This is a genomic window from Rhodococcus sp. GQ147 (assembly GCF_059759155.1).
The window spans coordinates 1-113,998 of record NZ_JCAXDU010000017.1; the positions used below are offsets into that span (position 1 = coordinate 1).

General features: G+C 68.2%; 109 protein-coding genes, 3 pseudogenes and 1 riboswitch. Of the genes and pseudogenes, 68 read left to right on the forward strand and 44 right to left on the reverse strand.

Annotated features, from left to right (window positions below):
• The first annotated feature begins 57 nt into the window (after positions 1-57).
• On the forward strand, positions 58-564 hold the full coding sequence (locus AC6CID_RS18610; protein WP_170318480.1) for a putative immunity protein: 507 nt from the start codon (positions 58-60) through the stop codon (positions 562-564).
• On the opposite strand, the gene AC6CID_RS18615 is transcribed toward AC6CID_RS18610, so the two are convergent.
• Together AC6CID_RS18615 and AC6CID_RS18620 are read right to left on the reverse strand one after the other, a co-directional pair.
• A complete protein-coding gene (locus AC6CID_RS18615; RefSeq protein WP_033096938.1) occupies positions 561-1,940 on the reverse strand; it encodes a M1 family metallopeptidase in 1,380 nt (459 codons plus the stop codon). The genes AC6CID_RS18610 and AC6CID_RS18615 overlap by 4 nt on opposite strands.
• Positions 1,907-5,812, reverse strand: coding sequence for a Pls/PosA family non-ribosomal peptide synthetase (locus AC6CID_RS18620; protein ID WP_220666465.1), 3,906 nt, complete (start codon positions 5,810-5,812; stop codon positions 1,907-1,909). Before AC6CID_RS18620 ends, AC6CID_RS18615 begins: the two co-directional genes overlap by 34 nt.
• Before the next feature lie 165 nt (positions 5,813-5,977).
• A riboswitch (SAM riboswitch) is annotated at positions 5,978-6,095 on the forward strand.
• Positions 6,096-6,163: 68 nt separating this feature from the next.
• On the opposite strand from AC6CID_RS18620, the gene AC6CID_RS18625 reads away from it, so the two are divergent.
• Both AC6CID_RS18625 and AC6CID_RS18630 read left to right on the forward strand, forming a co-directional pair.
• Entirely contained in the window at positions 6,164-7,477 is a 1,314-nt protein-coding gene (locus tag AC6CID_RS18625; protein ID WP_039957820.1) for an aminotransferase class V-fold PLP-dependent enzyme, read from the forward strand.
• Positions 7,478-7,685: 208 nt separating this feature from the next.
• Positions 7,686-8,303, forward strand: a complete 618-nt coding sequence (locus AC6CID_RS18630; RefSeq protein WP_498354298.1) for a hypothetical protein — start codon at positions 7,686-7,688, stop codon at positions 8,301-8,303.
• A 62-nt stretch (positions 8,304-8,365) separates the two neighbouring features.
• Here AC6CID_RS18630 and AC6CID_RS18635 read toward each other — a convergent pair whose 3' ends face one another.
• The 3 genes from AC6CID_RS18635 to AC6CID_RS18645 all read right to left on the reverse strand — a co-directional run bounded on the left by AC6CID_RS18635 (position 8,366) and on the right by AC6CID_RS18645 (position 10,901).
• Positions 8,366-8,896, reverse strand: a complete 531-nt coding sequence (locus AC6CID_RS18635; protein ID WP_138841499.1) for a winged helix-turn-helix domain-containing protein — start codon at positions 8,894-8,896, stop codon at positions 8,366-8,368.
• Positions 8,897-9,114: 218 nt separating this feature from the next.
• Positions 9,115-9,588, reverse strand: coding sequence for a YbaK/EbsC family protein (locus tag AC6CID_RS18640; protein ID WP_220666467.1), 474 nt, complete (start codon positions 9,586-9,588; stop codon positions 9,115-9,117).
• Between the two features lie 104 nt (positions 9,589-9,692).
• Positions 9,693-10,901 (reverse strand): RNA-guided endonuclease InsQ/TnpB family protein, encoded by a 1,209-nt coding sequence (locus tag AC6CID_RS18645; protein ID WP_220666468.1) that lies wholly within the window; start codon positions 10,899-10,901, stop codon positions 9,693-9,695.
• 117 nt (positions 10,902-11,018) lie between these two features.
• On the opposite strand from AC6CID_RS18645, the gene AC6CID_RS18650 reads away from it, so the two are divergent.
• Complete coding sequence (locus AC6CID_RS18650; RefSeq protein WP_033096936.1) at positions 11,019-11,849, forward strand: crotonase/enoyl-CoA hydratase family protein; 831 nt, start codon at positions 11,019-11,021, stop codon at positions 11,847-11,849.
• Between the two features lie 68 nt (positions 11,850-11,917).
• On the opposite strand, the gene AC6CID_RS18655 is transcribed toward AC6CID_RS18650, so the two are convergent.
• A complete protein-coding gene (locus AC6CID_RS18655) occupies positions 11,918-12,409 on the reverse strand; it encodes an inorganic diphosphatase (RefSeq protein WP_006550524.1) in 492 nt (163 codons plus the stop codon).
• 262 nt (positions 12,410-12,671) lie between these two features.
• Between AC6CID_RS18655 and dacB the strand changes: the two genes are divergently transcribed.
• The 21 genes from dacB (at position 12,672) to AC6CID_RS18760 (ending at position 34,878) form a co-directional block, all read left to right on the forward strand.
• The gene (gene dacB, locus AC6CID_RS18660; RefSeq protein ID WP_019290202.1) at positions 12,672-14,015 is read left to right on the forward strand and encodes a D-alanyl-D-alanine carboxypeptidase/D-alanyl-D-alanine endopeptidase; all 1,344 of its coding nucleotides are present in this window, start codon (positions 12,672-12,674) and stop codon (positions 14,013-14,015) included.
• Entirely contained in the window at positions 14,012-15,061 is a 1,050-nt protein-coding gene (locus AC6CID_RS18665; RefSeq protein ID WP_498354299.1) for a zinc-dependent metalloprotease, read from the forward strand. The genes dacB and AC6CID_RS18665 overlap by 4 nt, the downstream gene beginning before the upstream one ends.
• Entirely contained in the window at positions 15,037-16,086 is a 1,050-nt protein-coding gene (gene tilS / locus AC6CID_RS18670) for a tRNA lysidine(34) synthetase TilS (RefSeq protein ID WP_052039998.1), read from the forward strand. Before AC6CID_RS18665 ends, tilS begins: the two co-directional genes overlap by 25 nt.
• 12 nt (positions 16,087-16,098) lie before the next feature.
• Positions 16,099-16,653, forward strand: coding sequence for a hypoxanthine phosphoribosyltransferase (hpt, locus tag AC6CID_RS18675; RefSeq protein WP_006550520.1), 555 nt, complete (start codon positions 16,099-16,101; stop codon positions 16,651-16,653).
• A 251-nt stretch (positions 16,654-16,904) separates the two neighbouring features.
• Positions 16,905-19,499, forward strand: a complete 2,595-nt coding sequence (ftsH, locus tag AC6CID_RS18680; protein ID WP_498354300.1) for an ATP-dependent zinc metalloprotease FtsH — start codon at positions 16,905-16,907, stop codon at positions 19,497-19,499.
• 49 nt (positions 19,500-19,548) lie between these two features.
• Positions 19,549-20,235, forward strand: a complete 687-nt coding sequence (gene folE / locus AC6CID_RS18685; RefSeq protein ID WP_259443952.1) for a GTP cyclohydrolase I FolE — start codon at positions 19,549-19,551, stop codon at positions 20,233-20,235.
• Between the two features lie 32 nt (positions 20,236-20,267).
• The gene (gene folP, locus AC6CID_RS18690) at positions 20,268-21,089 is read left to right on the forward strand and encodes a dihydropteroate synthase (protein WP_170318478.1); all 822 of its coding nucleotides are present in this window, start codon (positions 20,268-20,270) and stop codon (positions 21,087-21,089) included.
• Positions 21,086-21,466: a dihydroneopterin aldolase gene (gene folB / locus AC6CID_RS18695; protein WP_071936200.1), complete on the forward strand. Its 381-nt coding sequence runs from the start codon at positions 21,086-21,088 to the stop codon at positions 21,464-21,466. The genes folP and folB overlap by 4 nt, the downstream gene beginning before the upstream one ends.
• Positions 21,466-22,008 (forward strand): 2-amino-4-hydroxy-6-hydroxymethyldihydropteridine diphosphokinase, encoded by a 543-nt coding sequence (folK, locus tag AC6CID_RS18700; protein WP_006550515.1) that lies wholly within the window; start codon positions 21,466-21,468, stop codon positions 22,006-22,008. Before folB ends, folK begins: the two co-directional genes overlap by 1 nt.
• Positions 22,002-22,478: a DUF3180 domain-containing protein gene (locus AC6CID_RS18705; RefSeq protein ID WP_498354301.1), complete on the forward strand. Its 477-nt coding sequence runs from the start codon at positions 22,002-22,004 to the stop codon at positions 22,476-22,478. Before folK ends, AC6CID_RS18705 begins: the two co-directional genes overlap by 7 nt.
• A 74-nt stretch (positions 22,479-22,552) precedes the next feature.
• The gene (locus tag AC6CID_RS18710; protein WP_498354302.1) at positions 22,553-23,734 is read left to right on the forward strand and encodes a DUF6779 domain-containing protein; all 1,182 of its coding nucleotides are present in this window, start codon (positions 22,553-22,555) and stop codon (positions 23,732-23,734) included.
• A 159-nt stretch (positions 23,735-23,893) separates the two neighbouring features.
• Entirely contained in the window at positions 23,894-24,829 is a 936-nt protein-coding gene (locus AC6CID_RS18715; protein WP_024102843.1) for a Rossmann-like and DUF2520 domain-containing protein, read from the forward strand.
• On the forward strand, positions 24,822-25,760 hold the full coding sequence (gene panC / locus AC6CID_RS18720) for a pantoate--beta-alanine ligase (protein WP_498354303.1): 939 nt from the start codon (positions 24,822-24,824) through the stop codon (positions 25,758-25,760). The genes AC6CID_RS18715 and panC overlap by 8 nt, the downstream gene beginning before the upstream one ends.
• Positions 25,761-25,804: 44 nt before the next feature.
• Entirely contained in the window at positions 25,805-26,242 is a 438-nt protein-coding gene (gene panD / locus AC6CID_RS18725; protein ID WP_006550510.1) for an aspartate 1-decarboxylase, read from the forward strand.
• Positions 26,243-26,244: 2 nt separating this feature from the next.
• On the forward strand, positions 26,245-27,078 hold the full coding sequence (locus AC6CID_RS18730; RefSeq protein WP_006550509.1) for a type III pantothenate kinase: 834 nt from the start codon (positions 26,245-26,247) through the stop codon (positions 27,076-27,078).
• 93 nt (positions 27,079-27,171) lie between these two features.
• Positions 27,172-27,642, forward strand: coding sequence for a rhodanese-like domain-containing protein (locus AC6CID_RS18735; protein WP_498354304.1), 471 nt, complete (start codon positions 27,172-27,174; stop codon positions 27,640-27,642).
• A 98-nt stretch (positions 27,643-27,740) separates the two neighbouring features.
• Positions 27,741-29,207 (forward strand): lysine--tRNA ligase, encoded by a 1,467-nt coding sequence (gene lysS, locus AC6CID_RS18740; protein WP_498354326.1) that lies wholly within the window; start codon positions 27,741-27,743, stop codon positions 29,205-29,207.
• Positions 29,208-29,301: 94 nt separating this feature from the next.
• Positions 29,302-29,661 carry a histone-like nucleoid-structuring protein Lsr2 gene (locus AC6CID_RS18745; protein WP_006550504.1) on the forward strand — a complete coding sequence of 120 codons (360 nt, stop codon included), beginning with the start codon at positions 29,302-29,304 and terminating at the stop codon, positions 29,659-29,661.
• 149 nt (positions 29,662-29,810) lie between these two features.
• A complete protein-coding gene (locus AC6CID_RS18750) occupies positions 29,811-31,241 on the forward strand; it encodes a phospholipase D-like domain-containing protein (RefSeq protein ID WP_039584532.1) in 1,431 nt (476 codons plus the stop codon).
• Positions 31,242-31,511: 270 nt separating this feature from the next.
• Positions 31,512-34,055 carry an ATP-dependent Clp protease ATP-binding subunit gene (locus AC6CID_RS18755; RefSeq protein WP_006550502.1) on the forward strand — a complete coding sequence of 848 codons (2,544 nt, stop codon included), beginning with the start codon at positions 31,512-31,514 and terminating at the stop codon, positions 34,053-34,055.
• Between the two features lie 178 nt (positions 34,056-34,233).
• Positions 34,234-34,878, forward strand: a complete 645-nt coding sequence (locus tag AC6CID_RS18760) for an MBL fold metallo-hydrolase (protein ID WP_006550501.1) — start codon at positions 34,234-34,236, stop codon at positions 34,876-34,878.
• 62 nt (positions 34,879-34,940) lie between these two features.
• Here AC6CID_RS18760 and AC6CID_RS18765 read toward each other — a convergent pair whose 3' ends face one another.
• On the reverse strand, positions 34,941-35,567 hold the full coding sequence (locus AC6CID_RS18765; RefSeq protein ID WP_498354305.1) for a TetR/AcrR family transcriptional regulator: 627 nt from the start codon (positions 35,565-35,567) through the stop codon (positions 34,941-34,943).
• A gap of 202 nt (positions 35,568-35,769) precedes the next feature.
• On the opposite strand from AC6CID_RS18765, the gene AC6CID_RS18770 reads away from it, so the two are divergent.
• The 3 genes from AC6CID_RS18770 (at position 35,770) to AC6CID_RS18780 (ending at position 37,583) form a co-directional block, all read left to right on the forward strand.
• The gene (locus AC6CID_RS18770; RefSeq protein ID WP_498354306.1) at positions 35,770-36,264 is read left to right on the forward strand and encodes a hypothetical protein; all 495 of its coding nucleotides are present in this window, start codon (positions 35,770-35,772) and stop codon (positions 36,262-36,264) included.
• A gap of 132 nt (positions 36,265-36,396) precedes the next feature.
• Positions 36,397-36,837 (forward strand): OsmC family protein, encoded by a 441-nt coding sequence (locus AC6CID_RS18775; RefSeq protein WP_498354307.1) that lies wholly within the window; start codon positions 36,397-36,399, stop codon positions 36,835-36,837.
• 59 nt (positions 36,838-36,896) lie between these two features.
• Positions 36,897-37,583, forward strand: coding sequence for a DsbA family oxidoreductase (locus AC6CID_RS18780; protein WP_024102852.1), 687 nt, complete (start codon positions 36,897-36,899; stop codon positions 37,581-37,583).
• Here AC6CID_RS18780 and AC6CID_RS18785 read toward each other — a convergent pair.
• Positions 37,573-38,103: a DUF1990 domain-containing protein gene (locus AC6CID_RS18785; RefSeq protein WP_006550496.1), complete on the reverse strand. Its 531-nt coding sequence runs from the start codon at positions 38,101-38,103 to the stop codon at positions 37,573-37,575. The genes AC6CID_RS18780 and AC6CID_RS18785 overlap by 11 nt on opposite strands.
• 1 nt (position 38,104) lies before the next feature.
• Positions 38,105-38,410 carry an antibiotic biosynthesis monooxygenase family protein gene (locus tag AC6CID_RS18790; protein WP_006550495.1) on the reverse strand — a complete coding sequence of 102 codons (306 nt, stop codon included), beginning with the start codon at positions 38,408-38,410 and terminating at the stop codon, positions 38,105-38,107.
• Between the two features lie 33 nt (positions 38,411-38,443).
• On the opposite strand from AC6CID_RS18790, the gene AC6CID_RS18795 reads away from it, so the two are divergent.
• Positions 38,444-39,202, forward strand: coding sequence for an alpha/beta fold hydrolase (locus AC6CID_RS18795; RefSeq protein WP_006550494.1), 759 nt, complete (start codon positions 38,444-38,446; stop codon positions 39,200-39,202).
• Positions 39,203-39,247: 45 nt separating this feature from the next.
• On the opposite strand, the gene AC6CID_RS18800 is transcribed toward AC6CID_RS18795, so the two are convergent.
• On the reverse strand, positions 39,248-40,132 hold the full coding sequence (locus AC6CID_RS18800; RefSeq protein WP_019290185.1) for an iron-sulfur binding domain-containing protein: 885 nt from the start codon (positions 40,130-40,132) through the stop codon (positions 39,248-39,250).
• 93 nt (positions 40,133-40,225) lie between these two features.
• Here AC6CID_RS18800 and AC6CID_RS18805 point away from each other — a divergent pair, with 93 nt between their 5' ends.
• Positions 40,226-40,855 carry a carbonic anhydrase gene (locus AC6CID_RS18805; RefSeq protein WP_019290184.1) on the forward strand — a complete coding sequence of 210 codons (630 nt, stop codon included), beginning with the start codon at positions 40,226-40,228 and terminating at the stop codon, positions 40,853-40,855.
• A gap of 101 nt (positions 40,856-40,956) precedes the next feature.
• Positions 40,957-41,703, forward strand: coding sequence for a hypothetical protein (locus AC6CID_RS18810; RefSeq protein ID WP_498354308.1), 747 nt, complete (start codon positions 40,957-40,959; stop codon positions 41,701-41,703).
• A gap of 23 nt (positions 41,704-41,726) precedes the next feature.
• Here the strand turns inward: AC6CID_RS18810 and disA are convergent, their stop codons facing one another.
• Positions 41,727-42,809 (reverse strand): DNA integrity scanning diadenylate cyclase DisA, encoded by a 1,083-nt coding sequence (gene disA, locus AC6CID_RS18815; protein WP_006550490.1) that lies wholly within the window; start codon positions 42,807-42,809, stop codon positions 41,727-41,729.
• 93 nt (positions 42,810-42,902) lie between these two features.
• Here disA and AC6CID_RS18820 point away from each other — a divergent pair, with 93 nt between their 5' ends.
• Positions 42,903-43,466, forward strand: coding sequence for a PaaI family thioesterase (locus AC6CID_RS18820; RefSeq protein WP_006550489.1), 564 nt, complete (start codon positions 42,903-42,905; stop codon positions 43,464-43,466).
• Between the two features lie 26 nt (positions 43,467-43,492).
• Here AC6CID_RS18820 and dinB read toward each other — a convergent pair whose 3' ends face one another.
• The 3 genes from dinB to AC6CID_RS18835 all read right to left on the reverse strand — a co-directional run bounded on the left by dinB (position 43,493) and on the right by AC6CID_RS18835 (position 46,922).
• Positions 43,493-44,749 carry a DNA polymerase IV gene (dinB, locus tag AC6CID_RS18825; RefSeq protein WP_006550488.1) on the reverse strand — a complete coding sequence of 419 codons (1,257 nt, stop codon included), beginning with the start codon at positions 44,747-44,749 and terminating at the stop codon, positions 43,493-43,495.
• A gap of 57 nt (positions 44,750-44,806) precedes the next feature.
• Positions 44,807-46,198, reverse strand: a complete 1,392-nt coding sequence (gene radA / locus AC6CID_RS18830; RefSeq protein WP_006550487.1) for a DNA repair protein RadA — start codon at positions 46,196-46,198, stop codon at positions 44,807-44,809.
• A 91-nt stretch (positions 46,199-46,289) separates the two neighbouring features.
• Entirely contained in the window at positions 46,290-46,922 is a 633-nt protein-coding gene (locus AC6CID_RS18835) for a copper chaperone PCu(A)C domain-containing protein (RefSeq protein ID WP_064061089.1), read from the reverse strand.
• A gap of 276 nt (positions 46,923-47,198) precedes the next feature.
• Here AC6CID_RS18835 and carD point away from each other — a divergent pair, with 276 nt between their 5' ends.
• From carD to AC6CID_RS18865, 6 genes are read left to right on the forward strand one after another with little or no spacing between them, the layout of a single operon-like run.
• Positions 47,199-47,687, forward strand: coding sequence for an RNA polymerase-binding transcription factor CarD (gene carD, locus AC6CID_RS18840; RefSeq protein WP_006550486.1), 489 nt, complete (start codon positions 47,199-47,201; stop codon positions 47,685-47,687).
• Positions 47,688-47,712: 25 nt separating this feature from the next.
• Complete coding sequence (ispD, locus tag AC6CID_RS18845) at positions 47,713-48,420, forward strand: 2-C-methyl-D-erythritol 4-phosphate cytidylyltransferase (RefSeq protein WP_498354309.1); 708 nt, start codon at positions 47,713-47,715, stop codon at positions 48,418-48,420.
• 5 nt (positions 48,421-48,425) lie between these two features.
• A complete protein-coding gene (gene ispF, locus AC6CID_RS18850; protein ID WP_037217226.1) occupies positions 48,426-48,902 on the forward strand; it encodes a 2-C-methyl-D-erythritol 2,4-cyclodiphosphate synthase in 477 nt (158 codons plus the stop codon).
• Between the two features lie 11 nt (positions 48,903-48,913).
• Positions 48,914-50,308 carry a cysteine--tRNA ligase gene (cysS, locus tag AC6CID_RS18855; RefSeq protein ID WP_498354310.1) on the forward strand — a complete coding sequence of 465 codons (1,395 nt, stop codon included), beginning with the start codon at positions 48,914-48,916 and terminating at the stop codon, positions 50,306-50,308.
• Entirely contained in the window at positions 50,308-51,276 is a 969-nt protein-coding gene (rlmB, locus tag AC6CID_RS18860; RefSeq protein WP_006550482.1) for a 23S rRNA (guanosine(2251)-2'-O)-methyltransferase RlmB, read from the forward strand. The genes cysS and rlmB overlap by 1 nt, the downstream gene beginning before the upstream one ends.
• Positions 51,277-51,320: 44 nt before the next feature.
• A complete protein-coding gene (locus AC6CID_RS18865; protein ID WP_498354311.1) occupies positions 51,321-52,364 on the forward strand; it encodes an alpha/beta hydrolase in 1,044 nt (347 codons plus the stop codon).
• A 17-nt stretch (positions 52,365-52,381) separates the two neighbouring features.
• Here the strand turns inward: AC6CID_RS18865 and AC6CID_RS18870 are convergent, their stop codons facing one another.
• A complete protein-coding gene (locus tag AC6CID_RS18870) occupies positions 52,382-53,254 on the reverse strand; it encodes a 5-oxoprolinase subunit C family protein (RefSeq protein WP_064061071.1) in 873 nt (290 codons plus the stop codon).
• An 86-nt stretch (positions 53,255-53,340) separates the two neighbouring features.
• On the opposite strand from AC6CID_RS18870, the gene mgtE reads away from it, so the two are divergent.
• Positions 53,341-54,693: a magnesium transporter gene (mgtE, locus tag AC6CID_RS18875; protein WP_024102862.1), complete on the forward strand. Its 1,353-nt coding sequence runs from the start codon at positions 53,341-53,343 to the stop codon at positions 54,691-54,693.
• Between the two features lie 30 nt (positions 54,694-54,723).
• Here mgtE and AC6CID_RS18880 read toward each other — a convergent pair whose 3' ends face one another.
• From AC6CID_RS18880 to AC6CID_RS18905, 6 genes and pseudogenes are all read right to left on the reverse strand, one after another.
• A complete protein-coding gene (locus tag AC6CID_RS18880; protein ID WP_064061070.1) occupies positions 54,724-55,332 on the reverse strand; it encodes a 5-oxoprolinase subunit B family protein in 609 nt (202 codons plus the stop codon).
• 25 nt (positions 55,333-55,357) lie between these two features.
• A complete protein-coding gene (locus AC6CID_RS18885; RefSeq protein WP_498354312.1) occupies positions 55,358-56,116 on the reverse strand; it encodes a LamB/YcsF family protein in 759 nt (252 codons plus the stop codon).
• A gap of 19 nt (positions 56,117-56,135) precedes the next feature.
• Positions 56,136-57,455: pseudogene (locus tag AC6CID_RS18890) on the reverse strand (GMC oxidoreductase); the annotation flags it as partial.
• A gap of 137 nt (positions 57,456-57,592) precedes the next feature.
• A complete protein-coding gene (locus AC6CID_RS18895; RefSeq protein WP_498354313.1) occupies positions 57,593-58,477 on the reverse strand; it encodes a metal ABC transporter permease in 885 nt (294 codons plus the stop codon).
• Complete coding sequence (locus tag AC6CID_RS18900; protein WP_498354314.1) at positions 58,474-59,337, reverse strand: metal ABC transporter ATP-binding protein; 864 nt, start codon at positions 59,335-59,337, stop codon at positions 58,474-58,476. The genes AC6CID_RS18895 and AC6CID_RS18900 overlap by 4 nt, the downstream gene beginning before the upstream one ends.
• 26 nt (positions 59,338-59,363) lie before the next feature.
• Positions 59,364-60,425 (reverse strand): metal ABC transporter solute-binding protein, Zn/Mn family, encoded by a 1,062-nt coding sequence (locus tag AC6CID_RS18905; RefSeq protein WP_064061069.1) that lies wholly within the window; start codon positions 60,423-60,425, stop codon positions 59,364-59,366.
• A 169-nt stretch (positions 60,426-60,594) separates the two neighbouring features.
• On the opposite strand from AC6CID_RS18905, the gene AC6CID_RS18910 reads away from it, so the two are divergent.
• Complete coding sequence (locus AC6CID_RS18910; RefSeq protein WP_071936215.1) at positions 60,595-61,701, forward strand: LacI family DNA-binding transcriptional regulator; 1,107 nt, start codon at positions 60,595-60,597, stop codon at positions 61,699-61,701.
• Between the two features lie 21 nt (positions 61,702-61,722).
• Here the strand turns inward: AC6CID_RS18910 and otsB are convergent, their stop codons facing one another.
• Entirely contained in the window at positions 61,723-64,299 is a 2,577-nt protein-coding gene (gene otsB / locus AC6CID_RS18915; RefSeq protein WP_498354315.1) for a trehalose-phosphatase, read from the reverse strand.
• Positions 64,300-64,460: 161 nt separating this feature from the next.
• Positions 64,461-65,120 carry a cholesterol catabolism transcriptional regulator KstR gene (gene kstR, locus AC6CID_RS18920; RefSeq protein WP_006550468.1) on the reverse strand — a complete coding sequence of 220 codons (660 nt, stop codon included), beginning with the start codon at positions 65,118-65,120 and terminating at the stop codon, positions 64,461-64,463.
• 89 nt (positions 65,121-65,209) lie between these two features.
• On the opposite strand from kstR, the gene AC6CID_RS18925 reads away from it, so the two are divergent.
• The 10 genes from AC6CID_RS18925 to AC6CID_RS18970 all read left to right on the forward strand — a co-directional run bounded on the left by AC6CID_RS18925 (position 65,210) and on the right by AC6CID_RS18970 (position 76,560).
• The gene (locus AC6CID_RS18925; protein ID WP_498354316.1) at positions 65,210-67,357 is read left to right on the forward strand and encodes an acyl-CoA dehydrogenase family protein; all 2,148 of its coding nucleotides are present in this window, start codon (positions 65,210-65,212) and stop codon (positions 67,355-67,357) included.
• A 67-nt stretch (positions 67,358-67,424) separates the two neighbouring features.
• On the forward strand, positions 67,425-68,468 hold the full coding sequence (locus tag AC6CID_RS18930; RefSeq protein ID WP_498354317.1) for an acyl-CoA dehydrogenase family protein: 1,044 nt from the start codon (positions 67,425-67,427) through the stop codon (positions 68,466-68,468).
• Positions 68,453-69,604 (forward strand): acyl-CoA dehydrogenase family protein, encoded by a 1,152-nt coding sequence (locus tag AC6CID_RS18935; RefSeq protein WP_006550465.1) that lies wholly within the window; start codon positions 68,453-68,455, stop codon positions 69,602-69,604. Before AC6CID_RS18930 ends, AC6CID_RS18935 begins: the two co-directional genes overlap by 16 nt.
• Before the next feature lie 59 nt (positions 69,605-69,663).
• Positions 69,664-70,683: a bifunctional MaoC family dehydratase N-terminal/OB-fold nucleic acid binding domain-containing protein gene (locus tag AC6CID_RS18940; protein ID WP_006550464.1), complete on the forward strand. Its 1,020-nt coding sequence runs from the start codon at positions 69,664-69,666 to the stop codon at positions 70,681-70,683.
• Positions 70,680-71,084, forward strand: coding sequence for a MaoC family dehydratase (locus AC6CID_RS18945; protein WP_019290167.1), 405 nt, complete (start codon positions 70,680-70,682; stop codon positions 71,082-71,084). The genes AC6CID_RS18940 and AC6CID_RS18945 overlap by 4 nt, the downstream gene beginning before the upstream one ends.
• On the forward strand, positions 71,081-72,250 hold the full coding sequence (locus AC6CID_RS18950; RefSeq protein WP_019290166.1) for a lipid-transfer protein: 1,170 nt from the start codon (positions 71,081-71,083) through the stop codon (positions 72,248-72,250). The genes AC6CID_RS18945 and AC6CID_RS18950 overlap by 4 nt, the downstream gene beginning before the upstream one ends.
• Before the next feature lie 79 nt (positions 72,251-72,329).
• Positions 72,330-73,736, forward strand: coding sequence for a DUF2252 domain-containing protein (locus AC6CID_RS18955; RefSeq protein ID WP_498354318.1), 1,407 nt, complete (start codon positions 72,330-72,332; stop codon positions 73,734-73,736).
• Positions 73,737-73,851: 115 nt separating this feature from the next.
• A complete protein-coding gene (locus AC6CID_RS18960) occupies positions 73,852-74,688 on the forward strand; it encodes a mycofactocin-coupled SDR family oxidoreductase (RefSeq protein ID WP_174556294.1) in 837 nt (278 codons plus the stop codon).
• 94 nt (positions 74,689-74,782) lie between these two features.
• Positions 74,783-75,760 carry a daunorubicin resistance protein DrrA family ABC transporter ATP-binding protein gene (locus tag AC6CID_RS18965; protein ID WP_033096913.1) on the forward strand — a complete coding sequence of 326 codons (978 nt, stop codon included), beginning with the start codon at positions 74,783-74,785 and terminating at the stop codon, positions 75,758-75,760.
• An 11-nt stretch (positions 75,761-75,771) separates the two neighbouring features.
• A complete protein-coding gene (locus tag AC6CID_RS18970; protein WP_170318477.1) occupies positions 75,772-76,560 on the forward strand; it encodes an ABC transporter permease in 789 nt (262 codons plus the stop codon).
• Between the two features lie 27 nt (positions 76,561-76,587).
• Here AC6CID_RS18970 and AC6CID_RS18975 read toward each other — a convergent pair whose 3' ends face one another.
• The 7 genes from AC6CID_RS18975 to AC6CID_RS19005 all read right to left on the reverse strand — a co-directional run bounded on the left by AC6CID_RS18975 (position 76,588) and on the right by AC6CID_RS19005 (position 84,458).
• Positions 76,588-77,202: a flavodoxin family protein gene (locus tag AC6CID_RS18975; RefSeq protein WP_019290163.1), complete on the reverse strand. Its 615-nt coding sequence runs from the start codon at positions 77,200-77,202 to the stop codon at positions 76,588-76,590.
• A 50-nt stretch (positions 77,203-77,252) separates the two neighbouring features.
• Positions 77,253-78,311 carry an alpha/beta hydrolase family protein gene (locus AC6CID_RS18980; RefSeq protein ID WP_228044839.1) on the reverse strand — a complete coding sequence of 353 codons (1,059 nt, stop codon included), beginning with the start codon at positions 78,309-78,311 and terminating at the stop codon, positions 77,253-77,255.
• A 61-nt stretch (positions 78,312-78,372) separates the two neighbouring features.
• On the reverse strand, positions 78,373-80,118 hold the full coding sequence (locus AC6CID_RS18985) for a cholesterol oxidase substrate-binding domain-containing protein (RefSeq protein WP_498354319.1): 1,746 nt from the start codon (positions 80,116-80,118) through the stop codon (positions 78,373-78,375).
• A 34-nt stretch (positions 80,119-80,152) separates the two neighbouring features.
• Positions 80,153-81,013: an enoyl-CoA hydratase ChsH3 gene (gene chsH3 / locus AC6CID_RS18990; RefSeq protein WP_006550454.1), complete on the reverse strand. Its 861-nt coding sequence runs from the start codon at positions 81,011-81,013 to the stop codon at positions 80,153-80,155.
• Positions 81,014-81,053: 40 nt separating this feature from the next.
• Positions 81,054-82,766, reverse strand: coding sequence for a 3-oxosteroid 1-dehydrogenase (gene kstD, locus AC6CID_RS18995; RefSeq protein WP_006550453.1), 1,713 nt, complete (start codon positions 82,764-82,766; stop codon positions 81,054-81,056).
• A gap of 178 nt (positions 82,767-82,944) precedes the next feature.
• Entirely contained in the window at positions 82,945-83,307 is a 363-nt protein-coding gene (locus tag AC6CID_RS19000) for a hypothetical protein (RefSeq protein ID WP_498354320.1), read from the reverse strand.
• 2 nt (positions 83,308-83,309) lie between these two features.
• The gene (locus AC6CID_RS19005) at positions 83,310-84,458 is read right to left on the reverse strand and encodes a 3-ketosteroid-9-alpha-monooxygenase, oxygenase component (RefSeq protein WP_006550451.1); all 1,149 of its coding nucleotides are present in this window, start codon (positions 84,456-84,458) and stop codon (positions 83,310-83,312) included.
• A gap of 191 nt (positions 84,459-84,649) precedes the next feature.
• On the opposite strand from AC6CID_RS19005, the gene hsaA reads away from it, so the two are divergent.
• The 4 genes from hsaA to hsaB are packed head-to-tail and all read left to right on the forward strand — an operon-like array spanning position 84,650 to position 88,196.
• On the forward strand, positions 84,650-85,825 hold the full coding sequence (gene hsaA / locus AC6CID_RS19010) for a 3-hydroxy-9,10-secoandrosta-1,3,5(10)-triene-9,17-dione monooxygenase oxygenase subunit (RefSeq protein WP_006550450.1): 1,176 nt from the start codon (positions 84,650-84,652) through the stop codon (positions 85,823-85,825).
• An 8-nt stretch (positions 85,826-85,833) separates the two neighbouring features.
• Positions 85,834-86,709: a 4,5:9,10-diseco-3-hydroxy-5,9,17-trioxoandrosta-1(10),2-diene-4-oate hydrolase gene (gene hsaD / locus AC6CID_RS19015; protein ID WP_064061707.1), complete on the forward strand. Its 876-nt coding sequence runs from the start codon at positions 85,834-85,836 to the stop codon at positions 86,707-86,709.
• A complete protein-coding gene (gene hsaC / locus AC6CID_RS19020) occupies positions 86,710-87,609 on the forward strand; it encodes an iron-dependent extradiol dioxygenase HsaC (protein WP_498354321.1) in 900 nt (299 codons plus the stop codon).
• The gene (gene hsaB / locus AC6CID_RS19025) at positions 87,609-88,196 is read left to right on the forward strand and encodes a 3-hydroxy-9,10-secoandrosta-1,3,5(10)-triene-9,17-dione monooxygenase reductase subunit (RefSeq protein WP_016693305.1); all 588 of its coding nucleotides are present in this window, start codon (positions 87,609-87,611) and stop codon (positions 88,194-88,196) included. The genes hsaC and hsaB overlap by 1 nt, the downstream gene beginning before the upstream one ends.
• 90 nt (positions 88,197-88,286) lie before the next feature.
• Here the strand turns inward: hsaB and AC6CID_RS19030 are convergent, their stop codons facing one another.
• Positions 88,287-89,279: a PRC-barrel domain-containing protein gene (locus AC6CID_RS19030; protein ID WP_498354322.1), complete on the reverse strand. Its 993-nt coding sequence runs from the start codon at positions 89,277-89,279 to the stop codon at positions 88,287-88,289.
• Between the two features lie 181 nt (positions 89,280-89,460).
• Between AC6CID_RS19030 and AC6CID_RS19035 the strand changes: the two genes are divergently transcribed.
• Together AC6CID_RS19035 and AC6CID_RS19040 are read left to right on the forward strand one after the other, a co-directional pair.
• Positions 89,461-90,702, forward strand: coding sequence for an aspartate aminotransferase family protein (locus AC6CID_RS19035; protein WP_220666491.1), 1,242 nt, complete (start codon positions 89,461-89,463; stop codon positions 90,700-90,702).
• A 22-nt stretch (positions 90,703-90,724) separates the two neighbouring features.
• Positions 90,725-91,219, forward strand: a complete 495-nt coding sequence (locus AC6CID_RS19040; protein WP_019290153.1) for a DUF3830 family protein — start codon at positions 90,725-90,727, stop codon at positions 91,217-91,219.
• 65 nt (positions 91,220-91,284) lie between these two features.
• On the opposite strand, the gene AC6CID_RS19045 is transcribed toward AC6CID_RS19040, so the two are convergent.
• Together AC6CID_RS19045 and AC6CID_RS19050 are read right to left on the reverse strand one after the other, a co-directional pair.
• Entirely contained in the window at positions 91,285-92,655 is a 1,371-nt protein-coding gene (locus AC6CID_RS19045) for an amidase (protein WP_498354323.1), read from the reverse strand.
• Between the two features lie 32 nt (positions 92,656-92,687).
• The gene (locus tag AC6CID_RS19050) at positions 92,688-93,602 is read right to left on the reverse strand and encodes a D-2-hydroxyacid dehydrogenase (RefSeq protein WP_498354327.1); all 915 of its coding nucleotides are present in this window, start codon (positions 93,600-93,602) and stop codon (positions 92,688-92,690) included.
• A 140-nt stretch (positions 93,603-93,742) separates the two neighbouring features.
• On the opposite strand from AC6CID_RS19050, the gene AC6CID_RS19055 reads away from it, so the two are divergent.
• From AC6CID_RS19055 to AC6CID_RS19065, 3 genes are read left to right on the forward strand one after another with little or no spacing between them, the layout of a single operon-like run.
• Positions 93,743-94,483: a maleate cis-trans isomerase family protein gene (locus AC6CID_RS19055; protein ID WP_006550441.1), complete on the forward strand. Its 741-nt coding sequence runs from the start codon at positions 93,743-93,745 to the stop codon at positions 94,481-94,483.
• Positions 94,484-95,224 (forward strand): maleate cis-trans isomerase family protein, encoded by a 741-nt coding sequence (locus AC6CID_RS19060; RefSeq protein ID WP_498354324.1) that lies wholly within the window; start codon positions 94,484-94,486, stop codon positions 95,222-95,224.
• Complete coding sequence (locus AC6CID_RS19065; RefSeq protein WP_006550439.1) at positions 95,211-95,906, forward strand: GntR family transcriptional regulator; 696 nt, start codon at positions 95,211-95,213, stop codon at positions 95,904-95,906. The genes AC6CID_RS19060 and AC6CID_RS19065 overlap by 14 nt, the downstream gene beginning before the upstream one ends.
• Positions 95,907-95,912: 6 nt before the next feature.
• On the opposite strand, the gene AC6CID_RS19070 is transcribed toward AC6CID_RS19065, so the two are convergent.
• Complete coding sequence (locus AC6CID_RS19070) at positions 95,913-96,518, reverse strand: TetR/AcrR family transcriptional regulator (protein WP_064061671.1); 606 nt, start codon at positions 96,516-96,518, stop codon at positions 95,913-95,915.
• Positions 96,519-96,601: 83 nt separating this feature from the next.
• On the opposite strand from AC6CID_RS19070, the gene AC6CID_RS19075 reads away from it, so the two are divergent.
• Positions 96,602-97,225 (forward strand): hypothetical protein, encoded by a 624-nt coding sequence (locus AC6CID_RS19075; RefSeq protein WP_217579210.1) that lies wholly within the window; start codon positions 96,602-96,604, stop codon positions 97,223-97,225.
• Between the two features lie 13 nt (positions 97,226-97,238).
• Here the strand turns inward: AC6CID_RS19075 and AC6CID_RS19080 are convergent.
• From AC6CID_RS19080 to AC6CID_RS19115, 8 genes and pseudogenes are all read right to left on the reverse strand, one after another.
• Positions 97,239-97,976, reverse strand: a pseudogene (locus AC6CID_RS19080) (acetoacetate decarboxylase family protein).
• Between the two features lie 69 nt (positions 97,977-98,045).
• The gene (locus AC6CID_RS19085; RefSeq protein WP_024102892.1) at positions 98,046-98,921 is read right to left on the reverse strand and encodes an aldo/keto reductase; all 876 of its coding nucleotides are present in this window, start codon (positions 98,919-98,921) and stop codon (positions 98,046-98,048) included.
• Between the two features lie 94 nt (positions 98,922-99,015).
• A complete protein-coding gene (locus tag AC6CID_RS19090) occupies positions 99,016-99,240 on the reverse strand; it encodes a hypothetical protein (RefSeq protein WP_138841562.1) in 225 nt (74 codons plus the stop codon).
• Positions 99,241-99,278: 38 nt separating this feature from the next.
• Positions 99,279-100,328 (reverse strand): acyl-CoA dehydrogenase family protein, encoded by a 1,050-nt coding sequence (locus AC6CID_RS19095; protein WP_418345356.1) that lies wholly within the window; start codon positions 100,326-100,328, stop codon positions 99,279-99,281.
• Positions 100,325-101,296 carry an acyl-CoA dehydrogenase family protein gene (locus AC6CID_RS19100; RefSeq protein WP_019290146.1) on the reverse strand — a complete coding sequence of 324 codons (972 nt, stop codon included), beginning with the start codon at positions 101,294-101,296 and terminating at the stop codon, positions 100,325-100,327. Before AC6CID_RS19100 ends, AC6CID_RS19095 begins: the two co-directional genes overlap by 4 nt.
• Entirely contained in the window at positions 101,293-102,453 is a 1,161-nt protein-coding gene (locus AC6CID_RS19105; RefSeq protein WP_498354325.1) for an acyl-CoA dehydrogenase family protein, read from the reverse strand. The genes AC6CID_RS19100 and AC6CID_RS19105 overlap by 4 nt, the downstream gene beginning before the upstream one ends.
• On the reverse strand, positions 102,453-103,322 hold the full coding sequence (locus tag AC6CID_RS19110; protein WP_019290144.1) for an enoyl-CoA hydratase: 870 nt from the start codon (positions 103,320-103,322) through the stop codon (positions 102,453-102,455). Before AC6CID_RS19110 ends, AC6CID_RS19105 begins: the two co-directional genes overlap by 1 nt.
• The gene (locus AC6CID_RS19115) at positions 103,319-104,866 is read right to left on the reverse strand and encodes a FadD3 family acyl-CoA ligase (protein ID WP_064061676.1); all 1,548 of its coding nucleotides are present in this window, start codon (positions 104,864-104,866) and stop codon (positions 103,319-103,321) included. Before AC6CID_RS19115 ends, AC6CID_RS19110 begins: the two co-directional genes overlap by 4 nt.
• A 44-nt stretch (positions 104,867-104,910) precedes the next feature.
• On the opposite strand from AC6CID_RS19115, the gene AC6CID_RS19120 reads away from it, so the two are divergent.
• The 8 genes and pseudogenes from AC6CID_RS19120 to AC6CID_RS19155 all read left to right on the forward strand — a co-directional run bounded on the left by AC6CID_RS19120 (position 104,911) and on the right by AC6CID_RS19155 (position 112,132).
• Positions 104,911-106,119: an acyl-CoA dehydrogenase family protein gene (locus tag AC6CID_RS19120; protein ID WP_033096895.1), complete on the forward strand. Its 1,209-nt coding sequence runs from the start codon at positions 104,911-104,913 to the stop codon at positions 106,117-106,119.
• Entirely contained in the window at positions 106,116-106,931 is an 816-nt protein-coding gene (locus AC6CID_RS19125; RefSeq protein ID WP_217579207.1) for an SDR family oxidoreductase, read from the forward strand. The genes AC6CID_RS19120 and AC6CID_RS19125 overlap by 4 nt, the downstream gene beginning before the upstream one ends.
• 34 nt (positions 106,932-106,965) lie before the next feature.
• Positions 106,966-107,577 carry a TetR/AcrR family transcriptional regulator gene (locus AC6CID_RS19130; protein WP_006550428.1) on the forward strand — a complete coding sequence of 204 codons (612 nt, stop codon included), beginning with the start codon at positions 106,966-106,968 and terminating at the stop codon, positions 107,575-107,577.
• Positions 107,578-107,586: 9 nt separating this feature from the next.
• Positions 107,587-108,735 (forward strand): acetyl-CoA C-acetyltransferase, encoded by a 1,149-nt coding sequence (locus AC6CID_RS19135; RefSeq protein ID WP_033096893.1) that lies wholly within the window; start codon positions 107,587-107,589, stop codon positions 108,733-108,735.
• Between the two features lie 124 nt (positions 108,736-108,859).
• A complete protein-coding gene (locus AC6CID_RS19140) occupies positions 108,860-109,129 on the forward strand; it encodes a DUF2277 domain-containing protein (RefSeq protein WP_006550426.1) in 270 nt (89 codons plus the stop codon).
• Between the two features lie 118 nt (positions 109,130-109,247).
• Positions 109,248-111,566, forward strand: a complete 2,319-nt coding sequence (locus AC6CID_RS19145; protein WP_220666497.1) for a carbon starvation CstA family protein — start codon at positions 109,248-109,250, stop codon at positions 111,564-111,566.
• The gene (locus AC6CID_RS19150) at positions 111,563-111,745 is read left to right on the forward strand and encodes a YbdD/YjiX family protein (RefSeq protein ID WP_019290138.1); all 183 of its coding nucleotides are present in this window, start codon (positions 111,563-111,565) and stop codon (positions 111,743-111,745) included. Before AC6CID_RS19145 ends, AC6CID_RS19150 begins: the two co-directional genes overlap by 4 nt.
• A 15-nt stretch (positions 111,746-111,760) precedes the next feature.
• Positions 111,761-112,132: pseudogene (locus AC6CID_RS19155) on the forward strand (Clp protease/crotonase-like domain-containing protein).
• Between the two features lie 18 nt (positions 112,133-112,150).
• Here the strand turns inward: AC6CID_RS19155 and AC6CID_RS19160 are convergent.
• Together AC6CID_RS19160 and AC6CID_RS19165 are read right to left on the reverse strand one after the other, a co-directional pair.
• Positions 112,151-112,777, reverse strand: coding sequence for a response regulator (locus AC6CID_RS19160; RefSeq protein ID WP_213932482.1), 627 nt, complete (start codon positions 112,775-112,777; stop codon positions 112,151-112,153).
• Positions 112,774-113,988, reverse strand: coding sequence for a sensor histidine kinase (locus tag AC6CID_RS19165; RefSeq protein WP_220666498.1), 1,215 nt, complete (start codon positions 113,986-113,988; stop codon positions 112,774-112,776). The genes AC6CID_RS19160 and AC6CID_RS19165 overlap by 4 nt, the downstream gene beginning before the upstream one ends.
• Positions 113,989-113,998: the final 10 nt, after the last annotated feature.

Consider the following 113,998-nt stretch of genomic DNA (forward strand, 5'->3'; position numbering starts at 1 on the left):
GGATACGTGGGGCGGAACGGGCCGGCGACAAGCGTGACCGGTGATTTCGAACTCACCATGGACGAACTGCGGGCGGTCGTCCGATACGTGACGGAGAGTGCACAGGACGTGCTTCCCGTCTTCGAGGAATCCGTGCCCGAGGACCGTCGTCCACGTTCAGCACTCGATGCGGCGCGAGAATTCGTCGACGGTGCGCGACGAACGAGACTCCAGCGCGTCGCCGCCCTGGATGCCCACCGAGCTGCGAAGGATGCACCGACGGAAGCGGCTTCCCTCGCCGCGCGGTGTGCCGGCGATGCCGCCGCGGCTGCCTATCTGCACCCGATCGCGAAGGCCACTCAGGTCGGGCACATCCTGCGTACCGCTGCGAGTGTCGCTCGCATCGCCGAACTCCGTGCGGGCGGAGACCCGACGGCAGCTGAGGACTCGCTCGACGACGCCCGGCGCCGTGCGACCCCCGTGGTGGTCGACGTCCTGTCCAGATATCCGATCGCCCCTACCTCGAGAAGTCGTGTCGGACAGTTGATGAGCGCACTGGATGCATCTCTGCGCCCTCGGAACTAGGCGGTCGGTGCCGGGGGAAGCTCTCGCGTGCTCAACCACGCCTCCCACAGCGGCCGGAGCGAGACGTCCGAGAAACGTGCGGCGAGATCCTTGAACTGCGCCGTCGTCACGTTGCCGTGCCGGTGTTCCGCGGTCCACGTCCGTAGGAGGGTGAAGAACGGCTCGTCGCCGAGCTGCACTCGCAGGGCGTGCAAAGTCAGTGCTCCGCGCTTGTAGATGCGGTCGTCGAACATGTCCTTCGGGCCCGGATCCTCGAGCAGGATGTCCTGCGGCTTGCGGGCCAGACCCCGGTGGGCGTCGAGCGCATGTGCATGCGCCGACCTGCCGCCCGAGTTCTCCGACCACAACCACTCCGCGTAGCACGCGAATCCTTCGTGGAGCCAGATGTCGCACCAACGGTTCAGCGTGAGGCTGTTGCCGAACCACTGGTGCGCCAACTCGTGTGCGACGAGCCGTTCCTCGCGGCCGGTGCCGTCGCAGAAGTTCGCGCCGAAGATCGACAATCCCTGTGCTTCGAGGGGGATCTCGAGGTCGTCGTCGGTCACCAGAGCGGTGTAGTGCGCGAACGGATACGGGCCGAACAGGCGCGTGAACAACTCGAGCATCTCGGTCTGGCGAGCGAAGTCCCGATCGAACGCCGCGCGCAACCGAGGCGGATGGATGCCGTACTGGGGCACGGGTTCGTTTGAGAGGGTGCGTATCTCGTAGTGCCCGGTCTGGACCGTGGCGAGATAGGTCGCCATGGGTTCGGGTTGCTCGTAGACGCGGGTGGTGCGACTCGCCTTCGTGGTCTTGTGCACGAGGGTGCCGTTCGCGATCGCGACGAACGGAGCGTCGGTGGTGACCGCGATGCGGTAGGTGGCTTTCGAACCGGGATGGTCGTCGCAGGGGAACCAGGTGGGTGCGCCGTTGGGCTGACTCGCGACGAGCGAACCCTCGTCGAGTTCTTCCCAGCCGACCTCACCCCACATGGTCCGCAGTGGGGTGGGGGTTCCCGAGTACTGCACACCGAAGACGAGGACCGCCCCGGCAGGGAGTTTCTCGGCGGGGGTGACGGTGAGCTTGCCGCCACGATGCGCGAACTTGGCGGGACGTCGCCCGTTGACGGTCACCTTCGTGACTCGCATCGACTGCGCGAGATCGAGCGAATACTTGGCGCGCACGTCCGTAGTCGTGGCGATGATCTTCGCCCGGCCGTCGAGCCGATTGGACACGACCTTGTAGGTGAGTTCGAGTTCGTAGCGGGAGGCCCGGTAGCCGCGGTTCCCGCTCTCGGGCAGATAAGGGTCGAGCGGCCGGTCCGCGGCGACCGGCGCGACGGGCTTGGCGGCTTTGATGGGCTTCACCGCGGCGACCAGTCGTTCGGCGTGGTCCACGGCGTGATCGGATTGCCCTGCCAGCGAGTGGACGGCGGGACGACGTCGCCGCGCATCACCAGCGAGGCCGGGCCGACGGTGGCACCGTCGCCGATGCCCGAGGCGGGCAACGCGACGCATTGGGGGCCGAGCGTGGCGCCGGCGCCGAGGGTCACGGTGTCCATGGACATGATCCGATCATGGAACAGGTGGGTCTGTACAACGCAACCGCGTTCGACGGTCGCACCGTCGCCCAGGGACACCAGGTCGGCCTCGGGCAGCCAGTAGCTCTCGCACCACACACCGCGCCCGATCCTCGACCCCAGCGCGCGCAGCCACAGGTTCATCACGGCGGTGCCCGCCGCGGCCCGGGCGAACCACGGTGCCGCCACGGTCTCCACGAAGGTGTCGGAGACCTCGTTGCGCCACACGAACGAACTCCACAGCGGGTGCTCGACGCGTCCGATCCGACCGACGACGAGCCATTTCGCGATCACGGTCACGAGGCACGCCACGGCTCCGGCCACCATGAGCACGAGACCGCCCAGCAGCGCAGCGGCGAGATAGCCCCAGTGCACGGCGAGGGTGTTGAGTGCGAAGAGCACACCGAGCCCGATGCCGTAGGTGACGACCATGGGCACGAGCCGGAAGGTCTCCACCGCGCCGCGCGCGATCTTCAGTTTCAGCGGCGGTGCGAAGGTGCGGCTCGCGTCGCTGTCACCGCTTGCGCGCCGCAGGCGCACCGGGGGACTGCCCAGCCACGACGAGCCGGATTTCGCCTTCTCCGGAGCCGCGGAGAGCACCGCGACGAGCCCGTGCTTCGGGACGCGCCGACCCGGCGCCGCCATACCCGAGTTGCCGAGGAAGGCACGCTTGCCGACCTTCGCATGCGAGATGTACAGCCACCCGCCGCCGAGTTCGTAGGAGGCGACCATCGTGTCGTCGGCGAGGAACGCTCCATCGGCGACCTTGGTGAACTTGGGAACCATCAGCACGGTCGACGCCTCGACGTCCTTACCGATGTCGGCGCCGAGCAATCGGAGCCAGATCGGGGTGAGCATCGACGCGTAGAGCGGGAACAGGAAGGTGCGTGAGGAGTCCATGAGGCGCTCGGTGAACCACACCTGCCAGCCCACGCGGCTGCGCACGGGATGCCAGCCCTCGGTCATCCCGACGGCAAGCAGTCGCACGGCCGTCAGGGTGAGCAGGGCGAAGACGAACATCGTCAGCAGCGCCGCGACGGGCAGCATCGCCAGGGAGTGCACCACGGCGTCGGAGACGGTGGGGGTGTCGTGCACCCACCACACGAGCAGCGCGACCCCGGCGGCGATCGAGACGACGGGCAGACCGCCGAGCAGGATCGACGACAGCGCGTAGACCGGCACCCACCTGCCGCCCCGCGGCGGTGTCGCGGCGGGCCACGGCCGGTCGGCCTTGCCGGCCTTGCGGGCGGGGGAGCCCGACCAGTTCTGCCCGGCCTTCACGCGACCGAACACCGCGGATCCGGCCTCCACTTCGGCGTCCTTACCGATCCGCGCGCCGGGGGCCAGGAACGAGCGGGCGCCCACCGTGGCGCCGGCACCGATCCGGATGCTTCCGATGTGGACGAGGTCGCCGTCCACCCAGTAGCCGCCGAGGTCCACCTCCGGCTCGACGGCACACCCGTCGCCGAGTTCGAGGAGACCGGTGACCGGTGGAAGACTGTGCAGGTCGACGTCGCGGCCGACCTTCGCTCCCAGCGCCCGCGCGTACTGCCGCATCCAGGGAGCGCTCGAGATGTTCACGGCACCCACGGCCTCGGACAGTCGCAGAGCCGTCCACAGCCGGAGATGGACGCTCCCACCGCGTGGGTAGCTTCCGGGCTCTATGCCGCGCAGGAGCAGACGCGAACCCGCGACGGAGATCGCCATGCGCCCGACGGGCGTGAGGAACAGCAGGACACCGAGCGCGACCCACCACCACGACAGGGTGACGGTCCACGGCACGTCGACGACGAGCGCGACGATGTTGTTCAGGATCGCCAGCCAGGTCACCCACTGCAGTCCGGTGAGGGTGGTGAGGACGGCGGTCACCGCGATCTGCCCGAGCTGGGCGAGTCGCGGCACCGGCATCACCTCTCGCGGTGTCGCCGCTTCCGTCGGTGCGAGTTCGTCGAGATAGACGGCGAGCGATCCGAGCCTCGGGTGGTCGTACAGTTCTGCGACGGTCATCTCCGGATACCGGCTCCGCAGCGCCGTGACGAGTTGCGCCGCCGCGAGGGAACCACCGCCGAGTTCGAAGAAGTCGTCGTCGACGCCCTCGATCCGGGCGCCGAGGATGTCGGTCCACAGTTCGGCGACCCATTCGGCGGTGGGATCGAGACCGAGTGCTTCCACCGAGTCGGCATCGGCGCCGGGCAGCGGCCACGGCAGAGCGTTGCGGTCGACCTTGCCGGACGTGCGGGTGGGCAGTTCGTCGACGAGCGCGAGTCGGGGGACGAGCGCGGCCGGGAGTTGTTCGGACAGCAGGTCGTGGGCCGACGCGATGTCGAAGTCCGGATCGGTGGAGGCGAGGTATCCCACGAGGATCGAATGTCCCGCGGCCGTCTTGCGGACCGCGCACGCACCGCCCGCCACGCCGGGCAGGTTCTGCAGTGCGTTGTCGACCTCGCCGAGTTCGATGCGGCGGCCACCGATCTTGACCTGGTCGTCGGCGCGTCCCTGGAACAGCAGACCGGCGCGGTCGAGCGTCACGAGATCACCGCTGCGGTAGGCGCGGTCCCAGCCGAGCGTGGGCATCGGAGCGTACTTCTCGGCGTCCTTCGCCGGATCGAGGTAGCGCGCGAGGCCGACACCACCGATGACGAGTTCACCGGTCGCGCCCTCCTCGACGGGGTTGCCGTCGGCGTCCACGACGGCGAGATCCCATCCGTCGAGGGGCAGGCCGATGCGGACCGGTCCGGTGCCGTCCATCAGCGACGCGCAGGCCACGACCGTCGCCTCGGTGGGGCCGTAGGTGTTCCACACCTCGCGTCCCGGAACCGCGAGACGTTCGACGAGATCGGGTGGGCAGGCCTCACCACCGAAGATGAGCAAACGCACCGCCTCGAGGGCTTCGGCCGGCCACATCGCCGCGAGGGTGGGCACCGTGGAGACGACGTTGATGTTGCGCGAGACGAGCCACGGCCCGAGGTCCATGCCGGAGCGGACGAGCGCGCGGGGCGCCGGAACCAGGCAGGCGCCGTGCCGCCAGGCGAGCCACATCTCCTCGCACGAGGCGTCGAACGCCACGGACAGCCCGGCCAGGACCCGGTCGCCGGGACCGAGCGGCTCCCCTTGGCAGAACATTCGCGCTTCCGCGTCGACGAAGGCCGCCGCATTGCGGTGGGTGACGGCGACACCCTTCGGTGTTCCGGTTGAACCGGAGGTGAAGATGATCCACGCGTCGTCATCGAGGTTCGGGCCCCGCACCACCGGGGTGCCCGACGGCGCGGCCGTGCCCGGTCCGATGCCCTCGTCCGTGACGATGGCGGTGACCTGCGCTTCCGAGAACACGAGTTCGGCCCGCTCGTCGGGATCGTCGGCGTCGACGGGGACGTACGCGGCGCCCGCGGCGAGAATGGAGAGAATCGTCACATACAGGTCGCTGCGCCCGGAGGTCATGCGGACCCCGACCCTGTCGCCGGCCCCGACGCCCGCGTCGTTCAGCGCATACGCACCGGCGATCACCGCCTCGACCAGTTCGGCGTATTCGAGGACCGTCGCGCCGTCGTCGATCGCGGGGGCGTCGGGATGTGCTTCGGCAGTGCTCCGCAGCAGGTCGACGAGGGTGCGGGCGGGTGGAGTGTGCGACGCGCGGAGGAACTCGTCGGGGATGGGGGACCGGCCGACGGGGGTCGAGGTTATGGCTGGCAATTCCGCGGGTCCTTCTGCTCGATGGTGCTTCCGGTTATCTCACGTCCGGGTGGACGGCAGGTGAACGTTCGGCGCGCAGAACGCGTGTCGGCGTCGTGCGGTGCCGGGCGACGCGGAGCTGTGCGGGGTTGACACGGCCCGGTCGTCCTGCCATTCTCTTCGCCAGGTCATGAGTACCAGCGTCAAGCCCCGGCTAGCTGGTCGGCAACCCTCCAACCGCGGTGGGGTGCTCCGGGTGACGACCGGGCCGTGAATCCACTACCGGACACGGCAAGCGCGGACTCCGCCGGCGACGAGAATTCTCCGTCGTAGGCGTCACCGGCGGGTCCCCGAGTACACAAGGGATTTGTCATGACTGCTGTAGCCACCACCACCTGCATCGCTCCCTTTGCCACCGTTTCCGGCTGTGACGTGCAGGTTCCGCTCGTCCAGGGGGGTACCTGCACCTATGCGAACTTCGACTACGCGGCGAGCGCACCGGCGCTGTCCGCCGTCACCGACCGCATCACCGAGCTGCTGCCCTTCTATGCGAGCGTGCACCGCGGCGCCGGATACGCTTCGCGGATCAGCACCACCGCCTACGAGGACGCCCGCTCCTCCGTGTCGCGCTTCGTCGGCGCGGCCGACGACCAGGTCGTTGTCTTCACGCGCAACACCACCGATTCGCTGAACCTGCTCGCGAGTGCGGTGCCCGGCGATGTCGTGGTGCTCGACATCGAGCACCATGCGAATCTGCTGCCCTGGAAGAACTCTCGCATCGTCGAGGCCGCGGACACCGTCTCCGAGACGGTATGGCGTCTCGCGGTCGAACTGCAGCGCGCACCCGCGGCCCTGCTCGCCGTCACCGGTGCTTCCAACGTCACCGGTGAGGTCTTGCCGATCGCCGAACTCGCCGAGCTCGCACACGCTTCCGGTGCCCGGATCCTCGTCGACGGTGCGCAGCTCGTGCCCCATCGCCGTGTCGATCTCGTCGAGCTCGGTGTGGACTACCTCGCCTTCTCCGGCCACAAGCTGTACGCGCCGTTCGGTGCGGGAGTGCTCGTCGGCCGCCGAGACTGGCTCGACGCCGCCGAGCCGTACCTCGCCGGTGGCGGCGCGGTGCGCGAGGTGCGCCTCGATCACACCGAATGGTCCTGCGCCCCTGCGCGTCACGAGGCCGGCACCCCCAACGTGCTCGGCGTCGCCGCCCTTGCCGCCGCGTGCGATGCGCTCGCCGGTTTCGACGCCGACGCGGTGATCCGTCACGAGGAGGCCCTGTGCGCCCTGCTCGTCGACGGTCTGCAGGCCATCGACGGCGTGGAAGTGCTTCGGCTGTGGAACGATTCGGCCGACAGTGTCGGGATCGTCACCTTCACGGTCGACGGCTACGAGCCCGGCCACGTCGCCTCCTATCTGTCCGCCGAGTACGGCATCGGCGTCCGTGACGGACGCTTCTGCGCCCACCCGCTGCTCGCGCGGGTCGGTCGTGCCGGCGGAGCCGTCCGGGCGTCGCTCGGACTCGGCAGCTCGTCCGACGATGTCGAGCGGCTCCTCGGAGCGCTCCGGTTGCTGGTCGAGAACGGGCCGACGTGGGTGCACGCGAAGACCGCCGGCGTGTGGAACCCCTCGCCGGAGACGCGTCCCGGCCTCGGAGCGACCGACGGCGACGCATCTCCGTGCGTCTAACGGTCGACAATTCCCCATAGGATCAGTAGGGTAATTCGCATGGGACGGGCGAGGACGATCGCTGCGGCACGCTGGTGCCGTCGCCATGTCGACCTCTGCCGTACGGCATCGGGAATCTGTCCGGACTGAAGGTCTTCTCCCTCACAGTCTTCCGGCCCACAGGCCGATCCCTCCGTGCCGCTCCGCGGCCCGTACCGAGAGGTATCCCATGTCCGTCGCATCCACCGTCACCCCTGTATCCGCAGACCCGGCCGTCGTCGAGTCCGCCGCGATCCGGCCGTTGCGCGTCGCCGTCGAACTCACCGGTTACTCCGGGCCCGACTACTGGGCCGACCTGACCCTGGGACGTGTCGGCGACCCGCCGCTCGACCTCAGCGCCGATGTATCCAACGTCGTGCGGGTGCGTGCCGCCGACCTGCGTGAAGCCGGGAAACTGCGCGACCGCATCCGCGCAGAGGCCGCCGAGGAGGGCCGCGATCCCGATTCGGTCACGGTGCTCGTCGACGTCGAGATCGTCCTCGCCTCCGATGCCCGCACCGCCCGCACCCGGCGCACCCGCCCGGAATCGACTCGCGGGGAGGCCGGCACGCTGTCCTATGTCGGAACGCCGCACGGTCTCGCCGGGCTGATCGCGGACATCCATGCCGTGCAGGTCGCCGACGGCGTCACGCTGATCCCGTTCGCCGCGCCGTTCACCGTCGAGCATCTCGTCGACGGAACGCTGCCGTGGCTGGAGTCGCGCGGCCTCGTCGAGGTCTCGCCGACCGTCGTCGAGGTCCTGCGCCGGTTCGGTGAGGGCGCTCGGACATCCGTGCGCGCTTCCTGACACGCATCGGTATTGCGAAGGAGGGGCAGGAGTTTCGACTCCTGCCCCTCCTTCGCATGCGTTCACGCCGTACGGCGGTCGAGTGATTCGACGACGTGTACGCGCGGATCGGGATCGAACCGGTAGCCCGACCTGCGGACAGTGGTGATGATGTTGCCGAAACGTCCCAGCTTGGAACGGATCCGGGAGACATGGACGTCGACACTGCGGTTGCCGCGGTCGGTGTCGAAGTCGTCGTTCTCCGAGTATCCGGCGCCGAGCGGCCTCAATGCCGCGCGGGACACCACGACGCGGGGCCGACGCACCAGGTGCGCGAGGATCTCGAATTCGCTGTGACTCAACTCGACCCGCTGATTGTCGAGCACCAGCCCCCGGGCCGGCAGATCGATGACCAGAGGGGTCGGGCCGGGGCTGAGAAGAGTGTGGGTGCGCGCACCCGGGAGCAGATCGAGCGCGGTCTCCCGCAGAGCATCGGCGAGGGCGGCGAGATCGCCCGCCGACCCGGCGTTCGTGTCCGAGATCTGCACGATGAGAACGAGTTCGGGGGAATCGACCGAGCTGCCGGCCGGGTTCTCGATGGAGGACGTGGTCATGGAAGGGCTCCGCTGGTCGGAAGGTGAACGGCGCCGGGCAGGCAACTACCCGCAGCAGTGCGGCGCCGGAAAAGAGGAAGGGATGGTGCGGATCTCAGAACGCACAGAGGCACGAGCGGGTATGACACAGGTCGACATGCCTGCGGCTCCACGCTCGGACTGTCACGACGGAAAGTGTACCCGGATGGAGATGCCGGTGTACCGGTAGGTGGACGGTCTCAGTCCACGTCGACGTCGATCGCCGCGGTGATGCGCATGAGCTCCGAATAGACGGTCCGGAACAGTGTGTTCGGGCATCCACCCGACGCCCACAGATCCGGGTGGAGCTGCAGCGCACGGTCGATGTAGGTGGGCAGGTTCGTGGGATGACCGAGCGGTGCGACGCCACCGAGCGGCTGGCCGGTGACCTCCGTGACCAGGTCGGAGGAGGCCGGCACGAGTTCGCCGCCGAGCCGGTCGCCGGTCCGCTCGACCGACACGCGATGCGCCCCGGACACCAACAGCAGGATCGGGTCGTCATCGAGCAGGAAGACGAGCGACTTCACGATCGCGCCCACCTCGACACCGACCGCGGCGGCGGCCTGCTCAGCGGTGTGCACGGTCTCCGGCTGCTGGACGATCAGACCGTGATGGCCGCGGGCGATGAGCGTGTCCGAGACGCGGTGGGCATTCGGATGCAGCGACCTGGTCATGGATCAAGAGTAGGAAAATCGCCGCCGGATGGGCGCGGTTCCGAGGACGCGTCGTCGTCGTGTCGTGTCGTGGGGTGGCTCGATACAGTCCGTACGTAAACAAGTTACCCTTCGGTATTAACGCCTCTCCTGCCAGAAGGCAGGAGATCCCCGGCTCGGACCGCAACCGAACCACCCAGGAGGTGATCCGCCTGTCTGACGTCGTCGACACCGGTGTGGCCACGCTCCGCTACAGCCAGAATCACTCTGGCAGCGTTCCGGTCCCGGCATGCGCTGTAGTCGCAGGCCGAGCATCGGAAGGTTCGTTCGCCGAGTTCGAGGCGTTGCTTGGCTCTCGCGAAACATCTCGAACACGTCATCGACGTGTATGCGGGCCGTACCAGCACCACCTTCCGGCCGGCCCGCGTGCCCTGCTCGACGAGTTCGCGCTTCGCAGCGCCGATCGCGGCGTCCGCCGCTTTCCTCGCCATCGTGGATCGGGCGAGGAACTGGGGGCGGAAATCCTCCACGGCGATCAGTGCGTGGTGTGCGACCACCCCGCGCGCCCACATCCGTGCCTCGTGCTGGTTCCGCCGAGCGGCCTTCTTCTGCACCTGCGACGCACGTTTGCGGGCTCGCCGGTATCCGTTGGACGGTCGGCTTCCCTTGGGTCTGCGTCGGCGAGCCATGGTTCGTTGCGCCTTCGCCAGCTCCGCCGCGCAACGCTTGCGATGACCCCGGTGCGGCAGGTCGAACCGCTCGTCGGTGGTGGTCGCCGTGTGGGTCACTCCCCAATCGACACCGATCGCCGAACCAGGCGGCGCCGGAGCCGGAGGTTCGGTGCTGCGGGTGACGACGAACGACGCGTACCAATCTCCGACCGAGTCGCGGGTGATGCGCACACTCGACGGTTCGGATGGCAGTTTCCGCGACCACACCACCGGAATTGTGACGCCCTTCGGCAAGCGCAATCGGCCTTCCTGGATCCGGAAGCTGCGACGGGTGTACTCGAGAGTCGGCGACGTTTCCTTCCGGGACTTGAACTTCGGGCGGTTGCGTCCTTTCACCGCGAACGACGAGTCGAGCGCACGAGCGTAGGTCCGCAACGTCTGTTGTTGAGCGACCTGGGAGCCGGCCCGCAACCACGCCGATCGTCTGCGCGTCTCGGTCAGCTGTTTGCTCAGCTTCCCGGAAGTGGGTCGTGCGCCCGTCTTCTGGAGGTGCACGGCTTCGTTCCACAGGAACCTGCAGCGATGCCATTCGTCGAGCAGCGCGCGTTCGGCGTTGCTGCCCGCACGCAACCGGAAGTTGTAACGCACAACCTCGACCCCCATGCCCGGGCACGCTATCGACGCCCACCGACAGATTCCGTCGTCACCATCACAAGCCCGACCCTGGAAGGAGGACGGCGGTTCTCACCCTTGTGAGGGCCGAGAGCCGCCGAACACACAATGTCCGATCTTTCGCCTTGGAAAGCGTTCACCGTCGAACGCAAGGATCACGTCGCACAGGTCACGCTCATCGGCCCCGGCAAGGGCAACGCCATGGGCCCCGACTTCTGGGCGGAATTGCCCGTCCTGTTCGGTGAGCTCGACGCCGACCCCGAAGTCCGCGCCGTCGTCCTCGCCGGTTCCGGCCGGAACTTCTCCTACGGCCTCGACCTCGTCGCCATGGGCGGCAGCCTCGGCGCCGTCGTCTCCGGCAAGGCGCTCGCGAAGCCGCGCACGGACTTCCACACGTTGATCAAGAACATGCAGGCGGCCATCACGGCCGTCGCCGACTGCCGCAAGCCGGTCGTCGCCGCGGTCCAGGGCTGGTGCATCGGCGGAGCGGTCGACCTCATCTCCGCCGCCGACATCCGCTACGCGAGCGCCGACGCGAAGTTCAGCGTCCGCGAGGTCAAGGTCGGAATGGTCGCCGACGTCGGCACCCTCGCCCGGCTCCCGCTCATCATCGGCGACGGTCACGTCCGCGAGCTCGCGCTCACGGGCAAGGACATCGACGCCGCCCGCGCCGAGAAGATCGGTCTCGTCAACGACGTCCACGACGACGCCGATGCAGTGCTGGCCGCCGCTCACGCGACCGCCGCGGAGATCGCCGCCAACCCGCCGCTCGTCGTCCAGGGCATCAAGAACGTCCTCGACCACACGCGCTCGCCGCAGGTCGACGACAGCCTCCGCTACGTCGCGGCGTGGAACGCGGCGTTCCTGCCGTCGGAGGACCTCACCGAGGCGATCACCGCCGTCTTCGAGAAGCGCCCGCCGCAGTTCAAGGGCGAATAGACCCCGCAGACGACGGATCCCCCGGACGATCGCATCGTCCGGGGGATCCGCGTTGTACAGGCTCGGTGTCAGTGCCCGCCGTTGTTCTTCAGGCGCTCGACCGACGCGGTCACCTCGGCCTCGGCCTCGGCGCGACCGACCCAGTCAGCGGCCTCGACGTGCTTGCCCGGCTCGAGATCCTTGTAGTGCACGAAGAAGTGCTTGATGGCGTCGAGCTCGAACTGCGAGACGTCGCTGATGTCCTGGACGTGATCCCACCGCGGGTCGCCGGCCGGGACGGCCAGGATCTTGTCGTCGCCACCGGCCTCGTCGACCATCTTGAACATGCCGACGGGGCGGGCCTCGACGATCACGCCGGGGAAGACCGACTCGGGCAGCAGGACCATGCAGTCGAGCGGATCGCCGTCCTCACCGAGGGTGTTCTCGATGTAGCCGTAGTCGGCCGGGTAGCCGAACGAGGTGTACAGGTAACGATCGAGCTTGACGCGTCCGGTCTCGTGATCGACCTCGTACTTGTTCCGCTGTCCCTTGGGGATCTCGATGGTGACCTCGAACTCCACGCCTTGCCTCACTTCGTCGGTGTTTTTCCGGCGGATACGACATCCGTATCTGCGGTGATGGTCCGCAGAGAGGATAACGGTCGCGGCGCTAGGCTGGAGGTGCAGGTACCGGGGCCCCGAGTGCGTCACAGCAGTGTGCGGCCGGCAGCGGGAAGTGCGGGTAGCTGGTCGACCAGTGTGTGCAGGATGCAGCGGAGGCGTGTTGACGGGGCAGGGCGGCAACAAGAAGCAGGGTTCACTGGCAACCAGGCGACGACGGAACATGAAGATCCTCTTCGGGATCTGGGGAGCGGGTTTCCTCGCTCTCGTCGTGGGCGGAGCCTTCGCGATCTACGACGTGCGGGCGTCCGCCGGCGCGGTCGTGCTCCCCGCACCGGCACCGGTGATCGCGACCCCCGCGGTCGCCGCGGTCTCGCCCGACGCTCCGACGCCCGACCCGACCTCGCTGGCGGCGGCACTCGACCAGGCGGTGAACAATCCCGGCCTCGGTGACTTCGCCGGGTCGATCACCGACCCCACGACCGGCACGGTGCTGTGGTCGAAGGACGCCGATCGCGCGCTGATCCCGGCCTCCACCACGAAGATCCTCACCGCCGCGGCCGCCATGCTCGTGCTGCCCTCCGATCATCGGATCACCACGCGTGTCGTCGAGGGTTCGAAGCCGGGGGAGATCGTCCTCATCGCGGGTGGCGACCCCACCCTCTCGGCGATGCCGCCCGGCGAGGAGAGCTTCTACCCCGGTGGTCCCCGCATCGCCGACCTCGCCGAACAGATCCGGCGCAGCGGCACGACGGTCGAGACGGTCCTCGTCGACACGAGTCTGTACAGCGGGGATCCGCTCGCGCCGGGCTGGTTTCCCCAGGACGTCGGCGACGGTTACGTCGCACCCATCGAACCGGTGATGCTCGACGGCGCCCGGTCGAACCCACTCGAGGACGAATCGCCTCGCAGCGCTACGCCCGCCCTGGACGCCGGTCGTGCACTGGCGACGGCGCTCGGTGCCGACCCCGCGCGGGTAGCGCTCGGATCCGCCTCACCCGGTGCGGCGCCCATGGCGTCGGTCCAGTCGGCGCCACTCACTGTGCGTCTCGGTCAGATGCTGCGCCGATCCGACAACGTCCTCGCGGAGACCATCGGACGGGAGGTCGCCGTCGCGACGGGCAACGAGCACTCGTTCGAGGGCACGACGAAGGCGGTGACCGGTACCCTGCAGCAAGCGGGTCTGGACGTCACCGGTGTGACGTTGCGCGACGTCAGCGGGCTCTCGGTCGAGAACCGGATCCCTGCTCGTACGCTCGATCGCGTGATCTCCGAGGCGGCCGGACCGAACAGGACGGAGCTGCGGCCCATGCTCGACTATCTTCCCGTCGCCGGAGCGACCGGCACGCTCGCCGACCGCTACGGCACCACGACCCGTGCCGGAGCCGGATGGGTGCGGGCGAAGACCGGCACTCTGACCGAGGTCAACGGACTCACGGGATACACCGTCGACTCCGACGGCCGCGTGCTGTCGTTCGCTCTGCTGTCCAACGGCCGGTCCCCGAGCGAGGCTCGGCCCGCCCTCGACGCCGTGGCGTCGGTACTGCGTGAGTGCGGTTGCCGATGACCGGCAAGGAGCGGGCACTCGGCGACGCGATCGACTGGTCGTTCGCGGCCGGGGTCGGCGTGCGCCTCACCCGCTCCGAACCCGCGATGTCGCGGTACACCCGCGATGCGGTGCAGGACGAGTTGTTCTCGGCCGCCGCGCGCGCCGAGGGACCGGTGCGCGAGCACACGCGTCTCGACGACGGAACCGAGCCGCCGCCCGCGCAGGTCGTCGACCGGCCGGGCTGGGTACGTGCGGCCGCGGCGTCGATGGCCGACCTCACCGCGACCTCGGGCGAGGATCCGGCCGGCTCCTCCCTCCGCTGGATGGGCAAACCGGCGGGCGCGCAGGCCGGCGCGATGCTCGCCTACCTGTCGTCCGCGGTGCTCGGACAGTACGACCCGTTCTCTCGTTCGCTGCTGCTCGTCGCGCCCAACGTCGTCGCGGTCGAACGCGCCCTGAAGGTGCCGCCCGCCGACTTCCGGCTGTGGGTGTGCCTGCACGAGGTGACCCACCGCGTGCAGTTCGCACAGGCACCGTGGATGGCCGAGCTGATGCGCGAGGCCGCCGCCGACCTCGCCACCGCGGTCGACGAACCGATGGGCGACGTCGCGACCCGCGTGGTGTCGGCGGTGAAGGACCTGCGCACTCCCGGCGACAAGGCGATGTCGGAGCGGGGCATGCTCGGTGTCGTGCGGGCGCTGCAGGCACAGTCTCAGCGCGAGTCGTTCGATCGGATCCTCGCGCTCGGAACGCTGCTCGAAGGCCACGCCGATCATGTAATGGACGGTGTCGGCCCGGCCGTGGTCCCGTCGGTCGCGCGGATCCGGCGGGCGTTCGACAACCGGCGGCACCGCAACAGCAGCCCGGTGCATCGCCTCATCCGGCTCGTCCTCGGCATGGACGCCAAGATGGCCCAGTACGTGCACGGCAAGAAGTTCGTCGACGCCGTCGTCGCGAAGGTCGGCACGGACGACTTCAACGCCGTGTGGTCCGGTCCGGACGCCCTGCCCACCCTGACGGAGATCGACCATCCCGATGCGTGGATCGCGCGGGTGCTGAGCTGATCGTGGCTTCACCGTCCAACGATCGTCCGCTGCTGCCCGAAGCCCCGGCGATCCACGAGGTGCGCCTCGCCGTGCGGGCCTGGCTGGGCGCGCACCCGGCCGACGCGGTGACCGTCGCGTTGTCGGGCGGGGCCGATTCCGCCGCCCTGACCGCCGCCGCCGTCGCGGAGACCGAGGCGGTGCACGCCGTCGTCGTCGATCATCGCCTCCAGTCCGGTTCCGAGGTCGTCGCCGCGCGGGCCGCGGAGTTCGCCCGGGCCCGCGGCTGCGCGACCGTCATGGTGGTCGGTGTGGACGTCACCGGTGGGGGAGGCCTCGAGGCCGCCGCGCGCGCGGCCCGCTACCGGGCGCTCGACGAGAACCGCGACGACCGGACCGTGTTGCTCGGGCACACCCTCGACGACCAGGCCGAGACGGTGCTGCTCGGTCTCGGCCGCGGATCGGGGCTGCGTTCGATCCGCGGGATGGCACCCTTCGACCCGCCGTGGGGCCGGCCGCTGCTCGGCGTGCGCCGCGACACGACCCGCCGGGCGTGCGACGAACTCGGCTACCGCCCGTACGAGGATCCGCACAACACCGACGACCGGTTCACGCGCGTGCGTCTGCGCCGTGAGGTACTGCCGCTGCTCGAGGACGTGCTCGGTGGGGGCGTCGCCGAAGCCCTCGCGCGCACGGCCGGGCAACTGCAGGACGACGGCCACGCCCTCGATGTCTGGGCCGGCGACCTGCTCGCGACAGCGCGGCGCGAGGACGACCTGCTCGACACCGACACTCTCGCGGCGGCTCCCGCCGCAGTACGACGCAGAGCCCTCCGATCGTGGCTGATCGATCACACCGTCACGCCGAACGAGACGATGCTGCGGACGGTCGACGATCTAGTAGCGGCGTGGCGCGGACAGGGCCCGGTCGCTGTCGGACGGGGCCCGCGGACGGGGACGAGGTTGGTGGTGTCGCGTCGGCGTGGCACGCTTGCCGTGGAGTACGTCGACCGGGCGAAGGTCCGGGCGACCGGCAGCAGAAGGTAGGGAAGGACCCCGGTGTACGAGAACGACATAGCGTCGGTGCTGATCTCCGAAGAACAGATCAAGGAGCGGACCGCAGAACTGGCGCAGTCGGTCGCCGAGCGTTACCCGGTGGGTGCGCCGGAAGGCGATCTGCTGCTCATCGGGGTGCTCAAGGGCGCCATCTTCTTCATGACCGACTTCGCGCGCGCTCTGCCGATCCCGACGCAGATGGAGTTCATGGCCGTCAGTTCGTACGGGTCGTCGACCTCGTCCTCGGGTGTCGTGCGCATCCTCAAGGACCTCGACAAGGACATCGCCGGTCGCAACGTCCTCATCGTCGAGGACATCATCGACTCGGGTCTGACGCTGTCGTGGCTGCTCAAGAACCTCTCGACGCGCAACCCCGCGTCGCTCGAGGTCGTCACGCTGCTCCGCAAGCCAGAGGCCGTGAAGATCGACGTCGAGGTCAAGGACGTCGGATTCGACATCCCGGACGAGTTCGTCGTCGGCTACGGACTCGACTACGACGAGCGCTACCGCGACCTGCCCTACATCGGCACGCTGGATCCCAAGGTCTACAGCAGCTGACCTCCGGTCGAGCCGCGTCGTGAGGTCCCCGGCCCGGGGAACTCCGGTTCCGTCCCGATCGTTGTCGATTACGACGTATTCCCGGTGTCGGCTCCGGCCGGTGCCGGGGCGACCGCTCGTTGCTACGCGGTAACCTTGCGTTGCCTGGTCAGTGACCGTCGCGGCGTGCGGCCACCCCGGGCGCGAAGCGCCGCGACTGCGAGACCCCGACGAACTCGATCGAAAGGACCGGCCGCTCGGGCCGAACCTGTATGAACCGCAAGACAGTGTTCCGTAATCTGGCGATCGTCGCCGGCATTCTGCTGGTGATCTACGCCTTCAGTTACTTCGGCGACGACACGCGCGGTTTCACCCAGGTGGACACGTCCGTCGCGGTGTCCCAACTCGAATCGCAGAACGTCAGCGAAGCCCGCATCGACGACCGCGAACAGCAGGTGCGTCTGTGGCTCGAGAACGGCAACGACGCGACCGAGGGCAGCACCGAGATCATCGCGAAGTACCCCGCGTCGGCCTCCGAACAGATCTTCGACCTGGTCGCCGCGTCGGGCGCGCAGAAGTACGACACGAGCGTCACCCAGGAGAGCTGGCTGACCTCGATCCTCATCTTCGTCCTGCCGATGATCATCCTGCTCGGCGTGTTCTTCTTCGTGATGAGCCGCATGCAGGGCGGTGGTCGCGGCGGCATGATGGGCTTCGGCAAGTCGAAGGCCAAGCAGCTGTCGAAGGACATGCCCAAGACGACCTTCGCCGATGTCGCCGGCGCCAACGAGGCCGTCGAGGAGCTCTACGAGATCAAGGACTTCCTGCAGAACCCGGCGCGCTACCAGGCGCTCGGCGCGAAGATCCCCAAGGGCGTACTGCTCTACGGTCCTCCCGGCACCGGTAAGACCCTCCTCGCGCGTGCCGTCGCCGGCGAGGCGGGCGTCCCGTTCTTCACGATCTCCGGTTCGGACTTCGTCGAGATGTTCGTCGGTGTCGGCGCCTCCCGCGTGCGCGATCTGTTCGAGCAGGCCAAGCAGAGCGCTCCCTGCATCATCTTCGTCGATGAGATCGACGCGGTCGGCCGCCAGCGCGGCGCCGGCCTCGGCGGTGGTCACGACGAGCGTGAGCAGACACTCAACCAGCTGCTCGTCGAGATGGACGGCTTCGGCGACCGCTCCGGCATCATCGTGATGGCCGCGACGAACCGCCCCGACATCCTCGACCCGGCACTGCTGCGTCCCGGCCGTTTCGACCGTCAGATCCCGGTGACGAACCCCGACCTCGCCGGTCGCCGGGCGATCCTCGCCGTGCACTCGAAGGGCAAGCCGATCGATCCCAACGCGGATCTCGGTGCGCTCGCCAAGCGCACGGTGGGCATGTCCGGTGCCGACCTCGCGAACGTCGTCAACGAGGCCGCGCTGCTTACCGCCCGTGAGAACGGCACGGTGATCACCGAGGCGATCCTCGAGGAATCGGTCGACCGTGTCATCGGCGGTCCCCGCCGCAAGAGCCGCATCATCAGCGAGCACGAGAAGAAGATCACGGCCTACCACGAGGGTGGTCACACCCTCGCCGCGTGGGCGATGCCCGACATCGAGCCGGTTTACAAGGTCACCATCCTCGCCCGCGGCCGCACCGGCGGTCACGCGATGACGGTGCCCGAGGACGACAAGGGCCTGATGACGCGTTCGGAGATGATCGCGCGCCTCGTCATGGCGATGGGCGGTCGTGCCGCGGAGGAACTCGTCTTCCGCGAGCCCACCACCGGCGCCTCGTCCGACATCGACCAGGCCACGAAGATCGCGCGCGCGATGGTCACCGAATACGGCATGAGCGCGAAGCTCGGCGCCGTCCGCTACGGCCAGGAGCAGGGCGACCCCTTCCTCGGCCGGTCGATGGGCGTGCAGTCCGACTACTCGCACGAAGTGGCACGCGAGATCGACGAGGAGGTCCGCAACCTCATCGAGGCCGCGCACACCGAGGCGTGGGCGATCCTCAACGAGTACCGCGACGCCCTCGACGTGTTGGCGGGCGAGCTGCTCGAGCACGAGACGCTGACCCGCAAGGATCTCGACCGGATCCTGGCCGACGTGAAGAAGCGTCCGCGGATCACGACCTTCAACGATTTCGGTGATCGGGTCCCGTCCGACAAGCCGCCGATCAAGACGCCCGCCGAGCTCGCGGCCGAGCGTGGCGAGCCGTGGCCGCCGGAACCGCCGTCGCTGACGAAGCCGGCGCATCAGCACCCGCAGTATCCGGGCCAGGGCGAGGCGCCCGCTCCCGCCGGCTACCAGCCCGGCGCGCAGCCGCAGTACCAGCCGGCGAACGGCTACCCCCAGCCCCAACAGCAGTCGCAGCCCCAACAGCAGCCCCAGCCCCAACAGCAGCCGCAACCCCAACAGCAGTCGCAGCCGGTCCCGGCCTCCGAGCCGCTTCCGGGCTTCCAGCCGACGGCTCCGTATCCGGGTGGTCCGCGGCACGCGACGCGTCCGGACTACGGTGCTCCCGCCGGATGGTCGGCTCCCGGCTGGCCGCCGCGCGAGCAGACCCCGCAGGAACAGCAGGGTCACGGGCCGCAGGGCCCCGGACAGCCTCAGGGATACGGATATCTGCAGGGCCATCAGGGGCAGAACCCCCAGAGCTACGGACAGCCCAGCTACGGACAACAGGCCCAGGAAACGCAGAGTTTCGGGCGTCCGCAGGAGCCGCAGGACGCCGACCGTCCGTCGGACTCCGGCCAAGACGGTGCGGCAGATGCGCACCGTGGTGAGAACCACGTGGGAGACTCGCAACCGCGCGATGGTTACGGCGCTCCCGAACCCCCTCCCACACAGCGGTGGGAAGGCCCGGCCGGCCGGCACTGATCCGTGTCGGTGAGTCGGTACGGGGCGCGCATCGGGGCCGTCGGTTCCGATGGAGACGAGTGAGCGAAGAGTGGAGGGCGAGCGGGTGTCGGTGAACCACCTGAAGTCGGATACGGGTTCCGACCCGGAGGATGTGACGACCCACGAATTGAGCGTGGACGCGGGTCGTACGTTCGACCAGGCCCGAGCCGAAGCGGCCGTGCGTGAACTGCTGATCGCGGTGGGTGAGGATCCGGACCGCGAGGGCCTGCGCGACACTCCCGCCCGGGTGGCCCGTGCCTACCGCGAGGTGTTCGGGGGACTGTTCACCGACCCGGACGAGGTCCTCGACACGACCTTCGACGAAGGTCATCAGGAACTCGTCCTCGTGCGAGACATCCCGATGTACTCGACGTGCGAACATCACCTCGTGTCGTTCCACGGCGTCGCCCACGTCGGATACATCCCGGGCCCCACGGGCCGCGTCACGGGTCTGTCGAAGCTGGCGCGTGTCGTCGACCTCTACGCCAAGCGTCCGCAGGTCCAGGAACGCCTCACCCGCCAGATCGCCGACGCCATGATGCGCAAGCTGCAGCCGCGCGGCGTGATCGTCGTGGTCGAGGCGGAGCACCTGTGCATGGCGATGCGCGGCATCCGCAAGCCCGGTGCCAGCACCACCACCTCCGCCGTGCGCGGGCTGTTCCAGACCAGTTCGGCGTCGCGTGCCGAGGCCCTGGACCTGATCCTGCGCCGGTGACCGTCTTCCCCGCCGAACAGTGGCCTGTCGTGATGGGCGTACTGAACGTCACCAGTGATTCCTTCTCCGACGGCGGTCGATATCTGGACTGCGAGACCGCGATAGCCCGCGGCTTCGAGCTGCGCGAGCTCGGCGTCGACATCGTCGACGTGGGAGGCGAGTCCACCCGGCCCGGGGCCGTGCGCGTCGACCCGGAGGTCGAGGCGTCCCGCGTGGCGCCGGTCATCGCCGCTCTGGCGGAGGCAGGCATCCCCACGAGCGTCGACACGATGCGCGCCTCGGTCGCCGAGGCGGCCGTGGAGGCCGGGGTGACCATGATCAACGACGTCTCGGGTGGGCGCGCCGACGCCGACATGGCCGCGGTGGTCGCCGAGGCAGGGGTGCCGTGGATCCTCATGCACTGGCGTCCCCTCGGCGAGTTCGTCCACGCGGGCGGTTCGACGCACTACGAGGACGTCGTCCGCGAGGTCCGCGACGAGCTGCTCACGCAGGTCGACATCGCGGTGGCCGCAGGCGTGGACTCCGACAAGATCGTGCTCGATCCCGGTTTGGGTTTCGTGAAGGAACCCGACCACAACTGGCAGTTGCTGCAGCGCCTGCCCGAACTCACCGAACTGGGTTTCCCGGTGCTCATCGGGGCGTCCCGGAAGCGATTCCTCGGATCGCTGCTCGCGGCGCCCGACGGCACGGTCCGCCCGCCCTCGGGTCGTGAGGTCGCCACGGCCGTCGTCTCGGCGCTCGCCGCCACACACGGCGCATGGGGCGTACGCGTCCACGACGTGCAGGCATCCCGCGACGCGCTCGCGGTGGTGCGTGCCTGGCAGCGCGGCAGCGCGGAAGGAGTGCACGCGTGAGCGACCGCATCGAACTACGGGGACTGACGGTCCGCGGCAACCACGGCGTCTTCGAGCACGAGAAGCGGGACGGTCAGGACTTCGTCGTCGACATCGTCGTGTGGCTCGATCTCGCGCCGGCCGCGGCATCCGACGAGCTGGCCGACACGCTGCACTACGGCGAACTCGCCGAGCGAGCCGCGGCGATCATCGCCGGTCCGGGCCGCGATCTCATCGAGACGGTCGCGGGGGAGATCGCCGACGAGGTGCTCACCGACCCGCGTGTCGCCCGGGTGGAGGTCACGCTCCACAAGCCGTCGGCGCCGATCCCGCTGACCTTCGGCGACGTCGCCGTGGTGATCGACCGCTCCCGCAGCGATGTGACGGGGAGCGCCTGATGAGTCGTGCCGTGCTGTCCATCGGATCGAACATCGGCGACCGGCTCGCGCACCTGCGGTCGGTCGTCGACGCATTGGGCGAGCGGGCCGTCGCCGTCTCGGCGGTGTACTCGACGGCACCGTGGGGCGGCGTCGAACAGGAGGATTTCCTGAACGCGGTCGTCGTCGCGGAGGATGCCGCCTTCGGTCCGCGCGACTGGCTGCGGTTCGGCCAGGAACTCGAGGAGGCCGCCGAACGCGTCCGGATCCAGCGCTGGGGTCCGCGCAGCCTCGACGTCGACGTCGTGACCTGCGTCAGCGGCGAGGGTGAGGTGCGCAGCGACGATCGGGAACTGATCCTGCCGCACCCGCGCGCACACCAGCGGGCGTTCGTGCTCGTCCCGTGGCTCGACGTCGAACCCGAGGCCGTGCTCACCGCCGAGGGCCGGCGGCTGGGCATCGGCGACTGGCTAGACGAACTCGACGCCGCCGAACGGGAAGGTGTGCACCGCACCGACCTGACGCTGGCCGGGCCGAAGACCCAGGGACACGCCGAGTGCTGAAACAGACCCGGATCCGAGATCTGCTGGCGCTGGCCGTGCTGGCAGCGATCGTCGCGTGGTTGCTCGTCCGCACAATGTACGGTTCGCTGCCGCCCATCCCCGTCTACGCGGGAGCCTCGCTGTATCCCGTCGCGGTCATCGAGGTGATCCTGGCGTTCATGATCCGGTCGCGGGTCGGCAAGCACGAGATCGGTGAGGGCCCCGGCAGGTTGCATCCCATCACCGCCGCCCGCGCGGTCGCGCTCGCCAAGGCGTCCGCACTGGTGGGTGCCGCGAGCGCCGGAGTGTGGGCCGGTTTCCTGCTGTATCTCGTACCGCAACGCGGCGTCGTGCAGGCCGCCACCGACGACACGTCGGGGGTGCTCGTCGGAGCCCTCGCCGGCATAGCGCTGGCGGCGGCCGCGTTGTGGCTCGAATACTGTTGCCGGACACCGGAAGAACCCGACGAACCGAACGAACCGGCGCTCTGACATCGGATTTCGGGGTGGGGAAGGGCGTGTCGTCCGGCTCCGATCCGAGGACCCACCCAAGTACCCTGATGGTCATGGCAACCTCGGCGCGACCAGACAGGAATCGCCGTCCGTGGCGCAGTACCGGCTCGATGATCGTGGCCGGTCTGCTCGCTCTGGCGATGATCGCCTCGCTGCTGTTGCTCTTCAGTGAGAGCGTGCAATTGCTGCGTGTCGCGGTGGTCGTCGCCCTGTGGGCTGCCACTGTCGGAGCCATCGCGATGAACAAGTACCGCCGGGAATCGGCGCTCGATCGGGCGAAGGCCGACGACCTGAAGACGGTCTACGAACTGCAGTTGCAACGGGAGATCGCGGCGCGGCGCGAGTACGAGCTGACCGTCGAGGAGAAGGTCCGTGCCGATCTGAAGCTCGACGCCGGGGAGATGGCGGCCCTGCGCACCGAGCTGGCCACCCTGCGCCGCACGCTCGAGATGTTGTTCGACGGCCGGCTCCCCGACGATGTCGTCGCCCTCGAGGGCCAGGCGGAGAAGCTGCGTGGACTGAGCGAGGCGGCGCGGGTGTCCGCTCCGCGTCCGTCGGGACCGGCCTTCGCCTCTCCCGACGACGAGCCGGTCACCGCGGAGACCGAGTCGGTCGAGGCGGCCATGCGGGCGGCGGAGGCGTCGGAGAAGACGTCCGCGAAGGGTGATGTCGAAGAACCGCGTGCCGAGAAACAGGCGAAGGTTGATTCTGCGACGGGGAAGTCCGCTACCGGGAAGGTCACGGTCGAGAAGGCGACGGCTGGAAAAGCGGCCGCAGGACCGGACGTCGAGGACGCCGAGATCGAGGACGCGGAAGTCGAGGATCAGAAGGTCGGAGACACGAAGACGGGGGACCCGAAGACCGGGGACTCGAAGACCGGGGACTCGAAGACGGGGGACCCGAAGACCGGGGACGCGAAGACCGGGGACGCGAAGGTCGCGAGCGCCGAGAAGGCGGCGGACGGGAAGCCGGAGCCGCAGAAGCCCGGCAAGCACGAGCCCGGATCCGATCCCGACCCGCAAACGGACGCAGACGGGGCCGGAGCGAAGACGAAGGGCGATGACCCCGCGGAGGGGAAGGACACCGCCGCGAAGGCCGATGGAGCTGCGGAAACGACCCAGGAGGACGACGAGGACGACCACGAATCGTCCGGACGTCGCTCCCGGCGCCGTCGCGCCGACGGTGAGGGCCGGACGGTCGCGGAGATCCTCGCGTCGTTGTCGGCCGAGCGCTGATCGCGGGGCGATCGCGCGGCAGGTCGCACCCGCCCCACCTCGGACGATGAGGCGCAGATCACTCGGCCCGACCGTGGCGAGCCTCGGAAAACGCGCGCTATTGTCGAGCGGAACGTCCGGTACCCGCTGAGCGGGACTGGAACGAACGAGAGGACTCCCGTGAATTCCTTCGGGATCACCAACGCACCCGCGCCTGCGCGCCTGTCGGTAGGAATCGTGTCCGCCGGACGGGTCGGCACTGCACTCGGCGCAGCTTTCGAACGCGTTGGTCATGTCGTCGTGGCCTGCTCGGCCGTCTCCGACGTCTCGCGGCACCGTGCCGCCACGCGCCTGCCGGATTCGCAGATCCTGCCGGTCGACGAGGTTGCCGGCCGCTGCAATCTCCTTCTTCTCGCCGTTCCCGACACCGAACTGTCGTCCCTGGTCAAGGGCCTCGCAGCCACCGGTTCGGTCGCCGCCGGCACGATCGTCGTCCACGTCTCCGGTGCTCACGGCACCGCGATCCTCGAGCCGCTGACCGAGCAGGGCGCCGTGCCGCTCGCGATCCATCCCGCGATGACCTTCACCGGCCACGACGAGGACATCGACCGGCTCTCCTCCGCGTGCTTCGGCATCACGGCCGCCGACGAGATCGGCTACGCCATCGCGCAGTCCCTCGTCCTCGAGATCGGCGGCGAGCCGGTCCGCGTCCCCGAGTCCATGCGCATGACCTACCACGCTGCGCTCGCGCACGGCAGCAACCACCTGGTCACGCTGGTCGCCGACGCCGTCGAGGCCCTGCGCAGCGCCCTGCAGGGGGAGGAACTGCTCGGCCAGCAACTCGTCGACGACGCCCCCGGTGGAGTCGCCGAACGGGTGTTGCAGCCGTTGCTCTCCGCAGCGCTCGACAACGTGCTGCGGCGCGGGCCCTCGGCCCTCACCGGGCCGGTCGCGCGCGGCGATGCCGACGCCGTGGCCGCGCACCTGCGTGCGCTCGAGGCCGTCGACCCGCTGATCGCCGCCGGGTACCGCGCGCTGTCGCTGCGATCGGCGCAACGGACCGGGTCGAAGCCGGAACTGATGGCAATTCTCGAAGGAGCTGAATACGGTGAGTGAAGCAGGACAGCGCGGATACGTGCGAGGTGAACTGACCGTTCACCACGATCCCGCAGGCCTGACCAAGGTCACCCGGGCTCTGCGCGGCGTCGGCCGCACCGTCGCACTCGTACCGACGATGGGTGCGCTGCACACCGGTCACCTCGAACTCGTGCGCCAGGCCAAGCTCACCGGGGCCGTCGTGGTCGTGTCGATCTTCGTCAACCCGCTGCAGTTCGGGAAGAACGAAGATCTCGACGCCTACCCGCGTACTCTCGACGCCGACTTCGAACTGCTCCGCGAAGCGGGCGTCGAACTCGCCTTCGTGCCGACGGTCTCGGCGATGTACCCGCAGGGCCCGCGCACCACGATCCACCCGGGTCCACTCGGGTCGGAGCTCGAAGGTGCTGCGCGTCCCGGTCATTTCGCGGGCATGCTGACGGTCGTCGCGAAGCTGTTCAACATCGTCGGTCCCAACACGGCGTTCTTCGGTGAGAAGGACTACCAGCAGCTCACCCTGATCCGTCAGATGGTCGCCGACCTGAATCTCGACATCCGCATCCTCGGCGTTCCCACCGTGCGCGAACAGGACGGGCTCGCGCTGTCCTCCCGCAACCGCTATCTCGACCCCGAGCAGCGCGAGATCGCGACCACGCTGTCTGCGGCGCTCGTCGCCGGCGCACACGCCGCAGCGGGCGGAGCCGAGGCGATCTTGTCCACGGCACGCGACGTGCTCGCGCAGAGTCCGCAGATCGAGGTGGACTATCTCGAGGTGCGCGGCGCCGATCTGGGGCCGGCACCCGAACGCGGCGACGGTCGACTGCTCGTCGCCGCACGACTCGGCTCCACACGCCTCATCGACAACGTCGGGGTCGCCGTCGGCACCAGCTTCCTCGAACGAGCCACCGGTCCGGTGGATCCCGACGCCGAAGACAACCTGACGAACCGCTGACCCACCGATCGAATTCGGAAACGAGAAAGAAACCGAGGACGAGCATGTTCCGCACCATGATGAAGTCGAAGATCCACCGCGCCACCGTCACCCACGCGGATCTGCATTATGTCGGTTCGGTGACCGTCGACCAGGATCTGATGGACGCCGCGGATCTGCTCGAGGGCGAGCAGGTCTGCATCGTCGACATCGACAACGGCGCCCGGCTCGAGACGTACGTCATCGCCGGTGAGCGTGGATCGGGCGTCATCGGGATCAACGGTGCCGCAGCACGTCTCGTCAGCCCCGGCGATCTCGTCATCCTCATCGCCTACGGCGTGATGAACGAGCAGGAGTGCAAGGACTACGACCCGCGCGTGGTGTTCGTCGACGCCGACAACCGCCAGGTCGAGCTCGGCAACGATCCCGCCCACGCTCCCGAGGGCTCGGGCCTGATCACGCCGCGGATGCTGTCGACTCTCGACTCCCCGTCCCTGGTCTAGAGGTGCTCCTCACCGTCGACGTCCGCAACACCAATATCGTCCTGGGGGTGTTCGCGGGCAGCGGCTCGCACGCGCGGCTGCTGCGCGACTGGCGCGTCCGTACCGACCCCAGGATGACCGCCGACGAGATCGCCCTGCTGTTCCGCGGTCTGCTCGGCGAATCCGCCGAGCAGGTCACCGGGGTGGCGGCGTTGTCGACCGTGCCGTCGGTGCTACGTGAGCTGCGCGTCATGCTCGACCGCTACTGGTCGTCGGTGCCGCACGTGGTGGTGGAGCCGGGGGTGCGCACGGGAGTGCCGCTGCTCGTGGACAACCCGAAGGAGGTCGGCGCCGACCGCATCGTCAACAGTCTGGCGGCCTACCACTTCTACGGATCCCCGTGCATCGTCGTGGATTTCGGGACCTCCACGTGCGTCGACGTCGTGTCGGGCAAGGGGGAGTTCCTCGGCGGGTCCATCGCTCCGGGTGTGGAGATCTCGATGGATGCGCTGGCGTCGCGGTCGGCGGCGCTGAGGAAGGTCGAATTGCTCCGTCCCCGAGGTGTTCTGGGAAAGAACACCGTCGAGTGCATGCAGTCGGGAGCCGTCTTCGGGTTCGCCGGGATGGTCGACGGCATCGTGCGGCGGATCTGCGCCGAGGTGCCCGGTTTCGACGGTGACGACGTGGCCGTCATCGGCACCGGCGACAGTGCGCCGCTGATCATGCCGGAGTCGCGCACTCTCGAGCACCACGAGCCGGATCTGACCCTCGAGGGACTGCGTCTGGTGTACGAGCGGAACCAGGTGAGACGAGCGGCACGCGGAACTGCGGGTTCCGCTGAGCGTCATTCTGTGTAAAAATGTTCCTCGTGATCCGTTGCATGAGCACCCAGGAGTGTTGTCGAGGCTGACCGCCGCCTCGACCGATAACACATTCCTGGGAGTTTTCTCATGCGCGCTGCGCTTCTTTCCGCCACTTCTGTTTCCACCGCTGCTCCGGTTGCCACTATTGCTCCGGTCGCCTTCCACCGGCTCGCCGTCGAGCGCACGTACCCCACCGAACTGTCCGCAGCGGTCGCCCGCGGCGCCGTCGTCGTCGACATCCGATCGAACGCCGAACGTGCCGCTCAGGGAACACTTCCCGGTGCACTGGCCATCTCCGCCGATCTCGTCGCCGAGCGACTCGATCCGAGCGGCCCGGGCCGTCTCGCCCTCGCCGTCGACCGCGACGTCGAATGGATCCTCGTCTCGTCCGACGGCGCGAGCTCGCACGGTGTGGTCACTGAACTGCACGCGCAGGGTCTGCGCCGGGTCACCCACCTCGTCGGAGGCTACGACGCCATCCGCGCGGCCCGCCTGATCGGCGCAGTCGCCGAGGCCCAGCACGTCGCGCAGGACGTGGCGCGGGTCACCGCTCACTGAAAGCGCGCATCTGCAGGAATAGTGACCTCGGGTGTCCGATAGTCTGGTTACCCGTGAGTGATGCCACCGTTCAGCAGCCCGACGACACCCCCGAGCAGATGCGGGTTCGCCGCGAGAAGCGCGAACGGCTCCTGGCACAGGGTTCGGAGGCCTATCCCGTCGAGATCCCGCGCACCCATACGCTCGCGGAGATCCGCGCCGAGTATCCCGACCTCGAGCCCGACACCGCCACCGGCACCGTCGTGGGCGTTGCCGGCCGCGTGATGTTCTCGCGCAACACCGGCAAGCTGTGCTTCGCGACGTTGCAGGAGGGCGACGGCACCCAGCTGCAGGTCATGCTCAGCCTCGCCGGCGTCGGCGAGGAGGTGCTCGCCGCCTGGAAGTCCGAGGTCGACCTCGGCGACATCGTGTTCGTGCACGGCGAGGTCATCAGCTCCCGTCGCGGTGAGCTCAGCGTCATGGCCGACTCGTGGACCATGGCGTCGAAGGCGCTGCGTCCGCTGCCGGTCGCGCACAAGGAGATGAACGAAGAGGCGCGGGTGCGTCAGCGCTACGTCGACCTCATCGTGCGTCCCGAAGCACGTCGCAATGCACGCATGCGTGTCGCGGTGGTGCGCGAGCTGCGCAACGCGCTCGAGCGTCGCGACTTCCTCGAGGTCGAGACGCCCATGCTGCAGACCCTGCACGGCGGTGCGGCGGCCCGCCCGTTCGTGACGCACTCGAACGCACTCGACATCGATCTGTACCTGCGTATCGCGCCGGAACTGTTCCTCAAGCGCTGCGTCGTCGGCGGTATCGAGAAGGTCTTCGAGATCAACCGCAATTTCCGTAACGAGGGTGCCGACTCGACGCACTCGCCGGAATTCTCGATGCTCGAAACGTACGAGGCGTACGGAACCTACGATGATTCGGCGCGGATGATCCGCGAGATCATCCAGGAGGTCGCGTTCGGGGTCTTCGGCACCCATGTGGTGACGCTCGCCGACGGTACGGAATACGACTTCGGGGGTGAATGGAAAACTCTCGAAATGTATCCCTCGCTGTCCGAGGCGATCGGCACGGACGTGACCCCCGACACCACACTGGAGGAATTGACGGCTCTCGCGGATCGTGTCGGTCTGGAGATTCCCGAGGGCAAGGGCTGGGGTCACGGCAAGCTCGTCGAGGAGCTCTGGGAGCACATGTGCGGCGACCAGCTGCACGAGCCGACCTTCGTGCGTGATTTCCCCGTGGAGACGTCGCCGTTGACACGCGATCACCGCACGGTGCGCGGGGTCACCGAGAAATGGGATCTGTACGTCCGAGGTTTCGAACTCGCCACGGGTTACTCGGAACTCGTCGATCCGGTGATCCAGCGCGAGCGTTTCGTCGACCAGGCGCGTCTGGCCTCGGAAGGGGACGACGAGGCAATGGCTCTCGACGAGGACTTCCTCGCCGCGATGGAACAGGGAATGCCGCCGACCACCGGTACCGGAATGGGAATCGACCGTCTGTTGATGGCACTTACCGGTCTGGGAATCCGCGAAACAATCCTGTTCCCGATTGTTCGACCGAACACCCGTTAATCGGATTTCGCCGCTCCATATTGCGATGCGTTAATCGGCGGGTAGTGTGGTGCCCGTCCCGCGGGGGAAGCGCATTTGAGAGGATTTACACCACATGGCGAAAAAAGTCACTGTCACCCTGATCGACGATGTGGATCAGGAGTCGGCGGCGGACGAATCGGTGGAGTTCGGTCTCGACGGAGTGACGTACGAGATCGACCTTTCCGAGGACAATGCGGCACGGTTGCGTGAGCAGTTGGAATTCTGGATCGAACACGCTCGTAAGGTCGGCGGCCGCAAGCGGAGCAAGACCGCTGCCGGAACTGCGCCGGCTGCGCGCAAGAGCGGATCCGGAAGTGCCGGTCGCGAACAGACGGCCGCTATCCGTGAATGGGCACGGAACAACGATCTGCCGGTGTCGGCCCGTGGCCGAATCTCTGCGGAGATCGTCGAGGCGTACAACAAAGCGCACTGACGAATCCTCGTCCGTGGGGCGTCGTCCATCCGTGGACGGCGCCCCACAGTCGTCGGTGGACGGGTTGGGTTGTGGCACAGTGGCGCCTGTCACACACGTCGATCGTGCGGACGACCCGGCACGATGCGGTCGGGGAGTAGCATCCGCTCATGGCCGAGACCGTGCTCGAACCAGGTTCCACCTGCTGGCGAATTGCGCGAGCGGAGAGGTTGACCTGCATAGTCGACGCCGCCGACTATTTCCGTCACGCCAAGGCGGCGATGCTCCGGGCGGAAAAACGCATCATGCTGATCGGGTGGGATTTCGACACCCGGATCAAGTTCGAACCCGAGGGTGCAACTCTCGAGGGACCGAACAAACTCGGTGAATTCCTCGAATGGCTTCCCGAACGTCGACCCGGTCTCGATATTTATCTGCTCAAGTGGAACATCGGTGCGTTCAGTGCCCTCGCACGCGGAATGACGCCGGTGTTCGTGCTCGATTGGCTCACCGACCCGAGCCTGCACTTCGAAATCGACGGGGCGCATCCCGTGGGCGCGGCGCACCATCAGAAAATTCTCGTCGTCGACGACAGCATCGCTTTCTGTGGCGGTATCGATATGACCGTCGACCGCTGGGACACCCCGGATCATCCGGACCGGAGCAAATACCGGCGGGAGCCGAGCGGTAAACGCTACGGACCGTGGCACGACGTGACGACCGCCGTCGACGGCGACGCCGCGCGGGCCCTCGGTGACCAGGCCCGCGCCCGGTGGAAGGCTGCGACGGGGGAGGAGCTCGATCCCGTGCCGGAGCCGGAGCCGATCTGGCCCGACGATCTCGAGCCGACCCTCCGCGGTGTGGACGTGGGCATCGCGCGCACGCTGCCCGCCTACGACGGGAAGGACGGCGTCCACGAGATCGAGGCGCTGTACCTGTCGGTGATCGAGAAGGCGCGGCACACTCTCTACCTCGAGAGCCAGTACCTCGCTTCGCGCAGGATCGCGGAGGCTCTCGCCGAGCGACTGCAGGAACCGGACGGCCCCGAGATCGTGGTGGTGATCCCACGCAACGCCGACGGCTGGCTCGAACGCAAGGCCATGGACGGTGCCCGGCGGGCCCTGCTGCACATGCTGTGGGAGGCCGACGTGCACGGCCGTTTCGCCGCCTACTATCCCGTCACCGCCGGCGGGGAGCCGATCTACGTGCACGCGAAGGTCGTCGTCATGGACGAGACGTTGCTGCGGATCGGGTCGTCGAACCTGAACAACCGTTCGATGGGCTTCGACACCGAATGCGACCTGGCCATCGAGTCCGCCGAACCCGGGGACGCGGTCGGCCGCGCCGCCGTCGAGCTGCGCAACATCCTGGTGGCGGAACATCTCGACGTCGACCCCGAGGTGATCGCGGAGGCCACGAAGGACGGTGGTTCGCTCATCTCCGCCATCGAACGGTTGCGCGGTCCGGGACGTTCGCTGCGGCCGTTCGAACCGGGTACGGTGTCGGACGAGGACAGTGTCCTCGCAGAAAGTGCTCTGGCCGATCCCGAACGCGCCTCGCGGAGCTTCGGACGCAGGATCGAGCGATTCTTCGCCCGTTGATCCCCCACAGCCTCTGTTCGCTTGTGGCGTACAGCTTGCGGAAACGTATCCGCCACGTGCAGCGTTGACTTCTGAAACCGGGTTTTCTCGCCGCCTTCCGAAGGGTAGAGGGAAAGCGAGTCGATACCACGGCCACTAGAGTGTGGAGTGGGAGCTTGGAACCTCTGAAAGGTTCCGACGAACGACTCGAGTGCCGGAGCTTAAGAGCGGCAGCAGGGTGCGGGACGATCGGCGTACCGGACCGGCGGCCGGAGAGTGTGAGGGAGTGCGATGTTCGAAAGGTTCACCGATCGCGCGCGGCGCGTCGTTGTCCTGGCTCAAGAAGAGGCCAGGATGCTCAACCACAACTACATCGGCACGGAGCACATCCTCCTCGGCCTCATCCACGAGGGTGAGGGTGTGGCGGCGAAGTCGCTCGAGTCGTTGGGTATCTCCCTCGAAGGTGTGCGCAGCCAGGTCGAAGAGATCATCGGCCAGGGTCAGCAGGCGCCCTCGGGGCACATTCCCTTCACTCCTCGTGCCAAGAAGGTCCTCGAGCTGAGCCTTCGCGAAGCGCTCCAGCTCGGACACAACTACATCGGTACCGAACACATCCTGCTCGGTCTCATCCGCGAGGGTGAGGGCGTGGCGGCGCAGGTGCTCGTCAAGCTCGGCGCCGACCTCAACCGGGTGCGTCAGCAGGTCATCCAGCTGCTGTCCGGTTACCAGGGCAAGGAGCCCGCAGAATCCGGCACGAGCCGTGGCGAGACCGGCACTCCGTCCACGTCGCTCGTCCTGGACCAGTTCGGCCGCAACCTCACGCAGGCAGCTCTCGAAGGCAAGCTCGACCCGGTCATCGGCCGGGCGAAGGAGATCGAGCGCGTCATGCAGGTGCTGTCGCGTCGTACGAAGAACAACCCGGTGCTCATCGGCGAGCCGGGTGTCGGCAAGACCGCCGTCGTCGAGGGTCTCGCGCAGGCCATCGTCAACGGTGAAGTCCCCGAGACCCTCAAGGACAAGCAGCTCTACACGCTCGACCTGGGCTCGCTCGTCGCCGGCAGCCGTTACCGCGGCGATTTCGAGGAACGCCTGAAGAAGGTCCTCAAGGAGATCAACAGCCGCGGCGACATCATCCTGTTCATCGACGAGCTGCACACGCTCGTCGGTGCCGGTGCTGCCGAGGGCGCGATCGACGCTGCGTCGATCCTCAAGCCCAAGCTCGCCCGCGGTGAGCTGCAGACCATCGGTGCGACGACCCTCGACGAGTACCGCAAGTACATCGAGAAGGACGCCGCTCTCGAGCGCCGCTTCCAGCCGGTGCAGGTCGGGGAGCCGACGGTGGAGCACACCATCGAGATCCTGAAGGGTCTGCGCGACCGCTACGAGGCGCACCACCGCGTCTCGATCACCGACAAGGCGCTCGTCGCGTCGGCCACTCTCGCCGACCGCTACATCAACGACCGCTTCCTGCCGGACAAGGCGATCGACCTCATCGACGAGGCCGGTGCCCGCATGCGCATCCGTCGCATGACCGCGCCGCCGGACCTGCGCGAGTTCGACGACAAGATCGCCGACGCCCGTCGCGAGAAGGAATCGGCGATCGACGCGCAGGACTTCGAGAAGGCCGCGAGCCTGCGCGACAAGGAGAAGCAGCTCGTCGCGCAGCGTGCCGAGCGCGAGAAGCAGTGGCGTGCGGGCGATCTCGACGTCATCGCCGAGGTCGACGAGGAGCAGATCGCCGAGGTCCTCGCCAACTGGACCGGTATCCCGGTGTTCAAGCTCACCGAGGAGGAGACCACGCGTCTGCTCCGCATGGAGGACGAGCTGCACAAGCGGATCATCGGCCAGGAGGACGCCGTCAAGGCCGTCGCCAAGGCGATCCGTCGTACGCGTGCCGGCCTGAAGGATCCGAAGCGTCCGTCCGGTTCGTTCATCTTCGCCGGCCCGTCCGGTGTGGGTAAGACGGAGCTGTCCAAGGCGCTCGCGAACTTCCTGTTCGGCGAGGACGACGCGCTCATCCAGATCGACATGGGCGAGTTCCACGACCGCTTCACCGCGTCGCGCCTGTTCGGTGCTCCTCCCGGCTACGTCGGCTACGAAGAGGGCGGCCAGCTCACCGAGAAGGTGCGCCGCAAGCCGTTCTCCGTGGTTCTGTTCGACGAGATCGAGAAGGCCCACCAGGAGATCTACAACACCCTCCTGCAGGTCCTCGAGGACGGTCGCCTCACCGATGGCCAGGGACGCACGGTCGACTTCAAGAACACCGTGCTGATCTTCACGTCGAACCTGGGCACCGCCGACATCTCGAAGGCCGTGGGGCTCGGCTTCTCGGCCGGAACGGGCGAGGCGTCGAACTACGAGCGGATGAAGAACAAGGTCCACGACGAGCTGAAGAAGCACTTCCGGCCCGAGTTCCTCAACCGTATCGACGACATCATCGTCTTCCACCAGCTCACGCAGGATCAGATCATCCAGATGGTCGACCTGATGGTCGGACGTGTGGAGACGCAGCTGAAGAACAAGGACATGGGTATCGAGCTCACCGAGAAGGCGAAGTCGCTGCTCGCCAAGCGCGGCTTCGACCCGGTGCTCGGCGCACGTCCGCTGCGTCGCACGATCCAGCGCGAGATCGAGGATCAGCTCTCCGAGAAGATCCTGTTCGGCGAGATCGGCGCAGGCCAGATCGTCCTCGTCGACGTCGAGGGCTGGGACGGCGAGGGCGCCGGCGAGAACGCGAAGTTCACGTTCACGCCGAGCGAGAAGCCGGCCGAGGTCCCGGACACCCCGGCGGTCGCGCTGGCCAAGTCCAGCGAGGGCGAGTCCGAAGCCGGATAAGCGTCCGCTGCCTGTGGGAGCGGGCACGTGTTGCTGCCTGTGAGAGCAGGCACCTGCTGTACCGAGAGGGGCGGCACCCGAGAGGGTGTCGCCCCTCTCGTCGTCCGACGCACTTGACCTTCAGTCGGCTCGAGGTTGCACGGTGGTGGTGACCGGACGACGACCAGGAGGTACCGCGATGCGGCAAGTACTGCCCGATCTGTGGGAGACGCAGGAGGACAATCCGTTCCCGGGGCTGAGGACGCACGCCTATCTGTGGACCGGGACGAACAACGTGCTCTTCTACTCGGTCGCGGGTGAGGCCGATTTCGACGAACTGGACCGCCTCGGGGGGATCACCGACCAGTACCTGTCCCACCAGGACGAGGCCGGTCCGATGCTCGGCAGGATCGCCGAGCGCTTCGGGCCGAGACTCCACGCGGCAGCGGCGGAGGCCGACGTGGTCGGCCGGCACGCCCGCATCGACGTCCCGCTGACGGAACGTCATGTGGACGACAACGGGGTGGAGATCGTTCCGACACCCGGGCACACGGTGGGCAGCACCTGCTATCTGGTGCCCGGCGCGGACGGGACCCGCTACCTGTTCACCGGCGACACGCTGTATCGCGGTGCTTCGGGGACGTGGCGGGCCGGCTACATCGAGGGGATGAGCGACGCCCGCGTGCTCGCCGACAGTCTGCGCCTGCTGGCGAAGACGGAACCCGATGTGGTGGTCTCGAGTGCGTTCGCGGGGGAGGCGGGCGTGCATCGGATCGACGCCCGGGAGTGGCCCGCCCACGTCGACCAGGCTCTGAGCGGGTTGTCTGCCGCGGTGCAGGGCTGAGCAGAGATCTTCTTTCCGGCCGATCTGCCCTGCCGCGGGTCGCGGCCGACCTTGCCGCCTGCTTATCTGCCGATGGTCGGCATGTGCGCGGTGAGTGTCGACAGGGTGCTGGCGACGATCTCGGTGAGTTCGTCGGGACGGATGTCGAGCGTGCCGTCGAGCCAGCCGCGGACGAGCTCGACGGCGCCGGCCATGACGATCACCGCACGCAGTTCGGCCTGCCGAGAGTCGAGGCGGGTGCCCACCGCGTCGCTCTGCTTGGCGAGTTCGTCGGCGGCGGACCGGATGAACGCGCTCTTCCGCTCGGCGAGCGGGGGCGCGTCGGAGATGAGGAAGCGACCCTGCTGGGGGTTGCGTTCGACGGCGCCGACGATCGCTCCCACCGCGGCGCGTGTCTTGGCGTGCAACTCGTCGGGGGCCGCCGCGATGGCGTCGACGGCGCGTTCGAGCAGGGTCGCGCCGAGCTCGTCGTAGGCGGTGGTGACGAGGTCGGTCATGTCGGTGAAGCTCTCGTAGAAGAAGCGCGGGCCGACTCCCGCGGTGGCCGCGACCTTCCGTACCGTCGTCGCCGACCAGCCCTCGTCGGCGACGACGTCGATCACCGCGTTCTGGAGACGCTTGCGGCGTTCGGCGCGCCGGTCGGCCGGGGCGACGCCGCGATACGCGCGGGTGGCTTCGGGCTCGGACACATCGTCGAGTGTGGCACAACACGACCAGACTTCCGGAATCGACCAATTCCGGAATCAAGTGTGTACTAATTGTGGAATCCTCGTCATGGTCGGTCCCCGAATCCGGACGAGGAGGAAACGTGACGATCGATGCATCGTCGACTGCCCACCTGCACGACCGAACCGATCGACTCGCACCGAAGCCGATCCTGCGAGCACCCTCATGGCGTTCACCACCGCCATCGCTTTCCCGGCCAGCTACCCTCTGCGTCTGATCTGGCTGGCGGTCTGGTCGGCGGTCGACCCCGACGACTCGTCCGCCGCTCTCACCGAGGCCGCGCTGAAGGCCGTTCCCTGCATCTACGGGGTCGACGGCCCGGGTGCGGAGAACCGCATCAGGAGCTGGGCGCGCTGTCACTTCCACGCCGACCTGGCCCGCCTGTCGCTGGGTTCCGGATACGCCGACGTTGTGGGTGTTCCGCGACTGAGCCCGATGGCGGCACTGTACCCGGTGTGGTTCGCGCGCAACCTCCTACGCGACCGCCTGAATGTCCTGGTGCCCGGAGGCGCCGGACGCGCCGCCCGGCGGGGTCACGCCGAGCGTATGCGGGAGATCGCAGAGGTGAAGCGGCGGCTCGAGACGCGGCCTTACGAACGGGACGGAGCCGTGCAGTCGATCCGTGAGCGCGACCGCGAACTCAGGGCGCGATCGGCCTGATCCGGACATCAGGAACGCTCTGGCGCGAACGGCCCTCGCCACCACGACGACTCTGCAAGTGTGGTTCGTGAAGCACTGTCTTCGTGAAGCACTGTCGCATGCAGTGCTGTCGCACCCAGAGAAGGAGAGGTCATGCCCACTCGTACCGCACGGACCGCATGGAACGGGGATCTGCAGAAGGGCTCCGGTCAGGTGGAGCTCACCAGCTCGGGCCGTGGCACGTTCGACGTGTCGTTCCCGAAACGCTCGGCGGAGAACGCGGACGGCACCACCAGCCCCGAGGAGCTCATCGCCGCCGCACACTCGTCGTGCTTCGCGATGCAGTTGTCCGCGCTGATCGCGGAGGCGGGCGGCACGCCGCAGAGCCTCGAGGTCACCGCCGACGTCTCGCTGGGGCCCGATCCGGCGGGCGGATTTCGACTCACCGGAATCCGGTTGAAGGTGCGGGGCGAGGTCGACGGCCTCGACGCCGACGACTTCGTCAAGGCCGCGGAGGACGCGAAGGCCGGATGCCCTGTGAGCAAGGCACTCACCGGCGTCGAGATCTCCCTGGACGCCGCGCTCGAGAGCTGACGGGTTCGTGGACCGATCGGCCGGGAACAGAGCACGTCAGGGCCGGGTTGTACCCGAATATGAGCATGCCTGACGTACTTCTCCCCACCGCTCACATCGAGATCTGGTCCGACATCGCCTGCCCCTGGTGCTACATCGGTAAGCGGCGCTTCGCGGAGGCGCTCGAGTCCTTCGACGACCGCGACCGGATCGAGGTCACCTGGAGGTCGTACCAGCTCTCGCCCGACACACCGGTCGGGCGACGGGTCCCCGAGGTCGAGGCGCTCGTCGCGATGAAGGGGATGCCGGCCGAACAGGTCAGGCAGATGTTCGCCCAGGTCTCGGATACCGCTGCCGACGTGGGACTCGAGATCGACTTCGACAACGTCGTCGCCGCCAACACCTTCGATGCGCACCGACTCGTGCATCTGGCGGGCGACAAGCGCGACGAGGTGCTCGAAGCGTTGTTCCGTGCGCATTTCGTCGACGGCGAGGTGATCGACGACGTGGATGTCCTCGTGAAGGTCGCCGCCGAGGTCGGGCTCGATCCGGAGTCGACGCGCGCGGCGCTCGACGGCGACGATCCCGCCGGTGAAGCGGCGGCCGACGCCGTGACCGCCGATCTCTTCGACGCGCGACGGATCGGCGTGCAGGGGGTGCCGTTCTTCGTGGCCAACCGCGCCGTCGCGGTGTCGGGTGCGCAGCCTGTGGACGTCTTCCGTCAGTTCCTGCGCAGGGCCGTCGACGATGTGACGGTCAAGCTGTGAGTGCCGCGAGATAACGTCGCGCGATCTGCTGCTGGAGCAGGTGCCCGACGGGACCGGCCAGCTTCGTGTACCAGCGGGCGGGGCGGGAGAACGCGAGCACCGTTCCCCGCACCCGTCCGTCCACGGTGCGCTCGACGACGAAGGTCTCCTCGCCGCTGGCGGGATGACCGGGGAGTGTGCCGTAGGTGAACCCGCGTATGTCCGGGGTGTCGACGATCTCGATCACGCGGCACCGCGCCGACGCGCGCACCGGTCCGAGACCGAAGCCGAGATCCACTTCGACGCCGGGTACTGCGAGGGGCGTGCCGGGCGGGATCCGTATGCCCGCGCCGCGGTGCATGTCCCACGAGAACAACTGGGCAGCGGCGACCTCGAACACGGTGTCGCCGCGGCCCAGTTCGCTCTCGACCCTCAGATGTCGATAACCGGAGGGGAGCGGTGCCTCGTCCCGGAAGGCACGCAGGCTCGCTCCCACCTCCGCATAGGTGAACTCACGCCCGGACCCGCCGGACGCGGACATCTCAGGACTTCTTGACGTCGAGGACGACCTCGAACTCGAGCAGCGATGCGCCGGTCGCGACGGGCTTCTTCGCCTCACCCGCGTGGGCAGCACGTGCGTCGCCGTCGCGCCACGCGGCGAAGTCCTCCTCGGACTCCCACTGAGTCACCACGAAGTACCGGTTCTCGCCCGCGGTGGGGCGGAGCAGCTGGAAGCCCAGGAAGCCGGGGGAGTTGTCGACGGTGTGCGCCCGATTGGCGAATCGCTTCTCCAGCTCGGGGCCGGCGCCTTCGGGAACTTCGATTGCGTTGATCTTCACGACTGCCATGCGCGAGAGCCTACTCCGCTAACTTGGTCGATTGTGTTGCACGACGAGGGCGGAACCGGACGACCCATCCTGCTGTTGCACGGTCTCATGGGCAGCGCCCGCACGTGGCGTCGTCACGTGCCGTGGCTGCGCGAACACGGACACGTGTACACCTTCGACGCCGCCGGTCACGGTCGTCCCGCTCCCGACGAACTCACCACCGAGGCGTTCGTCGCCGATCTCGAAACCCATCTCACCGGGATCACCGAACCGCTCGTCGTGATCGGGCATTCGATGGGTGCCCTGCACGCGTGGTGCTTCGCTGCGACCCATCCCGAGCGGGTCACCGCGCTGGTGCTCGAGGACATGGCGCCCGACTTCCGGGGACGCACGGCCGCGAACTGGGCGGCGATGATCGCGCAGTGGCCGCAACCGTTCCCCACCGGGGATGCGGTGTTCGACTTCTTCGGGCCCGTCGCGGGTCGCTACTTCCTCGACTCGTTCGTCCGCCGCGATGACGGCTGGTATCTGCACGGCGAGGTCGAGACCTTCCGCGACATCTCGGAAGAGTGGGGGTCGCGGCACTTCTGGGACGAGTGGAACTCGATCCGCGTGCCCGCGCTGCTGCTCGAAGGCGAGTTCACCATCACCCCCGAGGGGCAGATGCGGCGGATGGTGACGCGACCCGGCACCGACCACGTCCTCGTCGACGGCGCCGGGCATCTCGTGCACGACGACCGGCCCGACGAGTTCCGCACCGCAGTGGAACACTTCCTCACCGCGCACGCACTGTCGGCGAGCCGACTCGAGTAGCACTGTCGGCGAGCCGACTCGAGTAGCACTGTCGGTAAGCCGGATCTAGGAGGTCGATCCCTCGCCGGCGAGCGCGAAACGGCCGTCGTCGGTCTGCTCGACGAGACCGTCCACGAGCAGTGAATGCAGGGCGCGGTCGCGCTGGCCCGGATCCGTGGTCCACACGCTGTCGAGGACGGGACGCTCCACCGGGACGCTGCTCTCGCGCAGCACCGCCATCAACCGGCCGCGCACCTGCCGGTCGGTACCGGCGAACTTCTGCACCTTCCGGGGTGGTCCGTCGTGGGCGGGCCGCCCGGCCTGTACCCATGCGCACTCGGGCAGCGGGCAGCGTCCGCAGTCGGGCGTGCGAGCGGTGCACACGGTCGCACCGAGTTCCATCAGCGCCGCGGAGAAGGTCGCCGCACGTGAACGCTGACGCGGAAGGATAGCCTCGACGTCGGCGAGATCCCTTGTGGTCGAAGGGTTTCCTGGCTCCGCCCGACCGTGGACGGCGCGGGCGACGACACGACGCACGTTCGTGTCCACCACCGGCACACGCTGTCCGTATGCGAAGCACGCCACGGCGCGGGCGGTGTAGGCGCCGACGCCGGGCAGGGTCAGCAGGACGTCGACGTCCTCGGGAACCCGGTCGTCGTGCTCAGCGGCGAGTACGCCGGCGCACTCGTGCAGGCGCAGCGCGCGGCGCGGATAGCCGAGCTTGCCCCACGCCCGCAGCACCTCGGCCTGGCTCGAGGCGGCCATCGCGGACGGCACGGGCCAGCGCCGCACCCACTCCTCCCAGATCGGAGCGACCCGGGCGACCGGCGTCTGCTGCAGCATGACCTCGGACATGAGGATCTGCCAGCCCGTTACCCCGTCACGGCGCCACGGCAGGTCGCGCGCCTGCGCGGCATACCAGCGCAGCAACGACGGTGCGTCCACGGACATCTCGGGTCTCCTCCGGTCACGGGGTCGGGTGTGGGGATCCGCTGAGGAGATGTCGAACGAAATCGGACATGTGCGCAGGTGAATAATGTACGCATGCCGAACTCCAATCCCATCTCCGCCTGGAAAGCCCTGACCGAGGGTAATCATCGTTTCGTCAGCGACACGCCGCTGCACCCGAGCCAGGGAATCGATCGTCGCGCCGAACTCGTCAACGGCCAGCACCCCACCGCCGTGCTGTTCGGCTGCGGAGACTCCCGCGTCGCCGCAGAGATCATCTTCGACCAGGGGCTCGGCGACATGTTCGTGGTCCGCACCGCGGGTCACGTCATCGACAGTTCCGTCCTCGGTTCCATCGAGTACGCAGTCGACATCCTCAACGTTCCGCTCATCGTCATCCTCGGTCACGACAGCTGTGGTGCCGTGGCGGCGACCATCGATGCCCTCGACAAGGGCACGGTGCCGGGCGGCCACATCCGCAGCCTCGTCGAGCGTGTCGCTCCCTCGATCCTCATGGGCAGGGCCGAGGGTCTGTCCACCGTCGACGAACTCGAGGGGCGCCACGTCGTCGAGACGGGCAAGCTGCTCACGGATCGTTCGCGGATCATCGCCGACCGCATCGCCGACGGCCGCTGCGCCATCGTGGGCGTCACCTACAAGCTCGAGGACGGCAAGGTGAGTCTGCGGGGCCACTTCGGAGACATCGGCGAGGTCTCCGACAACTGAAGACGGGTGCACCTGCGGTCACAACGATGTGACTGCAGGTCACAGCGACACGCCGACGGCGGTGTAGCCGTGCGCAGCCTGTGGCACATACCGTGGGGGGCGTGCTTGAACCGACCGGTCCTCTGCCCCCCGAGATCTACTGGCGACGACGCATTCTCGCGATCGGAGTCTCGGCGGTCGTGCTGGCACTGGTCATCTGGCTCGTAGTGGCGCTGACCGGCGGCGACGACCCCGATCAGAATCCCGAACCCGCAGCAGCGGAGGTGACGACCTCCGCCACCACGACGGCGGCCGATGCGTCCGCCGACGCGGCGTCCGCGAGCACCACCCGGAGCGGTGGATCCTCGGGTTCGTCCGGGACGCGTAGTGCAGGGGATTCGGCCTCGGAGGACGCGGACAACGAGGACAACACGTCCACGTCCGCCACAACCTCCGCTGCTCCGGTTCCGCCGGGGCAGTGCTCCGATCAGTCGCTCGCCGTGCGGGTGACGGCGGACGAGCCGAACTACAGGGTCGGTTCCGAACCCGATTTCACGATCGTCATCACCAACATCGGCACGTCGCAGTGCGAACGCGACCTCGGTGCGGGCCTTCAGCAGGTGCTCGTCTACAGCCTCGACGGCAACGAGCGACTCTGGGCGAACACCGACTGCTTCCCCGAATCGACCGCCGACATCCGGTCGCTCGCTCCGGGCGACCAGGCCGCCTATTCCGTCAAGTGGTCGGCGACGACCTCCGAGCCCGGCTGCCAGGCGCCGCGCGAACCGGTCGGTCCCGGCGCGTACACCGTGGTCGGGCAGCTCGGCGGCCTGCGCAGCGCGCCCGAGCCGTTCAATATCACGCCCTGACCTGCTGCTCGTCCGGTAGTTGTTCAGTCGTAGTGGTTGATCGCGGCTTCGGCGAGCCGCGACAGTCCCTCGCGGATGTACCGGGCCCACAGGGCGCCGACCCCGTCGACCGCCTGCAGATCGGCAGCGGTGGCCGCGAGCAGGCCCTGCAGTGTGCCGAACGCACCTACGAGCCGGTTGATCTGCCGGGCCTGCAGGCGCGGCACCCGATGGAGCACGCGATAACCGCGGGGACTCATCGAGGTGTCGAGGGCCTCGATGGTGCCCGAATAGCCGAAGGCGCGGGCGAGGCTCGTCAGGTCGAGCAGGTCGACGTCGGTCAGGTGTGCGAGACGCTCGAGCGCCTGCTCGACCTCCTGCTGGGTGGGGACGTGCTCGCCCGCAAGATAGTCCCGCACGATGAGCTGCCGGGCGAGCTGGTTGTCGCCGACGAGTTCTTCGAGCTGGAGGGCCAGCTGGCGACCGTCGGTCCCGAGTTCGAGCACGTCCTGCTCGATCTCCACGGACAGGCGGTGCATCATCTCGAGCCGCTGCGCCACGGTGAGCGCGTCGCGCAGCGTGACGATGTCCTCGATCTCGACCACGGACAACTGCCGGGTCACCTCGTCGAGGCGGGCCTTGTAGCGCTCGAGTGTCGCGACGGCCTGGTTGGCCCGGGACAGGATGGTCGCGGAGTCGTTGATGACGTGGCGGCGACCGTCGACGTACACGCTGACGATGCTCATCGACTGGCTGACCGAAACCACCGGATATCCGGTCTGGATTGCGGTGCGTTCCGCGGCGCGGTGCCGGGTGCCGGACTCCACGGTGGGGATGCTCGGATCGGGCACGAGTTGCACGTTGGCACGCACGATGCGCGAACCGTCGGTGGACACGACCACGGCGCCGTCCATCTTCGACAGCTCCCGAAGTCGGGTGGGGGCGAACTCGACGTCGAGTTCGAAACCGCCGTCGCACAGCTCGGCGACCTTGTCGTCGAAACCGAGGACGATCAGGCCGCCCGTGCGGCCGCGGAGGATGCGTTCGAGACCGTCGCGTAGCGCGGTGCCGGGCGCCAGACGAGCGATGGTGTCGCTCAGCGTCGATGCCGGCGCCGACTCGGTCATCTGGACTTCCTTCCCCTGTGCGGTCTGCGGTCGTCGTCACAATGCGCGGACTCGTGGATCGGCGCCCCGACCGCGCAACTACATTACTTGCTTATGCGCAGCACCTGGACTTTGCCCGACGACCTCGTCGTTCCCGATCTGCCGGAAGATCATCCCGGCCCGGGTGCGCCGGTACCGCAGCATTGGAACAAGTGCTTCGGGTGTGGTGACGACCAGCCCTCCGGCCTCGCGATGGAGTTCACGATCGGCGAAGGCCTCGAGGTGCTCGGCCGTCTCGACGTCGCCACGCGCTACCAGGGCGGACCGGGATTCATCCACGGCGGCATCCTCATGACGGCCTTCGACGAGGTCCAGGGAATGGCGTGCAACGCCGCCCTGCGGACCGCCGTCGTCACCGGGCACTTCGAGACGGACTTCGCCCGTCCCATCCCCCTGGGCTCGGTGCTCGAGTTCCGCGCCCGCGTCGACGGCTTGGTGCGGCGCAAGGTCTACACCAGTGCGGAGGCGCGCATCGTCGCCGGTCCGCCGGCCGATCCGGACGTCGTGGTGGCGTCGTCGGTCGGGTTGTTCGTCGTCGTCGGGCACGAGCACTTCGCGAAGGGCCGCGACTACGCCGACGGCATCCCGCAGAGTGAACACGACATCTCCGCCGTCTGACATCTCCGCCCTCCGGGTTTTCGCGTTCAGGTCTCCGGTCCGTCGGGGAGCAGCGGAACACCCGGCCGGTGGTCGCGTCCGAGCAACGCCGCGGAAGTGACCGCGCCCGCGCCGTAGCGGGAGTGCAGATCGTCCAGGACGGCATCGAGGGCATGCCGGTCGACGGCGCGGTGCTGCGTTCGCGTGTCTCCAGTACTGTCCCCGGCGGCCTCGACCGGCTCGTCGAACGGCAGCTCGAGTTGCTCGACGCCTTCACCGACGAGATTCGTCACCGCGATCCCGATGAGCGTGAGACCGCGCTCGGCGATGAGCGGTCGGGTCTGCTCGAGCAGGTCGTGCGCCGCCGCCGACAGCAGATCGGTGCGTGCGGTGGCCCCGGGCAGCGTGTGAGAGCGTGTCGCGCGGGTGTAGTCGGCGAAGCGCATCCGCAGGACCACCGTGCGGCCGAGGCGTCCGGCCCGGCGCATCCGCCGGCCCACGCGGTCGACGAGCAGTTGCAGCGTCTCGCCGACCGACTCGAGGCTGTGGGGTCCGCGGCCGAGCGCGTGCTGCGCGCCCATCGAACTGCGCCGCCGATGCCGGACCGGACGCGGATCGTGACCGATCGCGAGCGCGTGCAGGTGGCGTCCCGCCGTGCGTCCGAGCAGCGAGACGAGATCGGACTCGGAGTGGGCGGCGACATCGGCCACGGTCCGCAGACCGTGCGCGTGCAACTTCGCCGCCGTCACCTTGCCGACGCCCCACAACCGCTCCACCGGCAACGGATGGAGGAACTCGAGTTCGGCGTGCGGAGGGACGAGGAGCAGTCCGTCGGGCTTGGCCACCCCGCTCGCGACCTTGGCGAGGAACTTGGTGCGCGCGACACCGACGGTGATCGGCAGCCCCACCTCCTCGGCGACCGTGCGGCGCAGGCGTGCGGCGATGTCGACGGGTCTGCCGGCGATGCGCCCGAGACCGGAGACGTCGAGGAACGCCTCGTCGATGGAGATCCCCTCCACGATCGGTGTGGTGCGATCGAAGATCGCGAAGACGTCGCGCGAGGCCTGCGCATAGGCCTCCATGCGGGGAGGCACCGAGATCAGTCCCGGGCACAGGGCGCGGGCGGCTCGGCCCGACATCGCGGTGACGATGCCGTGAGCCTTGGCCTCATAGCTCGCCGCGAGTACGACGCCCCCGCCCACGACGATCGGTTTGGCGCGCAGCCACGGATCGTCGCGCTGCTCCACCGACGCGTAGAACGCGTCGAGATCGGCATGCAGCACCGTCGCATCGGACACGAACACATGTTCGCACCGGCCGCCGACACCTCGGCAGATCGGCGCTGCCGACATGTCCGCAGGTCAGCGTGTGAGGGTCGACAGTGCCTGCGCCACGTTGGACACCTCGAACTTCTTCATGCCCTTCGGGACACCCTCGACATCGCGCGGAACCACCCCGCGGTCGAAGCCGAGCCGGTTCGCCTCCGCGAGTCGGCGACCCGCACCGACGACACGACGGACCTCCCCGGCGAGACCGACCTCGCCGAGCAGCACGGTGCCGGCCGGGACGGGCTGGTCGCGTACGGCTGAGGCGACGGCGAGTGCGAGCGCGAGGTCGGCGGACGGATCGGTGATCCGCATACCGCCGACGGTGGAGGCGTAGACGTCGCAGTTACCGAGCCGGCCGAGCCCGCAGCGACGCTCGAGTACCGCGAGCACCATCGCCACCCGCGCCGAGTCGAGACCGCTCACGGCGCGTCGCGGTGAAGGATTGTGCGTGGGCACCACGAGCGCCTGGACCTCACCGAGGAGCGGGCGTTTGCCGTCCATCGTGACCGTGACGGCAGTGCCGGGCACGGCCTCGTCGCGGTGCTGCAGGAACAATCCCGACGGGTCGCTGACGCCGACGATCCCGTCCTCGGCAAGTTCGAAGCAGCCCACCTCGTCGGCGGCTCCGAACCGGTTCTTCACCCCGCGCACCATGCGCAGCGTGGAGTGCTTGTCGCCTTCGAAGTGCAGCACCACGTCGACGAGGTGCTCGAGGGAACGCGGACCGGCGACCGCGCCGTCCTTGGTGACGTGGCCGATGAGCAGCACCGGGATGCCGCTGGACTTCGCGAGGGAGGTCAGGGCGCTGGTGACTGCGCGGACCTGCGTGACACCGCCGGTCACGCCGTCGACGTCGGCGGCGAGCATCGTCTGGACGGAGTCGACGACCAGCAGCGTGGGTTTGACCTGCTCCACGTGCCCGAAGATCGTCGCGAGGTCGTTCTCGGCGGCAAGATAGACCCGGTCGTGCACGGCGCCGGTGCGGTCGGCGCGCAGGCGCACCTGACCGGCCGACTCCTCGCCGGTGACGTAGAGCGCGCGATCGGCTTCGCCGCGCAACGCCCAGCGGTGCACCACCTCGAGGAGCAGCGTGGACTTGCCGACACCGGGTTCGCCGGCGAGCAGGACGACCGAACCGGGTACGACACCGCCGCCGAGGACGCGGTCGAGCTCGGGGATGCCCGTGGGCTTCGCGTGGGTGGCCTTGCCGTCGATCTGCGACAGCGGGGTGGCCGGGGTGCTCGGCAGCACGGCGGCGGCACCGGCGCGGGCGAGCGAGGTACCCGACCGCGAGGCGACCGCGACCGGTTGGACGGGTGCTTCGTCCATCGACCCCCACGTTCCGCATTCGGGACAGCGCCCGACCCACTTCGCGACGGTGTGCGAGCAGTCGGAACAGCGGTAGAGGGTCTTGGTCTTTGCCACGGCCGGAGGATAGTCGGTCGCACCGACACCGGAGCGGATGCGAGGAGGGCCCGGCCGAGCTGTGCTCGACCGGGCCCTCCAGCAGGAAGTCCTAGTGTGCTTCGCCCACGATCGGCGAGAGCTCCGACTCGTCGCGGGGGAGCTCCGGGCCGGCGTCGATCGGCACGGACAGGGTCACGTCGCCGGCCTCGGCGAAGGTGAAGGTCACGGGGATGGTCAGGCCCGGGCGGACACCCTCGGAGAGGTTCACGAGCTCGACGTTGTTGACGACGCCTGCCGGGGCCGGGGAGGGGGTCTCCTCGGTGCTGTTCGGACGCGGCGACTCGTCGACCTCCTCGACGAGGGCGGCGTTCTCCTCGGAGACGCCGGCGACCACGGAGGACTGCGGAGGGACCTCGATGGGAGTGCCCGTGACCGAAGCCGCGAAATCGGTGGAGATACCGGTGAGGTTGTCGCCCACGTACGGGTCGAGGTTGACGATCGTGAAGCCGAGCTGGGCGGTGCCGCCGGGCTCGATGCTGTACTCCTCGGAGTTCGGGTAGATCACGTGCACGTTGCGCAGCGCGAGGCTGCCGGCGTCCACGTTGGAACCGTTGATGGCCGCGACCTGGGTCGAGGTCTGGGTGATCTGACCGGCGCTGCACGCGGACATCGTGAGCGCCGCTCCCGCGGCAAGGGCGAGAGCGGTCACGACTCGGCGAGTCGGCGCTTTGAGAGCAGTCACGGGTTCCTCCACTCGAGTAAGGCTCGCAATCCACTAGGCAGAGTAGTAGTTCCCGTGTGCGCTGTGTACGTCGGGGCCGGATCTCGTGTGGATTCGCGCGCGGAAGACGAGATCGACAGGCGCCCACGGGCGGGTGTGTCGGAGGTCACCCGATACACGGAAGCAACTGCCTGTCAAGCCCTACGCTCAGTGCTCGGTGCCCCTGACCTGCATCGTTGACGGGAGGGTGATGTGGTCACGTGTTAAACTGGGAGAATCGAAAGGGGCACGGGACACATGATTTTCAAGGTCGGAGACACCGTCGTATACCCCCACCACGGTGCGGCGCTGATCGAAGCAATCGAAACACGCACCATCAAGGGTGAGCAGAAGGAATATCTGGTTCTGAAAGTCGCGCAGGGCGACCTGACGGTCCGGGTACCTGCAGAGAACGCGGAGTACGTCGGAGTGCGCGACGTCGTCGGGCAGGAAGGCCTCGACAAGGTTTTCCAGGTGCTGCGCGCACCCCACACGGAAGAACCCACCAACTGGTCACGGCGGTACAAGGCCAACCTCGAGAAGCTGGCCTCCGGCGATGTCAACAAGGTCGCAGAAGTTGTGCGCGACCTGTGGCGCCGGGAGCAGGACCGCGGCCTGTCCGCAGGTGAGAAGCGGATGCTCGCCAAGGCACGTCAGATCCTCGTCGGTGAGCTCGCGCTCGCCGAGGGCACCGACGACGTCAAGGCGGAGACCATGCTCGACGAGGTTCTCGCCGCCGCTTCCTGACGCGCGAGACATCGGCAAACTGCACATGAGCGATCGCAACGGGCCGGTCGTCGGAATCCTTCCGGCGGCCGGCCGCGGTGTTCGCCTGGGAGAACCACTGCCCAAGGCGTTCGTGGAACTGGACGGCCGCACGATGCTCGACCGCTCGGTCGAGGCGATGCTCGCTTCAGCGGTCATCGATCGAGTGGTGATCGTCGCGCCGCCCGAACTGGCTGCGACGCCCGCGGACCGGCTCGTCGGCGAGTCGTTCGCCGACCGGGTCACCGTCGTCGCGGGTGGCGCCGAACGCGCCGACTCGGTGCGCGCCGGTCTTGCGGCGGCATCGGGCGCGCGGTTCGTGCTCGTCCACGACGCCGCGCGTGCGCTCAGCCCGGCCGAGCTGTTCGTCCGGGTCGTCGACGCGTTGCGGGCCGGCAGCGACGCGGTGATCCCCGTCCTGCCCGTCGTCGACACCATCAAGAGTGTCGACAAGGACGGAGTCGTCACCGGGACTCCCGACCGGTCGACCCTCCGCGCGGTGCAGACGCCGCAGGGATTCGACGTCGAATTGCTCGAGCGGGCCAACCGCGACGCCGCCGACGCGACCGACGACGCGGGACTCGTCGAGCGGTTGGGGGAGCGGATCACCACCGTCGTGGGAGACCCTCTCGCTTTCAAGATCACCACCCCACTGGACCTGGTGCTGGCACGGACCGTGCTCGCGTCCGGCGTCCGCACCGAGAAGGAGATGTGAGCATCGTGCGTGTCGGCATCGGAACGGACGTGCATCCCGTGGAGGCCGGACGGCCGTGCTGGATGGCCGGTCTGCTGTTCGAGGGCGCCGACGGGTGCGCGGGTCACTCCGACGGGGACGTCGCTGCGCACGCGCTGTGCGATGCGGTGCTCTCGGCCGCCGGTCTCGGCGACCTCGGATCGGTCTTCGGCACGGGCCGACCGGAGATGGCCGGCGCCTCCGGTGTCGCGATGCTCGGCGAGGTACGTCGCCTGCTCGACGACGCCGGCTGGGTGGTGGGCAATGCCGCCGTCCAGGTGATCGGGAACCGCCCGAAGATCGGGCCGCGGCGCGAGGAGGCACAGGCGGTGCTGTCCGAGGCGCTCGGCGGTCCGGTCTCCGTGTCGGCGACCACCACGGACGGACTCGGGCTCACCGGCCGGGGAGAAGGTGTAGCGGCGGTTGCGACCGCACTGGTCCTGGCCCAGCAGGACGAGCGGTAGGATAGACGGTCGTGACCTTGCGCTTATACGACACCGAATCGCGGGCCGTGCGGGATTTCGAACCGCTGGTCCCCGGCCAGGCCTCGGTGTACCTGTGTGGGGCCACCGTCCAAGGCGAACCCCATATCGGGCACGTACGCAGCGGCGTTGCGTTCGACGTGCTCCGCCGGTGGCTCGCTACCAAGAGTCTCGATGTCTTGTTTGTGAGAAATGTCACAGACATCGAGGATAAGATCCTCCGCAAGGCGGCAGAGGCAGGTCGGCCGTGGTGGGAGTGGGCCGCGACCTACGAGCGGGCCTTCAACCGCGCCTACGATGCGCTCGGTGTGCTTCCTCCCTCGGTGGAACCTCGCGCGACCGGCCACATCACGCAGATGGTCGAACTCATCCAGCGCCTCATCGACGCCGGGCACGCCTACGCGGCCGACGGCGACGTCTACTTCGACGTGCTGAGCTACCCCGAATACGGTGCCCTCTCCGGACACCGCATCGAGGACGTCCACCAGGGTGAGAGCGCCGGACTCGGCAAGCGCGACCCCCGCGACTTCACGCTGTGGAAGGCCGCGAAGCCCGGTGAGCCCTCCTGGCCCACCCCGTGGGGACGTGGTCGCCCCGGCTGGCATCTCGAGTGCTCCGCGATGGCCGGCTTCTATCTCGGCGGCACCTTCGACATCCACTGCGGAGGCATGGACCTCGTCTTCCCGCACCACGAGAACGAGATGGCGCAGTCCCGCGCCGCCGGCGACGGCTTCGCCCGCTACTGGTTGCACAACGGCTGGGTGACGATGGGCGGCGAGAAGATGTCGAAGTCGCTCGGTAACGTGCTGTCGATCCCCAACGTGCTCGCCCGCGTCCGGCCGCAGGAACTGCGCTACTACCTGGGCAGCGCCCACTACCGTTCGATGCTCGAATACTCCGACGACGCGCTCGCCGAAGCGGCCGCAGCGTACCGGGGACTCGAGTCGTTCGTGCTCAAGACCCGCGACCGCGCGGGCGAGGTGCCCGTGGGCGAGTGGACCGAGGCCTTCGCCGAGGCACTCGACGACGATCTCGGTGTGCCCAAGGCGCTCGCGGAAATACACCGCAAGCGCAGCAAGGGCAACAAGGCGCTCGACAACGGCGATCTCGACACGGCCGTGCAGATCGCCTCGCAGGTCCGGAGCATGCTCGGCATCCTCGGTGTCGACCCGCTCGACGAGCACTGGTGCTCCACCGACGATTCAGGGTCGGCCGCACTCGCGGCACTCGACGTGCTGGTCGGCGCGGATCTCGAACGCCGCACGACCGCCCGGGCCGAGAAGAACTGGGCGGTGGCCGACGAGGTGCGGGACCGCCTCACAGCCGCGGGGGTCGAAGTGACCGATACGCCCAACGGACCCGAGTGGTCTCTGAAAGCAGGACAGTGATGGCAGGCAATTCCCAGCGTCGCGGCGCTATTCGTAAGGGCGGCACGAAGAAGGGTCAGGTCGTCGGGTCCGGCGGGCAGCGGCGACGCGGGCTCGAAGCGCGTGGCGCTACCCCCAAGGCCGAGGACCGGCCCTACCACCCCGCCGCACGGCGTGCCCGGGCCGCGGCCAAGGCCGCCGACCCGCGCGGTGGCGGTCGTCGTCCCGCGGCCGGTCGCAAGGCCGAGGACGGGCCCGAGATGGTGCTCGGCCGCAATCCGGTCGTCGAGTGCCTACGTGCCGGTGTGCCCGCGACCGCTCTGTACGTCGCCCTCGGCGCCGAGGCCGACGAGCGGCTCAAGGAAGCCGTGCAGCGCTCGGCCGAGATGGGCATCTCGATCCTCGAGGTCTCGCGTTCCGAACTCGACCGTCTGTCGTCGAACGGGATGCACCAGGGCATCGGCCTGCAGGTTCCGCCGTACCGCTACGCGCACCCCGACGACCTGCTGGCCCGCGCCGCGGAGAACCACGAGCGTCCGCTGCTCGTGGCCCTCGACAACATCTCCGATCCGCGCAATCTCGGCGCGGTGATCCGTTCGGTCGCGGCCTTCGGCGGCCACGGTGTGGTCATCCCGCAGCGCCGTTCGGCGTCGGTGACGGCCGTGGCATGGCGCACGAGCGCCGGTGCCGCAGCGCGACTGCCCGTCGCGCGTGCCACCAACCTCACGCGCACGCTCAAGGACTGGCAGTCCCGCGGTGTCCGCGTCGTCGGTCTCGATGCCGGTGGCGACACCAACCTCGACGATTTCGACGGCACCGATCCCGTCGTCGTGGTCGTGGGGTCGGAGGGCAAGGGACTCTCGCGCCTGGTGCGGGAGACCTGCGACGCCGTTCTCTCCATCCCGATGGCCGGAGACGTCGAGTCGCTCAACGCCTCCGTCGCGGCGGGCGTGGTGCTCGCGGACATCGCGCGGCAGCGTCGGGTCTGATCGAGTCTGCCCGAGCTGCGGTCGCGAGGGCCTAGTCTGTCCTCGTGGTCGCATCCCTGCCGTTCCGTACGAAGGTGTTCGCCTTCCTCGAACGCTTCGCCGACAAGTCCATTGCCGACGCGTCCGTCGACGAGATCCCGGCACGTCGTGCTGCGCGCACGAAGCTCCTGTCGTCCCCGGTCGGACGGCTGATCTCGGGCCGGACGCATCCCGGCGTGCGGATCGAGGACCGATGGGTCGATCTCGAGCACGAGGTGATCGACGATCTCGCCCCCGAGGACTCCCCGGTCCGGACCCGTCTGCGGATCTATCGGCCCTCGGCGCGAACGAGCGGTCCGCTGCCGGTCGTGCTGCTGTTCCACGGCGGCGGGTGGGTGCTCGGCAATCCGGAGCAGAACGAGTGGTGGGCGAGCCACACCGCCGCGCGGACCCCGAGCGTCGTGGTGTCGGTGGACTACCGGCTCGCCCCCGAACATCCCTATCCCGCAGCGGTGCTGGACTGCTGGGCGGCGTTCCGGTGGGTCGTCGCACACGCTGCGGAACTCGACGGTGATCCGTCCCGCGTCGTGGTCGCCGGTGACAGTGCCGGAGGCAACCTCGCCGCGGTCGTCGCCGACGTGGCCGGCCGCTCGGGTGGTCCGCTGCCGGCCGGTCAGGTGCTGATCTATCCGGCGACGGAGATGGAGGAGGAGTTCCCGTCGGAGCGGCAGTTCGCGAACGCTCCCGTGCTCACCTCCCGCGGTATGCGGGCGTTCGTGCGCCTGTATCTGGCCGGAGCCGATCCGTATGCGCCGACCGCGGCTCCCCTGCGCGGCGCGCTCGCCGGTGCCGCCGTACCGGCCCTCGTCCAGATCGCCGGGCACGACCCGTTGCGCGACAACGCCGTTCGATACGCCGAAGCATTGCGGGCCAAGGGCGGCGACGTCGCGGAGACCGATTATCCCGACACCGTGCACGGCTATCTCAGCCTGCCCGGCATCTCTCCGCCCGCGACACACGCACTCGACGAGGCGATCACCTTCGTACGTCGGGTGACGGCTACCGACCCGACCGACGAGGACGACACCTCCGTGCCGTCACGCGCCTGACGGTCACCCAGCAGCGATCACCGTACCGGCACGAACCGCACCCGCTGTCCGGGACGCAGTTGCGCCGCGACCGGCAGATCGGCGGCGACCGCCACCGCGGCCACCGGATAGCCGCCCGTGACGGGATGGTCGACGAGGAACAGCACCGGATGCCCGTCCGGCGGTATCTGCAGCGAGCCGGGAACCATGCCCTCGCTGGGCATCTCCTCGTGCCGTGCCCGGTGCAGTCGGCCGGGACCGTGGAACCTGATACCCACCCGGTCGAGTTCCGGTGTCACCGTCCACGTCTCGTGGAACAGCGCCCGCAGTGATCCGGGCGTGAACCAGTCGTCGCGCGGGCCGGACCGTACCCGGATCTCTACGGGGTCGTCCATCGGCGGTGGTGGTGGGAACTGCTCCTCGTCGGGCAGGTGACCCGACATCGCCCCGACGAGCAGACTGTCGCCGGCGCGAACGGGTGCCGGTCCGGTGTGCGACAGGATGTCGGTGGATCTACTGCCGAGTACCTCCCGCACGTCGATGCCGCCGCGTACCGCGAGGTAAATCCGCAGGCCTTCGTTCGGGACGCCGATCCGCAGCACGTCGTCGTTGCGGAGGGTGATGCGCGCCCAGTCGCCGACCGGCCGGTCGCACACGGTCACGTCGGCGCGGGCACCGGTCACGGCCACGATCGTCTCGCCGACGCTGCGGACTGCGAGACCACCGCCGGTCACCTCGAGTGTCGCCGCGTCCGGCTGGTTCCCCACGAGCCGGTTCGCGGCGTCGTGTGCGCGCCGGTCGGCGGCACCGGACCGGGTGAGGCCCGAGGAACCGTAACCGGGACGTCCGCGATCCTGGACCGTCGTGAGCATTCCGCCGGAGAGCACCTCGAACCACGCCACGATGTTCATTCTCACTCACCGGCTTCGATCGCACGTCCGCACTCCGGCCGAACGATCGCGTTAGGTTGAAGATCATGAGGAAGGAGGTGACGATCATGGATGAAGCAGACGTCCGGGCGGCGACGACGCGACTGATCGAGAAGGCCGTCGAGGCCGACGACCTTCAGGCCGCGCACGACGCTGTCGCGGAACTGAGCGTCGAACAGGTCGTCGACGTGCTCGAACGGCTCGGTCGGACGGATCGAGCAGTGCTCTACCGGTTGCTGCCCAAGGACCGGGCGATCGACGTCTTCGAACAGCTCGACCCGAGCATGCAGAGCGAACTGCTCCGCGGGTTGCGCGACGATCAGGTGGCCGCAATCTTCGCCGACCTCGAACCCGACGACCGGGTGGAACTGCTCGACGAACTGCCCGCGACGGTCGCGTCGACCCTCATGCGCGGCCTGCCGCCCGCCGACCGCGAGGTGACCGCCACGATCCTCGGCTATCCGCAGCGGTCGATCGGCCGGCGGATGAGCCCGGCCTTCGTGTCGCTGCGGCAGGACATGACCGTCGAGCAGGCGATGGACGCCGTGCGTCGTCGGCTCGACGACGCGGAGACGGTGTACACGCTGCCGGTGGTGGACGACGGTCGTGTGCTCGTCGGGGTGGTCGGTCTGCGCGAGCTGATGACTGCGGCGCCGGGAACGGTGCTCGCCGACATCATGAACGAGCCCTACTGGGCGCGCGTGACCGACGACGCCGAGGAGTCCGCGCGCCGCTGCGCCGAACTCAAACTGCTGGCGTTGATCGTCGTCGACAGCGAGACCAGGTTGGTGGGCATCCTGACCGTCGACGACGCCCTGCGGATCCTCGAAGCCGCCGACAGCGAGGACCAGGCGCGCATCGGCGGTACCGAGCCGCTGCGCCGGCCCTATCTCGCGACACCCGTCGGGCAGTTGGTGCGCTCGCGGGTGGTGTGGTTGCTCTTCCTGGCACTCGGCGCGACCCTCACGGTCCAGGTCCTCGAGGTATTCGAGTCGACCCTCGATCAGGTGGTCACCCTGGCGCTGTTCGTGCCGCTGATCATCGGCACCGGGGGCAACACCGGAAACCAGGCCGCCACCACGGTCACCCGCGCATTGGCGCTCGACGACGTGACGCCACGCGACATCGGCGGGGTGATCGCCCGCGAGCTCCGGGTGGGTCTGTCCCTCGGTGTCCTGCTGGGCTCGGTCGCGTTCGTCCTGACGTCCCTGGTCTACGACTCGTCGGTGGGCGCGGTGATCGGGCTGACGCTGGTGAGCATCTGCACCCTCGCCGCCACCGTCGGTGGTGCGATGCCGTTGGTGGCCAAATCGATCCGCGCCGACCCCGCGGTCTTCTCCAATCCGTTCATCACGACCTTCGTCGACGCGACCGGCCTGGTGATCTATTTCCTCGTCGCGAAGGCCGTGCTCGGTATCTGAGCGCAGCGGCGCAGTGGATCCGGGGACGGTTCAGATCGCGACGAAGCGCACCGCACATCCCGGTCGCAGCAGCGCCGCAGGAGTCCGGTCCGGTTGCCACAGCGGGGCATCGGAGGTTCCGATGAGTTGCCATCCTCCGGGCGACTTCCGCGGGTAGACGCCCGAGAACTCACCCGCCAGTCCCACGGCGCCGGACGGGACGGAGGTGCGCGGTGAACTGCGACGCGGCACGTGCAATCGAGAATCCCCGCCGGTGAGATACGCGAAGCCGGGCGCGAACCCGCCGAAGGCGACCGTCCAGAGGCCGCCGGTGTGGGCGGCGATCACGCCGTCCGCGCCGAGGCCGGTCAACTCGCCGACCTCTTCGAGATCGACGCCGTTGTACCGGACTTCGAGCGTCACCTCCTCGATGTCGACGTCGTCCCCGGACACCGGTGGGGTGGTGGTGACCCACTTGTGCACGACCTGCGCGCCGGTCTCCGACGGATCGAAGCACACCAGCAGTGTCCGCGCCGCCGGCACGAGATCGACGACGCCACGCGGCCGCTCGCGGTCGAGTGCCCGGAAGTGGGCGAGAACCTCGTCGAGGGAATCGAATTCGGCGAGCAGGGCGCTGTCTCCGGCACGAAGGATTTTCATCGGTGGACCTCGCGATGTCGGGCGTTCACACGAACGCCCGGATGTCGATCTTCTCGGCGTCGAGCCGGCGGCGCACGGCGACGGCCATCGCCGTGGCGTCGGGGGAGTCGCCGTGGATGCACACCGACTGCGCGTTCACGCGTATGTCGCTGCCGTCGATGGCGGTGACCACCCCCTCGGTGACCATGCGCAGGACCCGCTCGGCGACCTCCTCCGGATCGTGCAGTACCGCAACGGGTTCGCGTCGGGAGACGAGCGTGCCCTCGGGGGTGTAGGCGCGGTCGGCGAACGCCTCGGCGACCACCTTCAGTCCGGCCCGTTCGGCCTCCTCGAGGAAGACGGAGCCGGGCAGTCCGAGGACGGGCAGCGAGGCGTCGTAGGCGCGTACCGCATCCACGACCGCACGGGCCTGTTCGCGGTGATGGACGATCGCGTTGTACAGCGCGCCGTGGGGTTTGACGTAGCTCGCCGACGAACCGGCCGCCCGGGCGAGACCGTCGAGCGCGCCGATCTGGTAGATGATCTCGGCGGTGAGATCCGCCGACGGCACCTCGATGAAGCGGCGGCCGAAACCGCCGATGTCGTTGTAGCCGACCTGGGCACCGATCCTTACCGCGCGCTTCGCGGCGCCGTGGCACGTGTGCAGCAGTGTCGCCGGGTCGCCGGCGTGGAATCCGCACGCCACGTTGGCGCTGGTGACGATGTCGAGCATGGTCTCGTCGTCGCCGAGACGCCACCGGCCGTAGCTCTCGCCGAGGTCGCTGTTGAGGTCGATGCGGGTCACGACCCGAGTCTATGCCCGCTCAGAAGACCGTTCCGACGTCGCGGACGACGATGTCGTCGAGGGCGCGTTCGACGACGGCGGCGATCGTCATCGACGGGTTGCACGCGGCGGTGTTGCCCGGCATGAGGGCTCTGTCGAGCACGTACAGCCCGCGCTGGCCGAACACCCGGCCCTCGAGATCGCACACCGTGCTCATGCTCGCGCCGCCGAGCGGGTGCCAGGTCGACGGGACGATCGAGTTGGTGTCGGTCAGGATGCTGCGTTCGCCGGCGATGCGGCGCACGGTGGGGTCGATGTGACCCGTCTGCAGCACCGCGTCCCCTTCGTGCGGCCAGCGCAGGACGGCGTCGTCGCGAGCGGCGTCGTAGACGAAGTGCCCGCGACCCTCACTGACGCCGTAGCCCACCAGTACGGTGCTGCGCATGTCGATCCCGTAGAAGCCGGGAATGGAGGCCTGGATGACGGTGGACGCGGAGTTCGGGTCGTCCCAGTTCTTGCTGCCGTAGACGACGGGACCGCCCTGCACCGCGCCGAACTCCTCTTCGAGGTTCGTCCAGAGGTAGATGCGGTCGGCGTTCGAACCCCAGCCCTGTCCGACGCCGTCGGGCAGGTCGGAGATGAGATCCTTCGCGGCGGCCTTCATCAGCAGCCGGGTGGTGTTCATGGTGCCCGCAGACAGCACCAGCGCGTCGGTGGTGAGGATCTTGTTCTCGACGACGGCACCGGAGGTGCCGATGTGGTTCACGTGCACCGTCCACCGGCCGTCCTTGGCACGCTCGATGTCGGTGACCTCGTGTTGCGTCGCGACGGTGACCAGACCGGTCGCCTCGGCCTCCGCGATGTAGGTGACGTCGACGGAGTGCTTGCCGCCGTTGTTGACACCCATCGCACCCGAACCGTCGGTGTAGGCCGGGGCCATCTCGCCGCGGAGTTCGGCGAGCGCGTAGTCCCAGTCGATCGGCATCGGGATCTTGTCGATCGGGAAGCCGGCCTTCCGCGCACGGTCGGCGAAGATGCGCGAGGTCGCGTAGTTGGGGCTGTCGACGAGTTCGTCGGGCGCCACGGCCAGGCGCAGCATCTGCGCGACGCGCGGGTAGTGGACGCGGTCCATGCGCGCCCAGTCGAGTTCGTTCGGGAAGTGGGCGTTGAACACCGCTTCGTCGGGTTGCAGCGTCATGCCCTGGTAGACGAGCGACCCGCCGCCGACACCGGCGGCGCACAGGGCCGTCATGTTCTCGCCGACGCACGCCTCGACCAGACCGGTGTAGGGCTCGAAGGCGAGGTGACGACCGAACACCTCGGGGTTCGACCGGTGCCACAGGAACCGCTTGTCGGGGTTGTCGACGCGAAGGAACGACGCGTGACGTGCTGCACTCTCCACCCCCGATGTCTGTGACGTCCCGTTACTGGAGCAACCTCGGGAAACTGGGCGGACGTCGAGGAGCGCGTCAAGATCACGTCCCGACGGGCCGTGAATCAGGCAGTTGCGGCGACCCGCCCGGAACCACGTCGGTTGCGGGCGGTGCCGATCACGCGGCAGATCATGTAGATGACGAACGCGATCGTCGTGATGAACGCCGAGACCGGCACGCCCGGCGCCAGCGCGAGCAGGATGCCGCCGACCGCCGAGATCTCCGCGAAGACCACAGACAGCACCGTGGCGGCGAGCGGCCCGCTGACCACCCGGGCCGCCGCGGCGGCCGGGGTGATGAGCAGTGCCATCACCAGCAGCGCGCCGACGATCTGCACACCGAGTGCGGCGGTGACACCGACGAGCACCGCGAACACGATCGACAATGCGCGCACCGGGACGCCGCGTGCAGCCGCGACCTCCGGGTCGGTGCTGGCGAACAGTAGCGGACGGTAGATCACCAGCAGCGTGAGGATCACGACGGCAGCGCACGCGGCGAGCAGGGCGATGCCGGTACCGCCGGGCGCCACGATCTGACCGGTGAGCAGCGAGAAGGCGGCACCGGTGCGTCCGTCGTAGGCCCACAGCAGCAGGACGGCGAGACCGAGTCCGAAGGCCATCACCACGCCGATGACGGAGTCGCGTTCGCGGGCACGTGTCCCCAGGACCCCGAAGAGGATCGCGGCGATCACGGCACCCGCGACCGCACCGATCCCGACGGAGACCCCGATGATGAGCGCCGCCGCGGCACCGGTGAGCGACAGTTCGGAGGTGCCGTGGACGGAGAACGCCATCTGACGGCTGATGATCAGCGGGCCGATCACGCCGGCGAGCAGACCGAGGATCGCACCGGCGATGAGCGCCTGCTGCACGAAGTCGTACTGCAGGAGTTCGACGGTGGTCTCCACGTCGAACATCCGCCCGAGGGCGTCGGTGAACTTGCTGCTCATTCGTGATCCTCGTGATCGTGGTGGACGCCTTCCCCGGGGCGCAGTCCGCCGGCGCTGCCGAGCGCGTCGATGGCGTCGCCGGTGCCGACGACCACCAGGCGGCCGCGCATCTCGAGCACTTCGACGTCGGTGCGGTAGAGCTCGGAAAGCACCTGCGAGGTCATCACCTCGGCGGGGGTGCCGATGCGGAACTGGCCGTCGACGAGGTACAGCACGCGATCCACCAGCGGCAGGATCGGATTGATCTCGTGGGTGACGAACAGGACGGAGGTGTCGTGGTCGCGGCGGCGGCGGTCGATGAGCGCCGACACCAGGTGCTGGTTGGCGAGATCGAGACTGAGCAGCGGCTCGTCGCACAGGAGTACGCGCGGATCTCCCACGAGCGCCTGCGCGATACGCAGCCGCTGCTGCTCACCACCGGAGAGCGTGCCGATCGGGGCTCCGGCATAGGTCTCTGCGCCGACCTGAGCGATCGCGTCGTCGACCGCGACGCGGCGCCGCCGGCGCGTGCGCAGGCCGGTGCCCCAGCGATGTCCGTCCATGCCGAGGCCCACGAGATCGCGTCCCCGCAGCGGGACGCCCTCGTCGAGAGACTTCTGCTGCGGCACGTATCCGACGTGCGAGTTCCCGGTCCGGACGGCCTGCCCGGCGATGGTCGCGGTTCCGGAGGTGAGCGGGAGCTGGCCGAGCAGCACCTTGAGCAGCGATGTCTTGCCGGCACCGTTCGGTCCGAGCACCGCCAGGAACTCGCCGGGTTCGACGACGAGGTCGAGTCCGTCCCAGAGGACCCGATCGCCGAATGCCAGCCGGGCATCGCGGAGTTCGACTGTGGGCGTGCGGTCGAATGGAGGAGGTGTCACCGGAGTCCGTGTTCTCGATCGGATGGTCAGGAGGCGGTCTCGAGCGCGGCGGCGAGGGTCTCGGCGGTCCGGGCCTGCCACTGAATGTAGTCGACATCTTCGGGCAGGGTTTCGAAAACCTCGACCACGGGGACGCCCGACGACTCTGCTGCCGTGCGCATCTCGCGGCTGATCCGGTCCTCGGTCTGCGGGTTGTAGATCAGGACGCGAACCTGCTTGTCGACCAACAACTGCCGTGTCGCCGCGATCGCCGCCGGGGACGGATCGGTGCCGTTCTCGATGGCGTTGGTGAAATCCGGGGGAGTGATGTCGTCGAGCGTCGCGGCCGAGACGAGGTAGTGGCCGATCGTCTCGGTCTGGGCGACGGGTGCGTCGCCGTGTGTGTCGGCGAGCTTGTCGACAACATCCGCGACGTAGTGCAGGTTCTCGTGGAAGCCCGCGGCGTTGGCCTCGTAGACGGCGGCGCCGTCGGGGTCGAGTTCGGCGAGCTGCTCGGCGACGGCGTGCGCGACGGCGTCGGCGGTCGCGAGGTCGTACCAGACGTGCTCGTTGATGCCGCCGTGGTCGTGACCCTCGTGCGAGTGCCCGTCGCCGGCGTCGGACACCTCACCGCTCTCGTGCGAGTGGTCCTCGGAAACGGTTGTCTCCGAGTCGCTCTCGATGGCGTCGTCGGTGCCGTCCTCGTCGCCGTGATCGTGTCCGGCGTGCAGATCCGAGTACGCGCCGGATTCGAACAGGGCGAAGGCCTCCACGACTGCAGGCTTGTCCCCGGTGGCGCCGAGGATGTCGTCGACGAATTGGTCGTAGCCACCGCCGTTGTAGACGACGAGCGAGGCGTCGGAGATCGCCGCGGCGTCGAGGGGGCTGGCCTCGTAGGAGTGCGGGTCGGCGTTCGGTTCGGTGATGAGCGAGCGGACCTCGATGCGGTCTCCGGCCACCGCCTGCGCGATCGACCCCCACACGTTCGTGGAGGCGACGACGCTGATCTCGTCGTCGTCGGCGCCGGAGGTATCGGTGCCGCACGCGGCGAGGGCGGTCGCGCAGGCTACGGCGGCGGCTGCGAGGGCCGTGCGGGAGGACAGTCGCACAGTTCTTCTCCTGAGGATCGGCGGTCTTCGACGAACGGGGTCCGGAACGACCGAGCGACCGACCCAAACGTTATTGGTAACCGTTACCGTTCCACTTTAGCGGACGACACCGAGCCCTCCTACCATCCCTGGGTGGTCGTGACCATGGACACAGGACTACGGTCCTCTCATGTCCAGGTCTCGTCAGCCGCGCCGACAGGCGACCCTGGCGTCGATTGCCGCCGAGTTGAAGATCTCCCGCACCACGGTCTCGAACGCGTACAACCGCCCCGACCAGTTGTCCGCCGAGCTACGCGAACGTGTCCTCGAAGTCGCCAAACGACGCGGATATGCCGGCCCGGATCCGATGGCGCGGTCGCTGCGCACCCGCAAGGCAGGAGCCGTGGGGGTCCTGCTCACCGAAGCGTTGAGCTATTCCTTCCGGGATCCCGCCGCCATGAGTTTCCTGTCGGGACTGTCCGAGGCCTGCGAAGCGGCCGGACAGGGACTACTGCTCATCCCCGCCGGACCGGGCCGGACCGACGACGAGGCCGCACAGGTCGTGCACCGCTCGTCCGTCGACGGCTTCGTCGTCTACTCGGTCCCCGCCGAGGACCCCTATCTCGCTGCCGTGCTCGAACGGCACCTCCCGATCGTCGCGTGCGACCAGCCGCGCGGGCTCGAGAACACCCCGGTGGTGGGCATCGACGACCGGCGGGCGATGCGCGATCTCGCCGCCCACCTCATCGAACTCGGCCACCGCCAGATCGGCATGTTGTCGATGCGCCTCGGCCGCGAACGGCACGACGGGGTCGTCGACCTGTCGACCCTCGAATCCGGCGCCTTCCACGTGCAGCGCGAACGCATCCGCGGCGTCCAGGACGCCATGAGCGCCGCAGGGCTGGCCCCCGAATCGCTCACCGTCGTCGAGCGCTACACCCACACCGCGGAGGACGGCCTGTCCGCCGCGGCGCAGATCATGCGCATGAACCCGCGGATCACCGCGCTCGTGTGCACCACCGACGTGCTCGCGCTCGGCGCTCTCGCCTGGGCCAATCAGATGGGTCTCGACGTGCCCGGCCACCTGTCGATCACCGGCTTCGACGGCATCGACGAAGCGATCCGCGAAGGCCTCACGACCGTGAGGCAACCGCAGAAGGACAAGGGGCGGCGCGCAGGCGAACTGCTCCTCGCCGCCCCCTCGCACTCCGGTGTGCCCGCGCTCGAGACCCTGGGGACCCAGCTGTGGTTCGGTGCCACCTCGGGTCGGGTCGAGAGCGAGTGGTACGCCGAGTGACCGAGCGGCCCCGCTCGTAGCTCAGTGCTGCCGGTCGCCCGTGGCCTTCGCGCCCGACAGCAGCTGGGCGCAGCGCAGCAGACCGATGTGACTGTACGCCTGCGGGTGGTTGCCCAGCGCACGCTCCGCGACGGGGTCGTACTCCTCGCTGAGCAGCCCGGTCGGTCCGGCCGCCGCGACCAGCTGCGCGAACAGCGCCTCGGCGTCGTTGCGCTGCCCGACCAGCAGGTAGGCCGCGACCAGCCACGCCGCGCACAGGTGGAAGCCGCCTTCGGCGCCCGGCAGGCCGTCGTCGCTGTGATAGCGGTAGACGGTCGCGCCGCTGCGCAACTCCCGTTCGGTGGCCTGCACGGTCGCCCGGAACCGCTCGTCCTGCGGGTCGACGAGTCCGGTGAGGCCGATGAACAGGGTGGCCGCGTCGAGATCGGTGCCGTCGTAGGCCGAGGTGAACGACTGGACCTCGTCGTTCCAGCCCTTCTCGGTGACCTCCTCGGCGATCTCGTCGCGCAGCGCCGCCCAGCCCTCGCCGGCGGTCCGGCCGAACTTCTCGGCGAGCGTCAGTGCCCGGTCGACGGTCAGCCACCCCATGACCTTCGAGTACACATGGTGGCGGGGTGCGTGGCGGATCTCCCAGATGCCGTGGTCCGGTTCGAACCAGCGCCGTTCGACCGCGGTGACCATCGAGCAGACGAGCTCCCAGTCCCGGTCGGTGAGGGCACGGTCGTGGGACACGCCGCGCGACTCGCGGCTGTGCGCGAGGTCGGCGATCAGGTCGACGATCGGGCCGAAGACGTCGAGTTGCACCTGCTGGTTCGCCGCGTTGCCTACCCGCACGGGCCGCGAACCGGCGTATCCGGGAAGCGAGTCGATCACGGCTTCGGGCGGCAGCGGTCCGCCGGCGAGCGTGTACAGCGGGTGCAGACGTTCGGGGCCCGGCACGGTCTCGAGGACGCGGTGGACCCAGTCGAGATAGTTCTCGGCCTCCTCGAGGGATCCGACCCGCACGAGCGCCTGCGCCGTGAGCGCGGCGTCGCGCAACCAGCAGTAGCGGTAGTCCCAGTTGCGGACACCGCCGATCTCCTCGGGGAGCGAGGTGGTCGCCGCGGCGAGGATCGAGCCCGTCGGACCGTGGACCAGCCCCCGCAGGGTGAGCGCCGAACGCTTCATGAGATCGGGCTTGAGCGGCGGCAGCTCGAGCTGGGACGCCCACGTGTGCCAGTAGGCCTCGGACTGTGCCCGACGCTCGACCTCCGGCACCGGGTGCTCATCGAGATCGTCGGTGCCGCAGCGGAGTTCGAGGATGATGTCGTTCTCGGTGGGGTCGACCACGGCGTGGGCCGTCTGGTGCACGCCGTCCGTGGTGATGTCCCACCGCACGCCGGGGGAGCGCAGGACGTAGGGCTCGTTGAAGCCCATGACGCGGATGCCGTCGTCCTCGACCTCGAGGGTGACCTGTCCCTGTCCGAACTCCGGTCGCGGGGCGAAGGTCACCACCGCGCTCGCGCGCCCGGTGATCACGCGCATGAGGTCGGTACGGCCGGCCTCGACGTCGTGCGGGAGGTAGTCGATCACCGCGAGCGACGCCCACCGGGTCACCACCGTCATCGTCGAGTCGACGTAGCGCTGGCTGAGCGGCAGTGCCTGGCGGGTCGGGCCGATGGTGAAGTGACCGGCTGCGTCACCGCCGAGGAGATGGGCGAACACCGCCGCGGAATCGGGTTCGGGGTGGCACAGCCAGGTGATCGTGCCGTCGGGGGTGACGAGTGCCTTCGAGCGGGGGCTCGCGAGCATGGTCAGGCGTTCGATCGGCGCGACGTGGGCGCCGGACAACCAGGTGCGACGTTCCTCGAGCAGGAACGCGAGTGCGGCGATGACCTCTTCGCTGGTGCGGACGCGGTACTCGGCGGCGGTGTCGCCGTCGCCGATCTTCACCCCGACGTCCGGGCCCTGCAGCGAACGGAAGGCCTTCTCGTCGGTCACGTCGTCGCCGAAGAAGACCGCCGCGCTGGCGGCTTCCTGGTGGCGGATGACGTCGAGCGCCTTGCCCTTGTCGGTGGGCACCACGGACAACTCGATGACTGCCTTGCCCTCGGTGACCTGCACACCGGGCCGGAGCGCGAGGCCGCTGCGCACGAGATCGAGGGCCTGCTCGGCATCGGCGGGAGAGGCGTTGCGCACGTGCAGCGCGGCGCTCGCGGGCTTGGCCTCCACCTGCACGCCGTCGAACCGGGATGCCACCGAGTGCAGTCCCTCGACGATCGTGGCGAGGAGGTCCCTCGCGTCGGGATCGATCTCGTGGACGAATCCGATGTCGAACTCGGAGCCGTGGCTGCCGACGAGTTTGACCTCGACCGGCAGGCGCGACAGGGCGGCGAGATCCTTGAGAGCGCGTCCCGAGATGACGGCAGCGGCCGTCGACGGCAGAGCGGCGAGGCCCCGCAGCGCCCGCACCGCATCGTCGTGCGGGTAGGCCTTCTCGGGATCGCTCACGATGGGGGAGATGGTGCCGTCGTAGTCGGTCGCCACGAGCAGGCGGGGCGTCCGCGCGACAGCCACCAGAGCACGTCGAAGGTCAATCGGAAGATCGTGGGCACTCACCTGCTCCACGTTAGGTCAGAGTGGGGCACGAATCCGACCCGCTGGGTATTGCGACCACGTGTTTCCGGTTACAGGAAGCGGCGGATCGGACGTCGGGCTTCCGGCGCGAGCGCCGCGGGGCTTCCGGCGCGAGCGACGCGGGGCTTCGGACGCGAGCGCCGTCAGGCTTCCGACGCGACCGTCTTCGGCACGCGCGAGCCGTCGCCGAGCAGCAGCTCCACCGTCAGTTCGAGCCGGCGGGCGACATCGGTGGCCGACGAACGGCGCGTGAGCCAGGCGACGAGATTCGACAGCCACACGTCGCTGATGACGCGTGCGATGGCGAGTTCTTCCTCGGTGGGCTCGCCGTCGTTCATGGCCCGTGCGAACAGTCGGTCCATGAGGGTGCCCACCTGGTCGACCTCGGCGGCGGCGGAAGCGTCGGCGAACATGAACGCCCGTGTCATGGCCTCGGTGAGCAGGGGATCGCGCTGCATGGCCTTGGTGATCAGGCCCAGGATGAGGTGCATGCGCTCGAGGGGGCTGTGGCCGGGTGGGATCCGGCCCTTGCCTTCGATGCGGGCGAATTCACGGCCGAGGGCGGAGACCAGCAGGTGGACCTTGGACGGGAAGTAACGGTAGAGGGTGCCGACCGCGACGTCCGCGCGTTCTGCCACCGCCCGCATCTGCACGGCCTCGTAACCACCCTTCGACGCGAGCGCCAGGGTGGCGTCGAGAATCCGCTTGCGCCGTTCCTTCTGGGCATTGGAACTGAGATCGTCCTCGGTGAGGGCGGTCAGAGTTCCGTGTCCGTTGGCACGGGAGCGGGACGGGGTGGCCATAGATTCGTTTCCTCACGCCTTGACTCTGAATCGGTGCCATATTAGAACACGTTCTAGCAATGATGTCATTCGGAAGGGCGGAAACCGCTGTGAGTATCGCCACGACCGAGGAGCAGCGGGCCGTTCAGGCATCTGTCCAGGCCTGGTCACGTGCCGTAGACCCCATGTCGACGATACGTTGCGCAAGCGACGCGACGTGGCGCGACGGCTGGTCCTCCCTTGCAGAACTCGGAGTCTTCGGCGTCGCCGTCCCGGAGGAGGCGGGCGGCCTCGGCGCGACCACCGTGGACCTGGCCGTCATGCTCGAGCAGGCCGCCTACGAACTCGCACCGGGCCCGATCCTGACCACCGTCGTGGCCGCCCTCGTGTTCGGCCGTGCCGGTGAGACCGTCGCCAAGACGACGGAACGGCTCGCCGAGGGTGAGGTCCCCACCGCGCTCGCTCTCGACTCGGCCGTGACCGCGGAGCCGGCGGGTGACGGAGTCCTGCTGCGCGGTGAGGCCGGACCGGCCGTGGGTGCCGAAGCCGGGGTCGCCGTGCTCGTCCGTGTCGCGGGTGAAGGTGATCCGGCCGTCGAGAGCTGGGCGCTCGTCGAGGCCGATGATCCGGGTCTGCACATCGAACCGCTCGAGACCATCGACGCCTCCCGCGCGGTGGCCCGCGTCCGCCTCGACGACGCGACGGTCCCGGTCGATCGGGTCGCGACCGTCCCGGCCGGCTTCGTGCGCGACCTGACCGCCGGCCTCGCCGCCGCGGAGCTGGCCGGTCTCGCCGGCTGGGCGCTGACCACCGCCGTCGAGTACGCGAAGATCCGCGAACAGTTCGGAAAACCGATCGGTTCGTTCCAGGCCGTCAAACACATCTGCGCCGAAATGCTCTGCCGCACCGAGAAGATCCGGGCCGTGGCCTGGGATGCGGCGGTCACCGTCGACGCGCAGCCCGACGAACTGCCGATCGCGGCGGCGGCCGCCGCAGCGATCGCACTCGATGCCGCGGTGCAGACCGCCAAGGACGCGATCCAGGTGCTCGGCGGCATCGGGTTCACATGGGAACACGACGCACACTTCTATCTCCGCCGTGCGGTCGCCACCCGCCAGGTGCTCGGCGGTTCCACCGCGTGGCGCTCGCGGCTGACGACCCTGGTCCGCGACGGCGCGCGCCGTCACCTCGGTATCGACCTGTCCGATCACGAGGAGAAACGCGCGCGGATCCGTGCGGAGGTCGAGAAGATCGCCGCCGCACCCGAATCCGAGCGCCGTGTCGCCCTCGCCGAGTCGGGCCTGCTCGCGCCGCACTGGCCGCCGCCCTACGGTCGCGGAGCCGGCGCCGCCGAACAGCTCGTCGTTCAGGAGGAGCTCGCCGCCGCCGGCATCGAACGTCCCGACCTCGTGATCGGCTGGTGGGCGATTCCGACCGTCCTCGCACACGGAACACTCGGGCAGATCGAGCGTTTCGTGATGCCCACCCTGCGCGGCGACGTGGTCTGGTGTCAGCTGTTCTCCGAACCCGGCGCCGGCTCGGACCTCGCGTCGCTGCGCACGAGTGCCGAGAAGGCCGACGGCGGATGGGTGCTGCGCGGACAGAAGGTGTGGACCTCGCTCGCACAGCAGGCGGACTGGGCGATCTGTCTCGCCCGCACCGACCGCGACGTCCCCAAGCACAAGGGCATCACCTACTTCCTCGTCGACATGAAGTCGGCGGGCATCACGATCTCGCCGCTGCGCGAGATCACCGGCGACGCGTTGTTCAACGAGGTCTTCCTCGATTCGGTCTTCGTGCCGGACGACTGCGTGGTGGGCAATCTCGGCGACGGCTGGAAGCTGGCCCGCACGACCCTCGCCAACGAACGCGTCGCAATGGGGGGCAAATCGTCGCTGGGGCCGCGCATCGAGGAACTGCTCGAACTGTCGACCCCCGGCGATCCCGTCGCCGAGGACCGCATCGCGACGCAGATCGGGGAGGCGACGGTCGGTTCGCTCCTCGATCTGCGGGCGACCCTCGCGCAGCTCGAAGGGCAGGATCCGGGCGCCGCGTCCAGCGTCCGCAAGCTCATCGGTGTGCGGCAGCGGCAGGACACCGCCGAGCTCGCCATGGATCTCGCGGGCGAGGCCGGCTGGGTGGAAGGTCCGCTCACCCGGGAGTTCCTCAACACCCGGTGCCTGACGATCGCCGGCGGAACCGAGCAGATCCTGCTCACCATGGCGGCCGAGCGACTCCTGGGCCTGCCGCGCGATTGAGCGGTCCTTCCGCAGGGCGCCGGGGAGTGCTACAACTAGAACACGTTCTATTCGAAGGTGGGTGACCGTGGACTTCGCACGTGACGAGACACAGGAGGAAATCGCCGGTGTGGCGGCCGGTCTCCTGAAACGCGGCCTCACCGACGACGCGTTGTGGGCCGCGCTGGCCGACGCCGACCTGCTCTCGCTCGCTCTGCCGGAGCGTCTCGGCGGGTCGGGCCTCGGGCTCGGCGAGGTCGCCACCGTGCTCACCGAGATCGGACGCGGAGCCGCGCAGACCCCGGCCCTGGCCACCCTCGGCCTGGGCGTGCTGCCGATCCTCGCGCTCGCCTCCGAACAGCAACAGGACGACCTGCTCGCCGGCGTCGCCGAAGGAGCCGTGCTCACGGCCGCGCTCGGCGGACCGGGGCGCGCCTTCCCGGAGCAACCGGCCGCCACGGCGGTCGCCACCGACGGGGGCCACGCGGTCACCGGTTCGTTCGTCGCCGTGCCCTACGCCGATCGGGCACGCGTGGTGCTGCTGCCCACCGACGCAGGCGTGGTCGCGGTGGCTCCCGACGCCGTGGGCATGACCCTGCGTTCGAGCCCCACCTCGACCGGCTCTCCCGAGTTCTCGGTGCGCGCCGACGGCCCCGTGGGTGTCCTGCTCGCCGAATCCGGCACCGACGCTGTGGCGATGCTCCACCGGATCGCGCTCGCTGCCGTGGCGGCCTTCGCCGACGGACTGCTCTCCGGGGCAACCGAACTCACGGCGAAGCACGTCAGCGAGCGGCACCAGTTCGGCAAGCCGCTCGCGACCTTCCAGGCCGTCGCACAGCAGATCGCCGACGTCTACGTCACCGCCCGCACCCTGCACGTCGCGGCGCTGTCGTCGGTCTGGCGCCTGGCCGAAGGTCTCGACGCCGCGGACGATCTCGACATCACCGCCTACTGGATCGCCGCCGAACTGCCGCCGGCCATGCGGGTGCTGCACCACCTGCACGGCGGCGTGGGTGTGGACGAGACCTATCCGCTGCACAAGTACTCGTCGACCGCCAAGGACCTCGCCCGGTTGCTCGGCGGCGCCTCGTACCGACTCGACCTCGTGGGGGCCCGGTGTTCATCGATCTGACCGACGACCAGCGCGCACTGCAAGCCGAACTGCGGCGCTACTTCAGCAGCCTCGTCTCACCCGAGGAGGCTGCGATCATGCGCACGGAGCGGCACGGCCCCACCTATCGCGAGGTCGTGCGTCGCATGGGCAAGGACGGTTGGCTCGGCGTAGGCTGGCCCGTCGAGTTCGGCGGCCGCGGCTTCGGCGACGTGGAACAGCAGATCTTCGCCAACGAGGCCGTCCGCGCCGACGTGCCGTTGCCGAGCGTCACCCTGCAGACCGTCGGCCCGACCCTGCAGGTCTACGGGACCGACGAACAGAAGCGAAAGTTCCTGCCCGCCATCCTCGCCGGCGAGGTGCACTTCGCCATCGGCTACTCCGAACCCGAGGCCGGTACCGACCTCGCCGCCCTGCGCACCACCGCCGTCCGCGACGGCGACCACTACATCGTCAACGGACAGAAGATCTTCACCACCGGCGGGCACGACGCCGACTACATCTGGCTCGCCGTCCGCACCGGCCCCGCCGACTCGCGTCACCGCGGCATCTCCGTGCTCATCGTCGACACCAAGGATCCCGGCTTCAGCTGGACGCCGATCATCACGTGCGACGGTGCCCACCACGTCAACGCCACCTACTACAGCGACGTACGCGTTCCCGTCGAGATGCTCGTCGGCGAGGAGAACAAGGGCTGGAAGCTCATCACCACCCAACTCAACCACGAACGCGTCATGCTCGGCCCGGCCGGTCGCGTCGCCGGCATCTACGACCGGCTCGTCGAATGGGTCCGCGCCCACGAACTCCGGGACCGCCCCGAGGTGCGACGCGCACTCGGCGAGATCCACGCGACCTGGCGACTCAACGAACTGCTCAACTGGCAGGTCGCGGCGAGCAGCAACGACGCCGTCGACATCGCCGATGCCTCGGCGACCAAGGTGTTCGCCACCGAGCGGATCCAGCGCGTCGGGCGCCTCGCCGAGGAGATCGTCGGTGCCTTCGGCGATCCGGCCGACGACGACACCGCCGATCTGCTCCGCTGGCTCGACATGATGGCCAAACGCAATGTCGTCATCACCTTCGGCGGTGGCGTCAACGAGGTGATGCGCGAACTGATCGCCACCGCCGGTCTGGGCATGCCGCGGGTCCCGCGGTGAGGCAGGAGAATTCGGTGACACGAGATTCGGTGACACGAGATTCGGTGACACAAGGTTCGGTGACACGAGATGCTCGGGGGAGGATCCCCGAGGAGATCCGGCAGGCGGCCGAGAAGGTCCGCGGCGACGGCCCGTCCGCGCCGCGACCCGGCCGCGATCCGGTGAACATGCCGATGATCCGCAACTGGCTCGAGGCGATCGGCGACGACAACCCGATCTACACCGACGAGACCGCGGCGATCGCAGCCGGTCACGGTGGTCTCGTGGCCCCGCCCGCGATGGCGCAGGTGTGGACGATGCGCGGCCTCGGCGCCGAACGCGAGAAGGACGACCCGCTCGGCCGGATGACGCAGATCCTCGACGACGCCGGCTACACCTCGGTGGTCGCCACCAACTGCGACCAGATCTACCACCGCTACCTGCGCCACGGCGAGCAGGTGACGATCGAATCCACCCTCGAGGACGTCGTCGGCCCGAAGCGGACCGGGCTCGGAGAGGGATGGTTCTTCACCACCCGCAACCTGTGGAAGGTCGGCGACGAGGTCGTCGCCGAGATGCTCTTCCGCATCCTGAAGTTCGCACCGCCGTCGAAGGACGAGCGCGCGGAGACGTCGGAAGACCGGCCCACATCCGCGGTACCCGACGATCTCGACCCCACGCGGATGCTCCGCCCGTCCGTCTCCCGCGACACGCAATTCTTCTGGGACGGCGTGGCCACCCACGAACTGCGCATCCAGCGACGCCCCGACGGCACCCTGCAGCACCCACCCGTCCCGGCGCTCTGGCTCGACAAGTCGGAAACCACCGACTACGTCGTATCCTCCGGTCGCGGAACGGTGTTCAGCTTCGTCGTCCACCACGCGCCCAAGGTGCCGGGGCGGCAGGTGCCCTTCGTCGTCGCGCTCGTCGAACTCGACGAGGGTGTCCGGATGCTCGGTGAACTCCGCGACGTCGACCCTGGACAGGTACGCATCGGGATGCCGGTCGAGGTCACCTTCCTCGACTTCCCCGGCGACGACGAGACCGGCGGGCAGCCGTGGACGCTGTACGCCTGGAAGCCCCTCGAGGAGGACGTGTGAGCACCCCGACCGTCACGACGGGCGAGAGCCTGCCCTCCCTCGAGATCCACGCCGATCCCACCTTCATCGTGTCGACGGCCCTGGCCACACGCGACTTCCAGGACGTGCACCACGACCGCGACAAGGCACAGCAGCGCGGATCGAAGGACATCTTCGTCAACATCCTCACCGACACCGGCCTCGTGCAGCGCTACGTCACCGACTGGGCCGGCCCCCGCGCGGTGGTGAAGTCGATCTCGCTGAGACTGGGTGTGCCCTGGTACGCCTACGACACCCTGACCCTCTCGGGTACCGTCGCGTCCGTCGAGGACGGACTGGTCACCGTCGACATCACCGGCACCAACAGTCTGGGCAAACACATCACGGCCACAGCCACTGTCGTGATCGGAGGCACCGCATGAGCGGCCTGTCGGGTGCAGCGGCGATCGTCGGCATCGGCGCGACCGACTTCTCGAAGGACTCCGGCCGCAGCGAACTCCGCCTCGCGGCCGAAGCGGTGTGCGCCGCCCTCGACGACGCGGGACTGACCCCGGCCGACGTCGACGGTCTGGTCTCGTTCACGATGGACACCAACACCGAAGTGGCCGTGGCCCGTTCGGTGGGCATTCCCCACCTGAAGTTCTTCTCCCGCATCCACTACGGCGGCGGTGCGGCGTGCGCGACGGTGCAGCAGGCGGCGATGGCCGTCGCGACCGGCGTGGCCGACGTGGTGGTCGCGTACCGGGCGTTCAACGAGCGGTCCGGCGCGCGGTACGGGCAGGTCAACATTGACCTTGCCGCACAGGTGAATTCGTCGGGAACCGACAACGCGTTCTCCTACCCGCACGGGCTGAGCACACCGGCCTCGTTCGTCGCGATGGTCGCGCAACGCTACATGCACGTCTCCGGTGCGACGAGCGCCGACTTCGGCGCCGTGGCGGTCGCGGATCGGGCGCACGCCGCCACGAACCCGAAGGCGTTCTTCCACGGCAAGCCGATCACGCTCGAGGACCACCAGAACTCGCGGTGGATCGCCGAGCCGCTGCACCTGCTCGACTGCTGCCAGGAATCGGACGGCGGCGTCGCGATCGTCGTCACCAGCGCCGCGCGGGCGAAGGACCTGAAGCAGACCCCAGCGATGATCGCGGCCGCGGCGCAGGGGAGCGGACCCGATCAGTACATCATGACCAGCTACTACCGGGACGGGCTCACAGGCCTGCCGGAGATGGGCATCGTCGGCGACCAGTTGTGGGAGCAGGCGGGCATCGGGCCGCAGGACATCGCCACGGCCGTGCTCTACGACCACTTCACCCCGTACGTGCTCATGCAGCTCGAAGAACTCGGTTTCTGCGGCCGCGGTGAGGCCAAGGACTTCGTCGCCGACGGCATCCAGGTGGGCGGACGGCTACCGATCAACACGCACGGCGGTCAGCTGGGCGAGGCCTACATCCACGGCATGAACGGCATCGCGGAGGGCGTACGGCAGATCCGCGGCACGGCCGTCAACCAGGTCGACGACGTCGACCACGTCCTGGTCACGGCAGGAACAGGAGTTCCGACCTCAGGGCTGGTGCTGTCGCGGTCCTGACGCCGTTTCCCTCCCAGGGGACCGCAGGCCTGCCTACTATGAAGGCCCACACTCCGGTGATATCCCCGTGGGAGGACCCATGTCGGTCACGGACGGACATGTCGTGCATCCGACGCGCGAACAGCGGGTCCAGAACGGTCTCGCCGCTCGGAGGGGCACTCCCGTCGAGTCGCTGGCCGATCTCGGGGAGTCGTCCCGGGATCCGATCGCGCTGCTCGAGAGTCAGGCGCAGTCGCGCGTCCCCCAGCTCGTTCCGGTCCGGTACGGCCGCATGGCGACGTCGGCGTTCGCGTTCTTCCGCGGTGCTGCACTGGTGATGGCCGACGATCTGTCGCGCACATCCGACAGTGGTCTGCACACACAGCTGTGCGGCGACGCCCACGCGAGCAATTTCGGCCCGTTCGCGACTCCGGAACGGAGAACGGCCTTCGACGTCAACGACTTCGACGAAACCTATCCGGGGCCGTTCGAATGGGACGTCAAGCGCCTGGTCGCAAGCCTCGAGATCGCCGGTCGCGACAACGGGTTCACCGCGAAGGAACGCCGGAAGATCACCCGGGCATGTGCCGCAGAGTACCGCGAGACGATCTGTAGGCAAGCGCAACTCGGAAATCTGGCCGTGCGGTACTCCCACCTCGATCCCACGACCGAGATAGCGGGGTTGGGTGGCCTGCTGGATGCGAAGATGAAGAAACGCACGCGGAAAGCGCTCGACAAGGCCTCGCGCCGCGACAGCCTCCAGGCACTGGAGAAGCTGACCACCATCATCGACGGTCACCGCCGGATCATCAGCGATCCGCCGCTCATCGTGCCCGTCGAAGAGGTCTTCGCCGACCTCGACGCCGAGGCGATCTACGACGAGTTGTACGGCCGTGTCCGTTCGTACCGGGCGACACTACAGTGGGACCGCCGAGTCCTCCTCGAACAGTTCGAACTGGTCCAGGCCGCGCGGAAGGTCGTCGGAGTGGGCAGTGTCGGCACGCGGGCGTGGATCCTCCTGCTGCGCGGTGCGGACGACGACGATCCGTTGTTCCTGCAGGCGAAGGAGGCCCAGCGTTCGGTGCTGTCGTACTACGTCGACGGTCCGACCTTCCGGAACGAGGGCGAACGGGTCGTCAACGGTCAGCGGCTGATGCAGTCGGCGAGCGACATCTTCCTCGGCTGGCAGCAGGGCGCCGGGGCCGACGGGGTGAACCGGGATTTCTATATCCGTCAGCTCCGCGACGGCAAGGGTTCGGCGGTGATCGAGGAGATGGTGCCCAAGGGCCTGAAGCTCTACGGCCGACTCTGCGGCCGAGTCCTCGCCTTCGCCCATGCGCGGGCCGGCGACCGGATCGCACTGGCGGCCTATCTCGGCACGGACGAGGAGTTCGACGAGGCGGTCTCGTCGTTCGCGGTGGCCTACGCGGACCGCAACGAACGCGACCTGCAGGCGCTGCACGACGCCATCGAACAGGGACGGGTGAAGGCCCGGACCGGGCTCTGATCCCCGTCTGATTCGTGCCTGCTCCCCGGGCATGTCCGCTGTCCGGGAATCACCCATCCGTCCTTTCGCTCGGCGCGGTACAAGGGAGGTGATCACGCGCCGACGGAAGGACGTCATGATGGGTTTCGAGGGCAAGGTCGCATTCGTGACGGGAGCGGCGCGGGGCCAAGGACGCTCGCACGCCGTCGCATTCGCCGAGGCAGGCGCCGACGTGGTCGTCTGCGACCGGTGTTCCGACTCACCGGTGGTGGGATATCCGCTGGCGACCGAGGAGGACCTCGCGGAGACGGTGCAACTCGTCGAGGCGACCGGTCGCCGCGCCGTCTCTGCGACACTCGACACCGCCGACCGTCCGGCGATGGACGCGCTGGTGGCTCGTGCCCACGCCGAACTCGGGCGGATCGACATCGCGGTCGCCAATGCCGGGGTGTCGGTCGCGGCACCGGTGTACCGCATGCCGCAGGAGATGTGGGACGAAGCGATCGCGTCCAATCTCACCGGGGTGTTCAACACCGTCGCCGCGGTCACGCCGGGGATGATCGAACGCGGCTACGGTCGTATCGTCACGGTGTCGTCGATGCTTGGCCGAGCGGGCAACACCAACATGGCCGCGTATGCGGCGTCGAAGTGGGGCGTGATCGGTCTGACGAAGAGCGCCGCCCTGGACCTCGCGCAGAACGGCATCACCGTCAACGCCGTCGCCCCGGGCAACATCTCCACGCCGATGATCCACAACGACGCGCTCTACGGGATGCTGCGGCCCGACCTCGAACATCCGACCGCCGACGATGTCGCTCCGGTGTTCACCTCCCTGCACGCACAACCGGTGCCGTGGCTCGACCCGGCCGAGGTCACCCGTGCGGTTCTGTTCTTCGCCGACGAGGCGTCCGCACACATCTCCGGCACCGTGCTGCCGATCGACGCCGGCAACGCCGCCCGGGTGACGGGCTGAGCGATCCTCCCGGCGGAGCGATGAGAAAACCCGTCGAACCGTGTCGGTCTCTTCGTGCACACTGTGCTCACCACCACAGTCAGGGGAGAAACTGATGGCCGACGCCATAGTTGCAGAAGGACTGATCAAGACATACGGGCAGCTCAGAGCGCTCGACGGGGTAGATCTGCGAGTGCCGGAGGGGACGGTCACCGCGCTGCTCGGGCCCAATGGGGCCGGAAAGACCACCACGGTGCGGGTGTTGACGACACTGCTCGTCCCCGATGCCGGTCGCGCCGAAGTGGCGGGATACGACGTCCTCACCGAGGCGCGAAAGCTCCGCTCCAGGATCGGAGCATCGGGGCAGTACGCGGCGGTCGACGAATATCTCACAGGCTTCGAGAACCTCGAGATGGTCGGCCGGCTGTACCACCTCGGCGCCAAACGCAGTCGCCTCCGGGCACGCGAGTTGCTCGAACAGTTCGATCTCGAAGAAGCGGGCGATCGCCCGGTCAAGGGTTATTCGGGCGGTATGCGACGCCGCCTCGACCTCGCCGGTGCGCTCGTCGCCGATCCTCCGGTGCTGTTCCTCGACGAACCCACGACGGGTCTCGATCCGCGGGCCCGCCTCGGGTTGTGGGACGTCATCGACACCCTCGTGCAACGCGGCACGACGCTGCTGCTGACGACGCAGTACATGGACGAGGCCGAACGCCTCGCCGACGACATCGTCGTGATCGATCGGGGCACGGTCATCGCCCGCGGCACGGCCGACGAGCTCAAGAGCCGCGTCGGTGGCGAACGCATCGAACTCGCCGTGACCGACACCGATCAGCGCGACCGCGCGGTTCGCGAGCTCGAATCGGTGGCGTCCGGGGAGGTCAGGGTCGAGCGCAGTACCGGCCGCATCACCGTGCCGGTCAGCGGCGACTCGGGCGGCGGAACCGACGGGCTCGTGATGGCGCTCGGGAAGCTGTCGGCCGCGGGCATCCGGGTCTCCGACGTCGCACTGCGGAAACCGACCCTCGACGACGTGTTCCTCACGCTCACCGGTCGCGGCACGGACGAGAAGGTCGAGGAGGCGGTGTCGTGAACACACTCGAGATGGTCGCATCCGACGGCCTGACCATTGCCAAGCGCAACATGATCAAGATCAAGCGTGTGCCGGATCTGCTGGTCTTCACGACGCTGTCGCCGATCATGTTCGTGCTGCTCTTCGCATACGTCTTCGGCAGCGCGATCGACGTTCCCGGCGTCTCGTACCGGGAGTTCCTCATCGCAGGCATCTTCACCCAGACGGTCATCTTCGGATCCACCTGGACGGGCCTCGGGATGGTCGAAGACCTGCAGAAGGGCATCATCGACCGGTTCCGGTCGCTGCCGATGGCCCCGTCCGCGGTGCTCATCGGACGCACCAGCACCGACGTGCTGATCAATGTGCTCAGCCTCGTGGTGATGTCGTTGACCGGTCTTCTCGTGGGGTGGCGGATCAACACCTCGGTCGGTGAGGCGCTCGCCGGCTACCTGTTGCTGTTGTTGTTCGCCTACGCCCTGTCGTGGGTGATGGCCGTGATCGGCATGTGGATCCGCACACCCGAGGTCTTCAACAACGCGAGCTTCATGGTGATCTTCCCGCTGTCGTTCATCGCAAACACGTTCGTCGACCCGTCGTCGATGCCGACGGTGCTGCGCGTCATCGCCGAATGGAATCCCATCTCGGCCGTCACGCAGGCGGTCCGCGAACTGTTCGGCAACACCAATCCCATGGTGCCGCCCCCCGACGTGTGGCCCCTGCAGAATCCGGTCCTCGCGTCGTTGATGTGGACAGCGTTGATGCTGATCGTGTTCGTGCCGTTCGCGATCCGCAGGTACCAGAAGGCCGTCAGCCGCTGACCGTCGGCGTCCGGCCGGCGGGTGGGTTCATCCCGGGTAGGGCGCGTACTGGCGCTGACGCAACAGCGTCGCCAGGTGCACGGCGTTGCGGGCGACGGATTCGGTGGTCGAGCGCACCGCTTCGGGGATCTCGTCGAGATCCTTGAAGTCGGTGCCCGACATCGCCTCGCCGTTCCAGTAGGTCGAGCCCTGCGCAGGGATCGAGAAACCGATGTCGTTGAGGCTCTGGAACAGGTCGGCGACGATCTTGTGCGCGCCGTCCTCGTTGCCGACGACTGCGGCGATCCCGACCTTGCCCACCATGCGTGGACGGTTCTCGTCGTCGGTGTTCGACAGTTCGGCATCGAGCCGCTCGAGGACGCGCTGGGCGACGCTCGACATGTGTCCCACCCAGGTCGGTGTGGCGACGAGCAGGATGTCGGCCGAGACGATGCGCTCGACGATCTCCGGCCATTGATCCCCATCGCCCATGTCGGCTTCGACACCGGGCTTGACGTCGAAGTCGACGACCCGGACGGTTTCGACGCTGACGTCGTGCTTCGACAGTGCGTCGAACACGTGCGCCACCATCTTGTCGGTGCTGGACTCGGCGGGGGACGGCTTGAGCGTGCAGTTCAGGGCCACGGCGTGCAGTGCTGTCATGTGCCCGGGATACCCGAGTTACACCACGACAATCACCTACAACACGACAGTCAGCGACCGCGTGCGGCCGCCCAACTGTCGATCGCCGCCGAGAACTCGAACGAGGTGGGCAGCAGCGCCACCTGGTCGGCCGGGCCGGGCTGCAGCGGGCCGAGTTCCTCGAGACTGTGGTTGGCGGTGGTGAAGTGCTCGAACTGCAGGTCGGTGTGGGCGAGGGCGTTTCGCAGCGGCTCGACCTGCGCGCAGTTGATGTTCAGGTCCTTGTCGGAACAGGTGAGCAGCACCGGGGTGTCGGCCGCCAGCTCCGCGGCGAGCTCAACCGGGTCGAGCTGGTCGGACTCGAAGAGGAACTTCGCGTTCGCGGGGTTCATGCCGAACTGCGCGAGGATCGGGTGCAGATCGGTGGGGAAGGCCCCGGTCGTCCGCAGCGACTCGACGGCACGCGGCAGGTCGGCCCGGACCGCCTCGCCGTCGGGGCCGAGCTGTCCGGAATCCACCACGGCATTCAGCTGGGCGGTCAGCAGGTCCAGGTAGCGCATCGGCAGCGGAGCGAGAAGTGCGAAGCCGCTTCCGATACCGCGATCGGCGAGTGCGAGCGCGGTCAGTGCACCCTCGCTGTGTCCGAGGACGAGGATCTCCTCGGGGGAGACTCCGGTGTGTTCAGCGAGCAGACGCACCGCGGCTTCGGCGTGGTCGACCTGCTCGGTGAAGCCGTACTCGCCGATGGTCTCGACCGTGTAGGACCCGAGGCCCGTCTCACCGGCCCCGATCTTGTCGAAGCGCAGGCTCGCGATGCCGTGGGCGGCGAGTGCGTCCGCGGTGCGCACCAGGGTGTCGGCCGCCCAGCCGGGCTGGTTGCCGTTGCGATCGGTGGTGCCGCTGCCCGGGAGCAGCAGTGCGGCGGCCACCGCGGCTCCGTCCGGGTTGCGGAGGCTGCCGTGGAAGGTGGTGCCGTCGGCCTCGAAGGTCACCGGGGCGTCGGTGCCGTTCGACACGGCGACCGAACCCGTGTCGGGAAGGGCCACCGCGGTTCCCGCGAGTGTCACACCTCCCGCGAGAACCAGCACGGGCACAGCAGCAGCACCGATCCACCTTCGCACGTTCCGCATGGTGCGAACCCTAGCAAAGGACTGCGCTGTGCCCGTGGTGAGCGAGGACGCCCGTGGGAGATCAGGGGAGCAGGGTGTCGATGAAGGTGTTGCTGAAGACCCGATGCGGATCGAGACGGTTGTAGACCGCGCGAGCCGAATCCCAGTTCTCGTCCGAGGGAACACCTTCCCGGTAGGTGTCGGGCAGGCCCTGCGTCAGGATCTGCTCGTCGGTGTACGGCAGGTCGGGACCGAACGCCCAGCCCTTCGACCATTCCGGCCGGAAGGTCGAGTCGCTTCCGTTGTACCGCTGCCGCATCCACTGCTCCATCTCCCGGTAGAAGGCGAACATGCCGGGAGTTCCCGGGACACCGAGAACGTTGAGCCAGATGGCGGTGTCCCATTCCGGGTGGTCGGGACGCGGGCGGGTCGACGCGATCGTCGGCGGTCCCGCCGACGGGACGAGGACGTCCTCCGGCCGATCCAGTCCGCAGCACCGGATTTCGACCGGACCGTTGAGAGGGAACTGTCCCAGGCTGCGGTAGTACTCGATGCGCTCGGAGAACCAGTGCGCGAAGTCGTGGATCACGTTGGCGATGTTGGCGCGGTTCGTGAGCACCGCACCGCCACCCTCGGTCAGTCGCAGGGTGGTCGCCTTGATGTAGAACTGCAGATCCTTCGACCAGCCCCAGATGTCGGACGATCCCGTCGCTGCGAGACCGGCCACGGTCACGCCGTAATAGGTCTGACCGAAAGCCGGTGCGATCGAAGTGTTCCCGGCCGTGATGTGCCCCAGCAGGTCGGTGATCGGTTCGGGCACGTTGTCGGAGAACGGGTAGTTGTACGGCCCGGTGACCTCCCGCGAGGTGGCCGGCTTCTCCGGTGCGAGCGACCACACCTTCATCCACGGACGTTCCGTGAACGGATACCAGATCGCCTCGGCCCGCCCCGCCGAATCGACGAACGACTCGAAGGTCCGACCCGGCGAACCGGCGGGGGAGAACAGTTCCTGCCAGGTGATGTCGGTGAAGGACTGGCAGCGCATGCGATAGTTCGGTCCGGCCTGCAACGTGACGGACGTGATGAACGTCCGGCCGAGATGCGTGAGCAGCGGGGTGATCTCGGGATCGGCGCGGGTGAAGGTACGCAGTGCGTAGGCGCTGCCGTCCCACACGACGGCGGTCAGTTCGGTCACGAGATTGCTCAGCGACCCGAAGGTGTGACCGGGGAGGGTGGATTCACCGTTGGCGGGCAGGGCGGCGCCGTGCGCGTTGACGGCGAGCGCCCCGGCGATCGACAACACGCCGGGCGCAGGAAGATTCGCGAGTCCGAGACCGTGGTCCTGCAATGCAGTGGTGATGACGTCGAGCGTCGCGCCGGGACCTGCCGTGACGGTCGCGGGGGAGCCTCCGGGGTTCACCTGGACCCAGTCGAGATGGAGCATGGTGTCGGCGAGGATCACCCGGTCGACGGGTGCGCCGTTGACGATCGTCAGCGGTGTCCAGCCGTGCATGGCCCCGCGCGGACGGATGGTGTATCCGTTCTCGTGCGCCCAGTTCACCAGGCGCACCACGTCGTCGGGGGTGCGAGGCGCGCAGGTCCAGATGGCGTCCAGCATGATCTCCTTGGACCAGTTCTGGTACGCCTGCTGGTAGAGATCGATGCCGTCGGGGAACACCGGGGGAGTGGGGAGCGTCGAGGCCGCGGACCCGGAGGGGACGGCATGTACCGGGGTCCATCCACCGAGGGCGGAGACCGCCAACGCACCGGCGCCGGCCGCGAGGAAACCGCGCCGCGACAGGCGCGGCGACGAATCACGAAGTGTCATGTTCGAATGTCGCTCTTTCGGGAGGGCGTGGCGATCACGCCACGGTGAGTACCACGTCGGCCAGGGCAGGGGCGAGATCGCGTTCGATGACGGAGACGGTCACGAGTTTGCGGTCGCCGTCGTTCCACACGCGCACCCGGAGGGTCTCGCCGGGGAAGACCACACCGGCGAACCGGGCGCGGAATCCCTTCACGCGCGATGCGTCGGCGTCGAGCAGACCGTCGGTCACCGCCTTGCACACGATGCCGTAGGTGCACAGCCCGTGCAGAATCGGTGCCGGGAAGCCCGCCGCGGATGCGAACTCGGGATCGGAGTGGAGGGGATTGCGGTCGCCGCACAGGCGGTAGAGCAGCGCCTGCTGTGGAAGGGTCGGCACGTCGAACTCGGCGTCCGGTTCACGATCGGGATACTCCACCGACTCCGACGGGCCGCGCTCGCCGCCGAAACCACCCTCACCGCGGGCGAAGATCGACGACCGCGCGGTCCACAGGGGATTGCCGTCGAGATCCTCGGTCACCGATTCCTGCACGACGACCGCGGCCTTGCCCTTGTCCCACACCTCGGCGATGCGGGTGACCGTGCGGCCCTTGCCCGAAGCGGGGATGGGCGCGTGCACGGTCACCTCCTGGCTGCCGTGGACGACCTTGGCGAGATCGATCTCGATCCCGGGGAACGAGACCTTCGGCGGCTCGACCTGGTGGAAGGTCGCGGCGACGGTCGCGAAGGTGGGGAGTACCTGGGGACCCCTGTCCCGGAGGTAACGCAGTTCACCCGCGTCGGTGGGATGGGACCCGGCACCGATGCCGAGGTTGTAGAGCTGGACATCGGTGCTGCTCCACTCGAACTCCTGAGCGGGCAGTTCGGCTCCGACGGCAACCGAGGGATCGATGGGCACGGGTACTTCCTTTCTACGGCTCGAACGCGAGTCGATCGGGTCACACGGTGTCGGCGGATTCTCGCAGCTCTTCGGCACGTTCGTCACGCGTGCGGTCCAGGATGTCCAGGGCCGCGAGATAGCCGAAGGTCATCGCCGGTCCGATGGTGGCGCCGGGCCCGGCGTAGGTGTGACCCATGACCGGGGAGCTGGCGTTACCGGTCGCGTACAGGCCGTCGATCACGCTGCCGTCCTCGCGCACCACCCGGCCATGGACATCGGTGACGAGCCCGCCCTTGGTGCCGAGATCGCCGGGGACCACCTTGAACGCGTAGAACGGGGCCTTGTCGACCACGCCGAGGCTCGGATTCGGCTTGTTGCGCGGATCCCCGTAGTAGTGGTCGTAGTGGGATTCGCCGCGGCCGAAGTCCTCGTCCTTGCCGGCCCGGGCGAAGCCGTTGAACCGCTGCACCGTCTCGGTGAGGGCGTCGGCCGGTACCCCGATCTTCTCGGCGAGTTCGGCGACGGAACCGGCCTTGACGAGCACCCCGGCCTCGAGCCACCGACGGGGGAAGGGAGTGCGGGGGGTGATGCCGGCGAAGGTGTAGCGGTCGCGGTAGCGCTGATCGAGGATCAGCCAGCTGGGGATGTTCTCGCCCGGTCCCTCGCCGCGGCCGTGCTTGCCGCCGTACATCGCATGCGTCGCTTCGACGTAGGGCGCCGACTCGTTGACGAAACGCTTGCCTGCGGCGTTGACCATGAGGCACCCGGGGAGGCTGCGTTCCGACAGTGCGAACCACGGGCCGCCGGTGAGAGTGAAGGACGGTCCCCACCAGGCATCGTCCATGAAATCGACTGCGGCGCCCAGCTTCTGTCCGGCGCGGATGCCGTCTCCGGTGTTCGCCTTCGCGCCCACGGTCCACTCGGTGCCGATCGGCTGACGCTGGTACTGCGCCCGCATCTCGGCGTTGTGCTCGAAACCGCCGCTTGCGAGGATCACGCCCTTGCGGGCACGGATGACGCACTTCTCGCCGTTCGCGACCACCTCGACGCCGCGCACGACCCCGTCTTCGACGACGAGGTCGGTGAGCGCCGTCTCCAGTAGCAGGGGCACACCGGCGTCGCGCAGACCGATCCGCAGCCCGGCCATGAGCGCCTGGCCTCGGACGAGCAGGTGCTTCTTGGTGATGTTCGCCCAGACGAACCGAGCGCCGACCCGCATGGCGCGAACCGGTCCGCGCGGATTCCGCATGAGCAGGTTCAGCCACTTGTAGTCGGCCTGGGTGATGACGAAGTTCTTGGGAGCTCGGGCGTAGTCGGGTTCGAGGAGAGCGAGATCCTCGCCGAGACGGCGGCCGTCGAAGGGCGTCGGTTCGACCGAACGGCCACTGGGACGTCCGCCCGGCGCCTCGGGGTAGTAGTCGGAATAGCCCGGTACCCATTGCAGTTCGAGGGCGCTGTTCTTCAGGACGAAGGAGAGCATCTCCGGTCCGCGATCGATGTAGGTGTCGATCTTCTCGGCAGGTACGCCGTCGCCGATGATGCTGTGGAGGTACTTCCGGGCTTCTTCGGGGGTGTCGTCCACCCCGGCGGACTTCAGCGCCTCGTTGTTGGGAATCCACACACCGCCGCCCGATCGGGCGCTCGACCCGCCGTAGCGCGACGCCTTCTCGATCAGGACCACGTCGGCGCCCTTGCGGGCTGCGGTGATGGCGGCGGTCATTCCGCCGGCACCGCTGCCGACGACAACGATGTCGTACTCCTGCTTCGTCATGTAGAACACGTTATAGAAATGGCGGTGCCGAGTCCATCCCCGAATGCGAAGAGTCCTGCACGTGAAGCGAAGACGCGGTGACGCCGACACTGGAACGCGATATCGCCGTCCGACGACGAGCGACGGCACCGTCCGATAGGGACGGTGCCGTCGCGGGGTCGATCGGGGTCGGAATCGGTCAGGTGGGTGATCCGTCCGGTACGGGAGGGGTGCCGTCGAGCACGGCCCGGTCGATGCTCTCCCGGAGCCGCGGACACCCTTCGCGCGGTGTGATGGACGAGCCTCGGAGCGAGGCGGTCTCGCGGAAGGTCGGGCACACGGTGTCCGGATCCTCCTGCCACTGCACGCTCGTGTGCGACAGGCTGTTCTTGCGCACCAGCACGCAGGTGCCGCACTCGCGGCACTGCACCTCGTGCTGACCCGAATCCAGATAGTTGATCTTGTCGATCGCGGTCTGGGCGGCGACGGCCTCGGCCCGCTCGGGCCACTGGGAGAAGTCCGGGGACTTCGCCCATCTGCTCCGCCGGGTCGAGGCACTCATCGTCACACCTCCGCTTCCTGCTTGCCCTGTTCTTCCTCGCGCTTCTTACGCTCGAGATTCTCGGCGACCTCCTTCTCCCAGGCCTCGTTGGCCTTGGCGGTGTCGACCTCGAACTCGAAGCGGCCCGTCATCTTCTCCGTCACGTCGGCGACGTCGACGTAGAACTGCTCGTACCAGCGGCGGAGCTGGTAGACCGGACCGTCCTCATCGCACAGCAGGGGATTGTCGATCTTTGTCTTGTTCTTCCAGATCTCGACGTCCTGCAGGAAGCCCTCGCCGACACCCTCGGTGAGCTTGGCGGCCAGCACGTCGGACTGCTCGGGTGACATGCCCTGCGGCTTCTTGACGATGATGCCGTACTGCAGCATGAACGAATCGTGCGTGATCGGGTAGTGGCAGTTGATCAGCACGGATTCGGTCTGGTACCCACCGTAGTTGTTCTTCAGCGGATTGATCATGTAGGAGGGGCCGTAATAGGCCGCGTACGACTCGAGCGTCGACTCCAGCCCGTACTGCGTCGCCATACCCTTGTCCGGCCGGCCGCGGGTGTTGAGGTACTGCTCCGCGATGTGCCCCTCGAAGACGTTCTTGAAGAACGTGGGGAAGGCGTAGTGGATGTAGAAGAAGTGCGCCATGTCGACGACGTTGTCGATGATCTCGCGACAGTTGGAACCTTCGATCCGGATCTGGTTCCAGGTCCAGTCCGTCCACTCGTCCGAGCCGTACTGCTCGATCTCGGGGATGGTGACCTCCGGAGGCGGGGTGTTGCCCTCGGGGTCGTTCCACACGAACAGCTGGCCGTGCTTCTCCATCGTGATCCACGAACGGGTGCGGGCCAGCGGGGGAACACGCTTGGCGTACGGGATGTCCGTGCACTTGCCGTTGCCGCCCCAGCGCCAGTCGTGGAACGGGCACGCAACCGAATCGCCCTTGATCTCGCCCTGTGACAGGTCGCCGCCCATGTGGCGGCAGTACGCGTCGAGCACCTTCGCGTCGCCGTTGCTGTCGGCCCACACCACGAGTTTCGTGCCGAAGGCCTCGACGGCGTGAGGCTTGCCGTCCTTGAACGTGCGACTGAGGCCGAGGCAGTGCCAGCCTCGCGCGAAACGCGTCCGGACCTCTCCGACGTCGATCTCGCGAATCTGTGCCATGTCCGCTCACTTCCCTCCGGAAATTTCTTCTAGAACACGTTATAGAATTCGCGTCCCGAGGGGAAGGGTTCGGGGACTTTGGTCCCGCCACAGAGATTGTCTACCTGCGGGTGCGGCGCGTCTCGACACGAATAAGAACATGTTCTAGTCTCGGTACAAGCGATCAATTCCTGAACAGACGGGAGCGTCCAGTGGGTGACCACGACAGCCACGAGGTACTGCAGCGGATCGACGCTCTGCTGCCCACGCTGCGAGAACGTGCGCAGGAGGCCGAGAATCTGCGCCGGGTGCCCGACGACTCGATCAAGGAGCTCCAGGAGGCCGGCTTCTTCAAACTTCTGCAACCGGCCCAGTGGGGTGGATACGAGGCCGATCCCGTCACCTTCTTCACCGCGGTGCGCAACATCGCGAGCGCGTGCGGCTCGACCGGATGGGTCTCCGGCATTATCGGCGTCCACAACTGGCACCTCGCACTCTTCGACCAGCAGGCCCAGGAAGAGGTCTGGGGCGACGACACCGACGTCCGCATCTCCTCGTCCTACGCGCCCATGGGTGCCGGTGAGGTCGTCGACGGCGGATACAAGGTCAACGGTGCGTGGGCCTGGTCGTCCGGATGCGACCACGCGAGCTGGGTCGTCGTCGGTGGCCCGGTCATCAAGGACGGCCGCCCCGTCGACTTCGGCAGCTTCCTGATCCCTCGTTCCGAGTACGAGATCGACGACGTGTGGCACGTGGTCGGTCTGCGCGGCACCGGATCCAACACGATCAAGGTCAAGGACGTCTTCGTCCCGCGCCACCGCTTCCTCAGCTTCAAGGCCATGAACGACCTCGCCTCGCCCGGGCTCGAGCGCAACACCGCACCCGTCTACAAGATGCCGTGGGGCACCATCCATCCCACGACCATCTCGACGCCCATCGTCGGCATGGCCTACGGCGCGTACGAGGCGCACGTCGAACACCAGGGCAAGCGTGTCCGTGCGGCGTACGCCGGCGAGAAAGCCAAGGACGATCCGTTCGCCAAGGTGCGCATCGCCGAGGCCTCCAGCGACATCGACGCGGCCTGGCGCCAGCTGTCGGGCAACGTCGCCGACGAGTACGCCCACCTCCTCGCCGGCGAGGAGGTTCCGATGGAACTGCGGCTGCGGGCGCGTCGCGACCAGGTCCGCGCGACCGGCCGTGCAATCACGTCGATCGACCGTCTCTTCGAGAACTCGGGTGCCACCGCACTCGCGGACGGCACACCCATCCAGCGTTTCTGGCGCGACGCGCACGCCGGTCGTGTGCACGCCGCCAATGACGCCGAGCGCGCCTACGTGATGTTCGGTGCCGCCGAGTTCGGTCTGCCGATCACCGACACGATGGTCTAGGGGTGGATGTGACCGCAATCGACGAGATCACCTACGAGTCGACCTCCCGTTTCGCGCAGGTCCGCGACGACCTGCGCCTGCACTACCACGAGGCCGGTGTCGGCAACGACACCACGATCGTCCTGCTCCACGGCGGTGGCCCGGGCGCGTCGTCGTGGTCGAACTTCGCCAGGAACATTCCGGTGCTGGCACAACGGTTCCACGTGCTCGCCGTCGACCAGCCCGGCTACGGCAGGTCCGACAAGCCGACCGAGCATCCGCAGTACTTCGTGCACAGTGCGTCCGCGCTGAGCGACCTGCTCGACACGATCGGGATCACCGACCGCGTCCACCTCCTCGGCAACTCGCTCGGTGGTGGTGCCGCCGTGCGGTTCGCGCTCGACTACCCCGAGCGCGCAGGGCGACTCGTCCTCATGGGGCCGGGTGGGCTGAGCGTCAACCTGTTCGCACCCGACCCCACCGAGGGGGTCAAGAATCTCGGCCGGTTCTCGTACGAGCCCACCCGCGAAAATCTCGAGGCGTTCCTGCGGATCATGGTGTTCGACCAGTCGCTGATCACCCCCGAGCTCGTCGAGGAGCGGTTCGCGTCGGCGAGCACCCCCGAGTCGCTCGCTGCGGCGAAGGCGATGGGGAAGTCGTTCTCCAGCGCCGAATTCGAGAAGGGGATGCTCTGGCGCGACGCCTACAAACTCCGTCAGCGGGTACTGCTGATCTGGGGTCGCGAGGACCGCGTCAACCCGCTCGACGGTGCACTCGTCGCACTGAAGATGATCCCGCGTGCACAGTTGCACGTGTTCGGTGGATGCGGCCACTGGGCCCAGCTCGAGAAGTTCGACGAATTCAACCGCCTGACAGCGGATTTCCTCACGGATGGAGTCGAATAGATGAGTATCCGGTCGCTGGCATATCTCCGGATCGGCGCCACCGACGTCCCGGCCTGGCGCGAGTACGGACTCAAGGTCCTCGGCATGATCGAGGGCAAGGGCACCCACGCCGACGCGCTGTACCTGCGGATGGACGACTTCCCGGCCCGGCTCGTCATCGAGCCGCACGAATCCGACACGCTGCTCGTCTCGGGCTGGGAGACCGCGAACGCCGCCGATCTCCAGTCGGTTCGCGACAGTCTGTCCGCGGCAGGCGTCCCGTTCAAGGAGGGCACCGCCGAGCAACTCGCCGATCGTCGCGTCGACGAACTGATCGTCTTCCAGGATCCGTCGGGCAACACCCTCGAGGCGTTCCACGGTGCCGCCCTCGAACACCGCCGCGTCGTCAGCCCGTACGGGCACAAGTTCGTCACCGGCGAGCAGGGTCTCGGGCACGTGGTGCTCTCGACCCGCGACGACGAGGAATCGCTGCGCTTCTACCGCGACGTGCTCGGTTTCCGCCTGCGTGATTCGATGCGGATGCCTCCGCAGATGGTCGGCCGGCCCGCCGACGGAAAACCGGCCTGGCTGAGGTTCTTCGGATGCAATCCGCGCCATCACAGCCTCGCCTTCCTGCCCATGCCCACCCCGTCGGGTATCGTGCACCTGATGATCGAGGTGGAGAACTCCGACGACGTCGGTCTCGCCCTCGACCGCGCACTGCGGAAGAAGGTCAAGATGTCGGCGACGCTCGGTCGCCACGTCAACGACAAGATGCTGTCCTTCTACATGAAGACCCCCGGCGGATTCGACGTCGAATTCGGTTGCGAGGGGCTGCAGGTCGAGGACGACGACTGGATCGCCCGTGAATCCACGTCCGTGAGCCTATGGGGCCACGACTTCTCGGTGGGAATGCAGTAATGACCGCGCCGGAGGCCGGAGAGAACGGTGCGATCGACCCACGGGCCTTCCGCACCGTGCTCGGGCAGTTCTGCACCGGCGTCACCGTCATCACCACCACCGAGGACGACGGAACGCCTGTAGGATTCGCGTGCCAGTCGTTCGCAGCGTTGTCGCTCGACCCGCCGCTCGTATTGTTCTGCCCCACGAAGCAGTCGCGGTCGTGGGCGGCCATCGAACGAGCGGGCCGCTTCTGCGTCAACGTCCTTGCCGAGGAACAGCAGGAGACCTGCGCGCGGTTCGGTTCTCGCGAACCCGACAAGTTCGCCGGACTCGACTGGACGCCCTCCCCGTTGGGCTCACCCGTCCTGACGGGCTCGCTTGCGCACATCGATTGCACGGTCGAGACGGTGCACGACGGGGGAGACCACTGGGTGGTCTTCGGTCGCGTGTCGTCGCTGAGCGAGGTGCGCGACGAGAAGGAACGCCCGCTGCTCTTCTACCGCGGGCAGTACACCGGGATCGAACCGGAGAAGACGACGCCGGCGCCCTGGCGCGACGACCTCGAAGCGTTCCTCACCTCTGTCACGGAGGACACCTGGTTGTAGATCGCAGGACCGTACCGCGCGACACGTGGTACCGCACGACGAAGCCGGGACGACCACATCGATTGTGGTCGTCCCGGCTTCGTGTGTGGATCAGGAACGGTCGGCGCCGGTCGCGTCGTCCGGTTCCTCCTCGTAGTACTCCGTGGTCACGACGCGGCGCACCAGGCGCGGCTTGCGCGGCCGGTCGGCGTCCTCGCCGCCTGCCGTGTCCGTCTTCGCATCGGCCGTGCTCGTGTCGGCCGACGGCGGCGGCGTGAAGTGCGCCGGCCCCGTCGGTCCCGGACCGACGATCTCCTGATCGCTGCCGCTGCCGCTGCCGCTGCCGCTGTCGCTGCCGGGAGCTGCGTGGCGGGCGGTGTCCGCCGCCGAGTCCGCGGTCCCGGACGGTGTGGACGAGTCCGCGGTCCCGGACGGTGTGGACGAGTCCGCGGTCCCGGACGGTGTGGACGGCGTCGACGCGGTATGCCCCGGCATCGAGTGCTCGAGCGATTCGTCCCGCTGGCCCTCGCTCGGCCGGTAGTTGCCGGCGATCTCCTCACGCGCGACGTCGGGCGGTGTCGGTGAGGGCCCGGTTCCCGCCGATGTGGTGGTGCCGTACGTCTCGCCGGTGTGCGGCGTCCCGGTGCCTCCCGGTCCGCCGGCCGCGCCACCGACGAGGCCACCACCGGCTGCGCTCCGCTCGCCGAGGCCGCTGCGGTCGTCGGTGAACCCGGCCCGATCGTCCGTGAATCCGCCCTGATCGCCGGTGGATCCACCCCCTGCAGGGGTGTCCCCGAACCGGCGGTAGTAGCGGTACAGCTCGTCCTCCTCGAGCGGGGTCAGCTCACCGTTCTCGTCGATGTTCGGGGCGCCGGTGATCGTGTCCTTGTCGAAGGGCAGGCGCACTCCGGTGCTGTCGAGCACGGCTTCGTCGATCGGGGCGAAGTGCCGGCGCGTTCCGAACAGACCCGTGACGACGGTGATCCAGGCGGGTCGGCCCGTGTCGTTGTCCAGGTAGACCTCTCCGACGCGTCCGAGCTTGTCACCGTCCGGCCCGTACACGGTGGCGCGAGCGAGGGTGTCGATGTCGTCGTTGCTGATCATGATGTCCTCATCCGTGGGCGATGCGGCTTCCTGCTGTGCGGATGCCCTGCGGTGCGAGTGACGAAACGCTGCCGTTACACCGCTCGCCGTTGCATCGACCATCCCCGCGTGTTATCCATATTGTCAACAATCCGACAACCGGCACGAGGGTTCGCGCCCTCGGCTGTTCGGAGGGATCGTCATGACCCGTCTTTCACCCCGCCTGCTGCAGGCAACGCCCGTCACCGTCGACCACGCCGAGGGGTGCTACATCCACGGCACCGACGGACGTCGGTATCTCGACTTCACCGCCGGCATCGGCGTCACGAGTACCGGCCACTGTCACCCGCACGTCGTCGAGGCCGCCCGCCGGCAGATCGGCTCGCTGATCCACGGGCAGTACACGACCGTGATGCACCGGCCCCTGCTCGAACTCACCGAACGCCTGGGCACGGTGCTCCCCGAAGGACTCGACTCGCTGTTCTTCGCCAATTCGGGCAGCGAGGCAGTCGAGGCGGCGCTGCGTCTGGCCCGCCAGGCGACAGGGCGACCCGGAATCGTCGTCTTCCACGGCGGTTTCCACGGCCGTACCGTCGCCGCCGCCACGATGACCACCTCCGGAACCCGTTTCTCCGCAGGGTTCTCGCCGCTCATGGGCGGTGTACACGTCGCTCCCTTCCCCACGGCCTATCGCTACGGCTGGTCGGAGGAGGAAGCGACCGATTTCGCCCTGCAGGAACTGGACTACCTGTTCGCGACCCTCGTGGCGCCGGACGAGATCGCGGCCTTCGTCGTCGAACCGGTCCTGGGCGAGGGCGGTTACGTCCCCGGCAACACCAGGTTCTTCCAGGGACTGTGGCAGCGGGCCGACGAACACGGCATCCTGCTCGTCTTCGACGAGATCCAGACCGGATTCGGGCGGACCGGAAAGTTCTTCGGGCATCAGCACTTCGACGTGCGACCCGACATCATCACCATCGCCAAGGGCCTCGCGAGCGGTTTCCCGCTGTCGGGTATCGCCGCCTCCGAGGAACTCATGGAGCGCGCCCGTCCGGGATCGCAGGGCGGCACGTACGGAGCTAATGCGGTCTCCTGCGCGGCGGCCGTGGCCACTCTCGACGTGATCGAAAAGGAGGGGCTCGTCGACAACGCCGCCGCACGTGGACGTGAACTGCTCTCCGGTGCACGGGAGAACACGATCGACGCCATCGGCGACGTGCGCGGCCTCGGCCTCATGGTGGGCCTCGAGTTCACTACCGACGGAGCACCCGACCGGGAGCGGGCGTCCGCAGCGCAGCAGCTCGCCGCGCAGAAGGGGTTGCTGCTGTTGACCTGCGGTGCGCACATGAACGTGGTGCGCATGATCCCGCCGCTGATCGTCACCATCCGGCAGATCGAGGATGCGCTCGGGATCTGGTCCGAGGTCCTCGCCGAGGTCCGATAATCCGTCGAACGAGGGAGTCCGCGTGGCCCGATACATCACGATCACTCTCGACAAGCGCGACATCACGTGCAGAGCACGGCTTCTCGACGACGAGGCGCCGCTCACCTGCGCGGCGGTGTGGGACGCCCTGCCGCAGAGCGGTTCGGCGTTCCACGCCAAGTACGCCCGCAACGAGCTCTACACCCTCGTCCCGAGGATCACCGCGGCACCGCACCGGGAGAACCCGACGGTGACGCCGATCCCGGGGGATGTGTGCCTGTTCGACTTCGAACCGTGGGAGATCGGTAATCCCGCATACGGTTACGAACCCGGCTCGCAGGCCCATGCGCAGCAGGGAGCGACCGATCTCGCGTTGTTCTACGGCCGGAACAATCTGTTGCTCAACGGCGATGTGGGCTGGGTGCCGGGCAACGTCTTCGCGACGATCGAGGATGGCCTGCCCGAACTCGCCGTCGCGTGCAACGACCTGTGGATCCAGGGGGTCGTGGGGGAGACGCTGAGCTTCGCACGCGCATAGACGGGCACCGCACGGGAACGGCACCGCACAGACTGTGCGGTGCCGTTCCCGTGCAGACCTCTTCTTCAGCTCAACGCGTACTCGGCGAATCGCGCGACGGCGAGCAGCAGGTCGTCCGAGTGCCGCGGCCCGACGATCTGCAGACCCACGGGCAGACCCGCCGAGGTGGTGCCCACAGGGATGCTGATGGCCGGCTGCTGCGTGAGATTGAAGGGATAGGTGAACGGGGTCCACTGCGGCCACGAGGTCAGCAACGAATCCGGAGGCACGTCGTGGCCGGCCTCGAAGGCGGGGATCGGCATCGTCGGGGTGATCAGCACGTTGTACCTCTGGTGGAAGATCCCCATCGTGATGCCGACCGCCGCCGCGACCGCGCGGGCCTCGAGATAGTCCACGGCACCGAGTTGTTCGCCGTGGGACCACACGCGTCCGAGACCGGGGTCCACCTTGTCGCGCGTGCCCTCGGGGAAGGTCTTCAGCATCGTCGCTGCGCCTGCCGCCCAAAGGTTCTCGAAGGCATCGAGCGGATCGGGGAAACCGGGATCGGCGGCGGTCACGCGCAGCCCGGCTTCGTCGAGGACGCGGACCGCCCGGTCGACGATCTCACCGACCTCGGGGTCCACGTCGACGTAGCCGAGGGTCCTGGAATAGGCGACGTCCATCCCCACCACCTCGCGGTTGAGGCCACCGCGGAAGGTCGTCAGCGGCGGCGCAAGGGCCGTCGGGTCCCGGGGATCGGGCAGCGCGAGGATGTCGGTGAGCAGCGCCGCGTCCTCGACCGTCCGGGTGATCGGCCCGGCGTGCGCGAGCGGCCCGAACGGGCTGGCGGGGAAGATCGGGATCCGGCCGTGAGTGGGCTTGAAACCCACCACGCCGCAGAACGATGCGGGGATGCGGATACTTCCCCCACCGTCGGTGCCGACGGAGCACGGACCGAAGCCGGCCGCGACCGCCGCCGCGCTGCCACCGGACGAGCCACCGGCGGTCTTCGTCGTATCGACGGGATTCGTGGTCACCCCGTACAGGGCCGAATCGGTCACCGCCTTCCACGCGATCTCCGGGGTGGTGGTCTTGCCCACCAGCACCATTCCGTCCTCGCGCAGCCGGGCCGCGACCGGGCTGTCGACGTTCCAGTCCTGGTTCTCGTCGATGGCCTGCGAGCCCCGCAGGGTCGGCCATCCGTCGGTGAGGAAGACGTCCTTGATCGAGATGGGGACCCCGTCGAGCAGGCCCTTCGAATAGCCGGTCCGCCACCGCTCCTCGGAGCGGCGTGCCTGGTCGAGGGCCTTCTCCTCGTCGACGAGGCAGAACGAGTTGATCTCGCGATCGTGCGCCGCGATCCGATCGAGCACGGCCCGTGTCACCTCGACGGGAGACAACTCGCCCGAGGAGAACGCCGACACGAGTTCGACGGCGGTCATGTCTGTGGGCTCCATCGTGCCTCCTTCTCGTCGGACGATGCCGACTCTCACGCGCCGGGCACGTAACCCAGCTTCTTGTCCACCACGTTCCGAAGAGGTTCGCCACTGCGGTGACGGTGGAAATTGTCGATGAAGACGTCCACCAGCGCATCGCGCCAGCCCACGAAATCCCCCGAATTGTGCGGGGTGATCGAGACGTTCGGCATGTCCCAGAGCAGATGGTCCTCGGGGAGCGGCTCGACGTCGAGCACATCCAGTGCGGCACCGGCGATGGCGCCCGACCGCAGTGCCTCGACGAGGTCGTCGGTGCGCACGAGTTCGCCCCGCCCGACGTTGACGAAGCGGGCCTTCGACTTCATCGCGGCGAACATCCGGGCGTCGAACAGGTGCCGGGTCTGCTCGGTGAGAGGCGCGGCCACGACGACGAAATCGGCGTCGGCGAGGGCGCCGGGAAGATCCGCGGTCGTGGTGACGGTGCCGAAATCGGGGTCGTCGTCGCGAGGGCGCCGGCCCGAGCCTCGGACCGTCATCCCCACGGCCGAGAGCAGGCGTGCGATCGCGCGGCCGATCGGACCGGTGCCGACGACGAGCACGGAGCGACCGGCGATGCGTTCGGACTCGCGGTGCTTCCAGATGTGCTCGCGCTGGAGCCGCAGGGATTCTGGGATGTCCTTGGCGAAGGAAAGTATCTGGGCGAGTACGTATTCGGCGATCGCCCCGTCGAAGACTCCGCGGGAATTGGTGACGACCACGTCGCTGTCGCGCAGGTCGGGGAACATGAGGGCGTCGACCCCGGCCGCGGCGACATGGATCCACTTCAAGGAGGTCGCGGCGTGCCAGGCCGCGGGCAGGGCGTCGGTGAGGAAGTCGTACGCGAAGAGGATGTCGGCGCCGTCGAGTGCGTCGGCCAGGCCGGCGGCGTCGGTGTAGCGCACCGTGGCGTGTTCGGCCACCGGGGCCATCCACGCACGATCCGGCACGGCTTCGGCATGAAGCACTGCAACGACCGGCTGGGCATCCACGTTGACACCGTAAGAGCGCCTCGTATTATTGTCAACAATCCTCAAGGCTGAGGGAACTCTTGACGAAGCCGAGGGACCGTATGGAACTGAACATTCCCGAATTCGAAGGTCCTCTGGCTCAGCGGGGCATCGGTGTGATCGCCCCCTTCGATCTCGCCCTGGAACGAGAACTGTGGCGATGGGCGCCGCTCGAGGTCAGTCTGCACCTCGCTCGAACCCCCTATGAGCCGGTGCCGGTCAGCCGTGCCATGGCCGAGATGGTCTCCGACCGGCGGCACCTGATGGTCGCGACCCGCGACGTGCTGTCGGTGGAACCGGAAGTCGTTGCGTATCTGTGTACCTCGGGCAGTTTCGTCAACGGGGTGGCCTACGAGAAGGCCCTGTGCGACGCGATCTGCGGGGCGGGCGCACCGTGCGCGGTCACGACCTCCGGAGCGCTGCTCGAAGCCCTCCGCGCACTCGACCTGACCCGCATCTCGGTGATCACCCCCTACGACCGGGAGCTCACCGACCTACTGCGCGACTTCCTGAACGAGGCCGGAACCGATGTCGTCCGGTCGTCGCATCTCGGGCTCGGCGGCGGCATCTGGAAGGTCAACTACCGCACCATCGCCGAACACATCATCGGGGCCGATACCCCCGAGTCGCAGGCGATCTTCGTCAGTTGCACCAACCTGCCGACCTACGACCTGATCGCGCCGCTCGAACGGGAACTCGGCAAGCCGGTCCTCACGGCCAACCAGCTCACCATCTGGGCGTGCCTGGGACGGATGAAGTTGCCCATGACCGGGCCGGGAAAGTGGTTGAGAGGAGTGTTCTGAATGCATCGTGACCGTCCGACCATCGGGATCGTCTACCCGGATCATGCCGCCGAGGACGACTACCTGTTCGCCGCCGAACTCCTGGGGGTGAATCTGCCCGTCGCCCACATCTACGGAACCGATCTGCACGCCGTTCCCGAACTCCTCGACCTCGGGAGCCCGGCCAAGCTCGCCGGGGGAGCGGCGCAGTTCGCGGACGAGCCCCTCGACGCTCTCGTGTGGGCGTGCACGTCGGGCAGCTTCGTGTACGGACCCGAGGGGGCACGCACCCAGGTCGAGCAGCTCTCCCGGGACGCGGGAGGCGTGCCCACGACCAGCACGAGCATCGCGTTCGTCGCCGCACTACGGGCGCTCGGAGTCGGCCGGGTGGCCGTGTCGGCGAGTTATCCGCGGGACGTCGCCGAACTGTTCGTCGCCTTCCTCGCGGACGCCGATGTCGAGGTCGTCTCGCTCGCCGACGCCGGCATCGACACCGCCGCCGAGGTCGGCACCCTGACCGACGAGGCCGTCCTCGAATTCGTGAGGACCAACGATCATCCCGACGCACAGGCGGTCCTCGTGCCCGACACCGCGATGCACACGCTGCGGATCATGCGGGAACTCGGGAAGGAGACCGGCAAGCCGGTGCTGACCGCCAACCAGGTCACCGTGTGGCACGGCCTGGAACTGGCCGGATATACAGTGGAATGCCCGGAGCTGGGCTCACTGTTCGAGGAGGATACCGATCATGGTGCTCGGTGATCTGGAAGATCTACGTCCTGTCACCCGGCCGTCCACGGCCGAGCTCATCGCCGAACAGATCCGGTCGGCCATCGTCCGGGGTGCGCTCGGTCCCGGGGAACAGCTGGGGGAGGCCGAACTCGCGGCGCACTTCCAGGTCTCCCGGGGCCCGCTGCGAGAAGCCATGCAGCGGTTGCTGTCCGAAGGTCTGCTCTACAGCATCCGCAACCGGGGCATCTTCGTCACCGAGCTCACCTTCGACGACGTCGTCGACATCTACCGCAGCCGCTGGGTCATCGAGGGCGGTGCCCTCGACCTGGTGCTGGACGGCCGTCGCGAACAGACGTGGAAGGCCCTCGAACCGGCGATCGAGGAGATGCGCACCGCCGCCGAACGCGAGGACGCCACCGGTGTCTCGGACGGCGACCGGCGTTTCCACGAGATCCTCGTGGCCAGTGCCGACAGTCCGCGGCTCGTGCGGGCAGCCCGCACGCTGCTCGTCGAGACGCGGATGTGCCTCGGCGCGTTGCAGACCACCTATCCCGACCTGCACGTGCAGGTGGACGAGCACGTCGTGCTGCGGGAGGCGATCCGCACCGCCGACCGGGAGGAGGTGCGGCGTCTGCTCGACGAGCACCTGCACGACACGGTCACCCGGCTCCGCGAGCGTCAGAACGTCGACGGCGTGATCGCGTCCGGCTGATACGGCTCAGCCGGGAGGGGTGAACGACGACAGGGCCGTTGCGGCGATGTTGCCGCCGGCGTCCTCCGACGCCAACCGTCCTGCCGCGACTTCGGTTGCGGCACAATGGACCAGGCTGTGCAGGACCGACGCCAGCCAGGACGACGACAGGTCGGTGCGGAACGCCCCTTCGGCGCGACCGCGCTCGATGAGGGCGGTCGCGCGGGCGAGCAGGCCGTCGTGTGCGGCGCGTACGTCCTCGGCGGGAAGTGCTTGTTCGGCGGCCGCGAGCAGTGCCCCCGCGTCGGCGGTCAGCGACCACGAGCCCGCGATGAGGCGGTGAAGGGCGTCGCGGGGGTCGCCCGTGAGGTCGATCCGGTCCACGGTCTGTTCCGCCTCGGCGAGCGCGCGCTGCACCACGGCGGTGACGAGTTCTGCGCGAGTGGGGAAGTGGCCGTAGAGGGTGACACGCCCGACGCCGGCGGCCTTGGCGATCTCCCCGATGCTCGCGTCGGGGTCACGACTGAGTGCGATGCGCGCGGCGTCGAGGATCGCCTCGATGTTCCGCTCGGCGTCCGCACGTTTCCTGGTGCGAAGCGATACGGGACGGCGGGATGCCTCGTGGGTGGTCACGGATCCTCCTCTTGTCGAACACTGATGTTCAGGTTACGCTGACCATCAACTCGAACATCACTGTTCAACTTAGGCGGATCCTCATGACGAGCTCCGACATCACTATCGTCCCCGTCGATCGACCTGCGACCGGCATCGACCAGAAGGCGCTGCTACGAGGGGTGCTGCGCCGGTGGCCGAGCCTCGTCGCAGTCGCCCTCGCCGCGTTCGTCCTCGCGGACGGGGGCACCGACTTCCCGGCGATCCTCACCGGCGCGGCACTGGTCTATCTCGGTGCCGCCGTGCTGGGTCGTCGCAGCGCGGCTTGGCCGCTGTTCCTCGGCGCCGTCGCGCTGATCGGCGTCGGCAAGGTCGCCGTCGTCGCGTTCGGGGTGCCGGTCGAGATCACCGTGGTGATGGTTGCGCTCGGTGCCGCGGGCGCCGTCTACGGACTCGCGCGCACCCCGGCCGGCCGGGCGATGCTCGTCGGGCCGTCGACCGTGGCCATGCTGGGTTTCGGTGCCGTCGCGGTGGCCGCGGTGACGGTCACCCCCGTCCCGGCGGGCGTGATCGTCGGGCTCGGACTGCTCGGTCACGCCGCGTGGGACTACCTTCATTTCCGCCGGAACACCGTGGTCGCCCGCTCGCTCGCGGAGTTCTGCGGTGTGCTCGACACCCTGCTGGGTGTCGCGGTGATCGTCCTCGCCGTCTCGGGCGCGCTCTCCTGAGTCCAGGAGAGTCTCAGACGACGGTCGCGTTGCCGAAGATCATCCACAGATCGGCGATCGACGACGAGGTCAGTGCGCGTCGGGGCAGACCGAGCGACCGCAGTTCGTCGGCGATCGGATGCGTCCCCAACCGTAGGGTCGCGCCGCCGAGCCGGTGCGCACGCCGCTCGGATTCATCTCCCAGGTCGTGCAGCGGGTGACGTCGTCGATGTGCGAGTAGGCGGCGAGCGAGGCTGCAAGGCCGTTGCCCGGCACCGGAAATCCGGGCGCCACCGCCAGTTCGGCGATCAGCACACCGTCGGCGGAGACCGAACCGCGCTTGGTGCTGCTGTCGTGGTCGGTGTCGAAGTCGGCGAGGGTCTTCGGGAAACCCCAAATGCCGCGTCCCGCCGCAAGAGTGAAGTCGCCGTCGACGGGCAGATGGTGGATGAGCGCACCGGCCTGCCCGCCGACCAGGCTCCGCCAGTCGCCGACGATGCCGTCGCCGCGGTTGTGATGGTTGCGGACGAGGAAAGCACACCCCGAACTCGTTGTACGGACCGAGGTCCCCGTCGACGTAGTCCACGAAGACGAGCGTGCAGATCCCGTGGCCCGGGCGGTACTGCAGGATCTCGAGCCCGGTGCGGGCGACGAGTTCCTGCGCGGGGCGCACGGGAACCGAGAACATCCCCATGAACGCCGTGGCCGTTCGGACCTGCACGGGCATGGTGACCGGCTTGCCCAGCACTACATGCGTCGTCGTCTCGCTCATCGCTGCCTTCCGGAAGTCGGACGTGCGTACCCCGACAATGAGAACACGCTCCAGTTCCGGGGGAAGGGACTAGGAAGGAGCGCCGATGTTCATCTCGTCGGGATGCGCGCCCACCCGCGTGCCGTCGTCGAGCGTGTCGAGTTCGCTGAGGTCGAGCTCGTCGAGTTCGAAGTCGAAGACGTCGATGTTCTGGGAGATGCGCTGCTCGTGCACCGACTTCGGGATGACGATCAGCCCGTTCTGCAGATGCCAGCGGATCAGCACCTGCGCGGCCGACTTGCTGTGACGATCGGCGATGCGGGTGACGATCGGGTCGACGAGCAGGGTGTTCGGCTTCGAGTTCGGACCCCACCCCGAGTTGCTCGTGCCACCGAGCGGGCTCCACGACTCGACGGCGATGCCGTGCTCGGACGCGAACCGGCGGATCTCCTGCTGCGGCAGGTGCGGATGCAACTCCACCTGATCCACCGCAGGCAACAACCCGCCACGATCGACGAGCAACTGCAGGTGGTGCGGTTCGAAGTTGCACACCCCGACCGCCTTCGCGCGCCCGGACTCGGCGATCTTCTCGAGGGCGTCCCAGGTGCGCAGGATCCGTTCGCGGTCCTGCAGCGGCCAGTGGATCAGGTAGAGGTCGACGTACTCGGTGCCCAGCTTCTTCAGGCTCGTGTCGAATGCCTTCAGTGCCGGCTCGTAACCCTGATCGGCGTTCCACAGCTTGGTGGTGACGAAGATGTCCTCGCGCGGCACCGACGACGCGGTGAGCGCGCGGCCGACGCCTTCCTCGTTGCCGTAGGCCGCGGCCGTGTCGATGTGCCGGTAACCGGCCTCGTCGATCGCGTATCGGACCGCGTGTTCGGTCTCGTCGTTGGTGGCCTGCCAGACTCCCAGGCCCAGCTGCGGGATCGTCGTTCCGGAATTCAGCGTGATCGTGGGAGGTGTCATCTCTCCGACGTTAGCGAGCCGCCGCGGCGGGCGCGAGTGATCCCGGACGATCGGGTGCTCTCCGACCCGCGGGCTCCGAGGACGGGTGTCGAGTTCATCCGCCGGACGCCGGGGGACGGCAGGCGAGCAGCGCCGCCCACGTATCGACCTCCCGTCGGCCCGTCAGCCGCACGACCGGCAGATCGGGACGTTGTGCGAGCGCGGTGAGGACGCGGTCGCGGTACCCACCGTGGGTGCGCGGTGAACTCCTCGACGTCCCCGCCACGAGGACGCGGCGGGGACGCACGGGGAGTGGAACCGAGGAATCGAGGAGGCGCATCACCGATCTTTCGCAGGGATCGCCGCCGACGATATTGCTCAGGCGGATATTGCGCTCAGGTACTCGCGCGGTTGCCCGAACAACTGGGCGCTGCCGTGCGCCCGTTTGAAGAACAACTGCGCGTCGTGCTCCCAGGTGATCGCGATCCCGCCGTGCAGCTGCACGGCCTCCGACGCGACCTGTTGGAAGGCTTCCGAACAGTAGATCTTCGCGGCGTACGCGTCCTGCGGATCCTGCGACAACGCAGCCGCATACGACATCGATCGCGCCGTCTCCACGAGCGCGTACATGTCGGCCATGCGGTGCTTGAGCGCCTGGAACGACCCGATTGCGCGACCGAACTGCTTGCGGTTCTTCGCGTAGTCGACGGTCAGGTCGAGCACCGCTTGCGCGGCACCCACCTGCTCGGCCGACAGGGCGATCGCCGCGGACGCCCGCAACCGGTCGACGAGATCGTCGGACGATGACAGGCGACGACCGGTCACCGCTGAGAACGACACCTCCGCCAGGGAGCGCGTGGGATCCATCGTGGGCACGCGGCGCCGCGACACCCCGTCGGTCTCCGGATCGACCTCGAACAGGCCGACCGTGTCACCGTCGGCGGCGAGCACGAGCAGGGTGGACGCGATGTCGCCGCCGAGCACATAGTGCGCGGTTCCGGTCAGCACGTTGCCCTCGGTGCTCACGCCGGGACGCTGCCAGCCGGTGGCCGACGCCCAGCACACCGCGACGACCTCGCCGGCCGCGATGCCGGGGAGCAGACGCGCCGCCGCGTCGGCATCACCGGACAGCAGCACGGTCTGCGCCGCGAGCACCGCCGACCCCAGGAACGGCGACGGGGTGAGCGTGCGGCCGAGTTCCTCGAGCACCACGTGGGCCTCGACCCACGAGGCGCCCACTCCGTCGTATTCCTCCGGGACGGCGAGGGCTGCGACCCCGACCTGCTCGACGAGCATCGTCCACAGTTCGTCGTCGTACCCGCTGCCGGTCGTGATCGCCCGCCGGACGGCAGCCGAATCGGAGTGTTTGGCGAGCAGGGTACGCACCGAATCCCGCAGTGCGGCACGATCTTCCGTCTCGAACGTCATGACGCCTCGCTCTCGAGTGCCGCGACCACGCGTGCCCGGTGCTCGTCGGGGGTGCCCCACGCGGTGACGAGCGCGCGGACCTTCGTGATCCACAGCGACAGATCGTATTCCTGGGTGTAGCCGATCGCGCCGTGCACCTGCAGTGCCGTGCGCGCGGCGAGATAGGCAGCGTCGCCGCACGCGACCTTGGCCGCCGAGACGTCCCGGGACGCGGTGGACAGCTCGTCGCGGACGGCGATGGCCGCACCGTGCAGCAGCGGACGTGCCATCTCCAGCGCGACCGCCACCTCGGCGAGATGGTGCTTGACCGCCTGGAAGGAGCCGATCGCGCGGCCGAACTGCTTGCGCTGCTGCGCGTACTCGACGGTGGTGTCGATCAGAGTCCGGCCCAGGCCTTGGAGCTGAGCTGCAGACGCGAGGACACCGATGTCGAAAGCCGCAGCGGTATCTGTGGATCCGAGCGACTCGCCGACGGTGAGCGAGGCAAGCGTGCGCGACCGGTCGACCGACTCGCGCGTGTCCCCGGCGGTGCCCATCGAGACGGTGCCGTCGGCGACGTGCAGCGCGAGGTCGGCGACGTGCGCGTCGACCGCGTACGGCGCGTGGGGGAGCATCGCGACGGTGGCGAGCGATCCGGCGGCAAGCGGGCCGAGACGCTCGGGTGCCACGGCGGCGAGCAGAACCGGTGCCACCGCGACGGTTTCGACCACCGGACCGGGCACAGCGTGGCGACCGAGCTGTTCGACGGCGACGACGAGATCGACCGCGTCGGCCCCGAGGCCGTCGTGCTCCTCGGCAACGAGCAGACCGTTGACGCCGGTCTCGGCCAGTCGCTCCCACACCTGCAGACCCGGTGCCGTGTCGCCGCTGTTCCACGCACGGATCACCTGCGGCATATCCGACTTGGTGAGCAGGGCGTCGATACTGGACGCGAAGTCCTCATGGGACTCGTCGAGTGCGAATCTCATCGATCACCCCTCGGAAGGCCGAGCAGCCGCTCGGCAATGACGTTCTTCTGGATTTCGTTGGTACCGGCGTAGATCGGGCCCGACAGCGAGAAAAGGTAACCGTCGGTCCAGCCGTCGACGAGTTCGGCATCCGCACCCTGCAGGTCGAGCGCCGTCTCATGCGCGGCGATGTCCCACTCGGACCAGAACACCTTGTTGATCGACGATTCGGCGCCGAGCTGTCCGCCCGCGGTCAGGCGCGTGACGGTCGCCCAGGTCGACAGCTCGTAGGCGCGCGCCCCGATCCACGCGTCGGCGACGCGGTTGCGCAGCGCGGTGTCGCCGTGGAGATCGGACTCGCCGTAGGCGCGCAGCAGCCGGTCGGTGGTCGCCAGGAATCGGCCCGGCGCACGCAGCGACAGACCGCGCTCGTTGGAGGCGGTGCTCATCGCGACCCGCCATCCTTCGTTCACCGCACCGATCACACCGGACTCACCGGGACGCTCCGGGTCGTCGGGGACGAAGACGTCCTCGAGGAAGATCTCTGCGAAGCCCGGCTCACCGTCGAGCTGCGGGATCGGTCGCACGGTGACGCCCTCGGCCCGCAGGTCGAACATGAAGTAGGTGATGCCCTTGTGCCGCTGGGCCTCCGGGTCGGAGCGAAACAGACCGAAACCCATGTCGGCATAGGACGCCCGCGAGCTCCAGGTCTTCTGGCCGTTGAGCAGCCAGCCGCCGTCGACCTTCGTGGCGGTCGAGCGCAGCGACGCGAGGTCGGAGCCGGACTCGGGTTCCGACCAGGCCTGGGCCCAGATGTCGTCGGCCCGGGCCATGCGCGGCATGATGCGGGCGAGCTGTTCGGGGTGGGCATGCTCGAACAGGGTGGGGGCGAGCAGGAAGATGCCGTTCTGGCTCACCCGGCCGGGCGCACCGGCGCGGTAGTACTCCTCCTCGAACACGACCCACTGCTCGAGGGTCGCGTCGCGGCCGCCGAGTTCCTCGGGCCAGGAGACGACCGACAGGCGTGCATCGGCGAGGGTCCGTTCCCACTGCCGGTGTTCCTCGAAGCCCTCGGCCGTGTCCATCGACTCGAGCGGCGTCGTGGGGACGTTCTCGGCGAGGAAGGCGCGTACCTCGTCGCGGAACGCGAGGGTGGCGTCGTCGAGCTGCAGATCCACTACTTCGCTCCTTCCACCGGACGAGCGCTCGCGGCCATCGACTTGGCGTTCATGCCGCCGAGCGAGTCGGCGCCGACCTCGGCGTTGTGCGCGTGCGCGAAGTGGTGCAGGCCGAAGACCGAGTCCATGCCGTTGCGCATGCCCATCTGGTCCTCGCACTGGTTGACGGCGCGCTTGGTGAGCGCGAGCCCGAAGCGGGGCATCTCCGCGATGCGGGCGGCGAGGGCGAGGGTCTCGTTCTCGAGTTCCTCACGCGGCACGACGCGGCTGACCATGCCCACCTCGTAGGCGCGCTGGGCACTGAAACGGTCACCGGTGTAGAGGATCTCCTTCGCGAAGCGCGTTCCGAGGATCCACGGGTGCGCGAAGTACTCGACACCCGGGATGCCCATGCGGACCACGGGATCGGAGAAGAAGGCATCCTCGGACGCGACGATCAGGTCGCACACCCACGCCAGCATGAGACCACCGGCGATGCAGGCGCCCTGCACCGACGCGATGGTGGGCTTGGGGATCTCGCGCCAGCGGCGGCACATCCCCAGGTAGACCTCCATCTCACGGGCGTAGCGCTGGTCGCCGCCGGGCTTGTCGACGTGGTCCCACCACATCACGGCCTTGTTGTCGTAGTGGACGTGGTGGTCGCGGCCCGGGGTGCCCAGATCGTGGCCGGCGGAGAAGTGCTTGCCGTTGCCGGCCAGCACGATCACCTTGACCTCGTCGTCCTCGACGGCCCTCTCGAAGGCGGCGTCGAGCGCGTAGGTCATGACCGAGTTCTGGGCGTTGCGGTAATCGGGTCGGTTGAGAGTGACGATCGCGACGCCGTCGCGCACCTCGTAGGTGACGACATCGGGCTCGAACGGGACGGTCATGACTTCTCCTCACGCAGAACGTTCTTCAGTACCTTGCCGGACGGGTTTCGGGGCAGCGCATCGATGAACCGAACCGATCGCGGCGCTTTGAAGTTGGCGAGTTTCTCTCGGGCGTACGTGATCACGTCGTCCTCGGTGAGCGGATGTCCGTCCAGCGGGACCACGAACGCCCGGCCGACCTCACCCATGCGCTCGTCGGGGACACCGATCACCCCGACCTCGTGGACTCCCGGCAGGTGCAGCAGTGCCGCTTCGACCTCCGCCGGATAGACGTTGAATCCGCCGCTGATGTACATGTCCTTGAGACGATCGGTGATGTCGAGATAGCCGCGTTCGTCGACGGTCCCGACATCGCCGGTGTGCAGCCACCCGTCCTCGTCGATCGTCTTGGCCGTGGCCTCGGGATCGTCGAGATAACCGAGCATGACGTTCGGGCCGCGCAGCAGGATCTCGCCCTTGTCGCCGATGCGCACCTCGAACTCCGCGGTGGCGCGTCCGGACGAGGTGGAGACGGTGACGGGATCGTCGTCGGTGCGGCACATCGTCGCGACGACCGCCTCGGTCTGCCCGTAGGCGGTGAGCACCGCGTCGAAGCTCAGTTCGTTCTGCATGCGCTCGACGAGGGAGACGGGCACGGGTGCGGCGCCGGTGACGGCGATGCGCAGGTTGCTCAGGTCGTACTCGCCGCGCCGCGGGTGGTCGAGGATGGACTGGTAGATCGTCGGGGCGCCCGGGAGGACGCTGATGCGCTCGGCCGCGACCATCGCCATGACCTTCTCTACGTCGAAGGTCGCGAGGGGGATGACGGTGGAGCCATGGAGCAGTGCGGCGACGAAGCCGGCCTTGTACCCGAAGCTGTGGAAGAACGGGTTGATGATCAGGTAGTTGTCGTCGATCGTCAGTTCGGCGCACTCGGCCCACGCCTGCGCGACACCGATGCACTGACGGTGGGCGCTGAGCACGCCCTTGCTGCGGCCGGTCGTGCCCGAGGTGAACAGGATGTCGGAGACGTCGTCGGGGGTCACGGCCGCGGCGCGCGCGTCGGCCTCGGTGCGGGCGGCGTCGGTGGCGGAGGACAGGAAGTCCGCCCACTCGACGATCCCGTCGATCGGCGCGTCGTTCCCGCCCAGCGGGACCCGCACGGTCGTCGGGATCGACAGTTCCGGAGCGGCCTTGCACAGTTCGGTGTAGCGGTCGGTACCGAGGAAGTCGCCGACCACGACGAGGGCCTCGGGGCGGACGCGCTCGACGACGTCGGCGGCCTCGTTTCCGGTGTAGCGGGTGTTGAGGGGTACGACGACCCCGCCGGCCCAATGTGTACCCAGGGCAGCGATCACCCAGTGGAACGTGTTGGGCGACCAGATGACGACGCGCGCACCGCGTTCGACGCCGCGGGAGACGAGCGCCGCGGCGACATCGCGGACGTGGTCGCGCAGTTGTGCGAAGGTCAGCCGGGTGTCGCCATCGGCGATCGCGAGCAGGTCCGGCCAGGTGTCGGCGGCACGTACGAGTGCGGCCGGAGTGGTTCTCGGTCGTGTGTTCACAGAGCTCCCTACCTAGCAATTGCTTGGTAGGTTATCGTACGGATGTGCACGAGAGCGAGAGCCAGGAAAATGCGGAGTTCGCAGCCACCGTCCGACAGTGGCTCGAAGACAACCTGACCGGCGAATTCGCCGAGCTCAGAGGCAAGGGCGGACCCGGAAGCGAACACGAGTTCTTCGAACAGCGACTCGCATGGGACCGGCATCTGGCCGCTGCCGGATGGACCTGCATCGGCTGGCCCACCGAGTACGGCGGGCGCGGCGCGAGCATGGATCAGCGCGTGATCTTCCACGAGGAGTACGCGAAGGCGAACGCGCCCGCGCGCGTCAACCACCTCGGTGAGGAACTGCTCGGCCCCACCCTCATCGCGTTCGGGACCGAGGAACAGAAGCAGCGCTTCCTGCCCGGGATCCGTAACGTCACCGAACTGTGGGCGCAGGGCTACTCGGAACCGGGAGCCGGCTCCGACCTCGCCAACGTCTCCACCACCGCCCGCCTCGAGGGCGACAAGTGGGTGATCAACGGTCAGAAGGTCTGGACGTCGCTCGCACACGTCGCACAATGGGCCTTCGTCGTCGCGCGGACGGAACCCGGTTCGACCCGCCATCACGGCCTGAGCTTCCTGCTCGTGCCCCTCGACCAGCCCGGCGTCACGGTGCGGCCCATTCAGCAGCTCACGGGCACCTCCGAGTTCAACGAGGTCTTCTTCGACGACGCCGTCACCGACGCCGACCTCGTCGTCGGTGCCCCCGGCGACGGGTGGAAGGTCGCGATGGGTCTGCTGACCTTCGAACGCGGCGTCTCCACCCTCGGGCAGCAGATCGGCTTCGCCCGCGAACTCGACGGCATCGTCTCCGTCGCCGAGAGCAACGGTGCGATCGACGATCCGCACCTCCGCGAACGCATCGCCCGCGCGCGGATCGAACTGCGGGTCATGCGTGCCCACGCCCTGCGCACCCTCGGCGACGCCGATCCGGGTCAGGCCTCGGTCGCGAAACTGCTGTGGGCGAACTGGCATCGCGACCTGGGGCAACTCGCCATGGACGTGCAGGGATCGTCATCGCTCGTCGGCCCCGATCACGACCATGCCGGAAATCCCTCCGACATCACCGATCCCGAACATCTCGAGCTCGCGGAATGGCAGCGGCTGTTCCTGTTCACCCGCGCCGACACCATCTACGGCGGATCCAACGAGATCCAGCGCAACATCATCGCCGAGCGCGTGCTCGGCCTTCCCCGGGAGGCACGTCCGTGACCGCAACACCCCGTCCCGCATCCCCGCTCGCGACCCCGCCGGTCGAGACCCCCGGCCACGGACTGCTCCGCGACAAGCAGGTCGTGGTCACCGCCGCCGCCGGTACCGGCATCGGATTCGCCACCGCGCGTCGCGCGCTGCTCGAGGGCGCCGACGTGCTCGTCTCCGACTTCCACGAGCGCCGGCTCGGCGAGTCCGCGGAGAAGCTCGCGGCCGAGTTCCCCGAACAGCAGGTCGCGACGATCGTGTGCGACGTGTCGTCCACCGAACAGGTCGACGCCCTCATCACCGGCGCCGCCGACCGGCTAGGGCGCATCGACGTGCTCGTCAACAATGCTGGACTCGGTGGGGAGACGCCCGTCGTCGAGATGACCGACGAGGAATGGGATCGCGTCCTCGACATCACCCTCACCAGCACCTTCCGCGCGACCCGCGCGGCACTGCGCTACTTCCGCTCGGTCGACCACAACGGCGTGCTCGTCAACAACGCGTCGGTACTCGGCTGGCGCGCCCAGCACTCGCAGGCGCACTACGCGGCGGCGAAGGCCGGCGTCATGGCCCTGACCCGCTGCTCCGCGATCGAGGCCGCCGAATACGGCGTGCGCATCAACGCCGTCGCCCCGTCCATCGCCCGACACCCCTTCCTCGCGAAGGTCACCAGCGAGGAACTGCTCGACAACCTCGCCGCCGGTGAGGCCTACGGCCGCGCCGCCGAGGTCTGGGAGGTCGCGGCGACCATCGCGATGCTCGCGAGCGACTACACGACCTATCTGACCGGCGAGGTCGTGTCGGTCTCCTCCCAGCGGGCATGAACCCGCTCTCGGTCGGCTTGAAAGGATGTCCGTCATGACTCCCTCACGCGACGACACCTCCAGCAAGTCCGGACGCCGCGCGGAACTGCTCGACATCGCAGCCGACCTGTTCGCGTCGCGCGGTGTGCGGGCCACGACCGTGCGCGACATCGCCGACGCGGCGGGAATCCTCTCCGGCAGCCTCTACCACCACTTCGATTCCAAGGAGTCGATGGTGGACGAGATCCTGCGGGCCTTCCTCGACGACCTGTTCGACCGGTACCGCAAGATCGTCGCGTCGGGTCTGCCGTCCCGCAAAACCCTCGCGGCACTCGTCACCACCTCCTACGAGGCGATCGACCGGTCGCACGCCGCGGTGGCGATCTACCAGGGTGAGGCCAAGCATCTCGAGGGCGACCGCTTCGCCTACATCGGCGAACTCAACACCGAGTTCCGCGACCTATGGGTGGGCGTGATCGAACGCGGCGTCGCGGACGGTTCGTTCCGGCCCGACGTCGACGTCGAACTGGTCTTCCGGTTCCTGCGCGACACCGTGTGGGTGGCCGTGCGCTGGTACCGGCCCGGAGGCTCCCTCAGTATCGATCAGGTTGCCCAGCAATACCTTTCCATCGTTCTCGACGGACTGTCGAACCAGAATTCTTCGTAAGGAGACATCATGACCGAGGCCTACATCGTCGACGCGGTGCGCACCCCCATCGGCAAGAAGAAGGGTGGGCTCGCGGACGTGCACCCGGCCGACCTGGGCGCGCACGTGATCAAGGCGCTCGTCGAGCGCACGGGCATCGACCCCGCCGACGTCGACGACGTGGTGTTCGGTTGCGTCGACGCCATCGGCGGCCAGGCCGGCAACATCGCCCGCACCGCGTGGCTGGCCGCCGGCTACCCGCAGCACGTGCCCGGCGTGACCGTCGACCGTCAGTGCGGGTCGAGCCAGCAGGCCCTGCACTTCGGTGCCCAGGCGATCCTCAGCGACACCGCGGATCTCATCGTCGCCGGTGGCGTGCAGAACATGACGCAGATCCCGATCTCCGCGGCCATGATCGTCGGGCAGCAGTACGGCTTCGACACCCCCTTCGGTGGGTCGAAGGGCTGGACGGAGCGCTACGGCAGCGACGAGGTGTCGCAGTTCAAGGGTGCCGAGATGATCGCCGAGAAGTGGGACCTCAGCCGCGAGGAACTCGAGAAGTGGGCGCTGCAGAGCCACGAGCGCGCCAAGGCCGCCATCGCCGAGGGACGCTTCGAGAACGAGATCGTCCCCTTCGGTGACGCCACCGTCGACGAAGGCCCGCGCGAGACCAGCCTCGAGAAGATGGCGTCGCTGCAGACCCTCGTCGAGGGCGGACGCCTGACCGCCGCCGTCGCCAGCCAGATCTCCGACGGCGCATCCGCGGTGCTGCTCGCCTCCGACGAGGCCGTGAAGAAGTACGGCCTGAAGCCCCGCGCGCGCATCCACCACCTCAGCGCCCGCGGCGACGACCCGATCTTCATGCTCACCGCCCCGATCCCCGCCACGCAGTACGCCCTCGAGAAGGCCGGCCTGACGATCGACGATATCGACCTCATCGAGATCAACGAGGCCTTCGCGCCCGTCGTCCTGGCGTGGATCAAGGAGATCGGCGCCGACCCGTCGAAGGTCAACGTCAACGGCGGCGCGATCGCCCTCGGCCACCCGCTCGGCGCGACCGGCACCAAGCTGATGGCGACGCTGCTCAACGAGCTCGAGCGCACCGGTGGTCGCTACGGCCTGCTCACCATCTGCGAGGGTGGCGGGACCGCCAACGCGACCATCATCGAACGCGTCTGACCCACCCCCTTCACATCCGCGCGCCCGTTCGTCATCCGCTGCTGCGATCGCCGCAGCGGACGGACAGCGGGCGCGCGGAAGCGAACGTATGGTCCGGTCCGGAGGTGACGTCTACCCTCGAAGCATGTGCCGGAACATCACGGAGCTGCGGGGGCTCGAGCCGGCTGCGACCGCCGAGGAGATCGAAGCGGCCGCACGGCAGTACGTCCGTAAGGTCAGCGGGATCCACAAACTCTCCGACGCCACCCGGGAGCCGTTCGAACAGGCCGTCGCCGAAGTGACCGCGACGACGACGAGATTGCTCGCGGCCCTTCCCGAGCGGCGGCAACCACCGCCGTCGGTGCCGCCGCTACGTCGGCCCGAGGTGCAAGCCAGGATCGCCGCACGCGGCTGATCGATTCCGGTTCGTTCGTCGACGCGCGCGGGTAGCGTGACGCTGGTCGAGATTCGAGCACGTTCGAGGCCCGTCGCGACCTCCGCGGGTCTGCGGGCGAGCCTGGTGAGGAGCCGATATGGCTGTGGACCCGGCGCCGCCGACCGGCAGCGAGGTGGAATATCTCCGGACCGACCCCGATCTTCCACCGGTCGGTGTCGTCGACCGGACACCGATATCACCCACCGCGAGGATCGTCTTTCTCGTGCTCGCGATTCTGGGGGCGGTCGCCTGGTCGATCATCGCGCTGGTCCGCGGCGAGGAGATCAACGCGGTCTGGTTCGTCATTGCCGCCGTGTGCACCTATCTCGTCGCCTATCGCTTCTACGCGAAGTTCATCGAACGCAAGATCGTGCAGCCACGCGACGACCGTGCGACACCTGCCGAGGAACTCGAGAACGGCAAGGACTACATGCCGACGGACCGTCGGGTGTTGTTCGGCCACCACTTCGCCGCCATTGCCGGCGCGGGCCCGCTCGTCGGCCCGGTGCTCGCCGCCCAGATGGGTTATCTGCCCGGCACGATCTGGATCATCGTCGGCGTCGTCTTCGCCGGTGCGGTCCAGGACTTCCTCGTCCTGTGGATCTCCTCGCGCCGCCGCGGACGCAGCCTCGGCCAGATGGCCCGCGAGGAACTCGGGCCGATCGGCGGCGTCGCGGCGCTCATCGCGGTCTTCGTCATCATGATCATCCTGATCGCGGTGCTGGCATTGGTGGTCGTGAACGCGCTCGCCGACAGCCCGTGGGGCCTGTTCTCCATCGCGATGACCATTCCCATCGCACTGTTCATGGGCGTCTATCTGCGCTACCTGCGACCCGGCAGGGTCGCGGAGGTGTCGCTGATCGGCGTCGTTCTGCTGCTCGTCGCGATCATCGCGGGTGGCTGGGTCGCCGAGACCGACTGGGGAACGAACTGGTTCACCCTGTCCCCGGTGACGATTTCGTGGCTGATGATCGCCTACGGATTCGCGGCGTCGGTGCTGCCGGTGTGGTTGCTGCTCGCCCCGCGCGACTACCTCTCGACCTTCATGAAGGTCGGCACGATCGTCCTGCTCGCGATCGGGATCCTCGTCGCACGACCGAACCTGGAGATGCCCGACATCACGTCGTTCGCCATCGACGGTGACGGCCCGGCCTTCGCGGGGTCGCTGTTCCCGTTCCTGTTCATCACCATCGCGTGTGGTGCACTCTCGGGTTTCCACGCGCTGATCTCCTCGGGGACGACACCGAAGCTGATCGAGAAGGAGAAGCAGATCCGGCTCATCGGCTACGGCGGCATGCTCACCGAGTCGTTCGTCGCGATCATGGCGCTGGTCACCGCCTGCATCATCGACCAGCACCTGTATTTCACGCTCAACGCTCCGGCCGCCGTGACCGGAGGCACTCCGGAGACCGCCGCCGCCTACGTCAACGGTCTCGGGCTGGGGTCGCCCGACATCACCCCCGAACAGATCTCGGCGGCAGCCGAATCCGTCGGGGAGGAGTCGATCATCTCTCGCACCGGTGGCGCACCGACGCTCGCGTTCGGCATGTCCCAGGTGCTCAGCGACCTGTTCGGCGGCGACAGCCTCAAATCGTTCTGGTACCACTTCGCGATCATGTTCGAGGCGCTGTTCATCCTCACCACCGTCGACGCGGGAACGCGTGTCGCGCGGTTCATGCTGTCGGACTCGCTCGGCAACTTCGGCGGTCCCGCTCGCCGCTTCAAGGATCCGTCGTGGCGACCCGGTGCGTGGTTGTGCTCTGCGGTCGTCGTCGGTCTGTGGGGTGCGATCCTGCTGATGGGCGTCACCGACCCGCTGGGCGGCATCAACACGCTCTTCCCACTGTTCGGCATCGCCAACCAATTGCTCGCCGCGATCGCCCTGACGGTCGTGCTCACCATCGTCGTGAAGAAGGGACTGGTGAAGTGGGCGTGGATCCCCGGCGTGCCGCTGGTGTGGGATTTGATCGTGACCATGACGGCGTCGTGGCAGAAGATCTTCTCCGGCGACCGCGCGGTCGGGTACTGGGCGCAGCACCGGGCCTTCGTCGACGCGAAGAACTCCGGCGCAACCACTTTCGGTTCGGCGAAGACTGCCGACGAGATCGACGCCGTCATCCGCAACACGTTCATCCAGGGCACGTTGTCGATCGTGTTCGCAGTGCTCGTGCTCATCGTGGTCGCCGCAGGAGTAGTGGTGTGCATCAAATCGGTCCGGGCCGGAGGTATGCCCACCACCGAGACACCCGACGTGCCGTCGAAGATATTCGCGCCCGCGGGTTTCGTGCCGACCCCGGCCGAGAGGGAACTGCAGAAGGAGTGGGACGAACTGATCGCATCGGGCAAGGTCCGCGCCCCGGGCGCCGCACACACCCATGCCTCGCGGCATCGCGACGGGGACGGAGGTGGGTCGTGATCACAGCACTGCGTCGGGCGTGGTGGTGGATCGGTGCCGTCATGGGCGACCACGACTACGCGAGGTACGTCGAACTGCACCGCCGGCAGCATCCGGATCGACCACCGCTGAGCGAACGCGACTACTGGCGTGAGCGGCACGCTGCAGCGGATGCGAACCCGGGAAGCCGATGCTGTTGAGCGGGGAGGTCGGGCATGACGCCGTACGAATCGATCCGCGTCGAGACGCGCGATCGGGTAACGACTGTGATCATGGCCCGTCCCGAGCGCCGGAACGCGGTCGACGGTCCGATGGCCGCCGAACCGGCCGACGCGCCTCGTGCTCTCCAAACCGGTGATCGCGGCGGTGGAAGGCTACGCGGTTGCCGGTGGACTCGAACTGTCACAGTCTTCCCACAGACCTGCATGCGCAACGACCGCCGCTCGGTCTACGAACAGTTCGGCCGCTCCGAATCCGAGGCGCTCGGATTCGTATTCGCCCTCGGTATGGAGTCCGTCGGAAGTGACACGGTCGGAGGGGCCGCGCGGTTCGCGTCCGGGGAGGGCCGACACGGTTCGTTCTCCTGACCCGATCCTCGACACCGATCACACGATCAGGCCCCGCTCGCGCGCCGCGACCACTGCGGCGGTGCGATTATCCACCTCCAATTTGGTGAACGCGTGCACCAGATGGGATTTCACGGTTGCCTCGCTGACGAAGAGCTGTTTGGCGATCGCACGATTGGACAACCCTTCGGCGACCAGCGACAGCACTTCGATTTCACGGGCGCTGAGGTCGGCGCGGGGCTGCTGCATGCGGCGGTAAAGGCGCTGGGCCACGTCCGGGTCCAGGACGGTCTCCCCACGGGCCGCCGCGAACACCGATTCGATCAGCACTTTCGGGTCGGTGTCCTTGAGGAGGTAGCCCGCCGCACCGGCTTCGACCGCGCGCAGAATGTCCGCGTCCGTGTCGTAGGTGGTGAGTACGACGACCCTCGGCGGATCGGCCGCCGTCAGGATCCGGGCGGTCGCCTGCGCCCCGTCGATCCCCGATCCCAGACGCAGATCCATCAGCACCACATCGGGTTTCGCGGCCGACGCCGAAGCCACGGCTTCCTCACCCGACGATGCTTCGGCGACCACCACGATGTCATCGTGCGACGCCAGCAACGCGCGCAGTCCCGCCCGTACCACCGGGTGATCGTCGACGAGCAGTACACGTACCGCACTCATGCGACCCGCCCGACCGGAAGGGTTGCGGCAACCGCGGTTCCGTCTCCGGGTGCCGATTCCACGACGAGTGTGCCACCCAGTTCGGCCAGTCGTTCCCGCATCGACCGTAAGCCGAATCCACCGTCCTGACGTTGATCGAAGCCGATACCGTCGTCGACGATATCGAGCCGTACTTCGTCGGATGCGTAGCTCAATGTCACCCGTACCCGACGCGCCCGCGAATGCAACCGCACGTTGGCGAGAGCACTCTGGGCGACGCGGAGCAAGGCGACGTCGAAGTCCGTCACCAGCGGGATCGGATCGCTGTCGGTGAGTAGGTCACCGGTGATCCCGGTCTGCTGCTCGAGTTGGTCGAGCAGGCGCCGCAACGCGGATTCGAGCGGTGCGGACTCGAGCGCAACCGGCGCGAGCGCGTCGACCACCCGGCGGGCCTCGATCAGATTCTGCTGCGCGGTGTCCGCGATCTGCGCGAAGACCGCCGCAGAATTGTCGGGAGCGCGCTGCCCGGCTCGGGAGAGCAGCAGAATGGACGAAAATCCCTGCGCCAGAGTGTCGTGAATGTCACGCGCGAGGCGGGAACGTTCGGTCAGTGCGCCCGCTTCCCGTTGCAGCGCGACCAATTCGTCCTGCGCCCCGAGCAACTCTCGGTGCGCCTCGGTGAGTTCGTCCACCAACTGCTGTCGCTGCGCGGACTGCCGCACCAACTGTTGGTAGACGACGGCCATTCCGGCGGCAGCTGCCGCCCCGAACACCGGTCCGAGAATCGAGGCAACCGTGTTCGTGGTGCCGTGCCACAGCGTCGCTGCGATCGCTATCGCGGTCAGCATGATCGTCACCGTCAACGCGACCGGAGTGGAGAACAGGGGAAAGCACAGGAAGAACAGGGCGAACGCCAGCCAGACGAAGTTGACATCCGCCACCACGAGGGCCAACCAGCCCAGCCCGAGCGCCGCGAACCAGATCTGCCCCGACCGGCGCTGTACCGGCTCCCCGTTCTCGAAGCCCTCACGCTGCGCGAACCAGATCCCGAAGAGATACCACCCGGCTACCACGACAGCGAGCGCGACGATCGGAGCGGGATGAGCACTGTCGGTAACCGTGCGCACGACACCCACCGCGAGGAGCAGGAAGAACAGCAGATGGGCGCCGAATTGCATGGCGCGTAGCACCGGCACGGCCCCGCCCGAGTCAGACCCATCGGAATTCCGCATCTCGCCCACT

What these genes read in the sequence shown, in the direction of transcription:
- AC6CID_RS18965 (WP_033096913.1), top strand. Translation starts at nt 74,783, where the DNA reads ATGGCCGACGCCATAGTTGCAGAAGGACTGATCAAGACATACGGGCAG.
- AC6CID_RS18960 (WP_174556294.1), top strand. Translation starts at nt 73,852, where the DNA reads ATGATGGGTTTCGAGGGCAAGGTCGCATTCGTGACGGGAGCGGCGCGG.
- AC6CID_RS18785 (WP_006550496.1), bottom strand. Translation starts at nt 38,103, where the DNA reads ATGTCCGCGTCCGGCGGGTCCGGGCGTGAGTTCACCTATGCGGAGGTG.
- AC6CID_RS18750 (WP_039584532.1), top strand. Translation starts at nt 29,811, where the DNA reads ATGGCCGAGACCGTGCTCGAACCAGGTTCCACCTGCTGGCGAATTGCG.
- panD (WP_006550510.1), top strand. Translation starts at nt 25,805, where the DNA reads ATGTTCCGCACCATGATGAAGTCGAAGATCCACCGCGCCACCGTCACC.
- folE (WP_259443952.1), top strand. Translation starts at nt 19,549, where the DNA reads ATGGAGACGAGTGAGCGAAGAGTGGAGGGCGAGCGGGTGTCGGTGAAC.
- carD (WP_006550486.1), top strand. Translation starts at nt 47,199, where the DNA reads ATGATTTTCAAGGTCGGAGACACCGTCGTATACCCCCACCACGGTGCG.
- disA (WP_006550490.1), bottom strand. Translation starts at nt 42,809, where the DNA reads ATGACCGAGTCGGCGCCGGCATCGACGCTGAGCGACACCATCGCTCGT.
- AC6CID_RS18760 (WP_006550501.1), top strand. Translation starts at nt 34,234, where the DNA reads ATGCGGCAAGTACTGCCCGATCTGTGGGAGACGCAGGAGGACAATCCG.
- AC6CID_RS18630 (WP_498354298.1), top strand. Translation starts at nt 7,686, where the DNA reads ATGTCCGTCGCATCCACCGTCACCCCTGTATCCGCAGACCCGGCCGTC.
- dacB (WP_019290202.1), top strand. Translation starts at nt 12,672, where the DNA reads ATGAAGATCCTCTTCGGGATCTGGGGAGCGGGTTTCCTCGCTCTCGTC.
- rlmB (WP_006550482.1), top strand. Translation starts at nt 50,308, where the DNA reads ATGGCAGGCAATTCCCAGCGTCGCGGCGCTATTCGTAAGGGCGGCACG.
- AC6CID_RS18745 (WP_006550504.1), top strand. Translation starts at nt 29,302, where the DNA reads ATGGCGAAAAAAGTCACTGTCACCCTGATCGACGATGTGGATCAGGAG.
- AC6CID_RS19160 (WP_213932482.1), bottom strand. Translation starts at nt 112,777, where the DNA reads ATGAGTGCGGTACGTGTACTGCTCGTCGACGATCACCCGGTGGTACGG.
- AC6CID_RS18955 (WP_498354318.1), top strand. Translation starts at nt 72,330, where the DNA reads ATGTCGGTCACGGACGGACATGTCGTGCATCCGACGCGCGAACAGCGG.
- AC6CID_RS18800 (WP_019290185.1), bottom strand. Translation starts at nt 40,132, where the DNA reads ATGTCCGTGGACGCACCGTCGTTGCTGCGCTGGTATGCCGCGCAGGCG.
- AC6CID_RS19165 (WP_220666498.1), bottom strand. Translation starts at nt 113,988, where the DNA reads ATGCGGAATTCCGATGGGTCTGACTCGGGCGGGGCCGTGCCGGTGCTA.
- AC6CID_RS18870 (WP_064061071.1), bottom strand. Translation starts at nt 53,254, where the DNA reads ATGAACATCGTGGCGTGGTTCGAGGTGCTCTCCGGCGGAATGCTCACG.
- AC6CID_RS18665 (WP_498354299.1), top strand. Translation starts at nt 14,012, where the DNA reads ATGACCGGCAAGGAGCGGGCACTCGGCGACGCGATCGACTGGTCGTTC.
- AC6CID_RS18635 (WP_138841499.1), bottom strand. Translation starts at nt 8,896, where the DNA reads ATGACCACGTCCTCCATCGAGAACCCGGCCGGCAGCTCGGTCGATTCC.
- hsaC (WP_498354321.1), top strand. Translation starts at nt 86,710, where the DNA reads ATGAGTATCCGGTCGCTGGCATATCTCCGGATCGGCGCCACCGACGTC.
- AC6CID_RS18985 (WP_498354319.1), bottom strand. Translation starts at nt 80,118, where the DNA reads ATGACACTTCGTGATTCGTCGCCGCGCCTGTCGCGGCGCGGTTTCCTC.
- AC6CID_RS19095 (WP_418345356.1), bottom strand. Translation starts at nt 100,328, where the DNA reads ATGACGTTCGAGACGGAAGATCGTGCCGCACTGCGGGATTCGGTGCGT.
- AC6CID_RS18610 (WP_170318480.1), top strand. Translation starts at nt 58, where the DNA reads ATGGACGAACTGCGGGCGGTCGTCCGATACGTGACGGAGAGTGCACAG.
- AC6CID_RS19135 (WP_033096893.1), top strand. Translation starts at nt 107,587, where the DNA reads ATGACCGAGGCCTACATCGTCGACGCGGTGCGCACCCCCATCGGCAAG.
- folP (WP_170318478.1), top strand. Translation starts at nt 20,268, where the DNA reads ATGGGCGTACTGAACGTCACCAGTGATTCCTTCTCCGACGGCGGTCGA.
- AC6CID_RS18775 (WP_498354307.1), top strand. Translation starts at nt 36,397, where the DNA reads ATGCCCACTCGTACCGCACGGACCGCATGGAACGGGGATCTGCAGAAG.
- AC6CID_RS18975 (WP_019290163.1), bottom strand. Translation starts at nt 77,202, where the DNA reads ATGACAGCACTGCACGCCGTGGCCCTGAACTGCACGCTCAAGCCGTCC.
- AC6CID_RS18710 (WP_498354302.1), top strand. Translation starts at nt 22,553, where the DNA reads ATGGCAACCTCGGCGCGACCAGACAGGAATCGCCGTCCGTGGCGCAGT.
- AC6CID_RS19140 (WP_006550426.1), top strand. Translation starts at nt 108,860, where the DNA reads ATGTGCCGGAACATCACGGAGCTGCGGGGGCTCGAGCCGGCTGCGACC.
- AC6CID_RS19145 (WP_220666497.1), top strand. Translation starts at nt 109,248, where the DNA reads ATGGCTGTGGACCCGGCGCCGCCGACCGGCAGCGAGGTGGAATATCTC.
- AC6CID_RS19000 (WP_498354320.1), bottom strand. Translation starts at nt 83,307, where the DNA reads ATGAGTGCCTCGACCCGGCGGAGCAGATGGGCGAAGTCCCCGGACTTC.
- AC6CID_RS18780 (WP_024102852.1), top strand. Translation starts at nt 36,897, where the DNA reads ATGAGCATGCCTGACGTACTTCTCCCCACCGCTCACATCGAGATCTGG.
- AC6CID_RS19005 (WP_006550451.1), bottom strand. Translation starts at nt 84,458, where the DNA reads ATGGCACAGATTCGCGAGATCGACGTCGGAGAGGTCCGGACGCGTTTC.
- AC6CID_RS19130 (WP_006550428.1), top strand. Translation starts at nt 106,966, where the DNA reads ATGACTCCCTCACGCGACGACACCTCCAGCAAGTCCGGACGCCGCGCG.
- kstD (WP_006550453.1), bottom strand. Translation starts at nt 82,766, where the DNA reads ATGACGAAGCAGGAGTACGACATCGTTGTCGTCGGCAGCGGTGCCGGC.
- hsaB (WP_016693305.1), top strand. Translation starts at nt 87,609, where the DNA reads ATGACCGCGCCGGAGGCCGGAGAGAACGGTGCGATCGACCCACGGGCC.
- ftsH (WP_498354300.1), top strand. Translation starts at nt 16,905, where the DNA reads ATGAACCGCAAGACAGTGTTCCGTAATCTGGCGATCGTCGCCGGCATT.
- lysS (WP_498354326.1), top strand. Translation starts at nt 27,741, where the DNA reads ATGCGGGTTCGCCGCGAGAAGCGCGAACGGCTCCTGGCACAGGGTTCG.
- AC6CID_RS18735 (WP_498354304.1), top strand. Translation starts at nt 27,172, where the DNA reads ATGCGCGCTGCGCTTCTTTCCGCCACTTCTGTTTCCACCGCTGCTCCG.
- AC6CID_RS19100 (WP_019290146.1), bottom strand. Translation starts at nt 101,296, where the DNA reads ATGAGATTCGCACTCGACGAGTCCCATGAGGACTTCGCGTCCAGTATC.
- AC6CID_RS18640 (WP_220666467.1), bottom strand. Translation starts at nt 9,588, where the DNA reads ATGACCAGGTCGCTGCATCCGAATGCCCACCGCGTCTCGGACACGCTC.
- AC6CID_RS18910 (WP_071936215.1), top strand. Translation starts at nt 60,595, where the DNA reads ATGTCCAGGTCTCGTCAGCCGCGCCGACAGGCGACCCTGGCGTCGATT.
- AC6CID_RS18880 (WP_064061070.1), bottom strand. Translation starts at nt 55,332, where the DNA reads ATGAAAATCCTTCGTGCCGGAGACAGCGCCCTGCTCGCCGAATTCGAT.
- AC6CID_RS18625 (WP_039957820.1), top strand. Translation starts at nt 6,164, where the DNA reads ATGACTGCTGTAGCCACCACCACCTGCATCGCTCCCTTTGCCACCGTT.
- AC6CID_RS18645 (WP_220666468.1), bottom strand. Translation starts at nt 10,901, where the DNA reads ATGGGGGTCGAGGTTGTGCGTTACAACTTCCGGTTGCGTGCGGGCAGC.
- AC6CID_RS19075 (WP_217579210.1), top strand. Translation starts at nt 96,602, where the DNA reads ATGACGAGCTCCGACATCACTATCGTCCCCGTCGATCGACCTGCGACC.
- kstR (WP_006550468.1), bottom strand. Translation starts at nt 65,120, where the DNA reads ATGGCCACCCCGTCCCGCTCCCGTGCCAACGGACACGGAACTCTGACC.
- AC6CID_RS18650 (WP_033096936.1), top strand. Translation starts at nt 11,019, where the DNA reads ATGTCCGATCTTTCGCCTTGGAAAGCGTTCACCGTCGAACGCAAGGAT.
- AC6CID_RS19090 (WP_138841562.1), bottom strand. Translation starts at nt 99,240, where the DNA reads ATGCGCCTCCTCGATTCCTCGGTTCCACTCCCCGTGCGTCCCCGCCGC.
- folK (WP_006550515.1), top strand. Translation starts at nt 21,466, where the DNA reads ATGAGTCGTGCCGTGCTGTCCATCGGATCGAACATCGGCGACCGGCTC.
- AC6CID_RS19045 (WP_498354323.1), bottom strand. Translation starts at nt 92,655, where the DNA reads ATGGAGCCCACAGACATGACCGCCGTCGAACTCGTGTCGGCGTTCTCC.
- AC6CID_RS19055 (WP_006550441.1), top strand. Translation starts at nt 93,743, where the DNA reads ATGGAACTGAACATTCCCGAATTCGAAGGTCCTCTGGCTCAGCGGGGC.
- AC6CID_RS18770 (WP_498354306.1), top strand. Translation starts at nt 35,770, where the DNA reads ATGGCGTTCACCACCGCCATCGCTTTCCCGGCCAGCTACCCTCTGCGT.
- AC6CID_RS18980 (WP_228044839.1), bottom strand. Translation starts at nt 78,311, where the DNA reads ATGCGGAACGTGCGAAGGTGGATCGGTGCTGCTGCTGTGCCCGTGCTG.
- AC6CID_RS19050 (WP_498354327.1), bottom strand. Translation starts at nt 93,602, where the DNA reads ATGGCCCCGGTGGCCGAACACGCCACGGTGCGCTACACCGACGCCGCC.
- AC6CID_RS19065 (WP_006550439.1), top strand. Translation starts at nt 95,211, where the DNA reads ATGGTGCTCGGTGATCTGGAAGATCTACGTCCTGTCACCCGGCCGTCC.
- AC6CID_RS19035 (WP_220666491.1), top strand. Translation starts at nt 89,461, where the DNA reads ATGACCCGTCTTTCACCCCGCCTGCTGCAGGCAACGCCCGTCACCGTC.
- AC6CID_RS18755 (WP_006550502.1), top strand. Translation starts at nt 31,512, where the DNA reads ATGTTCGAAAGGTTCACCGATCGCGCGCGGCGCGTCGTTGTCCTGGCT.
- AC6CID_RS19085 (WP_024102892.1), bottom strand. Translation starts at nt 98,921, where the DNA reads ATGACACCTCCCACGATCACGCTGAATTCCGGAACGACGATCCCGCAG.
- AC6CID_RS18820 (WP_006550489.1), top strand. Translation starts at nt 42,903, where the DNA reads ATGCGCAGCACCTGGACTTTGCCCGACGACCTCGTCGTTCCCGATCTG.
- AC6CID_RS18950 (WP_019290166.1), top strand. Translation starts at nt 71,081, where the DNA reads ATGAGCGGCCTGTCGGGTGCAGCGGCGATCGTCGGCATCGGCGCGACC.
- AC6CID_RS19110 (WP_019290144.1), bottom strand. Translation starts at nt 103,322, where the DNA reads ATGACCGTCCCGTTCGAGCCCGATGTCGTCACCTACGAGGTGCGCGAC.
- AC6CID_RS18805 (WP_019290184.1), top strand. Translation starts at nt 40,226, where the DNA reads ATGCCGAACTCCAATCCCATCTCCGCCTGGAAAGCCCTGACCGAGGGT.
- AC6CID_RS19060 (WP_498354324.1), top strand. Translation starts at nt 94,484, where the DNA reads ATGCATCGTGACCGTCCGACCATCGGGATCGTCTACCCGGATCATGCC.
- AC6CID_RS18790 (WP_006550495.1), bottom strand. Translation starts at nt 38,410, where the DNA reads ATGGCAGTCGTGAAGATCAACGCAATCGAAGTTCCCGAAGGCGCCGGC.
- AC6CID_RS18970 (WP_170318477.1), top strand. Translation starts at nt 75,772, where the DNA reads ATGGTCGCATCCGACGGCCTGACCATTGCCAAGCGCAACATGATCAAG.
- AC6CID_RS19030 (WP_498354322.1), bottom strand. Translation starts at nt 89,279, where the DNA reads ATGATCAGCAACGACGACATCGACACCCTCGCTCGCGCCACCGTGTAC.
- ispD (WP_498354309.1), top strand. Translation starts at nt 47,713, where the DNA reads ATGAGCGATCGCAACGGGCCGGTCGTCGGAATCCTTCCGGCGGCCGGC.
- AC6CID_RS18895 (WP_498354313.1), bottom strand. Translation starts at nt 58,477, where the DNA reads ATGAGCAGCAAGTTCACCGACGCCCTCGGGCGGATGTTCGACGTGGAG.
- mgtE (WP_024102862.1), top strand. Translation starts at nt 53,341, where the DNA reads ATGGATGAAGCAGACGTCCGGGCGGCGACGACGCGACTGATCGAGAAG.